The sequence below is a fragment of the Brevibacillus sp. WF146 genome (assembly GCF_001673705.2).
GTDB classification, from domain to species: Bacteria; Bacillota; Bacilli; order Brevibacillales; family Brevibacillaceae; genus Brevibacillus; species Brevibacillus thermoruber.
In genome coordinates this window covers 3,925,001-4,036,656 of record NZ_CP109943.1, presented here as the reverse complement: position 1 = coordinate 4,036,656, position 111,656 = coordinate 3,925,001, and the positions used below count along the sequence as shown (strand labels likewise).

The following is a 111,656-nucleotide window of genomic DNA, read 5'->3' as shown; positions in this document are numbered from 1 at the left end:
ACCAGTTCCAGGAGCCGGCGGACAAGGATGCGCCTGTAGAACAGGTCTGGATGCGCAAGGCGGAGGCGATCGTCAGAGAGTTGGAAAAACGGTTTGCGTAGCATCAAACGGGCCTTGGGCAGGGGCCCGTTTTTTTGCGGACGACGCCGGCGCTGCCCGCCGGATGGACCTGCCCGCGGCTGATGGAGACGGCCGGCCAGCACCGGTCTGACCTGCCGGGGGCCCTGTCTATGGCGGGGGATTCCGCAGTGGTGTAGAATGGTAGCAACAGGAATGGATTCCCTTCAGGGGAGTTGAAAACGATGGCCTGGTACTACCCGCTGCTCAAACTGTACTGGCGTATCCGCAAGCCGCTGACGCTGGGCGTCCGGCTGATTGTCACGGACGACGAAAAAGGCGTGCTGCTGGTGCGCCACACGTATGTGGGCGGATGGTATTTGCCGGGCGGCGGAGTGGAAAAGGGAGAGACGTTTTTGGAGGCGGCCCGGCGTGAGCTGTGGGAAGAGTGCGGCGTAGAGGCGAGGGAGATGAGGCTCTGCCACCTCTACTACAGCGAGCGGGAAGGGAAGCGGGATCACATCGCGCTGTTCCACGTCACCCGGTACCGCCAGCATGAACGGCCGGAGACGGACCCGGAAGTGGCGGACATGCGCTTTTTTGCCTGGTCGGAACTGCCGGAGCAGTTGTCGCCTGCGACGAGGCGCCGACTGGAGGAGTTTCGCGCCGGCCGTTTTGCGGCGGAGCGCTGGTAGCCCGCGCCCGGTATCCCGGCCGCCGGAGTGTTCCTGTGACATTGTGAATAGCAGGCATGACGATTGTTTGTTATGTGCAGAAGTGAGGGTAGACCACCATGAAAATCGCCACCGTACTGCGGAATGACGACTACTCCCGGGAGGTAGAACGGGAGCTGAAGGAAAAACTGCTGGGAGCCGACAGCCCGTACCGCTTTGTCCAGGAGGAGGACGAGAGGCCCGATCTCGTGCTCTCCATCGGCGGGGATGGAACGCTGCTGGAGGCGGTGCATCAATACGGCTTTGAGCCGACGTACGTCGGCATCCACACCGGCCATTTGGGCTTTTACGCGGACTGGCGGCCGAATGAGCTGGATGCGTTCGTGCAGGCGCTGAAGCAGCAGACGGAGCCGTTTGTTGCCGAGTACCCCACCGTTCAGTGCCGCTTTCTGACCCGCGACGGCCGCATCATTCACAAATGGGCGCTCAACGAACTGGTGATCCGAAACGCGTCCCTGTCCACGCTGGTGGCCTGTGTGTACATAAACGGCGACGAATTTGAAACGTTTCGCGGAGACGGCCTGATCGTCTCTTCCCCGTCCGGAAGCACGGCGTACAACAAGGCGGTGAACGGAGCGCTCGTCCATCCATCCATCGAAGCGATCCAGCTCTCGGAGATCGCGTCGATCAACAATCAGGCGTACCGGACGATCAACAGCTCGCTGGTACTGCCCAAGCACCACGAGGTCGAACTGATCGTGATGAATCCGGAGATCATGATCGGGTTGGACCGGGAGCAGGCGGTCTGGCGGGACGTGTGCTCCATCACCTGCCGCGTCGGCATGGACAAAGTGAAGTTTGCCCGCTACAAGCGGCTCACGTTTTGGAGCCGGGTGCGCAATTCGTTTATTACGGGATAAACGCCGTAAACAGGCGGAGGAGGCGGTTGGGATGAAAAAAGTGGGGACGCTTGCGGCGATTTTTCGCCATCCCGTCAAGGCAATGCGCGGCGAGCGGCTGACGACGTGCCGCGTGGATGCATTCGGCGTGTACGGCGACCGGGGCTATTACTTCCGGGATGAGTCCAGGAACGGCAAGTGTCTCGGTGCGGACGCGGTTCCGGGCGTCTTGGGCTACACCGCCCGGCTGGCGGGTGAGAGCGGTGAGGACGCCTACCCGGAGGTGCGCGTGACCGCGCCGGACGGCACTGTGTACGGCTGGGAGGAGACGCTGTTCGCCAAGGTGGCCGAGGCGACGGGACGGCCGGTGACTGCTGTGCGCAGCACGCCGCGTGAAGGCGGAGAAAACTGGGAAGACCACATCCTGCTGGTGACCGATGCCTCGCTGCGGGAGATCGCCCGCCTGGTTGGCCGGGAGAGCCTGGACCCCCGCCGCTTCCGGGCCAATTTCGTAGTCGTGCTGGATGAGGACACGCCGTTCGTCGAGGATGCCTGGCTGGGCAGGCGGCTGCGCATCAACGACGTGGAACTGCAGGTGAACAAGCCTTGCGAACGCTGCATGTCCGTCAACATCGACCCGGATACGCTGGAGATCCATCCGGCCGTGCTGAAAACGGTGGTAAAGCGGCACCGCAACCACTTCGGCGTGTACGCGTCCGTCGTCACCCAGGGGCGGGTGGCGGAAGGCGACGAGGTGTTTGTGGAGGAACCATGACGAAAGGCTGTCCGGCGAGACTGACGGACAGCCTTTCTATCTGAGTGCCTCGTAAATCTCCCCCAGATCGGTGTACCCCCGCCGAATCGCCTTTCCCAGGTAGATCCCCCAGAGGGAGGCGGCGGCGACGGCATCGCAGTAGGCGTGGTGGCGGCGGGAGATGTGAATGCCGTGGGCGGCGCACAGGGCGTCCAGCGAACTGCTGCCGATCACCTCACCCGACAGGCGGACCAACAGCATGGTGTCCAGCAGCCGGTGGGAAAACCGCCGACGGCCATGCTTCCATAACGCGGCCCGAAAAAACTGCCGCTCGTGGCGGGAGTGGTGGGCGACCAGCGGCCGGTCGCCGACAAACTGGAAAAAGCGCTGGAGCGCGGCAGCCGGATCGGGCGCGGTGCGGACCATCTCGTCGCGTATCCCGGTGAGGGAGGTGACGTGGGGAGGAATCGGCCGGCCGGGGTCGACCAGGCTGTAAAACGATTCCCCCAAGAGCAGCTGTTCACCCCGCATCGCCACGGCACCGATGGAGAGGATGGCGTCGCCGCGGTCAGGGGAAAAGCCGGTCGTCTCCAGATCGACCACGACCACTTCCAAATCGGCGAGCGGCAGGCGGGCCCTCGCTTCTTTTCGTTCGCGCCGCAGTGAACGGAGAAAGGCGGCCAGCCCCAGATCGCTGCCGTCCCGCTCCGCTGCCGGCATCCGTGCTGTATCCGCGGCCCGGCTCATGTGCCACAAGCGACCCCACAGGTTTCGGGTGGGCATACCGGCACCTCCCTACTCCGGGTATGCGGCCAGCAGTTTTTTGGTCCGGTCCTGCAGCCGCAGCGCCAGCTTCATCGCCTCGCGCAGCATCGAGAGCGTATCCGACGACAGCTCCGACAGTTTGACGTAGCTGTTGCTGGCGTAGGTGCCGTCCCGCCAGTGCAGCGGAGCGATCAGCCGCAGGCCCAGGAGCAGCCGGAAGTGGTGCTCCACCTCCCGGCAGAACGGCTCCGGCCAGACGCCCGCTTCCCGCAGGGCCGCCAGCCGCTCCAGCGTGGAGGCGGCGTGGATGCCGTGGGCCAGGGCGAAGTGGCGGACGGCGTTGACGATCGGCAGATACACGCCGTATTTCACGTTGATCGCTCTCTGGTAGCGGCCGGTGATGTCAGGAGCGATCCGGCCCAGCCAGGTAAGCGGAATACGGTGGAAGCGGGTGTTGCTCACAAGCCTGCCGATCAGAATCGGGTTGTGGGCGAGAAGCCTCCGGTACTGCCTGTTCAGCGGCGCAACTACGTCCGGCTCCCCCAGAGGACGCGGGCGTCGCCCACCAACAGGAGATAGCGGGCGTGCTCCCACACCGGATCGGCGGCCCAGGCGGCGAGGCGCTCCATCCATTGGTCCGTGCTGCCGCGCCAGCGGGCGGACACGCAGGTGACGTTGCCGTGGCAGGGCGGATAGCCCACTTGTTCCAATCCCTGCACAATGGCTGCCCCCAGCAGGTGAAAGTAGCCTTCCACACGCTCCGTCTCCCGTTTGTCCATGCCGTCGGGGAGCCGGTAGACAAGCCCGTTGTCTTGATCGCTGATGACGGCCTGTTCGCTTCGCCCCCCGCTGCCAAACTGGAGAAAGGCGAACGGGACGGGCGGCGTACCCACGCCCATTTTCGCCAGGTGGCGCACGGCGAGCAGCACGCCCTGGCGGATCACCCGGTCGTGGATCAGGTTGACGGTCACGGCGTACGGAGCCATTTCCCCGGCCCGCTTCACCCCCTCCAGCCGGGACAGGTCCAAAAGCTCCCGGCGCAGGGAGAGCAGCTCCTGAAACGAACCGGTGTCAGCGATGCGGTGACAGTCCTCAGGTGAGAGAATGAGTGGATCGCCCTTGGGCGGCGGAGACGTAAGGGCGCTCCGACTGCAGCAGTTCGGGATATCCGTATCCCCCGTGTTCGCTAAGGTCAAGGCCCATCACCTCTTCTTCCTCGGTTACGCGAAGTCCCATCGTTTTCTTCATGATGGCGAGAATGACGTACGAAGCGACCAGCACATACACCAGCGCGGAAAATACACCCAGCGCCTGAACGCCCAGTTGGTGGAAGCCGCCGCCGTAGAACAGGCCCGGCATCCCGACGCCCACTTTTTCGACCAGGGCGGGGGCAGCAAAAAAGCCGTTGGACAGCGTTCCCCAGATGCCGGCGATGCCGTGGACGGAGAAGGCGTAGATCGGATCGTCAATGCCCATCCGATCAAACCAGATGGCGGTATAGAATGTAAGAATACCTGCCACGGACCCGATGACAACGGCAGCCCACGGTTCCACAAAGGCGCAGGAAGCGGTGATCGCCACCAGGGCGGCCAGCACGCCGTTCAGCATGCTCGGGATGTCTGCTTTCCCCGTGACGGCCCACGCGATGCCCAGGGCGGCAACCGCGCCGGACGCGGCCGCGAGGTTGGTTGTCAGCGCCACGTGGCCGAAGAGGCCGGAGACGGAGCCGAACGTGGAACCCGCGTTGAAGCCAAACCAGCCAATCCACAAGATGATGACCCCCAGCGTGGTGTAGACCTGATTGTGGCCGGGTATCACGTTGGAGCTGCCGTCCTTGTTGTACTTGCCGAGGCGCGGCTTGAGCAGGACGGTGGCAACGAGGGCGGCCGTCGCCCCGGTCAGGTGGACAACCGTCGATCCGGCAAAATCCTGCTTGCCGTGTTCCGCCAGCCATCCTCCCCCCCAGATCCAATGGCCGACTACCGGATAGATAAAGATCGTAAACAAAATTCCGAAAACGACGTAGACGGAGAGCTTGGCGCGCTCGGCGAAGCCGCCCCAGGCGATGGAGAGGGAGACGCCCGCAAAAGCCAGTTGAAACAGGAACTTGATCCCGACCGGAATGTTGGCGAAGGAAAGGGATTCGTAGGCCGCAGCCGCCTGTTCCTCCGTTCCGTTGAAGAAAAAGCCGGTCAGTCCGATAAACGAGTTGCCGTTTCCAAACGTCAGGCCGAAGCCCAGGGCCCAAAACGCCAAGGTGCAGATCCCAAACGTCAGGACCGTTTTGCCGGCGACGTGTCCGGCGTTTTTCATGCGCGTCGACCCGGCCTCCAGCAGCGCGAATCCGGCCTGCATGAAGATCACCAAAACGGCGGAGACCATCACCCAGGTGGCATCCACGGCGGAGGCGAGAAGAGGCAGTGTCGGTTCCATGCAATCCACTCCTTTTTGATGTCGGATAAACTGACATTTTGTTTGTTATGTGAGATTATATGACATGAAATGGTGGAATGCAATCACTTTTTCGCAAGGCTCGTACCCGGACAGTCCCCCACGAAGGAATGAAGCGATGACGAAAACTACGCCGTCCAGGACGAGCATGGCTGGTGCTGGTTCAAGGCATACGGTGATGATGATGAATCCGTAATGATACAATGAAACAAAATAGGGAATCTCTATGGGGGAAGAACCTTATGAGAACCAATCTGTATGTTGTGCGGCACGCCCATTCCGTTTATACGCCGGATGAAAGAAACCGACCATTGTCCGAACGCGGCTGTCACGATGCGAAAAAAGTAACCGAATTGCTAAAGCAGGTGAATATTGATCATGTCATTTCAAGTCCGTACAGACGAGCGATTCAAACCGTCGAAGGAATTGCCCATTCCATTGGGAAAGCGGTGGAGATCGAGGAAGGGTTCAAGGAAAGAATCTTGTCTGAAAAACCCGTAGAGGATTTTCAATACGCCGTCGCACGGGTATGGGAAGACGAGCATTTTTCATGGGAAGGCGGAGAGTCGAATGCCGCTGCCCAAAAACGGGGAATCAAAGCAACGGAACAGGTTTTGGCCAGGTTTCCCGGAAAGAATGTCGTCATTGGTACCCATGGCAATTTGATGGTATTACTCCTGAATGTTTTTGACAAACGGTACGATTATCATTTCTGGCAGCAACTTTCCATGCCGGATATCTACCGATTGTCGTTCGACGGCACCGATTTGCGAGAGGTCAGCAGGGTGTGGGAAGGGTAAAAAAACCGGGGTACGTACGGGAAGCGATTCGCCCCATCCGTACCAAAACAGCCGCCTTGTGATAAGACGGCTGTTCATGTGACAGGCGGTCCCTACATGGGCCGGGGATGCTCCTTCTGCTGGCGCTGCTGCGAAGCTCCCTGGTTGTCTTCCGTGTGCGTGTCGTCGGCGACCGTGCTGCTGGTCAGGCCGGTGACAGCCAAGCCTTTCTGGTTCAAGTTTTTGGCGCTTTTCCACTGTGCCATGCTGCACGCTCCTTTCTCCCTGGTTCACCTTTAGCTTCCCCCGGCAGGCGTCCGTGTTACGCAGCCAGATGTTCCCGCCGGTCTATTTCCGGCCGCTTTTGGAACGGGTATACTAAACGTATCACCTCGCTGGAAAAGGAGGCGTGGCCGCGTGGAAGAACGCGTCATCATCGTCGAGGGGAAAACGGACAGGGAGCGGCTTCTGCAGGTATTGGCCGAACCGGTTTTGATCTACTGCACGTACGGGTCATACAGCGCGGAGAAGGCGGGACAGCTTGCGGAAAAACTGGAGACGGCCGACGAGGTGTACGTGTTTACGGATGAGGACCACAGCGGAAAAAAACTGCGCAGGCAGCTTTCGGACGATTTTCCACACGCCCAGCATCTGTATACGAAACGGATGTTTGCTCAGGTGGCCAACACGCCGTTGGATGTGCTGGCGGAGATTCTGGAGCGGGCGGGCTTTCAGGTGCAGGAGGGACAGCGGGACCCGGAAATTTGGCCGGACGGGGATAAGAAGCGGCCGCAGGGGCAATAACAACAGTATCTGCACAAGTTGGAGGTGTCTGTTGGTTGCGCAGTCTGGTCGCCTTTATCAACCGGATGAACATCGGGATCTGGCTGTTGGGCATTTTTGTTGCTCACGTCCTGCTCTACCTGTTCTTGGGGACCGCCACCTGGCTGACCACATCGCTCCTGGCCACGGCGTTTTACGGCCTCGTGCTGCTGGTGGCCAAACTGGTGGCCGGCCGGTACGGAGACAAGGAGCACATAAAGTGAAAGAGCCGGCGGTCAGCGCCGGCTTTTTGTTCGTCTATCCGCCGAAATACGGCAGGCCGAGGATGATAATGCCCAGGATCCAGACGTAGACGGCAAAGCCTTTCATCGAGCCGGTGCTGATGATCTTCAGCATCCAGCGTATGGCCACGTATCCGGCGATGGCGGCACACATCGTCCCCACCAGCATCGGAATCATTGCGGCCGTTTCCACCGGTTCCCTGACCAGCTTGAGCGTCTGCAGCACGGTTGCCCCCAGAATGGCCGGAAGCGACAGCAAAAAGGAGAAGCGGGCCGCATCGGCGCGATTGATGCCGCGCAAAAGCGAACCGGCGATCGTCAGGCCGGAGCGGGAGATGGCGGGCAGGATGGCGGCGCCCTGCAGCGTGCCGATGATCAGGGCGTCCGTGTAGTTGATCTCGTCGAACGTCCGCGTCCCCCTGCGCATTGATTCCACCGCCCAGATGATGCCCCCCGTGGCGAGAAACTCCCACCCGATCGTCACACCGGTCCGGGAAATCTCCTCAAAAAAATCTTCAAACGTCAGGCCAATGACGGCGGTGGGAATGGTGCCAACGACCAGCAGGCGGGCCAGTTTGCCGGTCGGGTTGGTCAGGACGTGACGAATCTCCGGCCAAAACACAATGACGACGGCGATCAGCGTCCCGAAGTGAAGCATCGTGTCAAAGAGCAGGCCGGCTTCCTGAAGACCGAACAGCTTGCGGAACAGCACCAGATGACCGGTGCTGGAAATCGGCAGGAACTCCGTCAACCCCTGGACGATGCCGAGAATGATATGTTCCAGAAGCACAAGCATCGCGAGTCGCTCCCATCCATTCAGACTGGTAGTGGCTGCCAGTAAATACGACGGTCATGACCGGTTGGTTACACGGCGGAACCGGTACAATCCATACATATGTGATCGCCGGCCGGACTTGCATGTTTGGCCGAATTTTCTGCGGGATGGGCAAAAAGTTGTGGAATGGATCGCTGTCGGTTGGGTATAGTTAGGATGCAAACAGGAGAGAGAGGAAATGACGGAATGAACAAGAGGCACAACAAACACCGGGCGCAAGCCGCTCCGGCCAACCTTCAGGCGGGCATGACCGTGACGATGACGGTGGTGCGGCAGACGGACATCGGCTATTTTCTTCACGAGGGGGAGGACGAAGTGTTTCTCCACCGGAGCGAAGCGGAAGGTCCGCTCCGGATCGGCGAAGAGGCGGACGTCTTTCTCTACCACGACCACGAGAATCGTTTGGCGGCTACCATGCAGATGCCCTACGTCTCGTGGGGCGAGTACGGCTGGCTGGAAGTGGTGGATGTGTCCCCGCGCCTGGGCGTCTTTTTGGACAACGGCATCAAGAAGCACCTGCTGCTGTTCGTGGATGATCTCCCCAAGATGCGGCAGGAATGGCCCCGCACGGGTGACCGCCTGCTGGTGACGCTGAAGCGTGACAAGCAGGGACGCCTGCTGGCCAAGCCGGCATCAGAGGAGGAGATCAGCCGGATTGCCGTCCCGGCCGACAGCGACATGCACAACAAGTGGGTGGAAGGTACAGTCTACAAAGTGATCCAGGAGGGAGCGTTCCTGTTTACGGACGACGAGCACGTGCTGTTCGTCCACCGCGACGAGATGACGGAACCGCTCCGCCTGGGGCAGTCGGTCCGCTGCCGCGTGATCTACGTGCGCGCGGACGGCCGGCTGAACGGCTCGATGCAGGCGCGCAAGGAAGTCCGGTACGCAGAAGACGCGGACAAGCTGCTCCACTACCTGATCGACCGGGGCGGCGCGATGCCGTACACGGACGACACGCCGGCCGACATCATCCGGGAGAAGTTCGCGATGAGCAAGTCAGCCTTCAAGCGGGCGCTGGGCAAGCTGATGAAGGAGCAGAAGGTGGAGCAGGACGAGGGCTGGACGAGGTTGATTCGCAAGTAAAAAGACGGGTCCCTGAAGAGGGGACCCGTTTTCCATGTCGGGTGTAAATTGTGGTGGTTCTGCAAACAGGATGATCCCGCGAAACGCGCCTGTAGATGGAGAAAGACAGGCATCACACACTTATGATGAAACGAAAGTGGTTTTGTGTCCGTCAAAAATTGTAAATAGTATCGCACTAAAGGATGCACCTGGAACCTAAATGAATGTCTCTCATTCCCCAAGCTGTACATTCCGCTTTTGTTCCCTGTCCCGGAAACATTTCGCGAACACGTTTTTCAGAATCCCCTTTGCATCAAAGAAATACATATCGAATCGTTGCTTTGTTGCTCCAGAAATTGGTACATCAAGTTCCATTGGAGGATGTGTACAGACGGCAACGGTGTCGTAAACGAATTACAAATTTTTGGTTATTTTGAAAATATAGGATTTACACACTCATCATGGATGTGATAACCTTTTATATGTAAATTTTGTAAAAATACTGAAGGGGTTTATGTGAAAAAAATGAAGATGATGATGTTGGCCATAAGTCTAACCAGTGTCGTAGCTACTTCAGCATATGCGGCCAATATTTATTTTGAACAGGGAACAGGAGTTAGTATCTCATACGACAGTGATAATACACAATGGAGAAGTGATGCAGTTACCATTGGTTCGTATGGGACAAAGTATGCTAGAGCCTATACAGAAATATGGGGGGGCGGTAAAAAGCGAGGATACAAAGAAAGCAAGAAAGAATCAGGGACAACAGCTTATGCTAGTGCATACTGCCCAATTGGATTGGATGACACTTATGCCACATCGAATCATAGAATTTGGTGGTCTTCTAGTGACGCTGATTCAATTACTACGTCGGATCGAACAGAACTTTAGTTAGGCAAATTTCGTGAAATCACTTAGAAAAGAGGAGGTTTTTTCGTTGAAAAAGCGCATGGTACTTTTACCTTCACTGCTCACAGTGGCAATACTAACAGGTGTCGGAATTGGAATTGCACCCTACTATGTTGAAGCGCAAAAGAAGGAAAGCAAAAAAATCAAACATGAAGACAAAATAAAGAATCATCGATCAGAGAAGACAAACAAGTTGCTGGAAAAGACCTGGAATACCGCAATGAAAAAATTCAACATCGATACAAATGGCTTGGAGCAGGTAGATTATGCGGACAACCATCATATTTGGGACAAACTTGATACGCGCGAACAGGTCAGCTACACGGAAGCATTGCATCAAGCAATGTCTCACCATAAGATTGGCGACTATGAGCCTCTTTTGTTAGTCGATAAGGATGTAACCCAAACAACGATCCTTTTCCAACGTGGGGACGACAAAACATCAGTGAAAATAGAATTGAAGTCCAAGACGGGCGACAACGGTAAGGAATGGTTTGTTGACGGCCAACCGGAAGAGAAGTAGGCAAAAAGGGAAACGAAGTCTCAACCCATTGGACAATACTGATGCAACGTGATGAAAAACAAAAATGTAGCTCTCCGACTTGGCCCGTCTGGGATAAGAGGAGAGCTATTTTTTTGACTGCTTCGCGTAAAAAAAGAAAAAGGCTGTCGAGATGGCATCGACAGCCTGAAATGGCTTCAGGAAACCGTATGGCACATGCTACGAAGCAACCTGAATCTGCTGCTTTTCCTTGCGCCCCTTGTAATAGGAGAGACCAAACACGAGCGCCAGCAGGGCAAAGCCTGACAAGTCGGTGGCCAGCCCGGGAATCACGGCCAGGACGCCGCCCGCGATCGCCAGGAGACGCTCCAGCGGATTCAGCTTCGACATCCAGAAGCCGATCAGCCCGGCGCCTACACCGATCATGCCGATTGTGGAGGTGATCATCACCCACACCGATTCCCAAAACGTGGTGTCGATCAACAGCAGCTGCGGCGACAGCACGAAGATGTACGGTGCCATAAAGGCGGCGATGGACAGCCTTGTCGACTCCACGCCGGTCTGGATCGGTTTTGATTTGGCGATACCCGCCGCGGCGAACGCCGCCAGCGCAACCGGCGGTGTAATGTCGGCGACGATTCCGAAGTAGAAGGTGAACATGTGCGCGGCGATGTCCGGCACGCCCATCTGGATGAGGGCGGGAGCCGCGATCGTCGACGTGATGATGTAGTTGGCCGTGGTCGGCGTACCCATCCCCAGGATCAGCGACGCGATCATGGTGAAGAACAGGGTGAGAAACAGAATGCCGCCCGCCAGGTCAATCAAGCCGTTGGCCAGTTTCAGCCCGATGCCGGTCAGCGTGACCGTCCCGACGATAATGCCGGCACAGGCCGTTGCCGCCACCACGCCCAGAGCGGTGCGGGCACCGGAGGCGAACGCTTCCAGGATGTCCGCGAGCGACATGCGCGTCTCTTTGCGGAACGCGCCGACGACGACCGTCGACGCAATTCCGATGATCGCGGAGCGCTCTGCCGAGACGCCCATCATCAGCACGACGATGATCACCAGAATCGGCAGCAGCAGATACAGCTTCTTTAGCACTTCCTTTTTGTCCGGCAGCTCTTCCGGGGACAGGCCGCGCAGCCCGAGGCGCTTGGCTTCGAAGTGCGTCATGATCCAGATCCCGGTGAAGAACAGGATAGCCGGCAGCGCAGCCGATTTGGCAATCTCCAGGTACGGAACGTTGATGAACTCCGCCATCAGGAAGGCGGCGGCGCCCATGACCGGCGGCATGATCTGTCCGCCGGTGGAAGACGATGCTTCGACGGCGGCGGCAAACTCGGAACGGTAACCCAGGCGTTTCATCATCGGAATGGTGAAGGCACCGGACGTCACCACGTTGGCGACGGAGCTTCCGCTGATCGTTCCCTGCAGGGCGCTGGAGAAGACGGCCACCTTTGCAGGTCCGCCGATGCGGCGTCCGGCGATCACGAGCGACAAATCGTTAAAGTATTCGCCGACGCCGGTCTTTTCCAGGAAGGCGCCAAACAGGATAAACAGGAAGATAAACGTGGACGACACCCCGAGCGGCGTGCCGAGAATCCCCTCCAGCGTGTAGTAGGAATGGCCGATGATTCGGTCGACGTCGTTGCCGCGGTGTTCCAAAAAGCCGGGCATGTACGGGCCGAAGTAGGTGTACAGCAAAAAGAGGGAGGCGATGATGGAGATCGGCAGGCCCACGACGCGGCGGGACGCCTCCAGCACCAGGAGAATCGCAATGCCCCCGATCACCAGGTCGAGCGTGGTGTAGTTCCCCGTACGCATCACCAGCCCGTCGTAATCGATGACCCAGTAGAGCGATACCAGGACGGCGACGATGGACAGGATGATGTTGACGATCCCTACCTTGCTGCTGTTGTTTCCCTTGGAGCGGCCGGCGTAGAGCAGAAAGACCAGCCCCAGGCCAAACGCCAGGTGGATGGGGCGGTGAATCTGCGGCGGCAGTGTAAAAAAGAGCGAACTGGACAGTTGGTAGACGGAAAACAGAACCAGCAGGACGAAGGTGATCCACTTCATCGGGCCGGACAGTTGGCGCACGGCGGATTCCTTGTCGTACTGCGCAATCAACTGTTCCATTTCTTGTTGACTCATGTGTTGCGTGCTCATCTAGTACCCTCCAATCGCTTGCAAAATGGAACGCTTCTCCACCCGGATGGTTACCGCCGCGCCCGGTTTGTCCACGTCGGCGAGCGGTATTTCCTGTCCGGCGAACAGCAGTGTATGATGAGCCCTCACCTGCCCGATGAACAGATGGAGGGCGGGGAAGGCGCGGTTCATGTTGACGATGCGAAACAGACCGTCACGGCTGATCAGGTGTTCACCGGGAGCCAGTTGGCTTTCCATGCCGATCCCGTAATCCTGAAAGGTCAGTTCGGATAGAATGATCTGCCCGTTTCGGACGCGGTACGTCTCCACGACGGGCGTGCGGTTGATGGAATGAGTCCAGCGTATGGCAAATGTGCCGTTTTCAGCGATTCGGCCGCTCCAAACCGGCCGGTTTGTCTCCGTGTCGCGAACGACCAGAGCGGGGAACATGGGGATGAGAGCCACCAGAATGACAGCGGTCAAAAGAAGGAAGGAGAAAAGGCGGAACGACGTCCGCCCTTTCCCGGTTCCTACCTGTTTGCGCAGAAACATGGGGTCTTACTTTACGCCTTTTTCGTCAAAGAACTTTTTCGCGCCCGGGTGTACCGGCAGGCTGACGCCTTTCAGCGCGTCTTCGATCTTGATTTCCTTTGCCTTGGCATGACCCAGTTTGTCGGTGTTTTCAAAGATTGCCTTGGTTACCTTGTACACCAGGTCTTCGCTCAGGTCGGAGCGGACGACGAGCATCGACTTGACGGAGACGGTGGTGATATCTTCCGGTACGGTCTGGTAGGTGTTGGCCGGGATCGTCGTTTTCACGTAGAACGGATACTTCTGGATCAGCGCGTCAATCTTGTCCGCGTCAACCGGAATGATTCTCACACCTGTGGTGGCAGCCAGCTCGGTGATGGCCGCGGTCGGCGTGCCGGCCGTCTGGAACGCGGCGTCCAATTGGCCGTCCTGAATGGCTTTCGCGGAGTCGGCAAAGGAGAGGCGCTGCAGCTTCAGATCGTCAAAGGTCAGGCCGTACGCCTCCAGGATTTGCTGGGCGTTCATTTCCGTTCCGCTGCCCGGAGAACCGACGGAGACGCGCTTGCCTTTCAGGTCGGCGACGCTGTTGATGTTGCTGTCTTTGGAGACGACGATCTGAATGGTCTCGTTGTAGAGGGCGCCCATCGCCTGGAACGAATCGATTTTGCCGTCTTGTGCGAACATGTTGGTGCCTTTGCTTGCGTACTCGGCAATGTCGTTTTGGACAAAAGCAATGTCGGCTTTCTTGTCGCGGATGAGGCGGATGTTTTCTGCCGAAGCGCCGGTGGCTTGGGCTGTCGCCGTTACGCCGGCGTTTTTTCCGATGAGATCAGCCATGCCCCCGCCAAGCGGATAGTAGGTGCCGCCGGTGCCGCCGGTCGCGATGATCAGTTGGCTCGGATCGCTGCTGCCGCCGCCGGCATTGCCGCCCTGGCCCCCTTGCGCATTGTTTCCGCTGCTGCCGCATGCCGTCATGAGCGACATTGTTACAAGCAGCGTCAGAGAGAGAAGCAGACTGCGCTTTTTCATGAAAATTCCCCCTTATGTAAATAATCATACATACCCTATAGTACCCTTTTTTCGCAATAATACAATATTTCCTCGGAAAATAAGGGACTATACTCCTGGTCAGTGTAAGCGCATACCTACAAAAAACTACAAAAATCTATAGAAGAATATAGTAAAATATAAAATAATGTCGAAACCTTCTTGAAACGAAAGCGGAAACCGATGAGAGAAAGCGTATACATCCTCATGCTGATGCTGATTGCCGTGCCGATCGCAGGCGAGTTGAAATTTCACCCGTTTCAGGACGATTTTCGCGTGAGTTTTGGCACGACCGCCTTTTTCTTTTTCCTGCTGTGGCTGCGCAAGATCCCGGCGTATGTGAGCGGACCGCTGACCGGCTGCCTGGTGGTGCTGTTCCGGGTGGGGCTCGACTGGTTGGGGTCCGATCGCTTTGACTTGCTTGCGTCGATCCACATGCACCTGCCCGCCTTTTTCTTTTACGTGACGTATTCCTGTCTCTTCTCGCTGTTTCGCGTCAACGAGCGGCATCACCGGCCGCTTTTGGTCGGCGGGCTGGCGACGCTGGCGGAGATAGGGGGCAACCTGGTGGAGCTCTTGTTTCGCGCGTCGTCGTGGGAGGCGGTGCTTCAGCTTTCGGTGATCTGGCCGGTGTCGGCGATCGCGCTGATTCGCAGCTTTTTCGTGCTCAGCTTTTTCAACGTGATCCAGCTCCGCCAGGCCAAGTGGATGGAGGAGCAGCAGCGCATCCGCAGCGAGCGCATGCTGATGCTGATCGCCAGCCTGTACGAGGAGTCGGTTCATCTGAAAAAAACCTTGCGGCAGGTGGAGGAGATCACGCGGGAGTGTTACGATCTGTACCGCCGAATGAAGGACAGCGCCCGCGACGAGAACGGCGAGGCCTTCGCCCGGCAGGCGCTGCGCATCGCCGGGCAGGTACACGAGGTGAAAAAGGACAACCAGCGGATTTACGCCGGTCTGTCCAAGCTGATTTCCGACGAAAACGCCAAGGACTACCTGCCGTTGGAAGAGCTGATCCGCATCATCGTCCGCGCCAACGAAAAGTACGCCCGCCTGCTGGGCAAGGACATCCGCTTTGAGGCTCGCGTGGACGCGCCCGAACTGCCCTGCCACATCTACACGACCCTGTCGTTGGTGAACAACCTTGTCGCCAACGCCGTGGAAGCGATCCGGGAGCGCGGTACGGTGGCCGTCTCCGCCGCTTTGGACGAGAGGCAGGAGTGGCTGCGGTTTGCGGTCGGCGACGACGGACCGGGAATCGCCGTCAAGGACAAGGAACTGCTGTTCAAGCCCGGGTTTACCACCAAGTACGACGTGTCGGGCCAACCGTCCACCGGGATCGGGCTTTCGTATGTCAGGGAAGTGGCGGAAACCCTGCAGGGGCACGTCGAGATCTGCGAAAACACGGACGGGTACGCCGCTGTCTTCATCATTCGCCTGCCGGTCGCCCATCTTGTGCAGAAAGGATGATGACATGCGCTATTTTATTGTGGATGACGATCCGGCCATCCGTTCGATGCTGGCTCACATCATCGAGGACGCCGATCTGGGGGAAGTGGCCGGAGAGGCGGAGGACGGTTCGCGGATCGACAAAAACTACCTGGAACTGAAGGGAGTCGACATCCTGCTGATCGACCTGTTGATGCCGAACCGCGACGGGATTGAGACGGTTCGGCACCTGGCCGGCTTTTCCGGCCGCGTCGTCATGATTTCGCAGGTTGAATCCAAGGACATGATCGCGGAAGCGTACTCCCAGGGAATCGAATACTACATCACCAAGCCGATCAACCGACTGGAGGTGATCAGCGTCCTGCAAAAGGTACGGGAGCGCATCCTGCTGCAGCGCTCCATCGAGGGCATCCAGCGATCGCTCAGCGTGTTGACCGGAGGTGCGGGCGGCGAGCGAAAGGAGCAGCCATTGCGGGAAAAGACGATCCGCACGGCGGGCAAATTCCTGCTGACGGAATTGGGGATGATCGGGGAGAGCGGCAGCAAGGATTTGCTGGACATGCTGGACTACCTGTACCGGTTGGAAAAGGAAGAGGCCGGCGACTACAGGTTTCCCGCCCTGAAAGACATCTTTGCCAGCGTGGCCGTGGAGAAATTGGGCCGGCAGGCGGCGGCCGCCGACGTGCAAAAAGAGGTAAAGGCCGCGGAGCAGCGGGTGCGCCGGGCGATCTATCAGGCGCTGACCCACCTCGCGTCGCTCGGGTTGACGGACTATTCCCATCCGAAGTTTGAAAGCTACGCGACCACCTTTTTTGACTTTACCGAAGTGCGCAAACGGATGATGGAGCTGGAGACCCGGATCGAACCGGCTCCGTCGTCCATCCGGATCAACGCGAAAAAATTCATCCTGGTGCTTTATCTGGAAGCAAAACGGCTGATCGGATAGCGTTTGGCGATCACCTCATGACGTTCCTTCCCCCCTTTCATGCCTGGTGGCAGATGGCTCCGGCAGGAGGTGTTCCCCTTCTTTTCGGAAGGTGTGAAGAATTTGGCATGCACGGGGCAACAATGAGGAGAAGAGAGGGCATTTGTGGTAAGATAGTGCTATGTGTGTAAGGAGGGAATGACGTGAGGGAACTACGACAACCGTGGCAGCTGCTGTACAGGATCTACCGCCATGTCCGGCCTGTGCTGGAGCGGGAGTTCGCCGCCTGGTACCGGCGGGCGCAGGCGATTCCGGACCCGGAACTCCGCAAGCAGGCGCTGTCCAGCATGGAGAGCAAGAAATTCCACTGCGAGGGAGGATCCGTCTACGCCGCTCAGGTGGTCCCTCACGTCGAGGTCGTCGTACCGCTTATCGTAGCCTACCAAACCATCAGCGATTACCTGGACAATCTCTGCGACCGCAGCACGTCGCTTGATCCCGAAGACTTCCGGCAGCTTCACCTGTCCATGCAGGACGCCCTGACGCCCGGCGCTCCGCTGCGGGATTACTACCGGTTTCGCAAGGAAAAGGACGACGGGGGCTTTTTGGCCGACCTCGTGCTGACCAGCCAGCGCCATGCCGGGCAGCTTCCCGGCTACGGCAAAATCATGCCGCGCGTGCTGGAGCTGTCCTGCCTTTACAGCGACCTGCAGGTGTACAAGCACATCGCCCACGATCAGCGGGAGAAACGGCTGCTCGCCTGGTGGGACGAGCACAAGGATCGGCACCGGGATCTGTACTGGCAGGAGTTTGCCGCCGTTACAGGATCGACGATCGGCATCTTTGCCCTGTTTTGCCTGGCGACGGAGCCGCACATCCGGGACGAAGAGATCGAGGCGGTCAACGCGGCCTACTTTCCGTGGGTGTGCGGGCTGCACATCCTGCTGGATTACCTGATCGACCTGGAAGAGGACCGGTTGGGCGGCGATCTCAACTTTGTCAGCTATTACGCCTCGGAGCAGGAAGCGACGGAGCGGATGCGGTACTTTATTCAACAAGCAAAGGCAAGCGTCGACCGCTTGCCCAATCCTGCGTTTCACCGTATGATCGTGGACGGATTGGTCGCCTTTTACCTCGCCGATCGCAAGGTAAACCGGAGCCAGCCGCACATTTACACCATTGCCAGAGAGCTGTTGAAACAGGCCAAGGGGTTGCCGTCCGTGCTGTTTTACGTGAACAGCCTGCTCGTTCGGCGCTGAGGCTGGAGGGTCAGCGCATGTGTTTGCGCTTGTAGGAAAAGCCGAGTCCCATCAGGACGCAAGCCCCGACGATTCCGCCGACCACGCCGAGCCAACTGCGTTCGCCGATGGCCACGCCTACCCCGATGAAGCATGCGGCCACGGCAAGTGCCAACGCCAATGTAATCCATTGATAACGACTCATTGGTTCTGTAACCTCCTATCTGTCAATGTTCCCATTATACCTCATTTTCCGTGAAAACGATCGCGTGAAGTCATTCCGGAAAAGCCGGCAAATTTTTGTGTGAAGTGGTGGAGACTGCAGATGGAAAGCATCTTGCAAATTCGAAAAGGCAAGCAATTGTTTGAAGGCAGCGTTACCTATGAAGAGGGCGACCTCATCGAGGCCGTCTTTCCCGACCAGGTGGAAGTGACGGTGGGGGAGCAACTGCCTTGTTTGCGAACCAGCAATTACGACACCATCAGCAATTTTGAGGCGGTGGTGCTGGCCAAAGAACGCAATCGCCTCTTTTTGTTCCACTCGCCGACCGTCTTGGAATTTCGCGAGCAGCGCCGCCGCTATCCGCGGTTTGACATGGACGTCCAGGGCTGGATCCAGTATCAGTCCGTTGATCCTGCCGCGGCCAATGCCTTTTCCTATCAAAAGGTGGATCTCGTCAACCTGAGCCTGGGGGGATTGGCGATCCGCACCAACAAGCCCGTTCCCGACGAACGGAAGCTGTTCTTCTACGTGGAGCTGTACGGCCGCAATCGCGCCGACGGCATCGTACAGGCTGACCTGCAGGTGATCCACGAGCGTGTCGAGGGACCGCATTACTTCTACGGTTGCAAAATTGTCGGCATCAGCTCCAGGTATTTCCACACCTTGCGCAAGTACCTGCTGCAGCGGCAGTTGGCGGAACGGAGGATGATTCAACCGGAATAGCCGAATGCAAATTGGTTCTGCAGGGAACCAATTTTTTTCTGTGCTCCTGCTTGGGGGAGAAGGTAAGGAGGCCGGCGCCCCCTCATGGGAACGCCGGCCCGCTTGTCAACGGCTTTGACGGGACTTGCCATCTGCACCAAAGACATGTCGGAGCATGGTGTACCGGACAGCAGAAACGCTGCGGAACACAAAGGCGACATGTTCATCGTGCGGCTCCAGATGGTAACGCGTAATGCCGTGGCTGGTCAATACCCGGATGAAGTGCACCGCGTCCTGGAGACGAACGGAAAAGTACAGATGCTTCGTCATGGCAATCACCTCCTTTCCGAGAGCGAGGTCATTACACATGCAGATAAGGAAGGCCGTCATAGCCAAACGTCCGGAAAACAAGCTGGTATTGGCGTGCGGGCAAATCCGGAAACACCAGGGCCACATAGCCGTCTGGGATGCTGATGATGCGGTGTGTCTCTTCCAGCACAAACGGAATCCGAAAGCGGATAAATTTGCGCGTGTAGCGGGGAAGACGACTTTTCCGCACCAAGTAGAAGCAGGAATGCACCATGGAATCACGCTCCTTCCGAAAGGGAGCGTAGCAGAAAAAACTGGATAAAAGTAGAAAAAAGCCTGCAGGAGTGGGAGAGTCATCCTGACCGCCGTTTGAACAGGGGCCGAAATGACCAAACTGACAGAAAAGATGGATGTCGGAGGGATGAGATTAGGAAGTGGATGATGGCTGCCGCTGCGGCTCTCGCCTTGACGGCCACCGGCGGGTGTGAGGCAAACAGCGTGGAACGGCAGGAGAGTCCGGCGGCGGAACCGGTCGTCGCGGCTCCCCGTCCGACGGTGCTGGCGGACGAGCAGGTGCCGTACACGAGCCGGGGGGCAACTACGGCTGGCCGGTCATCCAGGGGGATCAGCAGGCCGCCGGCATGAAAGCGCCGATCCTGCACAGCGGCGACACCACCTGGGCTCCTGCGGGAATGACATTTGTCACCAGAGGGCCGTGGCAAGGGCGGCTGATGGTCGCCAATTTGCGCGGTGAACAAATCCTGAACGTCGCCCTGGACCCGGGGAACCCCTCTGCCGTCCAATCGTTTTCCGTTTTTTACCAAAACAAATACGGTCGGCTTCGCGATGTCGTGGAAGGGCCGGACGGTTCGCTCTACCTCCTGACCAGCAACCGGGATGGACGCGGTGACCCTAGGCCCGGAGACGACCGCATCATTCGGCTGGGACCTGGACGCTAGCCGCCTCGGTGCGGCGTCATCTCCAGATGACCCGCTGCAGCAGAATGCCTGCCGCCCCAATCGCCGCGATCAGGAAGCCGATCCGTTGAAACGACAGGCTGGCGCCTCAGGCGGTGATCAGCAAACCGCCCAGCAGCGGGGCGGCGATGAAGATCGCGCTCGTCAACGAATCGAAAATGCCCATCACACGCCCAATCGCTTCTTTGGGCGTTTCCTTTTGCCGCAGGTTATTGTCAGAGGTGTATCAGAAAGGCCGTTGGACCAGCGCGGGAATGGAGCGGGCCAGGTAGTCAAAGCGGTACTCGGCCGCCAGTTCCTCCCAGAGCGTGCTGTATTTGTTCTGCCATTCCGCGTCCCAGCCGAAGGTGTCCAGAAAAAAGAGCACGAGGCGAACTCTGCAGCGCCGCCCCCATTCCCATGCCGTGGTACAGTTCCAGCAGGCGGATGGTTTCGCCGCCGCGGGAAACCGTGCACGAGTCCGGTTGGAGTTGCAGAAGCGTCCGCTCACCGCTCATGGCTGATCCCGTACTTTCTCATTTTGTTGTACAGCGTGCCGCGCGAGATGCCGAGCAGGTCGGCCGCCGCCTTTTTGTTTCCGTAGGTGCGGTCCAGCGCGGACAGGATGCGCTCCCGCTCCGACAGGGCCGGGTCCGGGGCGAACGAGTAGCCCGCCGGTGAAGCGTGGGGAACGGGCGCGTACGGGGGTGTCAGCGGCAGCACGGCGGGCGGCGGCGCCATCGTCCGGGTGCGGATGGCGGAAGGCAGGTGCTCCGGCAGAATGACGCCCCCTTCCTGCAGGATGGACAGGCGCTCGATCACGTTTCGAAGCTGCCGGATGTTGCCCGGCCAGGCGTAGTCAATCAGGGCGTGCATCACTTCCGGAGCGATGCGAGGGACGGGCTGCTCGTTGGCGATGGCGTACTCGTGCAGGAACATCTGCACCAACTCGGGAATGTCCTCGCGCCGCTCCCTTAGCGGCGGAATCTCCAGCGTAAAGACGTTCAGCCGGTAGTAGAGGTCTTCGCGAAACCGGCCCTCCGCCACCATGTGTTCCAACTGGCGATTGGTGGCGGCAACGATCCGGGTGTTGACGGTGATCGGCTCGGTGCCGCCCACGCGGTAAAACTGCCGCTCCTGCAGGGCGCGCAGCAGCTTGACCTGCAGTTCCAGCGGGAGTTCGCCGATTTCGTCCAAAAACAGCGTTCCGCCGTGGGCCAGTTCCAGCTTGCCGGGCTTTCCCTTTTTCTCCGCTCCGGTAAACGCCCCGCCCTGGTAGCCGAACAGCTCGCTCTCAAACAGCGCGGCCGGGATGGCCCCGCAGTTGATGGCGATAAACGGCTTCTCCCGCCGCCGGCTGGCCTGGTGGATGGCCTGGGCGAACAGTTCCTTGCCCACGCCGCTCTCGCCGTAGATGAGGACGGTGGCATCCGTCTGAGCCACCTTGCGCGCCGATTGGATGGCCGACTGAATGGCGGCGGAATGTCCCTTGATCGTGAAAAACGGGTCGTCGGCCGCCTGAAACCGGCTCATCTCCTGCTGCAGGTTGTGCAGGTGGGCGGTGGTGTGGGCCAGTTCTTCGTTGAGCCGCACCAGTTCGGTAATATCCTGTTCGATGGAAATGGCCCCGATAATGTCCCCTTCCTGCCGGATCGGGGCGGCATTGATCAGCACGTGCCGGTCCGGCCGGGGGATGTGGTAGACCCGCTGCACCGAGGTGCCCTGCTTGAGCGCGTCCAGGAGGCGGATCGACTCGCTGTCGAAATGGGCGTCCAGCGGCGTGCCGACCACCTGCGCCCGGTCGATTTCGTAAATGTTCTCGGCCGCCTTGTTCCAGTACTGGACCACGTTGTGCGTATCGACGATCGTGATGGCCTCGCTCATCGTGTCCAGCAGCGTGTGCAGCAGGGCGGACTGGTTTTGCGCCAGCGTGACGAAAGCGCCGAACAGCCGATGGGCGGTCACCAGGCCGGAGGGCGTGCCCGCCTCGTTGAGCGTCACCAGATCGGGCACAGAGGGGCGCCCCCAGGCAAGCAGCCGTTCACCCGCCTCCCGCAGCGTCTCCGTCTCCGGGACGGCGAGAACGGCAGCGTCGCGACCGTCGACGCGAAGCACACCTTCCGTTTCGCCGGCACGTATACTGACAGCAGCGGAGCCGATCGGCACGGCCAGGGAAGCCAATGGACAATCGAGAGAAAATAACGGTTTCAAAAAACCACTTCCTAACCAAACTAGAAGTACACGCATGGTACAGACCAAACACCGGATGGGTGGTGTGTACCGTGTAATCAAAAGTGTACAAGAATGGACACAATCTGTACATATGTGTGTAATTTCCTGTTCGACAGCCAGCAGAATGGCCGGCTTCTGCCCTGTTCGTCCTGTTTGGCACGATTTCTGCTAGGAAGATGGACACAGATGCATGTTGAGGAGGAGACCGATTTCCCATGGAACAACTCATGAAAGACTTTTTCCTGTTCCTGTCCAAAAACAAGACGCTGAACGCTGCGGCGAAAAAGTGGGGCCTGCGGTTCGGAGCGAGCCGCGTCGTCGCCGGTGAAACGATTGCCGAAGCGATCAACACCGTTCGCCAGTTGAACCAAAAGGGGCTCGTCTGCACGCTGGACCACCTGGGCGAATTCGTCTACAGCGTGGAAGAGGCCAACGAGTCGGCAGACTACTGCATCAAAACGCTGGAAGCGATTCACCAATCCGGCGTGGACTGCAACCTGTCGCTGAAAATGACCCAGCTCGGCCTGGACATCAGCCGCGAGCTGTGCATGAACAACATGCGGCGGATTCTGGACGCGGCCAAGAAAAACGGCAACATTTTCGTGCGGATTGACATGGAGGATTACGCCCACAACGAAGTGACGCTGGAGATCCTGGACGAACTCCTGCAGGACTACGACAACGTGGGCACCGTCATCCAGGCCTACCTGTACAAGTCTGCCGATGACATCGAAAAGCTGAAAGAGAAGAAGGTCAACCTGCGGCTGGTCAAAGGGGCGTACAAGGAGTCCCCGGAAGTGGCCTTCCCGAACAAGGCAGACGTCGACGAGAACTACAAGAAGATCATCAAGCAGCACCTGCTGAACGGCTGCTACGCCGCGATCGCAACGCACGACGACAACATCATCGCCTACGTCAAGCAATTGGAAAAAGAGTACAACATTCCGCGCACGCAGTTTGAGTTCCAGATGCTGTACGGCATCCGTCCGCAGTCGCAGGTGGAGCTGGCGCGCGAAGGGTACAAGATGCGCGTCTACGTGCCGTACGGCAACGACTGGTACGGATACTTCATGCGCCGTCTGGCCGAGCGTCCGGCCAACGTGGCGTTTGTGATCAAAGGGCTGTTCAGCAAGTAGGAAGCCGCCGCACTTTCCTCGCCTGCCCCCCGTGTTGGGCGGGCGGAGGATGCCCTTTTCCCGCAGGCGGTTGGCCAGGGTTGGATACGACAAAGCGCATTCGCCTGCTTCGGTGGTGGGGCGGGTGCGCTTTTTTGCCGTTTGCCCCACGCCGTGCCCTTCAACCCTTTCCTTTTCCGATTTCTTGCCGTTTCATCCCCCACGTGTGACAAACGGCGTTTCTTGTTGTAGGCTGGAAACAGCACAGACGGGCGGGATGTCCGCGCAGAGAGGAGCGATGTGTGTCGATGGACGGTTCCATCATTGCCGTGAAACCGCCGTATTCGTTTGAACGGCTGCTGAAGAGGTTGGAAACGTACCCGGACCCGCAAATGCAGGTGGAGGCGGAGTCGCGGGTGATCCGCCGCGTGTTTCGCGTCGGACAGCGGCCGGTGGTGGCTGCCCTGCATTTTGCCGGGGATGTGGAGCAGCCGGCGATCGAATGGCGGACAGATGCGGCCCTGACCGCCAGCGAGAAGGAGGTGCTCGAAGGGACGATCCGGCACATGTTCAGTGTCAACGTCGACTTGGAGCCGCTGTACCGGCACATGCGGCAGGATGATGTCCTGCGCCCGCTGACTGAGCGCTTTCGCGGGCTGCGTTTTCTGCTGGACGCCGACTTGTTTCAGTCGATGGTCCGGACGATCATCGGTCAGCAGGTGAATCTGCCGTTTGCCGCGGCCTTGACCCGCCGGCTGCTGGAGTTGGCGGGGGAGAAGCTGCAGGACGAACAGGGCCGGACCTATCTCGCCTTTCCCACGGCCGAGGCCGTCGCCCGCTTGGAGCCGGATGCCCTGCGGCCGCTGCAGTTCAGTCAGCGCAAGGCGGAATACATCATCGACTTTGCCCGCGCCGTGGCGGATGGCCGTGTCGATCTGGACAGTCTTTGGCGGATGGAGGACGAGGAGATTTTCGCTTGTCTCACCCCGCTTCGCGGTATCGGCAGATGGACGGTGGAGTGCCTGATGATGTTTGGCATGGGCCGGCCGGATCTGCTGCCCGCGGCCGACATCGGACTGCGCAACGGCATCCAGTTGGTGTACGGCCTGCCGGACAAGCCGGACGAACGGGAGATCTGCCGGATTGGCGAGAGCTGGGCGCCCTGGCGCAGCTACGTGTCGCTCTATGTGTGGGAAGCGGTCGGCGCGGTCAAACGAAAGGAAGAGCGGAACGCATGACGCCCCGGGGCGTCATTTTTTTGGACTTGAAAAAAATGAAGGTTAGGTATATAGTAAACATTCGTGTAATACCGGAAAAATTCATATAGACTATAAAAACTTTCAAAAAATTTAAATTTAACTGAAAGTTGGAGAGGAAAACCATGAGAGAGTTAACCCATAGAGAGACCCTGACCATCGGGATGATGCTGTTTGCCCTGTTCTTCGGGGCGGGCAACATGATCTTCCCGCCGGCCTTGGGGCAAGCCGCCGGTACGCATGCGTGGGAGGCCATGGCCGGGTTTATCCTCACCGGCGTGGGGCTGCCGCTCCTGGGCGTCATCGCCACCGGGATGAGCGGCGGAAATTTGCAGACGCTGGCCGGCCGGGTTCATCCTGTATTCGGCGCTGTTTTTACCGTTGTCGTCTATTTGGCCATCGGGCCGTTTTTGGCGATTCCCCGTACCGGAACGGTTGCCTTCGAGATGGGTGTGCTGCCGTTTCTCCCGGAAGGCGCAAAGGAGAGCTGGGTGCCGCTGTTCATCAGCACGTTGGTCTATTTTGCCGTCACTTTCTGGCTGTGTTTGCATCCGTCCAAGCTGGTGGACCGCATCGGCAAGGTGCTGACGCCGGCCCTGCTGCTGATCATTGGCGTGATGTTCGTCCAGTCGCTCGTGCATCCCATCGGAGAGGCGGGCGAGCCTGCCGAAGCGTATCAATCGGCGCCGTTCTTCAAGGGCTTCGTGGAAGGGTATCTCACGCTTGACGCCCTGGCCGCCCTGGTGTTCGGCATCGTCATCACGTCCGCGATCGAAGGCCGCGGCATCACCGGCCCCAAAAAGCTCGGGTGGGCGACCGTCAAGGCGGGGATAATCGCCGCCACCGGGTTGGCGCTGGTCTATCTCGCGCTCGCGTACCTGGGGGTGACCAGCTACTCGCTGGGGCAGTCCGAAAACGGCGGGCAAATCCTGACGGCGGTGGTTCAGCACCTGTTTGGCTCAAAGGGGCTGCTGCTGCTGGCGGGCGGTGTTACGCTCGCCTGCCTGACGACGTCGGTGGGTCTGGTGACCGCCTGCAGCCATTTCTTTTCGGAACGACTGCCGGGTGTGTCGTACAAAACCATGGCCATGATCCTGAGCCTGTTCAGCGCGGCTGTGGCCAACGTCGGCTTGACCCAACTGATTGCGATCTCCGTTCCCATGCTCCTGATGATCTATCCGATTGCGATCGTGCTGATGCTGCTCTCCTTCCTGCATCGCCTGTTCCGCGGATACTCGGAAGTGTACGGTGGAGCGACCATCGCTACGGCGGTGATCAGCATCGTCGACGGGGCCAAGCAGTTCGGTCTTTCGCTTGACGAGATCACGTCGTTATACGCACACCTTCCGCTTTACCACGAAGGCATCGGCTGGCTGCTCCCCGCAGTATGCGGAGCTGCGATCGGCTTCCTCGTGGGAGTCGTCCGCCAGCCGGGCAGCGCGAAGTACCAGGAAACAACAAGCGGCACACCCTAACGGGGTGTGCCTTCGTTTTTGTCGTACGATTCCGCTTGCTGCAGGTTGGACAGGGCGACGCCGCCAAAGATGAACGCGGCTCCCGCAAAAAAGCCGAGGCCCAGATGCTCGTTCAAAAGAAGCCAGCCGAGCAGCGCGCCCACGACCGGCTGGATGAAGAAAAACCCTGCCCCGCTGCCCGCCTGCATCAGCTCAAATCCTTTGTTCCACAGGTAAAACGCCCCCGCCGTGGAGATGATGCCGATGTAGAGCACGCCGGCCCAGATCTCCCAGCCGAACCCCCAGGAGACGGGCGTCACCGACAGTTCCCAAACCATCAACGGACTGGTAAAGATCATGCCAAACAGGGCGACGTAGGTCGTCACCGACAGGGACGAGTAGCGGAGCGTCGCCTTTTTGCTCAACACCGTGTACAAGCCCCAACTGACCGCCGCCAGCAGCAGAATCAGGTTGCCGATCAGGGACGATTGGGCATCCGCCTCGTCCGGGACGCCGATGACGATCAGCACGCCCACGGTGGCCAGCAGGATGCCGGTCAACTGCCGCCCGTTGATCCGTTCCTTCAACAGCCAGACGGCAAAAAGGGCGATGAAGGCGGGCGACGCCGAGGTAATCAGCGCTCCCATGTGGGCGGTGGAGAGCTTGGTGCCGACAAACTGGGCGGCAATCGAGATCGTGACGCCGACAAACGCGACGGCCATGATGAGCGGGAAGTCCCGCCTGGCGATAAACTCTCTCCGTGCCGCGACAAAGGCGCCCAGCACCACCAGCGCGATGGCGAAGCGGATGATCAGGAGCGTAAACGGCGGGATCACATCCAGGACCACTTTGCTGACGACGTACACGCCGCCCCAGATGGCGGCGGCCAGAGTGAGGCACAAGCCTCCAAACAACTGCTGTTTCCACTGCGGATTCATCATGTAAGCCCCTCCCGGGAAAATGATGTGATGCGTGTGGCGTGCCGGGGGGACATCCGAGGATCGTTCCCTCGCCGGCTAGGTGAGGAGAACGCCGGGTACATCGCATTCAAACAGCGTACGCGCCATCGTGTTTCACCTCCCGAACGAATGGGGAAAACTTACCGGCTGCCTCCGTACTTGCGAATCAGACCGATCTGGCCGGCGTGGTAACCGGTGTGGTAGACCAGCCGTCCCAACGCCTGCCGCGGGGTAAGCGTCCCGATCGGCGCCTGCACGGCAGCGTCCCACGCATCCACGGGGAACTCGTGGAGCGATTCCAGCAAATGGGCGTAGGACGAGTCCCGAAACGACAGCAGGGCGTCAAGGTCGGTAAACTGCCCCTCGTCTTGGACCGGACCAATGGTGAAGAGCGTCACCCCGTCCGGCAGAGGGCGGCCGAAAAACATCGCACAGAAGCGGTACTCCACCTCGGCAATGTGGCGGATCAAAAATCCTACCGAGTTGGAACCGGGGGCGAGCCTCCAGGCAAGCTGTTCCGCTTCCAGGTTGGCCAGCGCATCCAGATAGCGCGAACGGGCGGTTTGGAGGGCGGGAAGCAGCGTCTGTTCGAACATGGACACCATCCCTTTCAGCGTGCGGCTCCGCACGTGTCTGTACGTTCTATTATAAGGAATGCGAGAAGAAAAAACAGCGGAATCCTTCCGAATATTCCGAATGAATATTCACTCAGCGGCGGCGATTCGCTATACTGGAAACAAGACAGGCGAAGAGAGAGGGGCGATGGGGATGCAGCATCTGTTTGATCTGGTCGTTCGTTCGACCGACATCGACGTGATCGGGCACGTCAATAACGCCAAATACCTGGAGTACATGGAGTGGGCCCGGTTTGACTGGATGTGCCGGCAGGGGTTTACGCTGGAGGAACTGAAGCGGCGGCAGATCATGCCGGTCGTGGTCAGCATCCAGATCAACTACCGCAAAGAGCTGCGGATGCTGGAGCAGGTGCAGGTGCGCACCTCCGTGGTGAAGATCGGGGAGAAGAGCTTTGTCGTCCGCCACGAGCTGTACAATCAGCGGGACGAACGGGCGGCCGACGCCGACGTGACGATGGTGATGATCGACGCTGTGCAGCGCCGCTCCGTCCCGCTGCCGGACGATCTGGCCCGCGCGCTGGCTGACGCGCTGCCGAGCGGGCAGGCCAGCGGGTAACGAACAACATGGTCAGACTGCCAACAATGGCCTCTCCATTTTACCCGTTTTTCTTCTACAATGGGTACGATGGGGGCCGTTTTTTTGCACGAAACCGGCGCGTCGACGAAACTGGTGCAAAGGAGGAGGGTCCATGCCGGGCTTTCACCTGATCTTGTTTGATTTGGACGATACGTTGTTTGATTTCTCGGCTTGCTGGGAAAAGGGCATGCGGCAGACGATCGCATCCCACCCGCTGACGGCCGGGCTTGAGCCGGACGCCGTGTACGAGGCGCTGCGGCGGCACAGCGACGCCTTGTGGGCGGACATCCGGGAGAAGCGGATCAACTTTGACCAACTGCGCCGCCTGCGGCTGTCGCGCACCCTCGCCGAATTTGGGCGTCGTGCGGAGGCGGATCGGCTGGACGACTTTCAGGAGCGGTATGCGGCCGCCTGCATGGACGCCGTCGTTCCCGACCGCGCCGTTCAGTCGCTGCTGATGCGGCTCAAGGAACGGTATACCCTGGCGATTGTCACCAACGGACCCGCGGACATGGCCGTTGAAAAAATCGAGCGCCTGGGGCTCGCACCTCTCTTTCCCGCGGAGAGGGTGTTCGTCTCCGAGCAGATTGGCTGGCACAAGCCGGACCCGCGCATTTTTGCGGCCGTGCTTGAGCGCTTGGGGGCTTCCCCGGTGGAGGCGCTGTTTGTCGGGGACAACTGGACGGCCGACATCGCCGGGGCGATGGATGCGGGCCTCTCGGCGGTTTGGCTGAATCCCGCCGGAGTGCCGCCTGCTACGGATCACAAGCCCCTCGCCGTGATCAAACGGCTGGAAGAGCTCTGGGAAATCGTCGCCTGACTGCCGCATCTCCCACATTCTTGAAAACAGACGGATTTTTCGATAGGGTGATAATGATTCTATTGTTTTCAGGAGGGTGAGAAATGAACGTATTGCCCAAGTTTGTTCAAAACAGCGCCGGAGCGTGCTGGCTGACCGAGAACGAACGGGAGAACCTGATGATCCGTTACCGGATTCGCGAGGTGATTCACGAGGAACAATCGGCGTTTCAGCATGTGATGATTCTGGACTCATACGATTTTGGCCGGATGCTTGTATTGGACGGAGTTGTGCAAACGACATCAATGGACGGATTTATTTACAATGAGATGATTGCCCATGTGCCGCTGGCGTTTCATCCCGGGCCGCGCCGCGTTCTGGTGATTGGCGGGGGAGATTGCGGGGCGGCCCGCGAAGTGTGCAAATACCCGGAAGTGGAACAGATTGATCTGGTGGAGATTGACGAACGCGTCGTGCAGGTGTGCAAACAGCATCTGCCCGAAGTGTCGGGCGGCCTGTCGGATCCCCGCGTCCGTTTCCTGTACCGGGACGGGGTGGAGTTTGTCCGCGACCTGGAAGAGACGTACGACGTGATCATCGTCGATTCATCCGATCCCATCGGCCCGGCGGAGCAGTTGTTTTCCTTTTCGTTTTACCAGCATGTGCATCGGGCGCTGAAACCGGACGGCCTGATGGTCTGCCAGAGCCAGTCCCCCATCTTTCACGCCGATGTGATGGGGCAGACGTACCGCAACATCGGTCGACTGTTTCCGGTCACCCGCATGTACACGGCAGTCGTGCCCACGTACCCGGGAGGCTTGTGGAGCTTTACCCTCGGTTCGAAGAAGTACGATCAGCCGGTGGCCGGGCGCGTGTCCGGAAAGGATACCAAGTATGTCGACGAAGGAATCATCCATCAGTGTTTTCACCTGCCGGTCTTTATAAAGCAAGCGATAGGAGAGGGATAGTCCCTCTCCTATCGCTTGCCCCCTCTTGTTGTTGGAAAAAGTGGGTTTCCCGCTTTCCCCCGCCCAACTGGCATGATGGAAAGACATGGGGGGAACGGCTGTCGATACAAAGCCTCAATATTTCAGTCGACAACGAAGAAGCCATCATGCAGATGGTAAAAATCTTGCCGCTACACATTAGCCTCCCACGGGACTGCCTTGCGAATGCTCATACTGCCATATCCTTTTTTAGTTGTCATTTCTCTAAAAGTATAGAAAAATTTACCATGGAAAGAAGAGTGTCTATGGAACGCGTGAAAAGGTTGTTGGATGAACAAGGTCTGCCCTATGAATTGATCCCGCACGATCAACCCATCCGCTCGGCACGGGAGGGAGCATCCCTGTTGGGCATCGAGATCGGACAGACGGCGCCCGCGCTAATACTTGAAACGGACAAGGGCCATGTCGCGCTGATCGTATCCGGCAAGCGGGGCCGGCTGGACTTCGCGCAGATGGCCCCGCTGCTGGGCTTCCGGCAGTTGAAGATGGCCGGCGCCACAGAGGTCAAACGGATCACCGGATACGAACCGGGGAGCGTTCCCCTGGTGGGACACGACCTGCCGGTGGTCCTGGACGACGAGCTGTTTTTCTACCCGTTTGTCTACGGCGGAGCGGGCGATCCGCTCTGGACGCTGAAGCTGTCTCCGCAGGCATTGGAACAGGCGAGCCGGGTGGTGGCGAGGCTGCCGCGGGAGACGGGCGGCAAATAGAATACAAGACGGCAAAAAGCGAAAAACGTGCTTCCTCTGTACGAGGCGGCACGTTTTTCCAGTCGAATGGTTAGTGAATATCCCTCTTTTTAAACTGCCCGCCGCGGACGTCGTGAATGTTGCCGACGGCGAGAAATGCGCCGGGGTCCACTTCCTCGACGATCAGCTTCAGCTTGGCTTCCTCCAGGCGGGTGATGATGCAGAACACCACTTTTTTATCGTCGCCGGTATACCCGCCTTCTCCGCTCAGGTACGTCACGCCGCGTCCCAGCCGGGCGACGATGGCGTCCCCGATCTCCTTGTAGTTGTCGCTGATGATCCAGACCGATTTGGAGCCTTCGAACCCTTCGATGGTCAGATCGATCATCTTAAAGGCGATGTAGTAGGCCATCAGCGAATACATGGCGCGATCCCAGCCGAACACGAAGCCGGCGCTTCCGAGAATAAACACGTTGAAGAACATGACGATCTCGCCGACGGAAAACGGCGTCTTTTTGTTGAACAAAATCGCCACGATCTCCGTGCCGTCCAACGATCCTCCGTAGCGGATGACCAGCCCCACACCAATGCCCAGAATGATGCCGCCGAATACGGCTGCCAGGAGCGGGTCTTCCGTCAACGGACGAACGTCGTGCAGCATCGTTGTCCCCACCGACATGGCGGAAACGCCCAACAGCGTGGAAAGCGCGAACGTTTTTCCGATCTGTTTGTAGCCGACGATCAGAAACGGCAGATTGAGCAGGAACAGGAACAACCCGAGCGTCCAGCCCGTCAAGTGGGACAAGATGATGGATATCCCCACAATTCCTCCGTCAATAATCCGATTTGGGACCAGAAAGATTTCCAGCCCGACGGAGACGAGGCCCGATCCGATCAGGATGAACAGCGCCCTCTTGAGCAGTTTGCCGAAGGTCAATTTTTTGTGAGTGGCCTGTTGTTTCAACGTTTCTTCCATTCATTCCCCTCCCAGTTTTTTATCTTATTTTTTATTATATCATTGACTGTCCATTGTCTTGTGTATTTTCAGGTATGTTCAGAATTGCAAAAACAAACGGAGGGGACACGGAAGGCTTCGCTGCCCGTTGGAGAAACAGGCTGCGGCGATTAAAAGGAAGCGGTGACCGGCAGCATGAAACACTCGCGCTCCAGCTCAAAACGCCCTCTCGCCATCAGCCAGGCCCTCGTCTCCAGCGCGACGGGTTCCCATCCGGCGAGATCAAAGCGGTCCGGATGAAAGTGAACAGCGATGCGTGAAACAGGAGCGGGAAGGCGGGAGCAGAGTTCCTCTATGGGCGGCAGACTTTCCCCGATGACGTCGTACAGATGCAGCGTTTCGCCTTTCGTCTCCCAGACGACCAGCAGGTTCAGGTCGTCGATGAAGAATGCCTTTTGCTGAAACGCGGGGTTGTACATGTGCAGGAAAAAGGAAGACCCGTGGGAGAGCGGCGCAAACAGACGCGAAACGGGCGTATGCCGCTGAAACAGCATCCGCGCCCGCTGCACATCGTCGTCGGCGAAAAAGTCCCACTTTCTCGCCAGGCGGTTTTCCTGCTTGGGAACATGCCTGATCGGCGCTACAGCATAATGCTGCCGCACCTCCCGAAACCCGAACCGGCGATACAAGTCCGGCGTCGCTGTGAACAGCAGAGCGGTTTCCCATTCGCTGTCGATTTCCTCCAGCATCCGCACAAACAGCCGCTTCATCAGCCCCGCTCCCCGGTAGTCCGGGTGGGTCATCACCGACTGGATGCCGGCCGCCTCACGCCGTGTTCCCTGAATGAAGAGGGGCATGGAGAAAAAGGACGTGTTGGCCACGGCCCGTTCCCCGTCAAAAAAGGTGTAAGAACGATAGGTGGGATTCCAAAAGCCCCGTGCATGAAAATCCCTCAGCGTATCCACCGGAATCCGAAAGACCGTTTCGAACAGGGGGTACAACCGTTCCCGCCTGGCGTCGCCAGCAGACCAGCCGGAATGGAAGGCAAGCGATTTCATCGCATCTCATCCTTTCTCGCGTCGCATCACAGCAGCCGCTCCAGCATCTCGAGCAGCCCTTTGGCAGTCTCGCGTTTATCGGTATATGTCCGCACGTCGCCCGATCGGGAGACAATGTAGTGAAGCGTTTCTTCCGAATGAAGGGAGGAAGAGGCATTGGCGACCACGACATCCGCCTGCCAGCTCGTCATCCGCTCGTTGGCGCGGGCGAGAAGGTACTCCTCGTCTGCCGTGTGCTCCAGTTTAAACCCGACCAGCACCAGGTCGGACTTCCATTTCTTGATCGCGGTGATGATTTTGTCCGCCTTTCGAAAGTGAACAACCGGCGGCTGGTCGCTGGGAATTTTGCCAAGCCGGTCAACGATCCGGCCTTCCTGATCGACGAGCTTCTCCACCACCCAATCGGATACCGCCGCTGCCATGATGACGGCACGGACAGGTTCCGTTTCCAGCAAGCGTCTGATCTTCTCGCGCAGGTCGGCGACTCCCTCAAACGGTTGTACGCGCAGCCGGTGATGACGCTCCGGCACCCGGGCAAAATAGCCGTGCAGATACGTGACGTCCGCTCCCCGCGCCAATGCCTGCTCAGCCAGATAACACCCGATGGTCCCTTTTGCCAAATTGGTATGTCCCCGGACCTGGTCCCACCTTTCGACCGTTCCCCCGCTGGTGATGAGTATCTGTTTTCCTTCCAGTGCCATCGGCAGTCCCCCTTTTGTGCCTGTTCCTTGTTCATTTCATCGCACCCGGCCCAATCCCTTCCGGTCACCCCCAAGTTTCTGGTGGGGCAGGAAAGCGCTGTGCTCCCTTTTTCCGTCAGCCCTCGGATGGCTACAGGTGTACCTTGACAATTTATAGACGAACGAATAAAATGTCTACAAAAATATAAACAAATCAAGGGTGTGTTTGTGTGATTGGCGTATCGGAACTGTTTTGGAACGCCTCGTTGGAGGAATTGAAGCGCGGGTACATTCAACAGGACGATCATGTCGTATGCCTGCTCTGCGGCAAGCGACTGGAGAAAGGCGTCGTCTATCCCGCTGACGGCGTTTTTTATGAAGCGGAGCGGTATATGCGCGTTCACATCGAACAGGCGCATCAGTCGGTGTTTGACTACCTGATCCGGCTGGATAAAAAGCTCACCGGCCTGACCGAACATCAAAACCGTCTGCTGCGCCTGTTTTACCAGGGGAAAAGCGACGCGGACGTGCAGAAGGAGCTGGGCATCGGCAGCGCCTCCACGATCCGGAATCACCGCTTTGCCTTGAAGGAGAAGGAGCGTCAGGCCAAGGTGTTTTTGACGATGATGGAGCTGTTGAAGGAACGGGATAAGCACGCGCCGGCCTTCCTGGACGTTCATCAAACCGCCAGAATGGTGGACGATCGTTACAATGTGACGCTGGACGAGTACGACAAGATTCTGAAGAAGTACTTCCCGGCAGGCACGGACGGGCCGCTGAAGACCTTCGCGTTGAAGGAAAAGCACAGGCTGGTGGTGCTGCGGGAAATCGCCAAGCGGTTTCAGCCTGAGCGCATCTACACGGAAACGGAAGTCAATCAGATTTTGCAGGCGGTGTATGACGATTACGTCACCGTCAGACGGTATTTGATCGAATACGGGTTTCTGGATCGAAAGGACGACGGCAGCCAGTACTGGCTGAAAGCGTGATTTTCAGGGAAAGGAAGAAAAACCGATGGATCGACGAGCGGAACTGAAACAACTGTACAAGGAAATGAAGACCGAGGCGGGTGTCTACCGGATTACCAACCGACAAAACGGGAAGGTGTTCATCGGCAGCACCATGAACCTGAAGACCGTAAACGGCACGCGGTTCCAGTTGAAATTCGGCAGCCACAAAAACAGCAAGCTGCAGCAGGAGTGGAACGCATACGGAGAAGACGCCTTTGACATTGAGGTGGTGGAGCGTCTGGAAGTAAAAGAGGACAAATACGCGGAGGCCAAGGACGCGCTGAAAAAGCTGGAGGAAAAATGGCTGGAACAGCTTCAGCCGTTTGGCGAACGGGGCTATCATTAGGGGGCGGTCAGCGAAATCGTTTCCATCACAGAAACAAGGATCGTTGCGGGACGTCCGCACGATCCTTGTTGATTTTCTGCAGGTTTTCTACAGGCGTACGTTTGCGTGTCAGCAGAGCGGCCGGCTGCCGATGACGTAAAAACCCGCCGCTCGTTCGGCTGCCGGCTCGCTGTTACTGGGTGTGCGCCGCATAGTACTGTTTCAGGCTGGAACGTACCCCTGCCGTATTGTTCAGCAAGGTTTTGGCGCTGAAAAAGATGCTGCCTTTTACCTGGGGATACCCCTTGTTGAATTGGAGCTGCTTGATCAGCGCATCGCTGGTCGCCCAGTCGGTCGTGTTGCTGCCCACCCGGTACGCGGCGTGGCCGATGTAGAGCTTGACGGGGGTGCCGTTTGTTTCCGCCGCCCACCAGTGGACGAGCTTGTCGTAGGCGGCCGGCTTGTACCCGATGCTCCAGTAGAGCTGAGGCGCCACGTAATCGAGCCAGCCGCTGCGGATCCACGTGCGGACGTCTGCGTACAGGTTGTCGTAGGAGCTTTGGCCGTTCGTGTCCGACCCGGTGGGGTCGTCCTTCGCGTTGCGCCAGATGCCGAACGGGCTGATCCCGAACTCCACCTGCGGTTTTACGCGTTTAATCGACTGGTACAGGTCCCGGACGAAGGTGTTGATGTTGTCGCGGCGCCAATCGCCTTTGTTCGCAAATCTCCCCTGATTGTAGGCGGCAAACGTCGCATCGTCCGTAAACGCTTCCTTCCCGTACGGATAAAAATAATCGTCCAGGTGAACGCCGTCGACATCGTACTTGTTCACCACTTCCAGAATGGTGGCGATCACGTGCTGTCTCACTTCCGGAATGCCCGGGTTGAAGATCAGTTGGTTGTTGTGGGGCACGACCCAATTCGGATGCTGCCGGGCGGGGTGCTGCGCCGCCAGTTTTCCTGGATCCTTGCTCGTGCTGGCCCGGAACGGGTTGAACCACGCGTGAAACGCCATGCCGCGCTTATGCGCTTCTTCGATCATGAAGGCGAGCGGATCGTAGCCCGGATGTTTTCCCTGCGTGCCGGTCAGCCATCTGGACCAGGGAACGAGGGCGGACGGATAGATCGCGTCCGATTCCGATCTCACCTGGACGATGATGGCGTTCATCCCGGTCGCTTTCAGCTCGTCCAGCATGCGTATGTATTCTTGTTTTTGCGCGTCGATGCTCAGGCCCGGCTTCGACGGCCAGTCGATGTTGTACACCGTGCTCACCCATGCGGCACGCATTTCCTGCTGGGGCTGGTTCACAGGGGCGGTGCTCCCCTCGGCACCGGCGTTCGGATTGACGGCAGGAAGCGGAGCCGTTCCATTGACGATGTCCGGCGGCGCTGTCGGGGGAATCGATTGGCCGACGGAAGCGTTGGCGGCCGCCCCCGTGCTTGTCTGCGGCTGAGCTGCCGATGCGACCGGCTGCAGCCCAAACAGCAAGAGGAGCAGACTCATCAGCAAGCGGTATCGTTTCAATTCGCAATCCTCCTTATTGAGTGAAAAATGTCCCAATACTCACGATACTACGTAGATGGCAAGCAGTCTACCAATCTAGTAGACGTTTGAGAGAAAGATTCGTTGCTTGCGGTCTGCAAAAAACGGAAAAGATGGGACATGTGACCCATGCCGCCACTTTCCTTGTTCGGCAAATGATCCCTGGAAGCGCTTGTTGGGGGTGACGGTTCCGCTGGTCGAGCACATCGTTTTTCCGCAAACAACTTTACAGGAAGACCAGATAGCGATAACGTTGAGGAAGAGTGTGAACGTGCAGCCGGATGGAAGGCCATACGGACAATGAATGAGGAGAGATCAGAGAGATGAAGATGGATCCGCAAACGGGATCGCCCGACGGCATCAGCCCCGAACGGCGGAAAGCGGTCATGCGCGTGCTCGTGATGACCGCTGTTCCGGCAGAGAGAGACGCGGTCTTGCGTGGACTGCGCGGCGACAGCCGGTTTTACGTGCTGGCGGGGGGCGTCGGCGTGGCGGCGGCGGCAGCCAGTACGGCGCGGGCCTTGGCCGCTGCCGAGTACGACCTGGTCGTGTCTGCCGGCATTGGCGGCGGCTTTACGGAGCAGGCGGAAGTGGGCTCCCTGGTGGTGGCAAACGAGATCATTGCCGCCGACCTGGGGGCGGAGACTCCGGACGGCTTCTTGAGCGTGGACGAGCTGGGATTCGGGTCTGCCCGCATCCAGGTCCCCGCTGATTGGGCGGCTCGCGTGACCGAAGCGCTGCGCGTGGCGGGGCTGCCGGTCAGCACCGGCCCCGTCTTGACGGTAACGACTGTGACGGGCACCGCCGAGACCGCTCATAAATTGGGCGTGCGGGTGCCGGGGGCGGCCGCTGAAGCGATGGAGGGCTATGGCGTGGCTGTTGCCGCCCGTCAATGCGGCCTCCCCGTCCTGGAAGTCCGTGCCATTTCCAACCCGGTCGGCCCGCGTGACCGTGCGTCCTGGCGCATCGCGGAGGCGCTGAACGCATTGGAGGCAGCAAGCTCAGTATTCCTGGAGGTGCTACGATGAGAATTGCCTTTTCACCTTGTCCCAACGACACGTTTGTATTCCACGCCTGGGTGCACGGCCTGATCCCCGGCGCACCCAAGCTGGATGTCACGTACGCCGACATCGACATTACCAACGGCCTGGCAGCCGCACCCAACGGGCCGGACGTACTCAAGATTTCGTATGCGGCCCTGCCGTGGGTGCTCAACGAGTACGCGCTGCTCCCGTGCGGAGGGGCGTTGGGCCGGGGGTGCGGTCCGCTGGTGCTGACCAAGACCGGCAGCAACGATCCGGGGGTGCTGTCCGGTCGTCGGGTGGCGGTCCCCAGCGAACGCTCAACCGCTTACCTCCTGTTCCGCCTGTGGGCCGCCCGGAACGTGCCGGGAGGCGTTGGCGACATCGTGGTGATGCCCTTTCACGAAATCATGCCGGCGGTCCGCGACGGCTCGATTGACGCCGGACTGGTCATCCACGAGGCGCGTTTTACGTACCCCTCGTACGGGCTTACCCTCTTGGCCGACATGGGAAGCTGGTGGGAAGAAGATACCGGCCTGCCGATTCCGCTGGGGGCGATCATCGCCCGCCGTTCGCTCGATCTAAAGGCCATCGCCGGCTGGATCCGCGCTTCAGTCGAATACGCATGGGCTCACCCGGAAGCGTCGCGTGAGTACGTGCTGCACCACGCGCAAGAGATGGACCCCGATGTGGCGAAAGCGCACATCAACCTGTACGTAAACGAGTTTACGGCCGACCTGGGCGAAGAAGGGTATGCGGCGGTCACCGCCCTGCTCACGCGGGCAGCGGCGGAAGGGCTTGTGCCGGAGGTGGACCCGGCCAAGCTGCGCTGACATGGCCGAGACGAAAAAAAGGGGCCTAACAGCCCCTTTTTTCTGAATACATTAAGACAGAGAGTTCATCAAGGTTTACTTCTGTATCAGTTGAATAAGGTTGCCGCATGTATCGTCGAAGACAGCGATTGTGATGTCACCTATTTTGGTCGGCTCCTTCGTGAACTTCACGCCTTGTTCCACCAATCGATTGTATTCTTTTTGCATATCTGCAACGCCAAACATGGTTGCGGGGATGCCATCAGCATAGATCTTCTGTTGATACGCTTTGGCGGCAGGGTGGTCATTTGGCTCGAGCAACAGCTCGGTACCGTCTTGCTGATCGGGAGAAACAAGCGTGATCCACCTGTGTTTCCCCATGGGAACGTCCTGCTTTTTGACAAACCCCAGTGTTTCTGTATAAAACCTCAATGCCTTCTCTTGATCGTCAACAAATATACTCGTCATAATGATGTTCAACATGTGGTGGCCTCCTGATCGTTATGACGTTGGCGTTCTGTTAACAATCTGGCTTCAAACAGACAAATCCATACAATGCCACACTTTCCACATGGCCCGAAAGGAACAATTGAATCGCTGTTATTCAGCAGGATTTTCGCATATCCCCACAAACAGCAGGCTGCCGTTTGGCGCCGTAATCCCGTAGATAAAGGGCCTGTCAAGGATCATTTCTGCCCGACTTTCCGGCGGCCTGGAACCGGCAGAGGCAATCAGCGTATAGGCGGACGCTTCCACGCCGTTTTCGTCAATCGCGATATGTGTTCCTTGAAGCACTCTGGAAAAAAACGCTGTGTAATCGGTAATACCGCTAAAGTCTGCCTCGGGCGTGAAGGCTGACACCACGCCAAGTTTTTTGAGAACGTTGGCCAGGTCAAGCTCTGACTGAAAGCTGAACTTGGGGATTTTCCAGACGATTTGCCCATGGTTGTTTTCGCCTTCTTCAAACGTCTTCCGCATTTGCTCGGGGGATGAAAGTAACTCGTACGGGGATACCCCGCGATCAGGCAGGATAAATACCATTTGTCCCCCATTTTTGAGCCCCAAGCCGGCGCGAGTAAACCCCTTTCCTTTTGCATAGCTTCCGGAACCAAATGTCTGATTCATAAACTCAACGTGTACATCATGACCATCTGCGAGGTGGAACACATCCACGGCTGTTTTCTCTTTATCAAATTGATCAACCCATTCGTCATAGAAGTATACGGTATTCAGGATTGACAGGATTTGATCCGCATTCGTTTCCAGCCTGGGAGACAGTGTACCGTTGGTATTGGCTGATATCCAGGCAGCCATCGCTATTCCGGCTTCTTCCTTGGCAAAGTCGACAATGTGGGAACTTGCATAGAAATGTTCTGCTGCGTGTTTTACAAAGTCAAGTTTGAATCGAACCGGTTTCCCATTGTGTTCTTGATCCATCCAGATGGAATTGGCGATTTTCAGCTTGCCGATGTCATTGTCTTTGTAAAGCGTGCGGTATAAATTTCCTGACTGTTCGGAAAGTATTCCCGGATCGGAAACCCCCAATACATGAAGCAATTGTGCCTGTGTCTCGTTCTTAGCACCGGATGCGGCAAGCGACAGAGCAAAGTAGAGCGAGAGGGGGGAGTAATTTACGTTTGTGCCGCCATTATTCAGGATATGGGGGCTTGTCTTATACGAGAATTTATTGACGGCCTCGATAAAATCATCCGCAACAGGATTTTGCTCGCGAACCTCACTCCATGTATCGTGGTCGTCAAAGGCATAAGCCTTGGGATAAACGACATCCAAGATGGCGCCTGTATGAGGCTGTTCATTGACCAGCTTGGGAGCCAAAAGACTAATGCCCGCTGCCAATATGGCACAAGCCGTGAGAGCCGCCCATTTATACCAGGCGGGTTTTCTTTGTTTCATGCACAGTACCACTCCTTTCTTTTATACATTGCCGTCTTTCCATGAATTCCGACAGCGGTGTAAGGTTTGAAAATATAGTATTTTTTGGTAGATGATTGTTTATTATACCCCATCATTTATGTATACTGTAGAAAAACTTACTTTTTAAGAGAAAGGGAGTGTCCGCACTCAAAATAGAGATCGCGTACATGCGTGTCATCACAGTAAACAATCCAACATGACGAGGTGTTGCTGTAATGAGCGGAAAAATTACCAGAACAAATCCCGCAACTGTCCCGGCGCCGGTTGGGAAGTACACGCACATCACCAAAATCCCGAGAGGTGCCGAACTGTTTGTGGCATCAGGACAAATCGGCGTAAACCCTCAAGGGGAGATACCAGCGGCTTTGAATGAGCAGGTGGTTCATACATTTGCCAATATCAAGGCAATTCTGGAATCGGAAAACTTAACAAGTGAACATATTATCAAAGTGAATATCTGGGCCACGGAAAAACTTGATTGGGAGTTCTTCTACGCCGAGTGGGACAAGTTATTCGGAAATGACTATCCTGCGAAGACCGTTGGCTATATTTCTGCACTGGGCTTGCCTGAGATTAAAATTGAAATCGAAATTTGGGCTGCCAGAGTGTAACAATGTTCAATGCAAGGCGGTATCCTCCCGCTGCAGAGAGAATGAAGAGGGCTTTGGCAAACGCTGCCGATACCGATCGTGGGTAATCATGAAGAGTCGAGGTGTGTGCAGTGGGTATCGATGTGACATTGGAAGAAGTAACGTCCATGGACGAACACATTGACCAGCTTTCGGACCTTCTCGTACAGGTGGTGGAGGATGGGGCGTCCATCGGTTTTCTCCCGCCGCTGAAACGGTCGGAAGCGAAAGAATATTGGGAAACCGTGCTGAAACCTGACGTGATTTTGTATGCAGCGAAAGTGAACGATAAGATCGTCGGAAGCGTCCAACTGCATCTATGCACCAAAGCGAACGGTCTTCACCGGGCGGAAATCGCAAAACTCATGACGCATCCGAATGTCAGACGCCAGGGCATTGGCCGCTCGCTCATGAAAAAAGCGGAAGAACGGGCAAAACAGGAAGGCCGATCGCTGTTGGTGCTCGACACGAGGGAAGGCGATCCGTCCAATTACCTCTATACGTCGATCGGTTTTGTCGAAGCGGGACGAATCCCTCGCTATGCCCAATCAGCAAACGGGGAACTCCACGCAACCGTTATTTACTATAAGTTGTTGTAAGGCAGCCGTCGAAATCGCGTTTGCTCTCTGTTGCCATCTCGGCAGGGGCAGGCTGCCTCACGTGACAGGGATTCATTGGACGCAAACGGAATAGTTCTTTTTGTGAAGGCTATCAGGCGAGCAATCCGTTGTCACAACAGGAGTGGAAGGCAGGAACTGTGTTACGGATTCGTTGCGAGTACAAATTTCTTGGGGGTATGGTTTGACAAGCATAACAGGCGAATGAAACATTGGGAGAAAATCGCAAAAGTCTGGCATTCCCGCGTTCCAGAAAGGTTCAAGGAATGGAAAGAGATAGAAGGCTTTTTGATGGCACTGGTTTGACCGTGGAGTCTGCACGTGAATGACATGGGACTCCCCGCAGCGCTGAGCCTGGTTGGCAAGAAACCACGGTTCAGCGCTGCTTGTTGGTCGGGGACCGGGTGTTCGAAAAGTCTTGGACGGGTACAGTATCTATTCGACAAATATGGAAACAGCGCTGTAAAGCAATAAGAGTCCCATGAATATACGGAAAGCTCTTTCGTATTTGGAGAGAATCTTTTGAAAGATTGCGCCAAAGATTGCCCAACAGGCGGTACCCAAAAAGCCTGCAAACGCAAGGAACAATGAAAAGAGAACCAGGCTGCTGTTCGAATGGTAAAAGGGGATAACGAAAGTGGATATCGCAGTGATCCCGTACAACATCACCTTTGGATTGACAAACTGCAGGAGGAAACCTGTCAGGAACGAGTTTGATTTTTCGTTGTGCCCTTCTTTCCCGCCAGGATTGTTCATCATGATTCTCATGGCAAGGTACACCAGATAAAGTCCTCCCAAAATACTCATCACTACCTTGATCTTGGGTATGAAACTGTACAAAAAGAGATTGAAGTAACTGCTCAACAGCGAGATGACGGCAATCCCGGCGGTTACACCAAAAATGAACCTGAGCGACTTCCTGAAACCGTACTTGTTCGCATACGCCATGGCCATCATGTTGTTCGGACCTGGTGTAAACGAGGTGACAAATACATACAGCAAAAACGGAACCAATGGCATGTCTGACCGACTCCTTTGTGGGTTACAATGGAGGAAACGTTCGTTATAACGTATGTTGTTCGTTATGATTATACAAAATGTTCGTTATAAAGCAAAATGGGGGTGTAATATTCGTGGACAACATCAATGCTGTGCTTGCGGAAAACCTGAAAACCCTGCGGGCAAACAGGAAGCTGAGTTTGGACAAGGTCGCCGAATTGACAGGTGTAAGCAAAACGATGCTAAGTCAAATTGAACGGGGAGAATCCAATCCAACGATTCATACCGTATGGAAAATCGCCAATGGCTTGAAAATTTCATTCACGGCCCTTATCAACCAACCCCAACCCGACACGGTTGTCGTGACCAAACATGACATTCAACCCATGCAAGAAGATAATGGGAAATACCGGCTGTATCCCTTTTTTCCTTTTGATGAGGGCAGGCGCTTTGAAATGTATGCCGTGGAGATTGACAAGGGGGGGTATTTAAGTGCCGATCCGCACGGTGCGGGAACCGAGGAATTTATCACCGTATTTGATGGTGAGCTGACGATCCGAGTGAATAACGAGGAATATACCGTAAAAACCGGGGAGTCCATTCGATTCAGGGCAGATCGGCCTCATGTTTATCACAATTCAGGTGATTTCTTAACGCGCATGAGCATGGTCATATACTATCCTGACAGTGTCTGATGTGGTCAAGGTGTGGTCAAATCCTTTTTCCCTTTCCCAAAATCATAGCAATAAAAACGAAAACCCTTGATAGACAAGGGTTTTCCGTTCTATTTCAATGTCAGCAGCCTCACGCTCTCCACATGTGTTGGGTAGACAGTACGAACAAAGAACGTTGTGTCCCCAATCAAATGAAAGGACTGCATACCTTGTATAGTATGCAGTCCACCTTAAAAAATGGTGCAAGTACCTTAAAGGGTACAAGACCTCTCATCAAGTCATTCCCAATAGCAACTCCGCTCGTTTTTACAGACTTCATGTCGATTACTGATAATCAAGCTCCTTTCGTCACCGAGAAGTTGAAATAAGCGTTGGACATCCCCCGCCAGACGTAATCGTCTATTGTTCATATCTTTGGCGAATTTGGGGATTTGTCCCATCAATTATTTTCCTTGTGTACATATACTGTATGGAACCCTCATTCAAAAGCAAGGAGAGGTTATCCGTGACAATTGGACAGGTAACGCAGGTGAGTATACCCTACCCATCGACATGGAATCTACACGCTAGTGTTGGTGGCAGACCATTAACTTCAGGAACACTGCACATTACCGCTGTCGTAAACAACAAAATAAGTGGTGCCGTTAATTATCGCGGGACCCTTATTCCCATTCAAGGATATTGGAATGAAAACACCAAACAAATCACATTTGATTCACCTTATGCATCATACGTTGGCAATTTGACCATTTTTGATGAGCCACAGATTGCTGTTCGACATTATGTTTTAAGAGGGAGTTTAATAATGAAACCTCCTTCGATACGAGCAGGTGAGCGTGGAACCTGGGTGGCTACAACTGATATAAGATTGACCGGACAAATGTGAAAAAACAATTCCCCCCTATTCATCTTTCCTGACCAAAAGTGAACAGCACTCCAATAAGGTCGAGCAATTTGTCTCTTTCGTAATCAGGGATTGGATAAGCTTGTAACCTAGACAATAGTTCTCCAAGGGAACTATTTATGTAGGTAGCTGAAATTCCTTTTTTAAGTCACACAAGTTTGTCCATTGAACTCCCAGATACAGTTTTAATATGTACCCAATAGTCTGGTTCAAAATGATTTTTCTCCACTAATTTATTGGTTATTTTAGGCTGTTTTCGTAAAGATTGTTGCTGAATGAATACTGCCTACACGAAAAAATGGGAGCCTACGTTACATAAGCTCCCGTTAGTGCAAGGAGAATCTTCTAATCATTTAATCCCTTTCCATTGAGAATTTGCTGCATATATTTTTCAATCCTTGACTCCCGAGTTTTGGATTGTTTGGGTTTCGAAAAATAAAGAATGTACGCTCTTTGCCGTCCCGGCGTCAACGCTTCAAACGCAGCTTTCAAGGCAGGGAGTTCATCAAATTTTTTGTGAAGTTCTTCAGGAATAATGAGTTCTGCATTCTGTTTAACATTCACTTTCAAACCGGCTTTTTCCACTTCAATGGCTTCAAAAATATAGGCTTTCAAGATGGGTTCCAACTCGACTATTTCTTGAACATTGGTGAACCGAATCTGGCGCGCTGCCTGTACATTCTCCGTTTGTTGGATGAGAATCCCATGGGGATCCTGTAACAAGGCACCCTTGTGAAACAGAAGCGCACAATATTCTTTAAATCCATGTATTAAAACGATGTTTTTTTCTCAAACGTGTAACAAGGATGCATCCACTTAAATTCTTCGGTCAGTTCACAGTCAAGAACGATACTTCTCAACTTCTCATATTCTTCCTTCCACTTTTTGGCTTTGCTTATAAATTCATCAACCTTAGGATTCATCCGACGAATTGCCATCAAGGAACACACCTCTTCAATTTGTCCATCCGTTGACTGTCAAGCAGATCTGGCGTGGAAAGGTACAGGGAGCTTCTATTGCTATTCTGCCCGTTCGTAAAAGAAGAAAACCCTTGATAGACAAGGGGTTTCAACGCTATTTCAGTGTCAGCAGCGTCACGCTCTCCAGTTGGGTTCAAGAAGAGCTAAAATGCTGCCTTCGCTTGGAATTCACGCTGATATCTGGTGAAGTGCCTCCAGGGCGTCGGATTCGGTCTCCTTGAATAAGACCATGTTTCCCTGATTGGATTCGTACATGAAGGCGTTCAGGCTGTTGCTTTGGTAGCTGCTGAAATCACCGACGATCGCGACTTTCATCCGGTAGTTGGTAAACTTCTGCAGGATCTCACCGGCCAGTCCGGTTTTCAGATCAAAGAACGCTTCCGTGAAATGTTCTTTTCGCAGCACCATCTTGTCACATCCGCTGTTGTACCACACGTTGGCAAGCAGGTCCAGTGCATCCTGTGCGTTCTCAATCAGGATGGATTCACTTTCGATGACGGCGATTGTGGAACCGTTCTGCTCATTCACGGTGATCTTCAAGTGACCACTCTCCCTTCGTCCATACTTGACACTGTCCAAACTTCCTCTTCTGATTTCAGAAATCACAGGGTCTAGTGAAAGCCACTCCAGCGATGAGTGGCCCGTTCGTGTAACACAGTTACTTCTGTATCAGTTGAATAAGGTTGCCGCATGTATCGTCGAAGACAGCTATTGTGACTTCGCCTATTTTTGTCGGCTCCTTCGTAAACTTCACGCCCTTTTCCAACAATCGTTTGTACTCTTTCTGAATATCTGCAACACCAAACATGGTTGCCGGGATGCCATCGGCAAATATCTTCTGTTGATACGCTTTGGCAGCAGGATTGTCATTCGGTTCGAGTAAAAGCTCGGTACCGTCTTGCTCATCGGGAGATTCAAGCGTGATCCACCTAAATTTCCCCGTGGGAACGTCTTGCTTTTTTACAAAGCCCGCGTTTCTGTATAAAACTTCAAAGCCTTCTCCTGATCTTCAACAAATATACTCGTAATAATGATTTTCAACCTGTTGTTGCCTCCTGATATTTACGACGTTGGTGCTCTGTTAACAATCTGGTTTTAATCAGAAAAACCCATACATACGTAGGCATAGAACTTATGCCTGCCCCCACAATTTCAGCAGAGCCACGCTCTCCACATGACTGGTATGCGGAAACATATCCACCGGCTGGGCGCTGACAAGCTCGTAGCGGGCCAGCAGCTTCGCCACGTCTTTGCCCAGGGTGGACGGATTGCAGGAGACGTAGACGATCCGCTGCGGCTGTACGTCCAGCAGGGAGCGGATCAGGGCGTCGTCCAGGCCGGTGCGGGGCGGATCCACCACGACCACGTCCGGTTTTACACCCTGCTTGGCCCACTTCGGCATCAGCACCTCGGCGCGGCCGACGTGGAAGGTGGCATTGGCGGCCCCGTTTTTCTCGGCGTTGCGGCGGGCATCCTCGACCGCTTCGGGAATCAATTCGATGCCCCGTACCTCCCGGGCGTAGGGTGCCAGCCAGAGGGCGATTGTCCCCGTGCCGCAGTAGAGGTCCAGCACCAGTTCGCTGCCGGTCAGCCCGGCGGCTTTTTTGACTTCCTCGTACAGCTTGCGCGTCTGCTCCGGGTTCAGTTGGAAAAAGGCGCGGGCGGAGAGGTCGAACGAGAGCTCCCCCAACTGCTCCGCGATGGACGGTCTTCCCCAGAGCTGGCGGGTGGTGTCGCCGAAGACCAGCGACGTTTTTTTCCGATTGACGTTTTGCACGATGCTGACCAGGCCGGGCAGACGGGTGCGCAGTTCCAGGATCAGTTCCTTGACGCGCGGAATCTCCTCGGTGGCCGTCACCAGCGTGAGCTGCGTCTCGCCCGTGGCGAAGGCCGCGCGGGCCACGATGGTGCGGATGACACCGGTCCGTTTTCGTTCATCGTACGCGGGAATGCCCAGCTCCTCCATGACCTGTCGCGCCGTGCGGACGATCTCGTTGGTCGCCTCGTGCTGCACGCGGCAGGACTCCAGGTCGACGAGGCGGTGGCTGCCCGTCTGGTACAGGCCGGCCACCAGCCGGCCGTTCTGCCTTCCCACCTGAAACTGCGCCTTGTTGCGGTAGCCCCAGGGGTTCTCCATGCCGATCGTCTCCGCCACCGGCGGATTTTCCAGCCGGGCGTACTTGCGCAGCGATTCGATCACCAGCTCCCGCTTGCTGGCCAATTGGGCCTGGTAGTCCATGTGCTGCAGGCTGCAGCCGCCGCATTCCTCATAGACCGGACAGGGGGGCTCGACCCGCGCGGGGGAACGCTCCACCACGCGCACCAGCCGGGCGACGGCGTAGGTTTCCTTGACGTCCGTCACTTCCGCGTGTACCACTTCCCCCGGCAAGGCCTTTTCCACAAAGACGATTTTCCGCTTGTAATAGCCGATGCCTTCGCCGTTGATGCCGAGACTTTTGATCGTCAGGGTCATCTGCTGGCCGACGCGAATGGCGGCTTCCTGCTGCTGATACGATTTGTTCATGCGTGCCGATCTCCTTCGAACGTGGTTGTCTCTTAATTATACCGCTTCTTGGACCTGTGCCAAAACGAATCCGCTCCAAATCAGCTTTTCCGGCAGGATTCTTCCGCCTTGTTTTTTCCACGCGGAACGAATGAGACAGCACCAGCCTGCCAATGATGCCGGCTTTCTCCCTTGTCCCGTTTTTGCTATAATAGGGCAGAGAAAAACGAGGGAGCTGTGACGGAAGATGCAAGAGCTGTTTGACAAAATGAAGGAATATCTGAACATGGATACGGAGATTTCCTTTGAAGAATTTGACGGGTACTATAAAAAAGTGATCGCGTTTCTGAACGACAACTGGACCGGTTTGAACGAGGACGAGACCCTGCACATGCTGTTCATCCTCGACAACCTCAAGTCCAACGGCGAGGATCGCGCCAAGCGCAAGGAAAAAGAGGCGAAAAAGTACGCCAAGATGGCGCAGCGTTCGGAAATCTGGGCAACGGCGCTGATCAAGCGCCTGCGCGACGCCGGCCTGAGCGACGAGGAGATCGGCAAGCGCTACGAAGCGATCTACGAAGCGGTGTAACTTTACAGAAGAACCAAGCGGGGACGGCGATCCCCGCTTTTTTCATATTTCACGCGGGGGAACAAACCGCCTCGAGCATTGACAAGGCATGCCAAAATCACTATAATTTCTTACTAATTTAAATAGTTCTTATTGGTTGAACAGCGTGGAAAAGGACGAGTAAAAACAGAAGCGGCGCACAGAGAGCTGTCCCTCGTGCTGAAAGGACAGCCGCTGGCCTGTTTTGAATATCACCTTGGAGCTGTGCCTTGGAAAGAGCGGGTCCGCCGATTGAGTACAGGGCAACGGTCACGCCCCCGTTACCGGGCGGGAGTTCTCCTCGGGGGAACTCGCCGAGTCTGTTTTTCGCGAGGAAAGCAGAGAAGCTGAGTGGTACCGCGATGCCCTCGCCTCAGCCAGCCGTGCGCGCGATGCGCCGAAGGCCGGAGGCGGGGGCTTTTTGCATTTTTCCGCGCATCTGACATCATCATCAGGGGAGGAGCAGAAGACATGCCTGCTGTCAACATGGAAGACATCATCGTCGCCAACCACGTGCTCAAAGACGTGATCGAAAAGACGCCGCTGCAGCGAAACAAGCTCCTGTCCGAGCGGTATGGCTGCAACGTCTACTTGAAACGGGAAGATTTGCAGGTGGTGCGCTCGTTCAAAATCCGCGGCGCCTACAACCTGATCCGCCACCTCTCCGCCGAGGAGCGGCAAAGAGGGGTGGTCTGCGCCAGCGCCGGGAACCACGCGCAGGGCGTGGCCTACTCCTGCCGGCTGCTGCAGATCCGCGGCCGGATTTTCATGCCCGCCACGACGCCGCGGCAGAAAGTGTCGCAGGTCAAGCTGTTCGGAGGCGAATACGTCGACGTGGTGCTGGTCGGCGACACGTTTGACGACTCGTTTGCGGAGGCGATGGCCTACTGCCTGGAGAAAAACATGACGTTCGTCCATCCGTTTGACGATCCGCTCGTGATTGCCGGACAGGGCACGGTCGGCGCGGAAATCATGAACGACGTGGAGGAGCCGGTCGATTACCTGTTTGTGAGCATCGGCGGCGGGGGCCTGGCTGCGGGCGTCGGCACGTACGTGAAAGGAGTCAGCCCGTCCACCCGCATCATCGGGGTGGAACCGGCCGGCGCTCCCTCGATGACAGAGGCGCTGGCTCGGGGGGACGTCGTGACGCTGGAGGAGATCGACAAGTTCGTGGACGGGGCGGCGGTCAAACAGGTGGGGCAGCTCACCCGCGAAATCTGCAAAGAGGTCGTGGACGACATCGTGCTGGTGCCGGAAGGAAAGGTGTGCACCACGATTTTGGAGCTGTACAACGAGAACGCCATCGTCGTCGAACCGGCCGGGGCCCTGCCGATTGCCGCGCTTGACGCCTGCCGCGAGCAGATTGCGGGGAAAAACGTCGTCTGCGTCATCAGCGGGGGCAACAACGACATCGACCGGATGCAGGAAATCAAGGAGCGTTCCCTGCTGTATGAAGGCTTGAAGCATTACTTCATCATCAATTTTCCGCAGCGGGCCGGAGCGCTGCGCGAGTTTATCGACAAGGTGCTGGGACCGCACGACGACATCGCCCGTTTCGAGTACACGAAAAAGAACAACAAGGACAACGGGCCGGCGCTCGTCGGGATCGAGCTGAAGTGCAGGGAGGACTATCAGCCGCTGGTGGACCGGATGAAGAAGCACGGCATCCGCTACGTGGAGGTGACCAAGGATCCGACGCTGTTCCACCTGCTGATTTGATCAGCCCGCGCCGGGGACACTGCGGTGTTGTAAAACAGAGCGGAAAAATCGAAAAAGTATTAATACAGAGAAAACGGGAGAAACGGACAGAAAACAGAAGCCAGCGAGCGAAAATGAGCCGCAATGTTTTATAACAACGTTTTATAAAACAACCCCTGTTATAATACAATACCCTCAACGAACACGTCGGGAGGTTATGATCATGACGCCAGTCGCCACCTTTTTCCGCAACCTGGAAGCCAAATGCTGCGCCTCGTGCGGCCAAGCGATGACGGAGCAGGCCGAATCCTACATGACAGAGTGCTTCGACTGCCAGGAAAAAGCATCGAAGGATGCCTACCTGTACTACTACACCAAGCGGTAAGCATCCATGCGTTTGGAGAGGAGGGCCACCCGCGGCCGCCGCTCTCTGTTTCGGTTCCGCGCAAGCGGAGAACCGCAGGGGAGTCAGCCGCAGCCGGGTGGCCTTTTTTTGTGCCTGCTCCCGGCCCGGAGTCGGCCAGGCCGCAGGAAGCATCTCAGAACGCCCAGTTTCCGCCGCGGAAGACGGGTTCTCGCGTGCCGTCGGCCAGCTCTCCGTCGATGTCCATCTCCGCCGAGCCGATCATGAAATCGACGTGCATGAGGCTGGTGTTGAGACCGCGCTGCTCCAACTCCTCGCGGGAGAGGTTCGCCCCGTCCTCCAGGCAGACGGGATAGGCGTTCCCGATCGCCAAATGGTTGGAGGCATTTTCGTCAAACAGCGTGTTGTAGAAAATCAGGTTGGACTGGGAGATGGGCGACCGGTGCGGAACCAAGGCCACTTCCCCCAGGTATCGGGCGCCCTCGTCCGTTTCGATCACCTTTTGCAATACCTCGAAGCCCGTCTCCGCCGTCACCTCCACGATGCGCCCCCGCTCGAAGCGGAGCGTAAAGTTCTCGATCAGATTGCCGTTGTGGTTCAACGGCTTCGTGCTGCGGACGACGCCGTTCACCCCTTCTTTCAGCGGAGCCGTGAAGACTTCTTCCGTCGGGATGTTGGCCATGAACGGCGTGCCGTTTGCGTTCACGCTGCCCCCTCCCAGCCATCGGTGGCCGGGCGGCAGTTGAACGGACAGGTCGGTGCCGGGCGCTTTGAAGTGCAGGCAGCGGTACTGCTTGCCGTTCAGGTAGGCCACCTTTTCGTTCAGTGCGGCTTGATGGTTCCGCCAGGCCGTCACCGGGTCGTCCGCGTCGATCCGGGTGGCGCGGAAGATGGCGTCCCACAGGGCGTTCAACTGTTCACCCTCGGGCAGGTCCGGGAAGACCTTGGCTGCCCATGCGGGAGAGGGAGCGGCGATCACCGACCAGCTAACGCGATTGTTCATCGTGTAGCTGCGAAACGTGTACATGGCTGTTCCCGCCGCTTTGTTGGCGGCGGCGATCCGCTCCGGGTTCACCCCTTTGAGCAGATCGGGGTTGGTCGCGGTTATAAAAAGAAACGCGGCCCCGTTCTCGGCCATCTCCTCGTACGCTTTCGCTCTCCACATCGGGAATTCCGTGAACGCTTCATCCGGGGCGAGATCGTATCGGATCCGGGTCAGTTCATCGTCCGTCCAGTCGGTATGTACGTGTTTGGCTCCGGCCTGGTAAGCCGTTTTGGCAATTTTGCGGACCAGTTCGGCCGTGGAGAGGGGGGCGTTGACGACCAGGGTTTGCCCCGACTGGACATTGACGCCGATTTTCACAGCCAAGGCGGCGTAGCGGTCAAGCATGTGGTCAGCAGCGGTCATGGAAAACCTCCTCGTTTGGATATGTCGCGATCGTTTGGCAGACAGGCAGTCCGAATGCAGGATGTTGCCAATCATTATATACCAAATTATGGCTGGTGTGTGGGTTCTTGAGCCAAAGCGCTTCTTGCCAAACGGAAAAAATACGGGCATCCTAGTAGCGTGTGCCATTCGGACGGAAAGGGGGAGCGGAGGTGTTTCATCCGCTGGTGTTCGACAATATCCGGGTCGTGCTGGAAGGAGCAGTGTACGACCGCGATTTCGAAGGGGCCATCACCATCACGGGCCGCTCTGACGTGATGGACCTGGCTACGTTTGACCGGCTGTTTCAGATCGAATTCCGCCCGGCGGAAAAAGCGGACAGCGACACGGCGGTGACGGCGCAGATCCAACTGCGCACTTCGCTGGCCGACATCGCGGCGGAACAACTGGAGAAGCCGCTGACAGAGCATGTGGGCTGCACGATCTGCATCCATTTTTTCCTGGAGATCAGCGACGTGCCGCGGGAGACGGATGCAATCACCGCGATTCTCAACGAGATGTGGGGACACCGGCCGCACATCACGCAGACGGTCAAGGCGCGTTTGGACGAGCATCGGCTGGAGTGGCCGCCGCAGCGCTTTGCCAATCAGATCACGCTCGATTTTCACCGCAAGATCGACGAGGGCAACATTGAGGATTTGCGGCGTCTGATCGACCACACCGTCGATTCGCTGGTTCACCTCCAGGCGTACTGCGACAGCCGCGCATAGCCGGAACAATCCGGTGTTCCGGCGCGGGACTTCACCCGCCTGCCTGACGACGCAGGCGTGCCGCTTGGCAGACGTGCCTGCGCGCCTCCCGTTTTTGCAATTTACATTTGTTCTGCCAGGCATTATGATTAAATGTGTTAACGTATTTTATCATTTGGTTGACAAAAACGGGAGGTCAACATGAGAAACGAACGATTGAAGTGGCTGCTCTTATCCGCTGTTTTTGCCGCCGTGACGGCCGTCTTTTCGCAAATCACGATTCCCCTGCCGCTGATTCCGATTACCGGACAGACGCTGGCGGTCGGGTTGGCCGCCACCATTCTGGGAAGCCGGTACGGCACGCTGGCGATGATCATTTACGTGCTTCTGGGCGCGGTCGGCCTGCCGGTTTTTTCGGGAGCGAACGGAGGGCTCCAGGTGCTGGTCGGCAAATCCGGCGGGTACATTTTCGGCTTCATTCTGACCGCCTACATTACCGGCCTGATCCTGGAGAAAACCCGCTTTTCCTTTGGCTGGGCGCTGGTGGCCAATCACGTCGGCATGGTTGTGACGCTGGTTTGCGGCGTGATCCAGCTCAAGTACGTGCTGGATATTCCGTGGAGCGCCGCAGTCATGAGCGGAGGCGTTTCCTTTTTGCTGGTGGGAGTCGTCAAGGCCGTGCTGGCCGCCTGGATCGGCATCAAGGTGCGCGAACGGCTGGTATCCACCGGGCTGGTGCAGGTGAACAAGCCGACCCTTTCGTAACAGAACAATGACCGCCTGATGATTCAGGCGGTTTGTTTTTTTGCCCGCTGCCCCAATGGAGCGCGTGGTATAAGGAGCCGGGCCGGATGGATACTAGAGACGACACACTGACACCAGACCTACGAAAGGATGACTGCGATGAACCTGACCATTCCCGCCCCCCGAGGGCTGCCCATATCCGGCCATTTGCTCGCCTTTCGCCGCGACCCGCTCAGCTTTTTGCAGAGGGCTGCGGAACAGCACGGCGATGTCGTCCATTTTCGTTTCGGCCCCAGACGGCACCTGTATCTCTTGACCAATCCCGATCACATCAAGGAAGTGCTGGTCACCAAACAGGCCCACTTCCGCAAGGCCAAAGGACTGCAGGTGGCGCGGGCGGTGGTGGGAGACGGCATCCTCACCAGCGAGGGGCAAAAGCACATGCGGCAGCGCCGGCTGATGCAGCCCGCTTTTCACCGGGAGCGGATCGCCGCTTACGCCGACGCGATGGTCCGCCAGGGGACCGCCATGATGGCCGGGTGGAAAGACGGCGACATCCGTGACGTGCACGAAGACATGATGAAAGTGACGCTGGCGATCATCACCGAGACGATGTTCGGCAAAGGATTGACGGAGGGCGTCGACAAGATCGGCCGCGCCATCGAAATCGGGCTGCAGTACGTGTCGAACAAGGCTTCGGCGATGATCGACATCCCGCTCGGCGTGCCGACGCCGCAAAACCGGAAGTTTCAGGAGGCGGCGGAGACGCTGGACAAAACCATATACGCGATCATCGAGGAACGGCGGAGGAGTGGGGAGGAAGGACGGGACGACCTGTTGGCCATGCTGCTCGCCGCCCGTGACGAGGAGGACGGGCGGGGCATGACGGACGAGCAGGTGCGCGACGAGGTGATGACCATCTTTGTCGCCGGCCATGAGACGACCGCCAACACCATGTCGTGGATCTGGTACCTGCTGGCCACCCATCCCGAAGCGGAACGAAAGCTGTGGGCGGAACTGGACGAGGTGCTGGGCGGACGGCCGCCGACGGCAGAGGATGTCCCGCGGCTTGTCTATACCAATCAGATCATCAGCGAAACCCTGCGGCTCTATCCCGCGGCCTGGGTGATCAACCGGGAAGTGGTGGACGAGGTGGAGATCGGGGGGCACGTGTACCAGCCGGGCGAGACACTGATGATGAGCCAGTACGTGATGCACCGCAGCCGCCGCTATTTCGACAACCCGGACCAGTTCATCCCGGAACGGTTCAGCGGCGATTTGCTGAAGCGGATTCCCGCGTTCGCCTACTTCCCCTTTGGCGGCGGGCCGCGCATCTGCATCGGCAACAACTTTGCGCTGATGGAGGCGGCGCTGCTGCTGGCCACGATCGCTCAGCGCTTCCGCCTGCGGCTGGCCGAACCGGGACAGCGGGTGGAGCCGGAGCCGCTGGTTACGCTGCGTCCGAAAAACGGGTTGATGATGCGGCTGGAGGCGCGGATATAAAAAAAAGAGGCATCTTTCCACCAAAAGCATTGGCCGCTTGGTGTCAGATACCGAACTGGGGGTTATTTATCACGGAAAGCAACACGCTTGCTTACAAATAGTACTGTAACAGAAAAAAATAAAGCGAATATTAACCATCAATAAATTGAAATAAATTATGGTTGAAAAAACGGGATCGTAAAGGAGAAGCAGCTTCCTACGCCCAGTTCGCTGCTTACGTTGATCACGCCGCCGTGGCGCTGGACGATGCTCTGGCAGATGGTCAAGCCGAGGCCGGTGCCGCCGTTGTTCCGGTTGCGCGATTTGTCCGCGCGGTAAAACTTGGTGAACACCTTGGGCAGGTCCTCCGCCGCGATACCCTCCCCCTTGTCGATCACGGAAAAGAGCACGTGCCCGTCCCGCTGATCGCAGGTAAGCAGGATGGACCCGTTTGGCTTGTTGTAGTAGATGGCGTTGTTCAGCAGGTTTTCCAGCACGCGGCGCAGCTTGGCCTCGTCCGCCTCGATGTGCAGCTCGTTGGAGACGCGCAGCTTCCATTGAAACGACAGCCCCGCCTCCTTGATGCGCACCAGGTAGTCCTCGATGACGCCCTTGACAAAGCTTTTCACGTGAATGCGGCTGATGTTCAGCTTGATTTCCGTGCTTTGCTGGGTGAAATCCTGCAGCTCGTCCAGCAGCTTTTCCAGATCGGCCGTCTTTTCCTCGATCTTGCGCATCTGCTTTTGGATCCGCTTGAGATCGGTGACGCGACCGGACCCGATGTAGGAGGCGTAGCCTTTGATGGTGGTCAGCGGCGTGCGGAAGTCGTGGGCGATGGCCGAGATCAGTTCGGACTGCCGGTCCTCGGAAAGCCGGAGTTCGTCCACCATGTCGGAAAAGTAGCCGAACAACTGGCCAAACTCGTCGTGCGAGCGGTAGGTAAACGAGACGTACCGCTTGCCTTCCCGGATTTCCTGCGTCACGCGGGACAGTTCACTGACCGGCCGCAGGATCCAGCGGACAAAAAAGGTGAGCAGGATGAGGCCGACCAGCGCGATGCTGCCGTAGATGAACCACAGCATCATTGATACGCCTTTGGTGGCGAGAATGTCCGATTCGTCCGTGTAGAAGTAGATGATCGTCTGCCCTTGCCGCGGAGGTTCGTGCTGAAAGTGGTATTCCGCGACCACCTTCAGATCGTTGTTTTCCTGATCGGCCGGACGCGTTTTCAGCGTTTTCAGATTGTAGGCCTGTGACGGTTTGATGTAAATGGGGTTGCCGTCCGCGTCCGTGACCACCATTTTGTACATCAGGTCTTCCGGAAGCTGTGCCTCCAGCTCCCGCCGCTCGGTCGGATCCTTGAACACGCCGGAGTTCAACAACTGGTTGACCCGGACCATCTCCGCCGTTTCCTTCTCGTACCGGTACTGGTTGTGCCGGTCCGTCTTCAACTGTTCCACGATGATGTCTTCGAAGACGAATTTGAACAGGAGCAAATTGAGTACGATCAAGGCGATAAACGAGAGGAACAGCTTGTTCCGGATGCTCATCTACACTTTCTCCCCGATGAATACGTACCCCGTCCCCCATTGCGTTTTGATGAACTGGCGATCCGTCTCCAGTTTTTCGCGCAGGTTCTTGATGTGCACGGTGACCGTGTTGAGCGAGCCGTAGCCGTACCCCCAGACGCGGTCGTAGATCTGCTCCCGCGTGAAGACGATGCCCGCGTTTTCGGCCAAAAAGGTAAGCAGTTGAAACTCCTTGGTGGACAGATCGATCTTTTGGTCGTTGACGTAAACGGAGTACGTTTCCTTGTGAATTTCCAGCCCCTTGAACTTCAGGACGGTAATGGAGGATGCCGAGGTCTCTTTCTCCGCCGCCTCCTCGCTGTGACGGCGAATGCGTTCGTAGCGGCGCAGGTGGGCGCGGATGCGGGCAAGCAGTTCTTCCGTGTCAAACGGCTTGGTGATGTAGTCGTCGGCGCCGATCTCAAAGCCGACCACCTTGTCGACCGCTTTGCCCTTGGCGCTGAGAAAGAGGATGGGCAGCTCCCACTCGCGGCGAATCTGCGAGCAGAGCTCGTAGCCGCTCATGCCGGGCATCATGATGTCGAGCAGAATCAGGTTGGGCTTGGTGCCCGACTTCAGCAGTTCCAGCGCCTGCTCGCTGCTCTGCGCCGTGGAAACGTCGTATCCTTCGCTTCCCAAAATATCTTCCAGCAGCTCGAGTATTTCCTCGTTGTCGTCCACAATCAAAACATGGTCTTTCACCGGTACTCTCCCCCAGTCACCACATGTGTTCTGGTCCTATTCCTTTTATCATATCACGGTTTGCCCGCACGCGGGGACATAATCCCGTCCTTCCCGCCCGGACAGTCCAGGCAGCGTCGAAAAACGGATGTTACTACCTCTTGACACCAGGTACTAAACAAAGCCAGAAAAAGCCAGAGACCTGTCGTCCCTGGCTTGCACGCTGTGCGTCGATTACTGCTGCTGCCGCGGTTGTGATTGCTGCTGCTGTTGCTGTTGAGTTTGCTGCTGTTGTGGAGTCTGCGGCTGTTGTTTCGATTGTTCTTGCTGCCGCTGCGACTGCTGCTTCGCATCGGGCAGCGATGCTGCTTGTACCGGTTTCTTTTTCTGTGGAGCCTCGGCAATGGCCTCAAGCACAGGCAGGGCAATCCGTTTGGCGCCCACAAAGCGCTTGCCCCAGTAATACGGATCGTTCAGCCTCGTGTTGACGACTCCTTTGCCGCTCTCCGCGTGTACAAACATGCCGTTTCCGATGTAGATGCCCACGTGTGAAACGCTGCGCCCGTTGGTGTTGAAAAAGACCAGGTCACCCGGCTGGAGATCGCTGCGGGACACCGGTACTCCCAACTTGAATTGGGCGGACGACGAATGAGGCAGATCTACACCCAGCGCGTCAAACACATAGCGCGTAAAACCGGAGCAGTCAAATCCGTTTTTGGTCGTGCCGGACGACTTGTAAGGAGCGCCGTACAGATCGTTGACGACACCCATCAAGGAAGATTCCTCCTGGGCGTGTGCAGCGCCGGCTCCCATTGCAAGCATCCCGGCGATGAAGAGAGTAACCACCGTTTTGCGCAAGAGAAACTGCTCCTTTCCTGAGCCTACGAGGTTAGCTGATGGGTTCGGTCGAAAGGATTGCCCTAGGCGGCCGGCAAGCGGCTGCCATTCACCCCGAAAAACGTGGGTCCCCCGTTTCCGCATAGCGGAATTCGGCTAATTTCGATGTTTTTTTACACGCACTCCAGCACAATTCAACACGTGTCCGATTTTTCCTGTCTTTTTGCTTGGTTGTTCACAATTTTGACACAAAATGTTGTCATAAATCGGAAACGATTCGTGTCGACCATGCCGGCGCACGATTCGCCAAAGCGCGGGTGCATGCTTGTCCGATTGCGGAAGGAAGGCGTCTCCGCCCCGGGACGGAGGGAAAAACCAACCGCCCGCCCGTTATGGCGAGCCCTGTCAGCCGTCTACAATAAAGCCATGAGGGTGACACCCAAACAAAGTCGATGGGAGGGTAGCAGTTGATGAGCGAGCGGTCTGGAAAAGTGCTTCTCGGACTGGTCCTGCTGCTCATTGGCGGGTTGGTCTTGCTGGATCAGATCGGCATTGACGGCGGCGATCTGCTCGGTGTGCTGATTCCCGGGCTGATCATGCTGTACGGCGGCCGCAAAGTGATGGGAAGTTCAGGTTCGCGTTTTAGCGGCGTACTGATCTTTCTGTTCGGGTTCCTGATGCTGATCGGCAAGCTGCATCTGCTGTTTCACGCCGTGCTGGCCATCGGGGTCATTTACCTGGGCTTCCGCTTGCTTCGCCAACGGGATGTGCCGGATCACCCGGTTCCGACCGTCTGGGAGCGGCAGTGGGCACAGCGCGTGCTGCGAGAAGATGACGCATTGGATCGTTGGGAGCAAAGCGTAACCAAGCGGCAGCAGCCGTAATCCCCGCGCCGGCATGGCCGAGTCGCAGGACAAGGATGTTAAAACAACCATGATCATGTGATATGATGAGGAGGATAAGTGACAATGGGTATCTTGAAACGCTTGCGTGATTTGACGGTGGCTTCGGTGAACGACGTGCTGGATTCGATGGAAGATCCGGTGGTAATGCTGAACCAGTACATGCGTGACATGGAAGTGGAGATCGGCCAGGTGGAAGTGGCCGTCGCCCGTCAGGTGGCGCTGGAGAAGAAATTCCGCCAGCAGTGGGAAGAGGCGCTCGCCCTCGTGGAAAAACGGGATCGCCAGGTAAAACTGGCGCTTACCGAAGGCGAAGACGAACTGGCGCGCCGCGCGCTTGCCGACAAGAAGCAGTACGAAGCGCGTGCCCAGGAGTACGAGGCGCTCTACCAGTCCGCTTCGGAAGCGGCGCAAAAGATGCGCGAAAAGCTGGCTGAGCTGAAAGAAGAGTTTTACAAGATGCGGGCGAAAAAATACACCCTGATGGCCCGCGCCCAAGTAGCCAAGACGCAGAAGCAGGTGAATCAGGCCATCGTCGGGATGGGCAGCGAAACGGCGAGCCGCGGATTTGCCCGGATGGAAGAAAAAGTGATGCGCATGGAGGCGGAAGCGGATTTAAGCGGCCAGTGGCGCATGACCAGCGCAGGCTTGGACCACTCCCTGAGCAAATGGGAGAAGGACGACTTGGACGCCGAACTGGCGAAGATCAAAGCCTCCCTGCTTGAACAGAAGGAAACGCCGCACCAAACGGAACAGGCGTAAGCGAGAGGAACGGCGGCGTTTGATGTAGAATAGAACCAAAGGCAGCCTGGGAAACAGGCTGCTTCAGCGTGTAGACAAAGTACCGAAGGTACAAGGTCTACACGCTTTTTTGTCGAATAAACATGACATTCAACGCTGTGTAGAGGTGGAAGCATGCTGAACAAGCAACAGGCCGAAGGCCGTTATCAGATATCTGTAGTCTCATTAGATGAATTGGTTCCACAAGATCATCTTGTTCGAAAAATCGAAAATGCCATCGACTTTTCTTTTATCTACGACTTGGTGAAAGACCGGTACTCTCTCGACAACGGAAGACCCAGCATTGACCCCGTCGTCCTCATCAAAATGGTGCTCATCCAGTACCTGTTTGGAATCCGTTCCATGCGACAAACCATCAAAGAGATCGAAACAAACATCGCCTATCGGTGGTTTCTGGGTTACGACTTTACACAACCGATTCCCCACTTCACGACGTTCGGGAAAAACTACGTACGGCGATTTCAAGGAACCGATCTGTTTGAAAAGATTTTTACCCGTATTCTCGAGGAGGCTTGCCATCACGGATTTGTAGATCCCTCGGTCTTGTATATTGATTCCACCCACGTAAAAGCCAGTGCGAACAAGAACAAATACATCAAACAACTTGTGCAGGAAGAGCGGAAGAAGTATCAGGAACTCCTTGAAGAAGAATTGAACCAGGATCGCGTGGAGCATGGAAAGAAGCCATTGCCAAAAAAGACTGAAACAGCCTGGAAGGAGGTGAAACAAAGCAGTACTGACCCCGACAGCGGTTGGTTTGTCAAAAACGAAAAAGAGCAGACGTTTGCGTATTCGTTTCATGCAGCAAGCGACCAACATGGTTTTGTCGTTAGTGCCGTGGTAACGGCGGCTAACGTTCATGACAGTCAGGCCTTTTCGGATGTTTTCGAACAAGCCGTGGAACGCGTAGGAAAACCGGATGCCGTGGCAGTAGATGCCGGATATAAAACGCCTTACATTAGCAAGTGCCTGTTGGATGAAGGAATTCGCCCCGTGATGCCTTACACCCGTCCTCACACGAAGGAAGGGTTATTTCGAAAGCATGAATACGTGTATGATGAATACTTTGATTGCTACATCTGTCCTGCCGGACAGGTTCTTACCTACGAAACCACCACTCGTGACGGCTACCGTATGTACCGTTCCGACCCAGGCGAATGCAACCATTGCCCATTCCGCCCCCAGTGTACAGAGAGCCGGGAGGCTGTGAAGCGAGTCAGTCGTCATATTTGGGCGGATTACCTAGACGAAGTGGAGCATCTGCGACATACCGAAGTGAATAAACGCCTTTACGCACGCAGAAAAGAAACCATTGAGCGCGTATTTGCGGATTTAAAGGAGAAGCATGGTTTGCGTTGGACCACTTTACGAGGACTGAAAAAAGTGACAATGCAGGCGATGCTTGTCTTTGCTTGTATGAATTTAAAAAAACTGGCCAATTGGCTATGGAAGTCAGGCAAAGGGAGGTGCAATGCCCTTCATTTCCGCTTCACTTTCGAATACATACAGGACAAACTCCCTCTACTGCCAATGGCAACAAGGGAGTTTGTCTGCAATCTGAGGCAGCCTGGGAAACAGGCTGCTTTTCCCCTAGAGGAGGTTCTTTTTTTGGCAGACTTCTTGGTGTTTTTGCGACGGTTTATCGCCGAACCCGGACGTGTCGGCAGCATCATCCCCAGCTCCCGGTTTCTCTGCGCGCGCATGCTGAGCCGCGTGGATTGGGCAAGCGCTGGCGTCATCGTTGAACTGGGGCCGGGCACGGGTGTGTTTACCCAGGCCATTCTCCAGAAAAAGCGGCCGGACGCCCGTTATCTTCTGGTTGAGCGTGATCCCCAGTTTCGGGCCGTGCTGCGCGACCGGTTTCCCGAGGTGCCGATTCGGGAGGAGGCCATGAAGCTTGGCCAGTATATGGAGGAAATGAGGTTGGGCAAAGCCGACGTAATCATCTCGGGCCTTCCTTTTGCCATCTTTCCGGAAACGCTGCGCACCGGCATTCTGGACCAAATTCAATCCGTGCTGGCCCCCGGCGGGCTGTTCATCACGTTTCAATACTCGCTGCAACTGCAATCGGAGCTGCAGGCGCGGTTTCAACGGGTGGAGACGGGTTTCACGCCGTTGAACATTCCGCCTGCGTTTATCTATACATGCCGTAACGGTTGGAAGGAAAATGAGCGGCATGGGGCGTAAGAGAGGAGACTCCTGTGAAACTGTCCCGCTTGCACAAAATGACGGCTGGTGTTCTGATCATTTTGACGGGCATTGGCCTGTTGCTCGACACCTTGCATATCATTTCGTTCAGTTTGTTCAGCCTGTGGCCGATGGTGTTGGTGTACGTCGGCGTGCGCATGTGGGAGAAGCAAAAACGCATCAGAGGCGGCCTTTTGGCCGGGTTTGGCGTCCTCATCGCGCTGGACATGTGGTTTGGCGTGGGATTCCATGACCTGTTCCATTTCGTCGTCCCTCTGGCGTTGATCTATTTTGGCTTCCGCCTGATCCGGGGGCGCTCGCGGCGGCGCGACGGACGAGCGGACACGGTCGGTGACTCGGACGGTTTCTCCCCGGAGTGGGACACGCCGGACGATGCGCCGTTTTACCAAAAGCAAAAGGCGGCTCGCTGGGCCAAGCAAAAAGGATACGGGCCTGTCTTCGAGGACCGGGTGGAGACGCCGTTTCACCCCGGCTGCATTCTGCGGCCCAAGGATACCCGCAGTTCGCTGATCGGCGATTTTCATCTCACGTCCGGAAGGTTTGAACTGGATCAACTGCACATTTGGCACGGCATCGGGGATGTGGTGATCGACCTGTCGCGGGCGATGGTGATGCAGGAGGAAGCGTTCCTGACTGTCGACGGCTGGGTGGGGGACGTCACCATATACGTGCCGGTCGACATGCCGGTTGCCGTTACCGCCGAGGTGAGCATTGGCGACCTGGAAGTGTTTGGACACCGGCAAGGCGGCATCAGCCGCAGCGTGATGGTCCGCTCCGAGCAGTACGAGCAGGCCGCTCAAAAAGTGCATTTGCAAATCTCGCTGCTTGTCGGCGATATAAAAGTCAAGTACATCTAGGGGGTACTGACCGATGCGTCGACAGCGATTAGCGAGCGTACAATGGCAGTACGTGCGGTTCGGCCTGATGCTGGCCATCGGCACGGTAACCGCCACGTTCCTCTGTTTCCTTTTGCTGCACATCGCCTGGGCCAACGATCCGGAGATCCGCCGCCTCTACTTGACGCTGGCAGATGACCGGGAACTGAGCCGGTGGCTTGACACCAATCTGCAGATTCAACTGCCGGCCGAGCCGGATTGGATGATCATGCTGGCCGCCTTCGCCGTTTCGCTTGCGGTGGGGACGGTCATGGGCGTGATCGGCGGCTACATTTTCGGCAACCTGTTGAAAAAGCGGCTGTACGTGCTGGGCGAAGCGACCATGAATCTGAGCCGCGGCCTCTTGTCCTACCGCGTGCCCGATCTGGGCGCGGACGAGATCGGCGAGCTGGGCTGGCAGTTCAACCGCCTGGCGTCGCAGTGGGAAGATCAGGTGGCGTCGCTGCAGCGGCTGTCCAATCACAACGCCGCGCTGGCGGAGCAGTTGAAACAGGCGGCCGTCACGGAAGAGCGGCAGCGGCTCGCCCGCGAGCTGCACGATGCCGTCAGCCAGCAGTTGTTTGCCATCGCGATGACCACAGCCGCCTTGAAGCGGCTGGTGGAGAAAAATCCGCAGCGCGCCGCCCAGCAGATCGAACTGGTGGAGGAGATGGCGGCGGCGGCCCAGGCGGAGATGAGGGCACTCCTGCTGCATCTCCGTCCGGCCACGCTGCAGAACAAGACGCTGAAGGAAGCGATTGTCGATCTGCTGGAAGAACTGGCGCGGAAAAACACGCTCGCGATCTCCTGGGAAATCGAGGACGTGGAGGGCCTGCCCAGCGGCATTGAAGATCACCTGTTCCGCATCCTGCAGGAGTCCCTTTCCAACACGCTGCGCCACGCCCGCGCCAGCCAGATTGCGGTGAAGCTGTTTACGCTGCAGGGACAGGTCCGGCTGCGGGTGACGGACGACGGGGTCGGGTTTGATCCGGAAGGCGAAAAACTGACCTCCTACGGTCTTCGGAGCATGCGCGAGCGCGTGGCGGAACTGGGCGGATCGCTTGACATTTACTCTGCGGTGGGAAAAGGGACGCAAATCGAGGTGCGCATCCCGGTGATGCCGCAAACGGAACGGGAAGGGAGAGAGCATCCGTGATTCGCGTATTGTTGGTGGATGATCACGAGATGGTGCGGATGGGCTTGGCCGCCTATCTGTCCACGGAAGAAGACATTGAGGTGGTGGCCGAAGCGGCGAGCGGAGAGGAAGGCGTACGGCTGGCGGTGGAGCTGAAACCGGACGTCGTCCTGATGGATCTGGTCATGGATGGCATCGGCGGCGTGGAAGCCACCCGCCGCATCCGGGAGCATTGCCCCTCCTGCAAGGTGATCGTGCTGACCAGCTTTATCGACGACGAAAAGGTGTACCCGGTGATTGAAGCGGGAGCGTTCAGCTACCTGCTGAAGACCTCGCGCGCCGCCGAAATCGCCCGCGCCATCCGTGCCGCCGTGGCCGGAGAACCGGTGCTGGAATCCCGCGTGGCCGGCAAGATCATGGCCCGCTTTCGCCACGGTCAGGAGCCGCTCCCTCATGAGCAGCTCACCCCGCGTGAGCTGGAAGTGCTGAAGCTGATCGGCCAGGGAAAATCCAACCAGGAGATCGCCGATGAACTGATCATCGGCATCAAGACCGTCAAAACGCACGTCAGCAACATTTTGGCCAAGCTGGATGTGGAGGACCGGACGCAAGCCGCCATCTACGTGCATAAACACAACCTCGTGTGAAGGTGCCGCGCTCACCCTGGAAAAAGGGGTGAGTTTTTTTCTTTTTTATGGTAAACAATAGAAAGTAATAGATATTTGGAAAGGAGGGGATGGGCATGAAGCACAAACCGCGGGCGCGCTCCAAAATGCTGGCGGCGGACAGGGGCGTCGACATCATCGGCGACGTGCACGGCTGTTACGACGAATTTATGGAGCTGCTGCGGCGGCTCGGCTACGAGCGCAGTCACGACGGGACGTACCGCCATCCCCGCGGCCGCACGCTCCTTTCCCTCGGAGACATTACCAGTCGCGGGCCGGATTCAATCAAGATGCTGCAGTTTTTCATCCGCCACGTCGAAGTCGGGGTGGCGGAGATGGTGGACAGCAACCACGGGTGGAAGATTGCCCGCTGGCTGGACGGACGATCGGTCACGCTGGCGCATGGCGATGAAAAAGTGGAGGAGGAGTTCCGCCGCTTTGAGCAGGAGCACGGAGCGAAACAAACGCTGCTCCTGAAAGAGCAGAGCAGACGGCTGCTGTTTTCCTCCCCGTCGCACATGATGATCAAATACGGCGGAAAACTGGCGGCGGTGGCGGTTCACGCCGGCATCCGCGACGATTACATCGGGATGGAGTCTCCATCCGTGCAGACCTTTTGCCGGTACGGAGACGTGGCCGGCATGGGAGCGGACGGCCGGCCGATCCGTCGGGATTGGGCGGCGGAACGAAAAGCGACCCATCCGCTGATCGTCTGGGGGCACGACCCCCGTCCCCAACCGGAACAAAAAAACGGCACGCTCAACATCGACCAGGGATGCGTGTTCGGCGGGATGCTGACCGCCTACCGCTTTCCCGAAGACGACCTGATGAGCGTGCCGGCCAGAGAGAATTATTCGGGTCTGAGCGACACCCCTCTGACGCGTTACGCTTCGGAGTGAAGCCGGTGCGCCTGCCGTCCGCGCCGGCGGGAACCGGTCCGCTGCTGCATGGCGTTCTTCGCCGTGACGCGCATACCCACGGCGGCAAATGCAGCCGTTATCCCCTCCGTTCGTGACCGCTTCCCGTCAAGGAAAGCCGCCTCAACCGGGGGCTCGCAATTTTTCGTACAGACGTTTGAGCACAACCGCTTCGGCCCACAGCGGAAGCGGCTGGTCCGGCTGACGCCGCCAGTCCTCGGTGGTAAGCAGTCCCTGCTCGTACATCCAGTCGATCGCGTCCCGCTTCCATTCGGGCATGTCGCCGTTTTCGCCGCTGCCGGGGGCGGACGGCGCCGGCGGTCGGTACGCCAATTGGGCGTATTCGCAAAAGGCACGGACGACCGCTTCCGCCAGCTCGCGCCAGTCGCGCTGGATTTTCTCCGCGTCCAGCGGATTGTCGGCAAAGCCGTACTCCACGATGACGGTTTCGACGCTGCCGGTCTCCCGGTGCATGTAGTAGTAATCGAGGTTCGGATTATTGGGCAGCGTCCGGGTAAAGATTCGCCGGTTGGGCATGCCGGCCGCCTCCAGTTCGTCCTTGATCAGGCGCGGCAGGGCTGCCGAAGCGTGGATGGAGTAGATGACCTCCGACCCTCTTCCGCCGCCCGCGTTGATGTGGTTGGAGATGCAGCAGCGGGCGCCGCTGTTGCGGACCAGCGCCGTCCGCGCTTCGCTCGACAGGGTGGTATCGTTGTCCGTACGGGTGATGGCGACCGGTATCTGCAGCTCCTGGAACCGGCGGTATTGATACAGGGAGATGGCAAGCGTCATCTCCTTCTCGACAAACAGTTTGTTGGTGCCGCCGCCGGGATCGACACCGCCGTGGCCCGGGTCCAGGATCAGGATGGGAGCCATGTGATCGTCACCTCCTGCAATCATCGTATGCCGGCGGCGCCGGCATGCCGAAGGCGACCTACCCAAATTCCTCGTGTCCGCGATGTACAGAGTCGGCAGTTGTGGTACAATAGGAACGACTGTAATTCCAAAAGAGGATGGTAATGAATAGATGGCTTGGTACAACTGGGTAATCCCGATCGTTACGCTGATTATCGGCCTCGTGGGCGGATTTGCCGGCGGCACGTATTACCTGAAGAAGCAGCTGCAGAACATGCAGATGGATGAAAAGCAGCTGCAGGCGATGGCCCGCTCGATGGGCGTCAATCTGAATCAAAAGCAGTTGAAGCAAATGAGCCGCACCATGAAAAACATGAAGATGCCCAACAAATTCGGCAAGTAAGGCGCGGATGCGAATGGGTCCGACCCGTCTGCGCTACACGATGATTGGTTTTATTCTCGGCGTGATCATCGTCTATGTGAAAGCACTGCCGGTAAGCGAAGGGGTTCGCTTCGCTTCCCCTTTTTACGGCGCGGGGATCGGCCTGTTGATCGACGGCATCATCGTGCGCCTGAAGCAGCGAAAAGGGAACCAAAAATGAAAGAAGCTTGGCGGGACCGCCAAGCTTTTTGTATGGGCCCGGCCCAGTTTTTGGCCGGCACGCCGATTCTCGCGTTTACGTGAAAATCAGTTCGTAAATCATTTTGGTAATCAGGCTAATGGACACCAGCAAAAACAGCGGGCGGACGTAGCGGACGCCCGTCTTGATCGCCAGCCGCGCGCCCAGGGTAGCTCCCAAGAGCATCGCGATCCCCATCGTCAGGCCGGTGAGGAAAATCACCTTGCCTTCGACGATAAAGACGAACAGCGCGGCGATGTTGCTGGCCAGGTTGAGAATGCGTCCGTTTCCGGCGGCGATCACAAAGTCGTAGCCGAACAAGAGCACCATCAGGAAGACGAAAAACGAACCGGTCCCCGGCCCAAAGAAGCCGTCATAAAAGCCGATCAGAAACGTCAGGGGAATCCCCAACCCCAGCGAAAATCTGGTCAGTCCTTTAAAGCTGGACGTTTCGCCAAACCGCTTGTTGATGAGCGTGTAGACAAAAATGGCGGCCATCATCACGATGACCAGCACTTTCAGCACTTCCTGCGGGACAAACAGGACCGTTTTGGCCCCCAGGTAGGCGCCGACCAGCGAGACGGGAAACAGCAGGGCCATCAGCTTTTTGTCGTATTTGCCCATCCGGATAAAGGTCACGGAGCTGGTCGCCGATGAAATGGTTCCCGCCAGCTTGTTGGTCCCCAGCGCCAGATACGGGGGAATGCCAAGGCCGAGCAGCGCCGGCAGGGAGATCAGCCCTCCGCCCCCCACCGTACTGTCGATGAAGGCGGCCACGAATCCGAAGAATGCGAGAAACAATATGGTAGTTACGTCCAGGTCCACGTATAATCACCCTGCTTGTCGGAAATATGGGAATACTCCAAGTCTAGCATGGCGGTTCCGCAATGCAAGATAGTAATGAATGATATATGCTGCAAGATTACGATACTTAGCATACCGATTTGTTGTAAAAGTGCCCTGCTTGGATTATAATAAGTGGTAGCTTGACCCATACATATTACGAGGAGGAATGAAGAATGGCACACCAACTTCCTGAACTGCCTTACGCGTACAACGCGCTGGAGCCTCACATCGACGCGCAGACCATGGAGATCCACCACGGACGTCACCATGCTACCTATGTGAACAACCTGAATGCCGCCCTGGAAGGTCACGCCGACCTGCAATCCAAGAGCGTGGAAGAACTGATCAGCAATCTGGACGCGCTGCCGGAGTCCATCCGCACCGCGGTTCGCAACAACGGCGGCGGCCATGCCAACCATACCCTGTTCTGGCAAATCATGAGCCCGAACGGCGGCGGCGCTCCGTCCGGCGCGCTGGCTGACGCCATCAACGCGGCTTTCGGCAGCTTTGACAACTTCAAGGCTGAGTTCACCAAAGCGGCAACCACCCGTTTCGGTTCCGGTTGGGCTTGGCTGGTAGTAGACGGCGGCAAGCTGGCCATCACGTCTACGCCGAACCAAGACAGCCCGATCATGGAAGGCAAAACGCCGATCCTGGGTCTGGACGTGTGGGAGCACGCGTACTACCTGAAGTATCAAAACAAGCGCCCGGACTACATCAACGCTTTCTGGAACGTCGTCAACTGGGACGAAGTAAGCAAGCGCTTTGAAGCAGCGAAGTAATCACAGCGACTGTCCGTGAATGAAAAAGGCATGCCGCTTTTTGTGCGGCATGCCTTTTTGCGGTGCGCCCGGCATGGGCGGTAGCTATAGGGTGAAAGTCCCGAACGGGGGTTGGCTGTACCAACCGTTAGCCTAAGGCAAGGGTGTCCGCCGCGAGGCGGAATCTGAAGGAAGCCGGCGGCAAAGTCCCGACCTGAGGTACACGAACCCGATTTGAGGCTGTTGTACTTGGGCGAGCCTGCCGCACAAGGTGAAGCCCCATACAGCCAAAGGGTACAACAGTAAATTGGGCAGGTACATGGGACGAAGGCTACCGCTCTTACCCGGGGAGGTCTGCATGGTACGCCTACTATCGTTGGCAACCGCCTCCGTGAGGGGGCGTTGAACATGCAGAAGTCAGCAGAGGCCATAGTACCCCAATCGGGGACGCCTGAGGGGGAAGGGCCGAACATCAAGTCAGCATATGTCCCAACCTCTTTCGATACGGTGTGTCGAAGCAGAATTCAGAACTGGAACTTCCTCTGGAGAGTAGGGGTGAAGCCCCGAGGGTACAGAGAAGGGCTGAGCATCGTACGGCAAGCTTGGCGACATGTGCGCGGAGGAAGGAGTATCGTTATGGATCTGCTGGAGAAGGTTCTGTCTCGGGACAACCTCACGGCCGCCCTCAAACGAGTGGAAGCCAACAAAGGCGCTGCGGGAGTCGACGGTGTTTCAACTGAACAACTGCGCGACTACCTTCGCCTGCACTGGGCGACCATCCGGTCGCAAATCGAGACGGAAACCTACAAACCGACTCCTGTTCGCAGGGTCGAAATCCCGAAACCTGACGGGGGAATACGGTTGCTAGGCATCCCTACCGTGGTAGATCGCTTCATCCAGCAGGCCATCCTGCAGGTATTGACTCCCATCTTTGACCCAGAATTCTCCGATTCAAGCCTCGGATTCCGCCCGGGTCGCCGCGCTCACAATGCTGTGCAGAGAGCGCAACAGTACATCAAGGAAGGATTCCGGTATGTGGTCGACATCGACCTGGAGAAGTTCTTCGACCGGGTCAACCATGACATCCTGATGAGCCGGGTAGCCCGCAAGGTGAAGGACAAGCGTCTCCTTAAACTAATCCGCGCTTACCTGCAATCCGGAGTTATGGTCAACGGAGTGTGCGTCTCAACGGAAGAGGGTACACCGCAAGGTGGCCCCCTGAGTCCGTTGTTGGCCAACATTCTGCTGGACGACTTGGACAAGGAACTGGAAAGGAGGGGACACCGTTTCTGCCGCTATGCGGACGACTGCAACATCTATGTCCGCACCAAACGCGCGGGGGAACGGGTAAAGGCGAGCGTGGAGCGATACTTGACCAGGGTGCTCAAACTCAAGATAAACCAACAGAAAAGTGCGGTAGATCGGCCGTGCAATCGAAAGTTCCTCGGCTTTAGCTTTGCTCCGGGAAAAGAGGCACGGATACGCCTGCATCCCAAATCGATCATCCGGTTAAAAGAACGAATTCGCCAACTGACCAACCCGCATTGGAGCATCCCTATACAGGAGCGAATTCAAAAACTCAACCAATACCTCATGGGATGGATCGGATATTTTGCGTTGGCTGAGGCGAAAACCCACCTCCTGCGGATTGAGGAATGGATTCGCCGAAGGCTCCGTCTCTGCCTGTGGACGCAATGGAAACGAATCCGTACGCGATACCGCGAACTTCGTTCCCTCGGTCTTCCCCACAGCAAAGCACTGGAGATTGCAAATACCCGCAAGGGTGCATGGCGAACAACCAAATCTCCGCACATTCACAAAGCCCTTGGTATTACCTACTGGCAACAACAAGGGCTCATGAGTTTGGTGCAGCGATATTTCGCACTTCGTCAAGCTTGATGAACCGCCGTATACCGGACGGTATGTACGGTGGTGTGAGAGGACGGGGGTTAGTCGCCCCCTCCTACTCGATTTGCGAGCGAAGTGCGGCTGACGGATGACGGCGGCCGCCACGCCGGCGGATTTGACCGCAGTTGCACGCGACCGTTTCTCATGACGGCCCCTGCGGCCGAATCCTGCCCGGTGCAGGGCTCGGCAGGCACCGTTCTCATCGCGGAAGAAACGGGAGAAACACGGGGGATAGCAAAAAACGTCCGGATCTGTTATAATGGTTACAAAAAGTAACCTACTGACAAAAATAAATCGGAGTGAAAAAACATGATGCCTTCCCTGTTTATCGCCCACGGAGCGCCCACGCTGGCGGTTGAGAAAAACGAGTACACGGACGCGCTGCAGGATTTGGCCGGCCGATTGAAACGTCCCCGGGCCGTCGTGATTTTGTCCGCTCACTGGGAGAGTCCGGTTCAGGAAATCGGTTCAGCCGACGTGTACGGCACCATTCACGACTTCGGCGGCTTCCCCCGCGAACTGTATGAGATCCAGTATCCCGCTCCCGGCGATCGGCTGCTGGCGGAAGAGACGGCGGCCCTGCTGCGGTCGGCAGGCGTCCCGGTCCGCTTCCATCCGGCGCGGGGCTTGGATCACGGCGCCTGGGTGGTGCTGCGGCTGATGTACCCGGATGCCGACATTCCCGTGGTGCCCCTTTCCGTCAACCCTGCTCTCGCTCCGGAAGAACAGTACGCCATCGGCAGGGCGCTGAGCCCGCTGCGCCGGCGTGACATTCTGGTCATCGGCAGCGGCGGTACGGTGCACAACTTTGCCAAAATGAACATGCGGGCAGAGCCGGGGCGGGCGGACGAGTGGGCGGTCCTGTTTGAAGAATGGCTCCGGGAAAAACTGACCGCCTGGGATCTTCCTGCCTTGTACCGCTACCGGGAGCTGGCTCCTTATGCGGAATGGGCGGTCCCCCGGCACGGCAGCGAACACTTTGTCCCGCTCCTCTACGCCATGGGAGCCGCCGACGATGAACGCCGTGCCGAACGGCTGCATCTCAGCTTCCAGTTGGGCAGCCTGAGCCACGCGATCTGGCAATTTGGCGCCGGGCCGGCCTGATTTTGTCACAACCTCGTCGCCTTGGTCGTCTCAGAGAGTGAAAGACCAATGCGATGAGGAAAGGACGATGTACATGAAAGCACGAATGAACTACCGCGCGGCCAACCCACAGGCATTCCAGGCCATGTTTCAACTGGAGAAGTACGTCAGGGAATCGGGGCTGGACGAGACGCTGCTGGAACTGGTGAAAATTCGCGCCTCCCAGTTGAACGGCTGCGCGTTTTGCCTCGACATGCACACCAAAGAGGCGAGAAGCAAAGGGGAAACGGAACAGCGGCTGTACCTGCTGAACGCCTGGAGGGAGTCCGCCGTCTACACGGATGCCGAGCGGGCTGCCCTGGCGCTGACAGAAGCTGTCACCCTGATTGCCGAACGGGGAGTCCCGGACGAGGTGTACCAACAGGCGCGCGCTCATTTTGACGAAGCGGAGCTGACGGCTCTCTTGATGGCGATTGTCACGATCAACGGCTGGAACCGGCTGGCCATCGCCACCGGGCAGATCGCCCCGTTTTCGCTGGAGTGACCGGATAACCCGTATGCCGCTCGCAGAGGCGAGGGTTGATGTGCTCCTGATCCGTGCAGGTTCGTTTGGCGTAGCGAATGGGATTCCGGCTCGGCCGCCAAAGCGGAAAAACGGGCGAAATCCGGGACGCGCCGGAACATCGCAAAAAAGCGCCTGCCCACAGGGCACGCGCTTTTTTCACGGATCAAACGGATGCTAGTTGAGCTGGATCTCTTTTTCGGGGTCCAGCTTTTTGGCCAACTGCTCCTCGCCGCGGTGAATCCAGCCGACAAACGAGTCGCGGATGTGCAGTTCCTTGTCCAGATAGACGACGGCGACAAACATGTAGTGGCTCTTGCCCTGATAGCGGGCGCGGTAGCGCAGGTCAAACCACCTGACTTCGTAGCCGAAGGGCTGTTCCTTCGTCTCCACGTGGGCGTAGCGGGTAAACGACAAAAACGCCTGTACCTTCGGACTTTGTTTGGCTGCCGCCACCAGTTCGCTTTCCGGTTTGATGGCAAACACGTCCAGGATCGTGACCTCCCCGCCGTGCACCTCCCCGACGTACCAGTGCTGTTCCGTCCTGATCACGAACGTCCACTGGTTCCAGGAGAGTGTGGGAATGATGGTGTACGTGCCTTCTTTGCCGACGGTTTCCCGGACCAACGCCGTCGTCCGCTTTTGCGCCTGGCAGCGCCAGACGTAATAGCAGGCGATCAGCAGATAGATCCAGAAAAACAGAGGCCCCGGCTCCGCGCCCGCGCCCCACAGCATCAGACCGGCCACATGGACGGCAAAAATAAACGGGTCGAAGATGAAGATGGCGTTCCAGGCGATCCACTTGTCGCGAAAAGGGTAAAGGCCTTTGGTTCCGTACGCGTTGAACAGGTCGACAAATACGTGCAGGCAGACCGCCGCAAAAATCCAGCCCAACAGGTGAAGCCAGTGCGTCTGCGGCGTTACCGCCTGCACCAGGGCAAACACCGCTGCCGTCCAGACAAACAGGGCGGGAATGGAGTGGGAGATTCCCCGGTGATGGCGGATGTAGGCGGCGCTCCCCCGGACACGGGTGAAGCCGTCCAGATCGGGAGCCTGAGAGCCGATGACGGTGCCGATCGCCACCGCCTCCGCCAGCCCCGGCGTCGCGGCCACGACGGGATCGAGGTGGGCCAGGCCAGCCAGTCCGAAGCCCATGACAAAGTGTGTGGCGGTGTCCATGAATTACGTGTTCTCCCTCCTTTGTTCCTGCCGTTTCTATTCCTTATTATAGCGACTTGGGCGTGAGATTTCCCTTCGCATCTGAAAAAATTGCGCGCTTGTTCCCTGCCGCACAGACGGGTATGATGAAAGGGATCGAAAGGAGAGTAGAGGCTGTGCTTACCGTGTTTATCGAATACAAGACGGACGAGTCGAAGCGGGACCGGTGCCTGGAGCTGCTGGCTGCCATGGCCGGGAGGATGGAAGCGATGGGAGCCCGTCAGTACCGGTTTTGGGAAGGCCTGGACCAGCCGGGCCTGTTCGTCGAAGCGTTTGACGTGGAAACGGTGGAGCAGTATGAGCGCATCAAACAGTGGCGGCGCGCCGATCAGGCGTTTTGCGAGTGCGTCGCGGGAGGGGCCGCCAAGCTGAACATCTGGGCGTTTCGCCCGATCGATTTGGCTGACAAAAGGAGCAAGCAGGAATACGATGGCAGGTAAAAAACGCAAGGCATTGACGTATACGTTACCGGAAGAGTTTCACGTGTTTGGCTTTTCCCGCGATCTGCTGGCCTGGTACGATTCCCAGAAACGGGATTTGCCCTGGCGGATCAACCGCGATCCGTACCGCGTCTGGGTGTCGGAGATCATGCTGCAGCAGACGCGCGTGGAAACGGTCAAGCCGTACTACCAGAACTTCATGGCCAAATTCCCCACCGTGGCCGCGCTGGCCGAAGCGCCGGAGGAGGAAGTGCTGAAGGCGTGGGAAGGGCTTGGCTACTACTCGCGCGCCCGCAATCTGCAGGCGGCCGCGCGGGAGGTGCAGGAACGCTACGGCGGCGTCATTCCCGACACGCCGGAAGAGATCGCCACGCTGAAAGGCATCGGGCCGTACACCGCCGGCGCCATTCTGAGCATCGCCTACGAAAAGCCGGAACCGGCCGTGGACGGCAACGTGATGCGCGTCTTTTCCCGGCTGCTCTACCTGACGGACGACATCGCCAAGCCGGCGACCCGCGTCAAGGTGGAACACCTCGTGCGGCAGGTGATTCCGCATGGCCGGGCGGGCGATTTCAACCAGGCGCTGATGGAGCTGGGCGCTCTCGTCTGTCTGCCGCGGACGCCGCAGTGTCTCACCTGTCCCGTGTTTGACTACTGTCTCGCCCGGAAGGAAGGGGTACAGGACGAACTGCCGGTCAAAGGAAAGGCCAAACCGCCTCGTGTCGTCCGGCTGCAGGTGGCGGTGGTCATGCGCGGGGACGCCGTCTTGATCAACAAGCGGCCGGAGCAGGGGCTTTTGGCCGGCATGTGGGAGTTTCCCATGGTGGAGACGGACGCCGACACGCGTTCCCTGAAGCAGGAGGCGCTTTTGCAGGGGCTGAGGCAGCGGTTCGGGATGGACGTGGAGGTGACCGAGCCGCTGATGGAGCTGACGCATACGTTTTCCCACCTGCAGTGGCACATGGAAGTGTGGCGGTGCGACTGGATCGAGGGAGACGACCTGCCGCCGAACGCCCGTTTTGCGACAGCGGACGAGCTGGCCGGGCTCGCGTTTCCCGTGGCTCATCAAAAAATCCTGGAAACGATCAAAAGCGACCGGTGACCGGTCGCTTCAGTGTGCAGACAAAGTAACTGCTGGAGGGAGAAGCACGTTTCCGGCATCCGCTCCGTGCTCGCCCAGCAGAGAAGCACAGGCTGCCCGCTCCGCACCGATTTGCGGGGGATCGCCAAAGCCGCATCGCTGCGCAGCCCATTCAGAGGTGGCGCTCCTTTTTCCCGCAAATCGCTGCTCCGCTTGGTAGGGCTCACAAGTCGCTCCGCCTGGAAACATGCTTCTCCACCGCTGCAATAGGTTTGTCTCAGACAAAAGCGACCGGTGACCGGTCGCTTTTGTCGCAGGTGGATGTTTGCTCCGCGCTTACAGCCGCGTACAGTACTCGGGAAACTGGGACGCCTGCCGCATGCGCTGCTCTTCCCACTCCGCGATCGCCTGCTGCTGCCGGCAGCGGGCTTCGCGCTCTTCCGCGGAGATCACGCGTCTTTCGATGATGATGGTAAAGAAAATCATCGGAATGTACATGACCATACCCCTCCTGTGCAAACTGTCTGGTTCAGTCAGCCGCCGTCTATCGATTTGACTCCCGTGAACCGCATCCTTTGACGTTTTTGCCTGCTGCTCATACAACATCCCTCCTCATCGGGGTTCTGTTTCGCGTTACACGCGAGTGAGAAATTCCGGATACCGGGCGGCTTCGAGCGCCTGGGCCTCGGCGCGTTCCTGCAAATAGCGGGCGCGCTGGTACTCGGCGGCGCGCTGTTTGGCGCTGGGCTTTTTGCGCTCGATCTTCACCGTGAAAAACAAAAAGTGGAATACCATCCCTCTCACCTCCTTCCAAGGAAAAATTGACAAAAAAACCGCGGGCCAAAGCCTGCGGTCTTGTTTCCAGCAGCAAAGAAACAGAAAGACCGCAAGCGACAGCGCCTGCGGTCGGGTATACAACGAAAGGGGCATGGCAAAGACACGAGTCCTGCTACGATTCGTCCGTCCGGGAGGCACTGCCGTATGAAGTTGGAGCAACCACGAGCAAATCGGTTCCATTGGGATTTCCTTTGATCATCATAGCGGCACAGCCTCCTTTCCATTCAAGTGATGAATCGTATTCTTAGAATATGGCAATTTTTTCTTGGTGTAAAGCATTTTTTGCCCAATTGCAAGAAGAAAGTATTTTCTGACAACAATGGACAGCTCCGGCCTGGACGCGGGAGCCGGACAGCCTTTTGGCGGGGTTACCAGAACATGTACAGCAGTCCGATCATGGCGGCAAGACTGATCGCCACGATCCCGATGATGATGCCCCATTGGCGGGTTGCGGTTTTCATCGGCATTCCCTCCTTTTGTTCAATCGTAAATCGGCGCGGACGCGTGATCCCAGCCGCCGCCGTCTCCTCCGACCGGTCCGCGGGATTCCAGCTCGCGGACGATGCGGGCGTGGAGCGAACTCCCTTCGGCATTGAGATAGGCAGCCAGTTGGGACATGGCGTGATGGTAGTAGAGCAGTTCGTTCAATTCCCAACGGGAGAGCGGTGTCATCGTCAGCTCGGACAGTTCGCGGCCTATGAACATGAAAACACTCCTTCCCCGCCTTCCGGCACAAGTTGTTTCGTTTAGTATGGCTGTCCGCCGCCGCTTCCATCCCTGCCGTCCTGCCGCCGGGAGCAAGTGGTCCGGTGGCAAATCAGACAGTCCCGGTGTATAATGAGAATGTTCTTTTTTGGTACCTGATATTAATAGTTGGTGTGATAGGAGGAACCCTCATGCATACAAACCGAAAAGTGGCGCTCGTTACGGGCGGAACCCGGGGGATCGGCAAGGCAATCGCGCGCCGGCTGGCGGAACAGGGATATGACCTGGTGCTCAACTACCTGCGCAACCGCACGGCCGCCCGCGAAACGGCGGCGGAGCTGGAAGCCCTGGGAGTCCGCGTTCACCTGGTGAAGGCAAACGTGGGCGACGTGGCCAAAATCAAGGAACTGTTTGCCGAAATCGACCGGGAGTTCGGCCGCCTGGACGTGCTGGTGAACAACGCCGCGTCCGGTGTGCTGCGCCCGTTGATGGAACTGGAAGAGAGCCACTGGGACTGGACGATGGAGATTAACAGCAAGGCCCTGTTGTTCTGCGGACAGGAAGCGGCCAAACTAATGATGAAGAACGGCGAGGGCGGGAAAATCGTCAGCATCTCCAGCCTCGGCTCGATTCGCGTGCTGGACAACTACACCGCTGTCGGCGTTTCCAAAGCGGCACTGGAAGCCCTCACCCGCTACCTGGCCGTCGAACTGGCGCCATACAACATCGTCGTCAACGCGGTTTCCGGGGGAGCCGTGGACACCGACGCGCTCCGTCACTTCCCCAACCGCGAGGAGCTCCTGGCCCACTCGGCGGCGCGGACACCGGCCGGCCGCATCGTGGAGCCGGACGATCTGGCCAATGCGGTCATGTTCCTACTGTCCGATCAGGCCTGGATGATCCGCGGCCAGACCATTATCGTGGACGGCGGCCTGTCGCTGTTGACCTAAGTCCGTCTGGACCGGGCCGGACGGGCTGTATCCCCGATCGCGACCTGTTTCTCGCGTTCATACGGAGACAAAGTTGTCCAAGTGGTGTACAATAGGAGAAGAAGGCATCGAAGGAGGCAACGTATGCTGATTCGTCCGTTTCGGCTCGGTGACTATTCGGCGATAACGCGTATCTGGCAAGAAACCGGTTTGGAAGAATCGGAAACGGAGTCATTGAACGACCTGGCCAAACAGTTGGCCTGGGACAGCGATTTGGTCATGGTTGCGGAAAAGGATGGAGAAGTGGTGGGGGTGGTCGTCGGCACGATCGACGGATCACGCGCCTACTTTTACCGGTTGGCCGTTACTCCCCGCCTGCAGGGGACCGGCATCGGACGGAAGCTGGTGGAGGCGATCGAAAAACGCTTCCAGCAACGGGGTGTCCATCGCGTTTTGATCATGGTGAATCAGGACAACCCGGAGGTTCTCCCTTTTTACTATTCACTTGGCTACGAGATGCAAAAATATGTTACACTTTCCAAAAAGCTCTCTTCTTAAGGGAGGCTTATCCCCATTCATATAGAGAAGAGAAGAAAGGGGAGAGTCATGTCGCCAGCTCCAGGCTCCATCATCCGCATTGAAAGCTTTAAGCACGACCATTCACTGCACCGCATCTGGGACAAGACGACGCTGATTCATTCCAGCGATGCGGTCGTGATTGGGGGCAACGACCGGGTCAAGGTAACAGAGGCAGACGGCCGGGAATGGCGGACGAGAGAGCCTGCCATCTGCACGTTTGGCCGCGGACAGTGGTTCAATACCATCGCGATGATTCGCGACGACGGCATTTATTACTACTGCAACATCGGTTCGCCTTTTAGCCTGAAAGGAAATCTGTTGAGCTACATCGATTACGATCTGGACGTCAAAGTGTTTCCCGACATGACTTACACCATTCTCGACGAAGAGGAGTTTCTGCTGCACAGCAAGCAGATGAACTACCCTCCGTTCGTCGTCGAACGCGTGCAGACCGCTCTCCGGGAAGTGCTGGATTGGGTCCGCTTGCGGCGGGGCCCTTTTCAAAACGGATTTGTCCAACGCTGGTACGAGCGTTACCTGTTGGTGCGCGAAGACGAGGAATGATCCCTTTCCCGAACGGCCGGGAGAGGGATTTCCTTGTTTGGCCGGTCATCATCTGCCCCGGGAAGAATAGATGTAGGAGGGAAAGCGGGAACTGGCAAAAGGAGGGATGACCGTGAGCAGCATCCGGCGTTACATGGCCTACGTCATGCCCTATTGGAAACAGATCCTGGGGACCATTTTTATCGGCATCATCAAGTTTTCGATACCGCTGCTTCTGCCGCTGATGATCAAGTACGTGATTGATGACCTGCTGCCCAGCCCCATGCCCCGGGAGGAGAAGCTGACTCAACTGTTCTGGCTGATGGCGGTGGCGTTTGTGGTCTTTACCGTCGTGCGGGCGCCCGTGGAGTACCTGCGGCAGTACTACGCCCAGTGGGTGTCCAGCCGCATCTTGTTTGACATCCGCAACCAACTGTTCGCCCATCTGCAGCGGCTCTCCATGCGCTACTACAACAACCACAAGACGGGGGAAGTGGTCTCCCGGGTCATCAACGACGTGGAGTCGACCAAGAGCTTTATCGAAACGGGCCTGATGAACATCTGGCTGGACCTGATTACGATCGGCTTGACCCTCAGCGTGATGCTGTACATGGACGTGAAGCTCACGCTGGTCGCGATTCTGGTCTTTCCGCTGTACGCGGCGTCCGTCAAATACTTCTACAAGCGGCTGCGGCAGCTTACGCGGGAGCGCTCTGCCGCCCTGGCCCACCTGCAGGGTCACCTGCACGAGCGCGTAAACGGCATGTCGCTTATCCGCAGCTTTGCCCTGGAGGAGCACGAAACCCGGGCGTTCGCCAAGGAAAACAACCGCTTTCTGCAAAAGGCGCTGGACCATACGCGCTGGAACGCCAACACCTTTGCCGTGGTCAACACGGTCACGGACATCGCGCCGCTCATGGTGATCGCCTACGCCGGTTACCAGGTGATCGGGGGAACGCTCACCACCGGTACGCTGGTGGCGTTTTACGCGTATCTGGAACGCCTCTACACGCCGCTGCGCCGGCTGGTCAACTCGTCCACCACGCTGACGCAGGCCGTGGCTTCGATGGATCGGATGTTTGAATTTATCGACGAATCGTATGACATCGTCGACAAGCCCGGCGCCGGCCGGCTGCCGGTCGATCCGCGGACGGGGCGGATTCGCGGCGAAATCCGGTTTGAAAACGTCTCGTTTCGCTATCGGGAGGAAGGGCCGCTGGTGCTGGATCACGTCAATTTGACGATCAATCCGGGCGAGACGGTCGCCATCGTCGGCATGTCGGGCGGAGGCAAGACCTCGCTGATCAGCCTGCTGCCCCGCTTCTGGGATGTGACGGAAGGACGGATCACCATCGACGGGGTCGACATCCGCGACGTACAGCAGCAGAATCTGCGCAGCCACATCGGCATGGTGCTGCAGGACAACATCCTGTTCAGCGAATCGGCGCGGGTGAACATCCTGATGGGCAATCCTGAAGCGGATGAAGCGGCCGTGATCGAAGCGGCCAAGGCGGCCAACGCCCACGAGTTCATCATGGAACTGCCCGAAGGATACGACACCGAGCTGGGCGAGCGGGGAGTCAAGCTGTCCGGCGGGCAAAAACAGCGGATTGCCATCGCCCGCGTCTTCCTGCGCGATCCGGGCATCCTGATTCTGGACGAGGCCACGTCGGCGCTCGACCTGGAGTCGGAGCACATGATTCAGGAGTCGCTGGCCCGCCTGACCAAAGGGCGCACCACGATCATCGTGGCTCACCGCCTCTCCACCATCACCCACGCGGACAAGATCGTGGTGATGAAAGAGGGGCGGATTGTCGAACAGGGAAGACACGAAGAATTGCTGGCGCAAAAAGGTGTGTATCATAATCTGTGGAGCGTGCAGGATCTGGGCGCTCCCACGGAACAGCAACCGGTGTCGTAGGGAACCCAGCCTGTCAACGAAAACGCGTGGGGCCGCGGAGGAGACGACGAGGCCGACGCGTTTCCTCGCACCGGAAAGGAGGAGGGCTCCCGTGGAAACGTGGAGACGCAACTTGTATGTACTGTGCGGGGCGCTGTTTGTCGTCATGATGGCGATGAGCATGGTCATGCCGTTTTTGCCTCTGTATATCCAGCAGGATTTTGGGGTGGAAGACCCGCATGAAGTGACCGCATGGGCAGGAGTCATTTTTGGCGCCAACTTTTTGACCGCCAGTCTGGTGTCCCCGATCTGGGGCAATCTGGCTGACAAGTACGGCCGCAAAATCATGATCTTGCGCTCCGGTTACTTCATGTCCGTCATCATCGCGGCGACCGGTTTTGCCGGGAGCTTGTGGCAGCTTTTGGCCCTGCGCCTCTTGAACGGAACGGTGGGAGGCATCATCCCGGCCAGCACGGCCCTGGTCGCCTCCAACGCGCCCAGGGAAAAAGCGGGGTGGGCATTGGGGCTGCTGCAGTCGTTCGTGACCGCGGGCTCCATTATGGGACCGCTGATCGGCGGGGTGTTGGCCGATCGGATCGGGTTCCGCATGATCTTTGTCGTGACCGGCAGCCTGGTCCTGTTGGCGACGCTGGTGATTACGTTTACCGTAAAGGAAGCGTTTGTGCCCCCGAAGGCCAGGGAACGCTCCAGTCTGTCGGATGATTTTCGCAAGATTTTCACCTCCAGGGAGCTGCCGGCGGTCTTCTTCGTGACGGTGATGATCCAGTTTGCCCTGTTCAGCATCGTGCCGGTGCTGCCGATTTACATTTCGCAGCTTTTGCATCAGCAGGGAAACGTCGCCTTCTGGGCGGGCGTGGTCCAGGCGTCCACCGGCATCGCCAACGTGCTGGCGGCGCCGCTCTTGGGACGGTTGGGAGACCGGTACGGCTCCCACCGGGTCTTGTTCGGCAGCCTGCTGTTCGCGGCCACATTGTTCGTTCCGCAGGCCCTGGCGGCAAATGTTACCCAGTTGGCGGTGCTGCGGTTTTTGCTCGGCTTGTCGCTCGGCGGCCTGCTCCCCTCTGTCAACGCCCTGCTGCGCCGTCTCACGCCCAGTCACATGATCAGCCGCGTGTACGGGTACAACAACAGCTTTGTCAGCATGGGCAGCATGTTGGGGCCGATGATCGGCGGCTTCCTGGCCGGTTTCGTCAGCATCAACGGGGTGTTCCTGATGACCAGCGCCCTGCTGTTCATCAATGCCGGCTGGGTGTTCTTCAGCTTCTTCCGAAAAAAGCCCTTGCGGGAAACGGAGACATAAGAAATTCGTAACCACGTCCATGGAAAGGAGCGTTCCTCCCTTGTGATCCTTTTGTCGGTTTGCGCGTGTACAACCGAATAACGCATCTTCAGGGACACGGTTGGCCCTGAAGCCGACAGGAGGATCGTATCATGCTGAACAAGCCTTTTTGCTTCCTCTGGATGGGGCAGTCGCTGGCCAATCTGGGGGATGTTTTTTATGTCGTGGCGGTGATCTCCGCCGTGTATGCCGCGACGGATTCCGCCGTCTTCACCGCGATGGTGCCGGTGCTGTTTGTCGCCGCCCAGGCGGTGAGCGGTTTTCTGGCCCCGCTGGTGTTTCAGCGCATGCCGTTGCTGGCCGTCCTGATCATGTCGCAGGGGGCGAAGACGCTCCTGCTGTTCCTGGCCACACGGCTCGTGGCCGGCAGCGGAGCGCACGCGCAGGCGGTCCTGTCCGTACTCGTCCTAGTGTTTGCCATCGCGTTTCTGGATGGCTGGGCCGCTCCGGCGCGCAACGCCCTGGTGCCCCGACTGGTGGAGCGGGAGCGCCTGCTTCGGGCCAACGGCTTGTTGGCCGCGACGGACCAGTCCGTCCAGTTTGCCGGATGGGCGGCGGGGGGCCTGCTGGTTGCCTGGCTGGGGCACGCTGCCGTACTCTGGGGAACGTCGGCCGCGTATCTGTTGGCCACTGTGGCGCTGATTTTCGTCCATCCCGTCTCCGGGACGGAACGGCGCGAGGATGACAAGGGCTTGCTGGCCGGCTGGCGGGCCATCGGCCGAAACAGGCGGCTCCGTTTGCTCGTGGCGATTGACGTGCTGGAAGGATGGGCGGGAGCGGTCTGGGTTGCCGCTATCATGCTGCCGTTTGTGACCCAAGTTCTGAAGAAAGGGGAAGCGTGGTGGGGCTATCTCAACGCGGCCTACATGCTTGGCTCGATTGCGGGCGGCGCCGTCATGCTGGCACTCGCCTCCCGCCTGCGGGACAACCTGCCGCGCTGGGTGACGGTCGGAACGGGAGCCAGTGGTCTCGTCACCCTGCTGTTTGGTGCAAGCGGCAGTCCGGTTGCAGCTCTCGTTTTCTCGTTTGCGCTGGGGCCGGTGTTTCAGCTCCAGGCGATCGCCAAACAAACCATGCTGCAGCAGGCGGCCGGCGAGGCGGACCTGCCCGTCGTGCTGTCCGCCAAGGGAACCATGGATGCGCTGGTCTTCGGCTGCTCGGTGCTGGCGATGGGAGCGGCAGCCGAATGGCTGGGGCCGCGCTGGGCTTATTTCCTCGCCGCCGCGCTGACCGGAATCGCCGCGCTGCTGGCATTGCGTTTGCGGAGAGTGTAAGGAAGGCACAGAAAAAGCCCCCTCCGGGTGTACCGGAGGGGGCTGCTGCGGTGCGCCCGGCATGGGCGGTAGCTATAGGGTGAAAGTCCCGAACGGGGGTTGGCTGTACCAACCGTTAGCCTAAGGCAAGGGTGTCCGCCGCGAGGCGGAATCTGAAGGAAGCCGGCGGCAAAGTCCCGACCTGAGGTACACGAACCCGATTTGAGGCTGTTGTACTTGGGCGAGCCTGCCGCACAAGGTGAAGCCCCATACAGCCAAAGGGTACAACAGTAAATTGGGCAGGTACATGGGACGAAGGCTACCGCTCTTACCCGGGGAGGTCTGCATGGTACGCCTACTATCGTTGGCAACCGCCTCCGTGAGGGGGCGTTGAACATGCAGAAGTCAGCAGAGGCCATAGTACCCCAATCGGGGACGCCTGAGGGGGAAGGGCCGAACATCAAGTCAGCATATGTCCCAACCTCTTTCGATACGGTGTGTCGAAGCAGAATTCAGAACTGGAACTTCCTCTGGAGAGTAGGGGTGAAGCCCCGAGGGTACAGAGAAGGGCTGAGCATCGTACGGCAAGCTTGGCGACATGTGCGCGGAGGAAGGAGTATCGTTATGGATCTGCTGGAGAAGGTTCTGTCTCGGGACAACCTCACGGCCGCCCTCAAACGAGTGGAAGCCAACAAAGGCGCTGCGGGAGTCGACGGTGTTTCAACTGAACAACTGCGCGACTACCTTCGCCTGCACTGGGCGACCATCCGGTCGCAAATCGAGACGGAAACCTACAAACCGACTCCTGTTCGCAGGGTCGAAATCCCGAAACCTGACGGGGGAATACGGTTGCTAGGCATCCCTACCGTGGTAGATCGCTTCATCCAGCAGGCCATCCTGCAGGTATTGACTCCCATCTTTGACCCAGAATTCTCCGATTCAAGCCTCGGATTCCGCCCGGGTCGCCGCGCTCACAATGCTGTGCAGAGAGCGCAACAGTACATCAAGGAAGGATTCCGGTATGTGGTCGACATCGACCTGGAGAAGTTCTTCGACCGGGTCAACCATGACATCCTGATGAGCCGGGTAGCCCGCAAGGTGAAGGACAAGCGTCTCCTTAAACTAATCCGCGCTTACCTGCAATCCGGAGTTATGGTCAACGGAGTGTGCGTCTCAACGGAAGAGGGTACACCGCAAGGTGGCCCCCTGAGTCCGTTGTTGGCCAACATTCTGCTGGACGACTTGGACAAGGAACTGGAAAGGAGGGGACACCGTTTCTGCCGCTATGCGGACGACTGCAACATCTATGTCCGCACCAAACGCGCGGGGGAACGGGTAAAGGCGAGCGTGGAGCGATACTTGACCAGGGTGCTCAAACTCAAGATAAACCAACAGAAAAGTGCGGTAGATCGGCCGTGCAATCGAAAGTTCCTCGGCTTTAGCTTTGCTCCGGGAAAAGAGGCACGGATACGCCTGCATCCCAAATCGATCATCCGGTTAAAAGAACGAATTCGCCAACTGACCAACCCGCATTGGAGCATCCCTATACAGGAGCGAATTCAAAAACTCAACCAATACCTCATGGGATGGATCGGATATTTTGCGTTGGCTGAGGCGAAAACCCACCTCCTGCGGATTGAGGAATGGATTCGCCGAAGGCTCCGTCTCTGCCTGTGGACGCAATGGAAACGAATCCGTACGCGATACCGCGAACTTCGTTCCCTCGGTCTTCCCCACAGCAAAGCACTGGAGATTGCAAATACCCGCAAGGGTGCATGGCGAACAACCAAATCTCCGCACATTCACAAAGCCCTTGGTATTACCTACTGGCAACAACAAGGGCTCATGAGTTTGGTGCAGCGATATTTCGCACTTCGTCAAGCTTGATGAACCGCCGTATACCGGACGGTATGTACGGTGGTGTGAGAGGACGGGGGTTAGTCGCCCCCTCCTACTCGATTGGAAGGGGCGGTTTCATTTCCCTGTCCCGTTTGTTTACCATTCCATGACCGCATGCGGACAGCGCTTTTGCAGCAAACGCATAAACGCTTCCCGGTCTTTTGGTGAAATCAGCACCGTTTTTTGATGATTGTATACAATTTCAAGCCTTTTCAGCGACAAGGCCGGACTGGCAAGCGGGTTTGAAGTTTTTCTCACCCTGTTGATGCTGTCGAGCGGGATGATTTTCTTGAACGGTCCGTATTGGATGATCAAGGCATCGTTTTCGATGATGTAGCAGACCGACGTAACCAGCCAGAGGAGGAAACAAGGCAAAACGAAGTGAACGAAAAACAGGGCGATTCTTTCGTTTGTTCCCAAGGTTCCTGTAAACAAGGATTGGACCCCTTCCAGAATCACCAGCAGCATGGTCCCCCAGATCACAACGGCCAGCCAACGATCTACTCTTGAAGGGAATCTCACAGCGTCCCACTCCTCCTTTCTCGTGATACCATCCTACCATGATTGTAGCAAACAGCACGTTCTGTTCTCCACCCACTGCTGTCTCTGCCTGTGCAAAATAAAAAATGGACCGGCTCTACTTCCGGTCCAGAAAACGCAGAATCGCCATCACGTCCAGATCGCCCAGGCCGTCCTCCAGCGCGGCGCGGTAGCAGGCGGCCACCGATTCGGCCAGCGGCGTGGAGACGCCTTCTTCCCGGGCGAGGCGCAGGTCTTTGGCCATGTGCTTGAGGGCAAACGCGGCCGGGTAGTCGTCGGCGAGAATGGACGCTTCCTTGCCGCGGATCAGCGGCGTGCCGACCGCGCTCTCCGCGATGATGGTCAGCATCTGCTCGGTCGGGATGCCCATGCTGCGGGCGAACAGCAGGGTTTCGGCCGCTCCCTGCACGGTGATGCCCAACAGCAGGTTGATGGCCAGCTTGGCCGACGTGCCGGCGCCGTTGGGGCCGAGGTGAAGCGCCAGCTTGCCCAGCTTGTCCAGTAGCGGTTTGACTTGGGCAAAGTCGCTCTCGTCGCCGCCGACCATGATTACCAGCTTGCCTTCTTTGGCCGGGCCGACACTGCCGGAGACCGGCGCGTCCAGGAAGCGGAAGCCCGCCTGCCGGCACTGTTCCGCCACAAAGCGGGACGTCTCCGGAGAGACCGTGCTCATGTCCACGGCCAGTGTGCCGCGCGCACCGGAAGCGAGCAGACCCTCCGGTCCGGTGTAGACCGCCTTGACCGCCTCGTCATCGCTTACCATCGTAAACACGATATCGCATTCCGCCGCCAGTTCGGCCAACGAGCCGGCCAGGGCGGCTCCCCGCGCGAGCAGCGGCTCCGCCTTGTTTGGCGTGCGGTTCCACACCTTCACCTCATATCCGGCGGCCAACAGATTGCCGGCCATCGGAATGCCCATATTGCCCAGCCCGATCCATCCGATTTTCATCTCATCTGTCTCCTTTCTCGTTGCGGGAAAACTGCTGCAGCCGTTCTTTCAGCAGGGCGTGTTTGGCTTTCGTCACAGCAAACAGGTCGTCAAACGCGGCCGGGAGCGTGCGGTCCAGCACGCGCAGCCCTTCTTCGGTGATGCCCCCTTTGGTGGCGACCCGTTCGATCAACCGGTGAAAATCGAGCCGCTCGTTTTCCAGCAGCAGCGCAGTGCCCATGAGCGTCTCCGCCAGCATCCGGCGTGCCGTATCCAGTTCCAGTTCCGGGGACTGCCGCACCGCAGCCCGGGCAAACGCGTCGAGGATGCCGGCAAAGAGACCGGGAGCGCTGCTGGTCAGAATGGTGGCCGTCTCGATGCTCTCCTCCGAGACCTCCTCCGCATTCCCCAGCGCGGTCAGCAAACGGAGCAGATCCGCCCGCAGCGCAGGCGTCACGCAGCGTCCGCAGGCGTACAGGGAGACGCCGCGCAGTTCCTGCGAGGTTACCGTCGGAATCACTTTGCTGACGGGCCCCGCGTGGACCGCCTCCAGGTCGGCCAAGGTGACACCGGCCGCGACGGAGACGAGGTGCATCTCCGCGGGGAGGTCGAGCGTTTTCAGCAGCGGCAGCACATCAAGCGGTTTCGTGCAGATGAACACGATGTCCGCCCGTTGGCACACCTCTTGAGCGGTCGATGCAATCGCAAACGGGTATTCCCGCCGCAGACGCTCCGCTTTTTCCCGCGTCCGGTTGAAGACGACGAGTTCGCCGGGGGTGACGACGCCGCTTTTGCAAAAGCCTTTCACCAACATCTGCCCCATGCTGCCCAAACCGATTATTCCTATGTACATACATGCCTTCTCTCCTATCGTAGCGGATTTAATGAAAAAGGTACAGTCTCCCGAAACCGGGAGGCTGTACCTGTCAGTGCATGCGCTGCAATTCTCATCAGTCTTCGTTGGAGCTGCTGAAGATCATCACGTATTTGGCCAGTTCGAGCACGGAGATCAGCGCGGCGGCCACATAGGTGAGCGCGGCGGCACCCAGCACCTTGTTGACGCCCCGTTCTTCCGTGTTGCGGATGAAGCCCATTTTGACCATCATGTCTTTGGCGCGGCTGCTTGCGTTGAACTCGACCGGCAGCGTGATCAGTTGGAAGGCGACCGCTGCGGAGAAGAAGACGATCCCCAAAAGCAGCAGATTGGCCGCGTGGAAGAAGAAGCCGGCCAGCAACAGCAGCGGTGCGATCCCCGACGCGAAGTTGACGACCGGGAAGATGCGGTGGCGAGCCACCAGCATCGGGTAGGAGACCTTGTGCTGCACGGCGTGCCCTACCTCGTGGCAGGCGACGGAAATAGCCGAGATGGAATTGCCGAAGTAGACCGGATCGGACAGACGGACCGTGCGGGAAATCGGATCGTAGTGGTCGGTCAGCGTACCGGGGATGTGTTCAACCGGAACGTGCGTCAGGCCGTTGGCATCCAGCATGCGGCGGGCTGCCTCCGCACCGGTCAGGCCGGAAGACGCGGGAACATCGGCGTAGCGGTTGAACGTTCCCTTGACGCGAAACTGGGCCCACAGCGACAGGCCGAACGCGATGAAAATCAGAAAGTCCATGGGGTGAAACAAAATCATTCGCTCTCACTCCTCATCTATAATCATGCCTGTTTGGAACAACACAACCTAGTTTGCCCTACACGTATTTGTACGATCATCACAGGTGACGGTTTCACTATTTATTGTACAGTCTTTGACCAACATTGACAATATCAGCGAATGCTTATATGTGGCAAAAAAAGCACTCTTCCCGGAGTGGGAAGAGTGCGAGTGGTTGCAGGACGTCGGTCTCGTCCGGCAGGCTGCTGATTCGTCGGGGAGCGTCACTCGGTGGAGACAGACGGATCGGCCTGCTCTTTTTTCGGCGAAATCATCAGGAAGTGGGAGGCCGGATCGTCGATCAGCTTTTGGATGCGGCCCGCCGTCTCGTACTGCTCGGTGGCAAGCAGTTCTTCCTTGTAGGCGGAGAGCAGCTCGCGCACATCGCTTACGCCTTTTTCGTCCAGATGGTAGAGGAACACCTTCGCCCCCTTGGCGATCCGGCGCTCCAGGGCTGCCCGGTCAAAGCCCATCTCTGGCTGGAGGCGGACGTAGACGACACCGCCGGTCATGCCCGCGCAGATCCACGGACCGGGATCGCCCAGCACGACGGCGCGCCCGTTGGTCATGTACTCAAAGGCAAAGCCTTTCAGGTTGGCCCGTGCCCCGATGCCGCCCAGCTCGTCGCGAATTGGCTCGGTAATTTCGCCGCCGAACACGACGTCTGCCCCGGAGAGGCGGATGCAGGCGCGGGAATCAGCGTTGCCCTGCACGATGAACAAGCCTTTTTGTGCCCCGTAGCAGAAGCTCTTGCCGACGGAGCCGTTGATGTACGCGCCGTTCACCCCCTTGTGCTTGAGGATGGAGACGCGGCCGCCAAAGCTGGTTTTGCCGACGCCGTCCTGGGCGCCGCCTTCCACGCGAATGGTAACGCCCTGTGCGTTGTAGGCGGCCAGACCATTGCCCGGCACGCTGCCGCCGGTGAAGTGGAGCGACACTTCCGGCAGAGAAGCGTAGCTGCCGTCCAGGTAATCTTTCACCCGTGCGCCGGACCAGCGGCTGCCCAGCACGCGTTCACTGGACAGAATGCCGGCAAACGTCTCCCGGATGGGACGATCCGGGCTGAAGTAGCGGTTCTCCGATGCGGCGGCAGCGCCGGCGGTGACCAGCACGCGCTCCTCCGCTTCTTTCGCCTGTACGGCGGCTGTCTCCGGCGTGTACAGCGGATGGACAGCCAGCAGCGCCGACAGGTCGATTCGCTCCAGCAGGCGGGTTTGGACCAGGAGGTCGGAGCGGCCGACCAGATCCTGCGTGCGGCTGAAGCCGAGCGCAGCGGTGATGCGGCGCACTTCCTCGCCAAACAGGGTAAAGAAGGTTTTCAGCCCGTTGACGGCCAGGTCGAACTGGCGCGGCACAAAGCGGCGCAGCCCTTTTTCGTGGGCCTCTTCCAGCGAGTCGATCTGGGTGGCGATGCCCACGTGGCAGGTGTCCAGGTGACAGCCGCGGCAGGTGGTGCAGCCGACGGCGATCATGGCCAGGGTGCCGAAGCCGACGCGATTGGCGCCGAGCAGCATCAGCTTGACGACGTCCGCTGCGCTTTTCACGCCGCCGTCGGCCCACAGTTCCACCTTGTGGCGAAGCCCTGCTTCGAGCAAGGCATTGTGGGCGGCTTTGACGCCGATCTCGGCCGGCAGCCCCACGTGCTGCAGGGCGTGGACGCGGGCCGCCCCCGTTCCTCCGTCAAAGCCGGAGAGGGTGATGAAGTCGGCGCCTGCCTTGGCGATGCCGACGGCGATGGTCCCGATGTTGGGCACGACCGGCACCTTGACGCACACCTTGGCTTCGTGGTTGGCCGTCTTCAGCTCCGTGATCATCTGCGCCAGATCTTCGATGGAGTAGATGTCGTGGTTGTTGGACGGCGAGATCAGGTCGGAGCCGATCGTGGCGTTCCGGGCGGCGGCGATTTTCGCCGTTACCTTGGAGCCGGGCAGGTGTCCCCCTTCGCCCGGTTTCGCCCCCTGGCCGATCTTGATTTCCAGGATATTCGCCGCGTTGGCCAGTTCCACGTTGATGCCGAAGCGTCCCGACGCCACCTGGATGCCGCGCGTTTTGCGGTAGCGGCCGAGCATGTCTTTGATTTCGCCGCCTTCGCCGTTCATGCAGATCATGTTGAGCTGGTCGGCGGCTTCGGCGAAGGCGCGGAAGGCCGTTTCGTTCTGCGAGCCGAACGACATGGAGGAGATCAAAAACGGCAGCGAGTGCTCGCCTACGCTGATGTCCACCTGTGCCGGATCCACCTGCCGCTCGGTCCGGTCATAGGCAAAGTCGGCCACGTGACGAATCGCAATCGGGTTGTCCCGTTCGTTTTCTTCCAGCTTCAACGCGTAGTCGGCGTACGGAATCTCGCCGGCGGCCACCTGCCCGATCAGTTTCCACAGGCGGGGGAAAATGTGGAACGTCTTGGCTTCCCGCGCCGTCGCACTGGCGTAATCCTCGTGCCGTTTGACGCTGTCCGCCTCCAGATCGGCAAAGGAGAGGCCGGCCCGATCGGAACCGCAGAAGTTGACGATGGAGAGCGCCTCCGCCACGTCCTTGTGCAGCCCGATGGAGGAGAACAGCCGGCCGTAGCCGCGCAGTTCGTGGATGCCGATGGTGGAGATCACTTTCTCCAGCCCCTTGTTCAGCGCGACGTAGAGATTGGCGGCCGATGCCGCTCCCTCTTTGGCAAAGGCGGTGGCAAACATCAGGTACGGCGAGACCGCGTCCGCTCCGGAACCGAGCGACAAGGCCAGGTCGTGCAGCGAACGGACGGCGCCGGAGCGGAGGATGATGCCGGCCCGGCGGCGCAGGCTGGTGCCGTCGGCGTCAAACGCCGCTTTCAAGCCTTGGTCGACAGCGGTCACGGCGAGCAGCGGATCGATCCAGTACCGGCCGTTCTGATGCGTCTCCGTGTCGTCCAGCACGAGCAGCACGGCTCCGTTTTGCACCGCCTGCACGGCCGATTCCTGCAGCCGTTTCAGCCCGCTTGCGAGTCCGCTTTCCCGCTCGAAGTGGGTCGAGAGGATCGCGATGCTGGACGGATGGTTGTTGAAGTAGTGAATCACCTGTTCCAGCGACAGCGTGCCCTGCTGCTGCGCCGTCTCCTGGAGCGACTGCCCTTCGAAGAGCAGCGGCGAGGGCAGCTCCAGGCGCAGGCCGTCCGAGGATTTGCCGGACAGCGGTACGCGGGTCCCGATCACGACGCGCGTGGAGAAATGCTCCATCTCCCGGTCGCGGTCAATCGCCGGGTTGGTGACGACGGCCACGCTTTCCTTGATGTAGTCGGCCAGGTTTTGCCGCTCCTTGGACAGTGCCGCCAGCGGCCCGTCGTGGCCGAGCGAACGGATCGGTTCGGCGCCGTTGGCGGACATCTGCTCCACGAGCTGAATCTGCTCGCGGTCCCAGCCGAACGCGCTGTAGACGGAAGAGGTCGGAGCCGGCGTGTCCGGTTCGGCGACGAGCGCGTTGGTCTCATAGGCAAAGTGCAGGTGCTGACGGGCACCGGCCGCCTCCACCTTTTCCGCGAAGCGGTCGCGGACGATCTCCTGCAGCTTGTGGTGCGGGATCACTTCCACCTCGCGCCCCTCGTGCAGGATGACGCCCACCTTCTCCCCGGGCGCCAGGGATTTCGGTTCACTCGCCATTTGATGAACCGGAATGATCCCCTGCTCGGAGGAGAAATAATAGGACGTGGCGCTTTCCACCATCCACAGCGGTCTCAGCCCCAGGGCGTCGACGCTGAACACGCACTCGCTGCCGTACCGCGAAACGATCCCGGCCGGTCCCTGGGCGAAGTGGCCCCAGGCCTGGCGCAGGTACGTGTACAAGTCCTGCAGGTCATCCGGCAGGTTTTTCATCTCGTGATGGATCGGCGGGAACACCACTTCCATCGCCTCGAACAGGCTCAGGCCGTACCGGTGAATGAAGGTCTCGATCGTGCGGTTGACGTTTTGCGAGTCGCTGCCGCCGTCGACCAAAGGCACGCCGAGCATCTGCGCTTCTTCTTCCAGCTTGCTGATCGTGTTGATCTCGCCGTTGTGGCCCAAGAGGGAAAACGGCTGAACGCGGAAGAAGTTGGACAAGGTATTGGTGGAATAGCGGTTGTGACCGATGGTGACGGACGAGACAAAGCGTTCGTCGGCCAGGTCGTGAAAGTACTGAGGCAGAATGTTGGCGGCGCCCATTACCTTGTACGCGCTGGTAACCGGGCTGAGCGAAGCGACGTGCACGTTGTGGGCCGATTCGATGGCGATGTGCAGCTCGAACAGGCGGCTGGCATACGCGGCTTGGCTCAAGCCTTCCGGCGCGAAGACGGCCAGCTGCCAGAAGACGGGTTCGTCCCGCCTGCCGTTTTTGCCGAGCACCGCCGGGTTGACGGCGTTTTCCCGCTCCAGCAGGATCTCCACGCCGTGCGCGGCGAACAGCCCGCGAATCGCTTCCTGGACGGCCTGCGGGTCGTGGCCCGTGCGCGGCACGAAGATGTGGGCGACGGCAAAGCGCGGATCACGGGCCACGTCGCCGTCCAGCCCGGCCTGGTGCAGATAGGCCGACCAGAGCGCGCGGGGGATGTCCGTCAGAATGCCACAGCCGTCCCCTTCCCCGTCGATAAAGCCTGAGCGGTGTTCCATCTGGATCAGCGAGCGGATCGTTTCCTGCACGTTGGTCCGCGTCGGCGTTCCCGACTTCTCGATGATACAGATGATGCCGCAGCTGTCGTGTTCGATCGCATGGTAGCCTTGAAACTGCTCAATCGTTTTTCTCTGTCTGTTGTGTAGCATGGTCTCGGTCAGATGGCCTGACCCTCCACCTCCCTGTAGACAATTCGGAAAGTTCAAAATTGTAATGTCTAGAATACCACGAATAAAAGGGGGACACAAGGAATCGTCTGGCTTTTTATGCGTTTGAAAGCGTTTTTATGCAAATAAAATGTTTTTGTTCGATAAAAACGGCTGTCCCACGGGCTTTAAAAAAAGCGCATTCCCCTTTGGTAAATAGAGGAATGCGCTTTTTCGTCCACCGGTTATCGGTCGTGCTGTTGGGTTTTGTGATGTTCGGTTTTTCGCGGGTTTTGGAAGCCCACGACCTCCATCATCTTGGAGCTCATCTTCGGGTCCATTGTCTTTTCCGGCGCCTGCGGGTAAGTGTGTTCGCCTTTGGACACGGGGTTCCCTCCTGTTTGTGTGCTGTCACAGGCTAGTATGCCCGGGACGGCTGGCGGCTCCCGCAGGCAATTTCTGCCCGGTTACTTCGCGAGCGCGGCAAATGCGCGGTCCACGGCCGCCACGGTGGCGCGAATGTCGTCTTCCGTGTGGGCGGTGGTGATGAACCAGGCTTCGTATTTGGACGGCGCGAGGCAGATGCCCTCGTCCAGCATCAGCCGGAAGAAGCGGGCAAACAATTCCCCGTCCGCCGCCTGGGCGGAGGCGTAGTCGGTGACCGGCCGGTCCGTGAAGTAGACGGCCAGCGCTCCTTTGACGCGGTTCACCTGCACGGTGATGCCGTGTGTATCGGCGGCGCGGCGAATACCCTCTTCCAGGAGCGCCCCCAACCGTTCAAACTCCTCGTACACGCCCGGCTGCCGGAGCACCTCCAGGCAGGCAATGCCGGCCCGGATCGACGCCGGATTGCCCGCCATCGTGCCCGCCTGGTAGGCAGGGCCGAGCGGCGCCACCTGCTCCATGATCTCGCGCCGGCCGCCGTACGCGCCGATCGGCAGCCCGCCGCCGATGATTTTGCCCAGCGCGGTCAGGTCCGGCTCCACGCCCAGTAGGTTTTGCGCCCCGCCGTAGCAGAAGCGGAAGCCGGTGATCACTTCGTCGTAGACGACCAGCGCGCCCGCCTCGTGGGCGATCCGGTTCACCGCTTCCAGGAAACCGGGCTTGGGCGGCACGATCCCGAAGTTGCCGACGATCGGCTCCACCAGGACGCAGGCGGTCTCATGTCCCCAGACGCGGATCGCTTCCGCAAACGCGTCAATGTCGTTGTAGGGGACGGTGATCACTTCGTTGGCGATGCTCTGCGGGATACCGGCGCTGTCCGGAATGCCCAGCGTGGACGGCCCCGACCCCGCCGCCACCAGCACCAGGTCGGAGTGGCCGTGGTAGCAGCCGGCGAATTTGATGATCTTGACGCGTCCCGTGTACGCGCGGGCGACGCGGATGCAGGTCATCACCGCTTCCGTTCCGGAGTTGTTGAAGCGGATGCGTTCCATCGACGGAATCGCCTCGCGGATCATGCGGGCAAACTGGATTTCCCACGGCGTCGGCGTGCCGTACAGCGTGCCGTTGGCCGCCGCTTCAGCGATCGCCTTGGTAATGTGCGGGTGGGCGTGGCCGGTGATGATCGGGCCGTACGCCGCCAGATAGTCGATGTACCGGTTGCCGTCGACGTCCCAGAAATAGGCGCCCTGCGCCCGTTCCATCGTGACGGGGGCGCCGCCGCCGACCGCCTTGAACGAGCGGGACGGGCTGTTCACCCCTCCCAGGATGACCTCCATCGCCTCTTCGTGCAGTTGCGCGGATCGATCTCGTTTCATATGTACTCCCTCTTTTCTGTCCACAAAGTCCTTCATCATCTTACCACAGCCGGCTCCGGGGCGTAATCGGGAAAGGTGCATCTGGCGGGGGGTTTGGAAAAATGATACAATTTTGCGGTGGTTTCCAGAGCGCAAGGAGGCGGTTGAACCATCATGCGAATCGAATGCCTGTCGATTGCCGGAAGCGGCGGCAGCCCCAACGAGGACGCCTATGCCGTCAACGAGTCCCAGCGCGTGTACGCCGTGATTGACGGCGTGTCGTCACTGGTCCCGTATACGGACGAAGCGGGGATGACGGGTGGGGCGATCGCCGCCCGGGTAGTGAAAGAGCATTTGCAGCATTTGTCTTCGGACAGCGATCTGCTCGATGCCCTGCTCGCGGCCAATGCATGTCTGCGGGAGCGGATGCAAAGCGAACAGGTGGACCTGTCCCGGAAAGAAGCGCTGTGGGGCGCGGCTGTGGCGTCGGTGCGGATCGGCGAGAAGGAGATTCTCTACGCGCAGACCGGGGATTGCATGCTGTTTGCCGTGTACGCGGACGATACGGTGCGGGCCCTGACCCATCCGCAGGTCAAACATCTGGAGGAGAGAGCCTTTCGCAAATGGGAGGAAGGCATCCAGGCGGGCATGCGGACGAGGGCGGAACTGATCGACTACGTCCGCGATATTCTGATCGACAACCGGTATCAGGCCAATACGGACGGCGGCTACGGCGTGCTGAACGGCGATCCGGCCTGCCGCGACTTTCTGGAGTACGGGAAGATCAACCGGACCGGCGTGAAGGCCGTCGTGCTCGTGACAGACGGATTGCTGTGGCCGACCGCCCGGGGAGAAGCGTGGACCGGCTGGGAGGCGACGGTTCTGCCAATCGTGAAAAAAGGGCTGCAGGCCTATGCCGATGACCTGCTCGCCCTGGAAAACGTCGACCCCGAGTGCATCGCCTATCCCCGCTTCAAAAAGTCGGACGATAAAACCGGGATGGTGATCTACCTGTCCAGCAGCCGATAGTCCACAAACACCGCCTGGTTGAAGGAATCGATCGAGTCGCGCTTGTCGTACCGGTAGTCGCTGATCACGAGTTCTCCACGGCGGTTCGTCACGTTCCCCAGTTTGGCCAGCACGTCCCGGCTGTTTGCGGCGCACACCCCCGTCCCCCGCGGCTCCTGCAGGCTGCGGGGGATTTTTCCTGCAAATGAACGATCCGGCTCAAAACAGACCGTTTCGGCATTTTCCTGATAAAAAGTACCGGTGCCCCGGGCTTCGCCGGAAAAGCGAATGATGCCAAAGTCATGGTAGGTATTTCCCGTCTTCTCGATGGCCGTGACTGTCCACTCTGCGACCACATCGCCCGTTTTGACGGCGGTCTCGTCGAACAGATTGGGGTCCGGTTCGGCGTCGATCTTGACGACGGTGGCCCGGTTCCAGGTCTCGGTGGGGCGGTAGTCAAAGGTGTAGTGGTCAAGGAGCACCGTGGCGTGTCCGGTGCTTCCCGCGGGACCGACATGCGCGCGGATCGCGTCCGCGTTTTTGGCGCAAAAAAACGTCGCCCGCTCATCTCCCAGGCTGCGCGGGAGTCGCGTCTCGTATTCCGGGTCCACGTGAAAGCAAATGGCATTGGCCAAAAATTCCGTCTCCGCTCCAAAGTGCTGGTACGTCGCTTTCACCGTCGTTTCGCCGGCGAATTCCACGATTCCCGCGTACGAGAGAGGCATGTCGGGGAACGGTGTCATGGAAAAGGACGTGATGGTCATTCCGGCAACCACGTCGCCGGCTTTGGCCGAACGTTCGTCGAAGAGATGGGGCGCGTTTCTGTCCAGCGCCACCACCGAATCAAGCGTGACCGTTTGCAGCACCTCACCGCTGTCTCCCAGTACCTCTGCGGTGATGACGTACGCTTCGTTGAGGGGAAAATGCGGGCGTAAAACCGACCAGCCGTCCGCGGCGTCTTCATCCGTTCCCAACCGCCATGTGACCGTTTCATCCCGTGCCAGCCGGGCCGTAAACGCGACCGCTGCACCCGGGACCTGCCGGGAGAGCGAAATGGCTTCGGGAAACTCGTGCAGGGTGATGGTTCCGTCAACTTTGGGCGAAGCGGGCGTGATCACAATGGACACCGATTCGTCCGGAGAGGTCTGGCGGGAAGAGTCGGGAGAGGCAGCGGGGGCGGTTGTGGGTTCCGGCTTGTCGGAAGGCGGCACGTTTGCCCAACAGCCTGTCAGGATCATGCCGGACAGCAGAAGACGAAGCAGGGAGTGACGCATGCGGGTTGACTCCTTTCAGGGGAAAGTCGATCCTTTATACGGTATGACGAGGGAGGTGGGGGTTTGTTTCGGAAAGACGAAGCCGCAGAGCGAAAAAAAGGCGCACAGCGTTTTCCAGCACAATTGATTTTGCAGAAATGAGTGGCCTTCGCTAAACTTAGCTATGGATTACGTAGAGGCCAAGCAAAGGACGGGTTGTCATGATTCGTGTCAGTCATCTGCAAAAGGAGTTTCGCATCCATCAGGCCCGTGCCGGCCTGGCGGGTGCGTTTCGCGACTTGTTCAGCCGGGAGTACAAGACGGTCAAGGCGGTTGACGACATTTCCTTTACCGTCGAGGAAGGGGAGATGTTCGCCCTGATCGGGGAAAACGGGGCCGGCAAATCAACCACGATCAAAATGCTGACGGGGATTCTCACCCCGAGCGGCGGCGAGATCGTCATCAACGGCTACGTGCCGTACCGGCAGCGGGAGCAGTACGTTCGCTCCATCGGCGTCGTCTTCGGACAGCGCTCCCAGCTTTGGTGGGACCTCTCGCCGCTGGAATCGTTCCGCCTGCTGAAAAACGTCTACAAGGTGGACGACGCGGCGGGAGAGCGCTGGCTGGAGCGCCTGATCGAGGAGCTGGACATCGCTTCGTTCGTCAGCCAGCCGGTGCGCAAGCTGAGCCTCGGCCAGCGCATGCGCTGCGAAGTGGCCGCCGCCTTGATTCACAAGCCGAAGCTGCTCTTTCTCGACGAGCCGACGGTCGGGCTGGACGTGCTGGTCAAGCAGAAAATCCGGGAGTTTCTCCGCAACCTGAATGAAACGGAACAGACGACGATCCTCTTGACCACGCACGACGTGTCCGACATCGAGGCGCTCTGCAAGCGGGTGCTGGTGATGGACAAAGGCCGGCTGATCTTTGACGGCCAATTGGCTGAACTGAAAGAGAAGTGGGGCAACGGCACCGAGGTGGCATTCCAGTTCAAGAAGCGGACTGCGCCGGAAGAGCTGCGGGCGGCGCTCGGCGAGCTGCCCTGTGAAATCCTGCGGGACAACGAGTTCTCGCTGCGGGTAAAGGTGGTGCGCAGCCAGGACATGCTGCCGTTCGTCCTGTCCGTGGTGATGGGCTCGTTTGAGGTGAGCGACGTGAAGATCAAGGAGGCCAGCACGGAAGACATCGTGCGCAACATCTACTCGGCCGACGGCGAGGTCGTCAGCCATGGGTAAACTCTATCTGGAACTGATCCGCATCCGGTTTCTGACCATGCTCGCCTACCGGGTGAACTACTACAGCGGCATCATCATCTACGCGATCAACATCGGCGCCTATTACTTCCTCTGGGGAGCGATCTACGGCGGCCAGCAGCAGCTCGGCGGCCTCACCGTGGAGCAGATGACCGCATACGTCGCCATCGCCTGGATGTCCCGGGCGTTCTACTTCAACAACATCGACATGGAGATCGCTCAGGACGTGCGGGAAGGCAAGGTGGCCATCGAGATGATCCGGCCCTACAATTATCTGTCCGTGAAAACGGCGCAGGCGTTCGGCGAGGGCGTCTTTCGCCTGCTCTTTTTCGCGGCGCCCGGCATCTTTCTGGTCAGCCTGTTGATCCCGTTCCGCTTCCCCGGAACGCCGGAAGCCTGGGGCCTGTACCTGGTCAGCCTCATGCTCGCGTTTGTCATCAACACGGAGCTGAACCTGCTGACCGGCCTGTTTACCTTTTTCCTGTTCCGCAACGACGGGATGATGCGGGCCAAGCGGGTGATCGTCGATCTGATGTCCGGCCTGGTGCTGCCGATCAGCTTTTTCCCCGGCTGGGCCCAGACGCTGATGGGCTGGCTGCCGTTTCAGGCGATCAACTACTATCCCAGCCTGATCTTCACCGGCGCGATTTCGCCGGAGCGGGCGTGGGAGCTGATCGGGCTGCAGGCTGTGTGGATCGCGGTGATTTTCATGCCGATCCTGATCCTGTGGCGGCGGGCCCGTCACAAACTGGTCGTGCAGGGAGGGTAGCCGATGCAAAACGCGCGACACATCATCGGCGTCTTTGCCGATTACCTCGGACAGTATTTCAAGACCAGGCTGGCGTACCGGGCCGACTTTTTCGGCGACCTGGTCTCCAATCTGATCTACGAGCTGATCAATCTCGTCTTCATCATCGTCGTCTTTCAGCACGTGCCGCTGCTGAAAGACTGGACGCGGGACGAAATCATCTTCATCTACGGATTCTTCCTGATTCCGTATGCGCTGTTTTCGATGTTTTTCAGCTTCTGGGACTTCAACGAGCGCTACATCATCCGCGGCGAGATGGACCGCATCCTGACCCGGCCGCTGCACAACCTGGCCCAGGTGTGCCTGGAATCGATGGCGCCGGACCGCATCTTCGGCGTCATCTCCGGGCTGATCATCATGGGCTACGCCGCTTTCAAGCTGGATCTGTCCTTCCACTGGTACGATCCGCTGGTGTTTGTCGTGCTGGTGATCGGCGGGGCGCTGATCTACGCCGGGGTGTACACGGCGATTGCCGCCATCAGCTTTTTCTCCGACTCGCGCACGGGCATCGCGCCGATGATCTGGAACATCCAGCAGTACGGCCGCTATCCCGTGGACGTGTACAACAAGGTGATTCGCTTCGTGCTGACGTACATCCTGCCGTTCGCCTTCGTCGGCGTCTACCCGGCCGCCTACTTTTTGCGCAAGGAGACGTGGTACACCTACGCGGCGTTCACGCCGGTCATGGGCGTGATCTTTTTCGGCATCGGGCTCGCCGTCTGGAACTGGGGCGTGCGCAAATACAGAGGAGCGGGGTCGTGACCCGCTCTTCCCTTGACAGGCAATCTAGTACTCACCACGCGACTTGTGTTTACACAAAGCGGACCAGGGTGAGTCTTTTTGTTTATCAGGGGAGATTTTCGTGAACGAATCGGCGTATAGGCGAGAATTAAAACCACCACACGCGCCTGTTTCAATGTGGTAACGTTTGGCTTCAGGCGGGGAACAGCGGAGCCCCCGGTCGTTCGTCCGGCAAATGCGCAGAGACACTTCCGGCATTGTCAAATGAATCGGCGACGCCGTATAATAAGCTGGTAACAACCAATACCACAATTCCTTCGGGGCAGGGTGAAATTCCCGACCGGCGGTGATCGCGCAAGGCGCGTAAGCCCGCGAGCCTCCCTGGCGGAAACGCCTGGGAGTGCAGGATCCGGTGCGAATCCGGAGCCGACAGTACAGTCTGGATGGGAGAAGGATGACGACAGTACGTACACCGCACGTGCTTGTTTGCCTGTGCGCGGGTGCGGGATGCGGGGGGTGCATGCCCGATCGGGACCCCTTCGATTTCGCATACCTGTTTGGCGCAGTCATGGGTCGCTGTCCGCGTACGCAAGCCCTGAGGAGAAACGAATCCTCAGGGCTTTTGTTTTACGATTGGTTCGGATGGACGGCCGGGCAGGTGGGACGTACTCGTTGCCATTCCTCATCAGAAGGAAGAAACACGTGAGGAGATGGTACAGATGAAAGTAACAGCGATGCGCTCATCGCAAGCGACCCAGCGGCTGGTGGCGATTCCCATGCTGGCGGCGGTCGCGTTTGTTCTGCAGTATCTCGAGTTTCCGGTACCGATGCTGCCGCCGTTCCTGAAGCTGGATTTCAGCACGCTGCCCGCGTTGATCGGGGGCCTGCTCTACGGACCGGTCGCCGGGGTGCTGGTGGAAGTGCTGAAAAACGCGCTGCACATGCTGTTGAAAAATACGGACGGCCTGCTGATCGGCGAGGTGGCCAACGTGGTCGCAGGCGCCAGCTTTATCCTGGCGGCCATCTATTTGCAGCGCCGGGGCATGGGGAAAAAGGGCTTTGCCGCCGGCCTTGTGCTGGGAACGGTGCTGATGACGGCGGTCATGGCGGTCGCCAACGCCTATTTCCTGCTGCCGGCCTACGCGGCTCTCTACCAGGTGCCGCTGGAGCAGCTCCTGGCCCAGTTCCAGGCGGACAGCGTCTGGTCGTTTGTCCTGTACAGCATCGTGCCGTTTAACATACTCAAAGGGGTTGTGCTCTCGCTGGCAGCGTATCCGCTGTACCTCAAGCTGTCCGGCCGGCTCAACCTCCGCGCGGCAAATTGACAATGATTTCTTGGCTTGCTATGATAGTGCCTAACCAAAGGCAATGAAAGGACCCGCAGGTACTGGCCGTGTTCCAGAGAGTCGGCCCTTGTCTGGAAGGCCGATGCACAGGCGTATCTGCTCCCCATCCTGGAGCCGCTGGCGATGAGCCATGCCGGATGCCCTGCCGTTATCGGGCGTTGAGTGGGCCGCAGCACGCCGTTGCGGTCAATCAGGGTGGTACCACGGGTAATTCCCCCGTCCCTATTGGGATGGGGGTTTATTTTTTTACGAGGAGTGTGTCACATGGCAGACGAAAAAGCGTTTGTAAAGGAGATTACCCCGCAGTCGGAGGACTTTTCGCGCTGGTACATCGACACGATTACCAAGGCGGATCTGATGGATTACACCCCGGTCCGCGGCTGCATCGTGTTCAAGCCGGACGGCTTCGAGCTGTGGGAGCGGATCCAGGCGGCGATGGACAAGCGGTTCAAGGAGACCGGCCACCGCAACGCCTATTTTCCGATGCTGATTCCCGAGTCGTTTTTCCAAAAAGAGAAGGAGCACGTGGAAGGCTTTAATCCGGAGCTGCCCTGGGTGACCGAAGCGGGCGGCGAAAAGCTGGAAGAGCGGCTCGCGCTGCGGCCGACGTCCGAGACGATCATCGGCCACATGTACAGCCAGTGGATTCAGAGCTATCGCGACCTGCCGGTGCTGATCAACCAGTGGGCCAACGTCTTCCGCTGGGAAAAGCGGACGATGCCGTTCCTGCGCACGTCCGAATTCCTCTGGCAGGAGGGGCATACCGCCCACGCCACCGAGGAGGAAGCGCGGCAGGAAACGATGCAGATGCTGGACATCTACAGCGAGGTGGTCGAACAGGAGCTGGCCATTCCCGTCTGGAAAGGGCAGAAGACGCCGACCGAACGCTTTGCCGGCGCGATCGACACGTATTCCATCGAAGCGATGATGAAGGACGGCAAAGCCGTTCAGGCCGGCACCTCGCACTACCTGGGCGAGAACTTTGCCAGAGGCTTTGACATCAAGTTTCTCGACAGGGACAATCAGTTCAAGTACGTTCATACCACCTCGTGGGGGACGTCCACCCGTCTGATCGGTTCGATGATCATGGTTCACGGCGACGACCGCGGGCTGGCGCTGCCGCCGCGCGTGGCACCGACCCAGGTCGTGATGATCCCGGTCGGTCCGGTCAAGCTGCGGGAAAAGGTGATGGAGAAGTTCAATCCGCTGTTCGACGCCCTGAAAGCGGCGGGCGTGAGGGTGAAGGCGGACCTGCGCGAAGAGACGCCCGGCTGGAAGTTCAACGAGTGGGAAATGCGCGGCGTACCGATTCGCCTGGAGATCGGTCCGCGCGATGTGGACAACGGACAGGTGGTCCTGGCCCGTCGCGATACCGGCGAGAAGGTGACGGTCTCCCTGGACCGGGCGGTGGAAGCGGTCGCCGACCTGCTGGAAGAGATTCAGCGGAACATGTTTGAAAAGGCGCTGGCGTTCCGAACCGCTCACTCCCATCTGGACATCGACACCCTCGATGCGCTGAAGGCGCACATCGTCAAGGCGGAAAGCGAAAAAAGCATCGCCGGCTGGGTGCTGGCCGGCTGGTGCGGCGACGACGCCTGCGAAGCGAAAGTGAAGGAGGAGACCAAGTTCACCTCCCGCAACATTCCGTTTGAGCCGCCGACAGTCAAGCATACCTGCATCGCCTGCGGCGGGGAAGCCAAGCATACCGTCTGGTTCGCCCGCGCCTATTAAACCGCCCTTCGGCTGGCGGGGCGAAAACAAAAGGGGCACCCGCGCATATCGGGTGCCCGCTTTTCGTTACTGCGGCTTTCGCTACCCCAGGACCCAATCGGCGAAGGCCCCGGGGTCGGTAAACAGGTAATCCGGTTCGGGCTGGAAACGGCCCGCTTTTTGCGTGACAGGCAGCCAGTCGACGCCGACCGTGACCAGGGCGGCGGCCCGACCCGCAAGAACGTCGGCGTCGCTGTCCCCCACGTACAGCGTTTGTTCGGCGCGTGCTCCCAGCCGTTCCATCGCGGACAGAATGCCTTCGGGATCGGGCTTTGGCCTGGAAACGTCGTCTCCGGTGATCACCACGTCAAAGTAGCGGGCCAGCCCCCACGCCTGAAGGGAAATGTCGGCGCTGCGCCGCCCTTTTCCGGTGACAATGCCCATAACGATGCCGGCCTCGCGCAGCCGGTCCAGCATCAGCGCGATCTCCGCCGGATTGTGCACGTGCCGGTGCCCTTCCGCGTAGACCCGAAAAAAGTGGTCGAGAGCCTGTTCCACCTGGTCTGGCGGGATCTTCGCCTGCAGGATGCCGGTCTCCGTCGGTCCGAACATGGCGACGATCTCCTCGTCCGCGTAGCGGCGGTGGTGAAACTGCTGAAACGTCGAGCGAAACGCTGTGAAAATCAGCGGCAGCGTATCCGCGACGGTGCCGTCAAAATCAAACAGGATGGTGCGCATCGCAAGCCTCCCTTGCACGAAACATGGCGAAAACCATCGCGTGGGATGGTTTTCGTGTGCAGTCATTCCTATGCGTCAGGCGGAGCCGTTATTCGTCGCTGTCCTCAAACGCGTCGCCCTCGTCTTCGGCCGGATCGGGGGGCGTCAGCGGAAACAGCACGTCAAAGAACTTGAACTTGCGGCGGCCGTTTTCGTTTTTCAGCCCCTTGTACTTTTGCAGCAGTTCGCTGATCTCGTCCACCAGTTGATTCCGTTCTTCTTGATTTAAATAAAATTCAGTTAAATTAAATGCGAACGTGTCCTTGTACTCTTTGCGCACGTCCACATCGCTCGCCACAAACCGGTTGAGCGTCCGCATCAAATCCCGCTCCGTGGTGCGGAACGGCGTAAACATGATGTCGCTCAACTGCTGCGCGTTTTCTTCGATCATCAACTGCAGCTTGACCTGGATCACCTTGGCCACAGGCTGATAGTACTTCTCCACAATCGAGCCTTTGACCCGGGTGTCCACCTGTTCCAAGAGACCGACGCGGACCAGCTCCTTCACGTGGTAATGCAGGCGGGCGGCGTTTTCGCCCAGCTCGGTCGCGATCTGCTTCGCCGTGCGCGGCTCCAGGTCTTCAAACAGTTCCAAAATTTTTACACGCTCCGGTATGGCAAGAGATTTAAGGGCTTCCGGTTCGGTTACCTGAAAAAACTCTTTCATGATTGATTCACCATCCAGCAACTACGCCAAATTTTTTATAATTCTTTATTCTTTACGAATTTACTATCCATTCATTCTATCGTTTTCTCTCCAAAAGCGCAACGTGTAAGCGGATGAAGTGGTCTGCCGCTTTGTGGTAAAATGAGACAGGTATGTCAAGCAGAAAATCGAAGCGGAAAGTAGGGATCCAACGATGGTAGCAGTGGGACAAGCGGCGCCTGATTTTACCCTGCAGGCGAACAGCAACCGGACGATTTCTCTCCAGGATTTTCGCGGCCAATACGTGGTGCTGTACTTTTATCCCAAGGACATGACCCCAGGCTGCACGACGGAAGCGTGCGATTTTCGCGACTATCACCCGGAGTTTGCCAAGCTGAACACGGTCGTGCTCGGCATCAGCCCCGACGATGTCAAATCGCATGACAAGTTTGCCGCCAAGCACGAGCTGCCGTTTCCGCTGCTGGCCGACCCGGATCACCAGGTGGCGGAGGCGTACGGCGTCTGGGTGCTGAAAAAGATGTACGGACGGGAATACATGGGCATTGAACGCTCCACGTTTCTCATCGACCCGGAAGGCACGATCGTCAAGGCGTGGCCCAAGGTAAAGGTGAAGGGGCACGTCGAGGAAGTTCTGCAAACGATCAGGGAACTGCAGCAGCAATAGGAACAGCCTTCTGTCGGGCTCACTCGGCGAGGAAGGTTCTTTTACGAGGATGCTGCAGCATATAACGCAAGCGATTGGGGGAAACACAATGACCGTATCGACCGACTACATGGTGGAGATGTTTTGCCGTCTGGCCAACACGCCCAGTCCTTCCGGCAATACCGCCAAAGTGATGGCCCTGGTGGAAGGAGAACTGACCCGATTGGGCATCGGCTATGTGCGCACCAACAAGGGAGCGGTGCTGGCTACCCTGCCCGGCAGCAACGACGACAAGCAGCGGCTGCTGACGGCCCACGTGGACACGCTGGGCGCGATGGTGAAGGAGATCAAGGAGAACGGCCGGCTGAAACTGGCCCTGATCGGCGGTTTCGAGTGGAACGCGGTGGAGGGCGAGCACTGCATGGTCGAGACGGACAGCGGCCGGATCATTACCGGCACGATCCTCTCGACAAAGGCGTCGGTCCATGTCTACGGCCGGGAAGCGGGCAAAATGGAGCGCACCGAGCATAACATGGAAGTGCGGCTGGACGAAAAGGTAAACAGCAGGGAAGACGTGCTGGCGCTGGGCATTCGCGTCGGTGACTTCGTTTCGTTTGACCCGCGGGTGACCGTTACCGAGAGCGGGTTTATCAAATCCCGCCACATCGACGACAAGGCCAGCGTGGCCATTCTGTTCGGCGTGCTGAAACACCTGCGGGAGAGTGGAGCCACGCTGCCGTACACGACCCATTTTCTCATCAGCAACAACGAGGAGATCGGCTACGGCGGCAACGCCTGCGTGCCGGAACGGGTGGTGGAGTATCTGGCGGTGGACATGGGTGCGATCGGCGACGGCCAGACCACGGACGAATACTGCGTCTCCATCTGCGCCAAAGACTCGTCCGGCCCGTACCACTACGGACTGCGCAAACACCTGGTGAAGCTGGCCGAGGAGCATGGGTTGAACTACCAGGTGGACATTTACCCGTACTACGGCTCCGACGCCAGCGCCGCGCTCCGGGCCGGATACGACATCGTGCACGGATTGATCGGGCCCGGCGTGGACGCGTCCCACTCCCACGAGCGGACGCACAAGGAGGCCCTGGAAAACACGGCCAAGCTGGTGCTGGCCTACCTCCATTCGGAAGTCATGCAGGCGTAGGTGAAGAGATCATGAGCGACATGTATCGTTGGGCGGAGTATTACGATGTGACGCAGCGCGGCCTGCCGGGAGACGTCGAATTTTACCTGGAGATGGCCCGCGCTGCCGGAGGTGAGGTACTGGATCTCGCCTGCGGTACCGGACGCATCGCCATTCCGCTGGCAGAGGCGGGGGTGAGCGTCACCGGGCTGGACCTGTCGGCCGAGATGCTGGAGCGGGCCCGGAAAAAGGCGGACGAGCGCGGAGTGTCGGGACAGCTTTCGTTTGTGCAGGGAGACATGCGGGCGTTTGATCTGGGCAAAACCTTTTCGCTGGTGATGATTCCATTTCGCTCGTTTTTGCACCTGCTGCACATCCACGAGCAGATGAAGGCCCTCTCCTGCATCCGCCGTCACCTGGCGCCGGGCGGGAAGTTCGTGATGAACGTGTTCGTCCCGAAAATCGCCCATCTCTACGAGGAGAGCGAAAAAATGTCCCTGCGCGGAACCTACCGGCTGGATTCGGGCGAAGAGATCGCGATGTGGGATTACACCCGCTACGACCACTTTCAGCAGTTGGCCGAGGTGACCCGGACCTACGAGCGGATCTCCCCGGAAGGAGTGGTGACGGAGCGGGTGACCGGCCGCTTTACGCTGCGCTACATCTTTCCGGCGGAGCTGCACCACCTGCTGCGGCTCAACGGGTTGAAAGTGACGCAGCGGTTCGGCTCGTTTGCCAAGGCGCCGTTTGACGCCGCCAGCACCGAGCTGATTGTGGTGGCCGAAGCCATGTGAACCGGCGGCGCGTCGAAAAGCAGCGTGTTGTCGATTTCCAGGGAAATAACGGGAATGGGGGGCTGTTTGTGAAAATCTATACCAAATCGGGCGACAAAGGGGAAACGTCCCTGGTATCCGGCGTGCGCGTTCCCAAGCACGCCGACCGGGTGGAGGCGTACGGCACGTGCGACGAGGCCAACTCCGCCATCGGGCTGGCTCTGTCGCTGCTGCCTGACGGGGAAGCCTGGAACGAACTGCGGGGCGTGTTTCACGTCGTGCAGACCAAGCTCTTCCACATCGGAGCGGAGCTGGCGACGCCGGAAGGAAAACCGGTGGGCTGGCCGATCCGCGACGAGGATGTTCAGTTTTTGGAAGAAGAGATCGACAAGCTGGACGCGACCCTGCCGCCGCTCTCCAACTTTATCCTGCCCGGCGGCCACCCCGCTGCGGCCGCTTTTCACGTGGCGCGGACGGTAGTGAGGAGAGCGGAGCGCAAGGCGGTGCTGGTCAGCCGTCAGGAGCAGGTGAACGGCGCGGTGGTCAAGTATTTGAACCGTCTCTCCGATTACCTGTTTGTCGTCGCCCGCTGGGTCAACCGGGAAACGGGCCGGGCGGAGCAGCATCTGCACGAACAGGGAACGGATTGACCGTGTAGCACGGGCATCAGTAAAAGGCAGAAGGTAGAAGGCAGAAGGCAGGGGGCAGTCAGCGCCTGAGCAGCTTGTTTGCCGTGAGTGCCAAGGCCCGGTCGCCGGCCGCTGGTTGAACAGGAGCGGCCGGTCCGGCCATGCCCCTGAACAGATAGGGAGCAATCCGGGCAAAGGCAGGATCACGAGGTTCCAACTTGCCGAGCAAAAAATCTTAATTTTTTAAAATTTTTATCTACTCGCGAGGAATATGCCGTCGAACCGGCGGACGTTTAGACGACCAAACCCTTGACGGTAGTCTCGCTGCTTACGCTGAGCACAACCTGGAGACGGAGCGCGTCGCAGCCAATCGGCCATCTGCTGCGCCGTGTCCGCCGTTTTCCCATCATGAAAGAAGGAAGGTGACCCAGAGTGGCTGTCCTCTCTCAGGCTGAAATCCTGTCGATTGCGGAACAGACGGACATCGCGTACAAGCGGGCGTTCTCCCGAATGGAGGCCCGTTCCTGGGGGCTGCTGTTTGTCAACGAAGAAAATCCCATGCACTACGATGCCAATCACGCCCATGTGTTCCGACCGGTCGCCGGGGAAGCCGAAGCGGAAGCGATTGTCCGTGAGACCACTGCGTTTTTTTCGCAGCGCGGCATCATTCCCCGCTTGTACGTGTACGCGCCGGAGGACAAGCAGCCGCTGATTTCGGCGTTGGAGCGGCACGGCTTTCAGACGGAATCGCTGCCTGCGCCCATGCAGTTGTGGCAGGGGGGCTTGGCTGACGTGCGGCCGATGGAAGGGATTGCGATCGAACCGGTGACGGCGGCCAATTACGACGACTGCCTCATCGTCGAGTCGATTCCGGAGCTGGGCGGCCGCGACGTCAGGGAGAAGGCGTTTGCCATGGAGTTTGCCCATCCCGATTTTGCGCATTACCTGCTGCGTGTCGACGGCGAACCGGCCAGCTCGCTCTGCCTGCTTCGCGCCGGGGAGTACATGCGGGTGGAAAACGTGGCTACCCTGCCTGCATTCCGCGGCCGCGGCTTGATCGGCCATCTGCTGCGCCATGCCCAGGAGCGGTTTTTGGAGACGGGCGGTGCCCGGCTTTTGGTCTTCCCGATCAATGATCGCGTGGAGCGCGTTTACCGCCGGTACGGCTTCGCTGCCGTTGGCGATGTTCGGACCCTGCACGCGTACCGCGGCGGCAAAGGCATCCGGGAGATTCGCTGAAAGGCAGAACAACCCCTGATGCGTGATCGGGGGTTGTTCCGGTCATCGGACATACTGGGCAATTCCTTGGCGAAACGGGATCTTGGGCGTGTCAAACGCGCTGTACAGGGCTTCCGTGTCGGAGCAGGCGTTGCCCTCGAGAAGCATGGTGAGCTGCGTATGGGTAATCGGGAAAAAGGAGAAGCCTTCCATCAGCGTGACAACCGGCTTCATCAGCCCCACCGGGATGTGCAGCTTGCGGACGTGCCGCTTGCCGATCACCTCTCCGATGGCGTCCAAAATCTCGCCGTAGCTGAGAGGCGCGGGACCTCCCACTTCAAACGTTTGGCCAGTGACGCTCTCCCGCGTCAGCGCCTGTTCAAAGACGTCGGATACCGTCTCGCGGGCGACGGGCTGCAGCGGGTAGGAACCGTCGCCGATGACGGGGGTGACGGGAAGCCTGATCAAATGGGCCAGCATGTTCACAAACTCGTCTCCCGGCCCGAAGATGACCGACGGGCGAAAGATCACGTACGGGATGCCGCTCGCTCTGACCAGTTCCTCGGCTTCGTGCTTGGTCCGGTGATAGGCGCTGGCGGCACCGGCTTGCGCTCCCAGCGCACTCATCTGGACGAAGCGGCGGACGCCGGCCTGTGCGGCCGCCTGCAGCACATTTCGCGTACCCTCGACGTGGATGCGGGAAAACGTCACGCCCTTTTGCGGCTGTTCCCGGATAATGCCGACCAGATGGATCACCGCTTCAGAGCCTTCCATCGCCCGCCGAAGCGAATCCAGGTCGAACAAGTCTCCCGGCGCCGGAGTGACCTGCGCTGTGTGCACCTCCGCCCGCGCGAGCTTCGCCTCCGAACCGGGACGGACCAGACAGGTGACCTCGTGGCCGGCTGCCGTCAGCCTGGACAGCACGCCTTTTCCCACAAAACCGGTGGCACCCGTGAGAAATACCTTCACCCACATCACCTTCCCTGTGTAACATTCTTCCAATGGTATTCTACACCGGGTTGGTCCGGCCCTGCCATCACCTGCCGCGATTTTTTAAGGACAGGATGACGGGTTGACGGCGGACGTATAATGAAGAGGAAAGGGGGACATACCAATGGCGCAACGAAAAGTACCTGTCGACCAAATTCTCGATACCCTCTATCAGATGTACCCGGACGCTCACTGCGAGCTGAACTACACAACGCCGTTCGAACTCTTGATCGCCACGATTCTCTCGGCGCAGTGCACGGACAAACGGGTAAACGAAATCACCGGCCCCCTGTTCCAAAAGTTCAACAAGCCGGAGCATTTCATCCATTTGACGCAGGAAGAGCTGGAAGAGCATATAAAAGGGCTGGGTTTGTATAAAAATAAGAGCAAAAACATCCTGGAGACCTGCCGCATCCTCTACGAGAAGTACAACGGCGAAGTGCCGCAAACCCATGCGGAGCTGGAGGCGCTGCCGGGCGTCGGGCGCAAGACGGCCAACGTCGTCCTCTCCAACGCGTTTGGCGTGCCGGCCATCGCAGTCGATACGCACGTCTTCCGCGTAGCCAACCGGCTGGGTCTGGCGAAAAGCGACAACGTGGACGAAGTGGAGCGGCAGTTGATGAAGCGGATTCCGCGGGAGAAGTGGTCCGACGCCCATCACTGGCTGATCTGGCACGGACGTCGGGTGTGCGCCGCGCGCAATCCTCAGTGCGGCTCCTGTCCGCTGCGGGAGATGTGCAGGTATGCCCAGACAGAGGCGAAGAAATCGCGGTCAACATCCACGGCAGCGAAAAAGAAAACGGAAAAGCGGACCGCGGCCAAATGATGGACGGAGGCCCCTCACATTCCCTTTTTCAGCGGAATGGATATTGACAGCTTTCGCCGACTAGACGTACACTTATTTAAAGTAATTCTAATCAATCACAAACAAGAAACGCTTGTTCGTTTGTCTTGCGAAAGACTGTGGGGTGTAACACAATGTCACAGCGAGTGGAAAAAGCTGTTGAAATCCTGAAAAATACCGGGGTACGTATGACACCTCAGCGTCATGCCATCCTCTCCTATCTGTTGGACAGCATGACGCATCCGACGGCTGACGAGATATACAAGGCTCTGGAGGGCAAGTTTCCCAACATGAGCGTGGCGACGGTTTACAACAATCTGCGCGTGTTCAAGGAGGCGGGCCTGGTTCGCGAGCTGACCTACGGGGACGCGTCCAGCCGCTTTGACGCCAACGTGGAGGAAGACCATTACCACGCCATCTGTACGGAGTGCGGAGCCATCCGCGATTTCCACTTCCCGTACCTGCGGGACGTGGAGGAATCGGCGGCCGAGTCGGTCGGGTTCCGCGTGACCGGGCACCGCATGGAGATCTACGGCGTTTGCGAAGAGTGCCAAAAGAAAACCCATTGAGCGGCGTGCGCCCCGGATCAACACCTTCTGCTTCAACCGGCTGTTCCTGTTGGAGAGAAGGTGTTTTTTTCTGCCGGTGTAACCTTTTTTCGTCTGCTTCGTCTTTCTGGAAGGGAACGGTTTCCCAACATGTTCCTGCAGACGAAAGGTTGTGAATCGACCGACAATGCCATATGATCAAAAAAGTGGAAACTACCGGGTTGCCGGTCTCTTTCGGGCCGGCGGACCGTGTGCAAGGAGAGCGAATCTGTGAGTCTGGAAGTGGGAATGGCCCCTCGCCCTCGATTCAAGCGCCAGCGAAAGCGCGTGACCCCGATGCTTCTGCTGCTGGTGGCAATCGCCGCCGCGGCGTACTGGTATTTGATGGTCAAACCGTCCAATGAACACGTCGAGCCGTACGGAGGCAGCCGGCAGGCGATCGTTTGGCAGGGCAGCCTGTACGACAAGCCGTATCTGCTGGAAGCGGAGCAGGTGCTGCTGCCGTTTGAATTTCTCAAGGAACACCTCGATCCCACGATCTATTGGGACGAGCCGACCCGATCAGTGATCGTGACCACCAGGGACAAGGTGCTGCGCATGCAGAGCGGGGAGCTGGTCGCGCACCTGAACAAACGGCCGGTTTCCCTGCAGGTGCCCGTCAAGGAAGTGAACGGCACCCGCTACATTCCGCTCGAGCCTCTGGAAAAACTGTACCGCTACTCGTTCAGCCGCAATCCCGACACCGGGGTGCTGCGGGTGGAAAAGGAAGGATACGCCGTGCAGCAGGGGAGCGTCGTCAGCGGGGACGATCCGGTGCGCCTGCGCCTGGAGGCGACGCACCGTTCCCCCTATGTGGCCGAGCTGCCCAATGGCGAGGCCGTCGATATTTTGGGCGAAACGGATAAGTGGTACCGCGTTCTGTCCTCCAAGGGGATCGCCGGCTACCTGCCGAGAGAGGCGGTATCGCTGACCGAGGTGCGCAAGGTCAGTCTCGACCAGCCGGTCCGGGAGCAGCCGACCGTGTGGAAGCCGTTGGGGAAA

Annotated in this window: 118 protein-coding genes, 3 pseudogenes, 2 riboswitches and 1 other annotated feature (2 of these 124 running past the window's edge); of the genes and pseudogenes, 73 read left to right on the top strand and 48 right to left on the bottom strand. The window is 58.3% G+C overall.

The annotated features are described in order from the left end of the window. From A6764_RS20010 to A6764_RS19995, 4 genes are all read left to right on the top strand, one after another. Positions 1-101 carry the final stretch of a YugN family protein gene (locus A6764_RS20010; RefSeq protein WP_029100688.1) on the top strand. It extends 301 nt beyond the left edge of the window, so 101 of the gene's 402 nt are visible here — the last part of the coding sequence; its start codon lies beyond the left edge, outside the window; its stop codon occupies positions 99-101. A gap of 201 nt (positions 102-302) precedes the next feature. After that, complete coding sequence (locus A6764_RS20005) at positions 303-752, top strand: NUDIX domain-containing protein (protein WP_029100687.1); 450 nt, start codon at positions 303-305, stop codon at positions 750-752. A 98-nt stretch (positions 753-850) separates the two neighbouring features. Next, entirely contained in the window at positions 851-1,651 is an 801-nt protein-coding gene (locus A6764_RS20000) for an NAD kinase (RefSeq protein WP_065067747.1), read from the top strand. Between the two features lie 31 nt (positions 1,652-1,682). Further along, entirely contained in the window at positions 1,683-2,405 is a 723-nt protein-coding gene (locus tag A6764_RS19995) for an MOSC domain-containing protein (protein ID WP_065067748.1), read from the top strand. 36 nt (positions 2,406-2,441) lie between these two features. Here the strand turns inward: A6764_RS19995 and A6764_RS19990 are convergent, their stop codons facing one another. The 4 genes from A6764_RS19990 to A6764_RS19975 all read right to left on the bottom strand — a co-directional run bounded on the left by A6764_RS19990 (position 2,442) and on the right by A6764_RS19975 (position 5,582). After that, on the bottom strand, positions 2,442-3,167 hold the full coding sequence (locus A6764_RS19990; RefSeq protein ID WP_264622344.1) for an exonuclease domain-containing protein: 726 nt from the start codon (positions 3,165-3,167) through the stop codon (positions 2,442-2,444). Between the two features lie 12 nt (positions 3,168-3,179). After that, the gene (locus A6764_RS19985) at positions 3,180-3,611 is read right to left on the bottom strand and encodes a putative nucleotidyltransferase substrate binding domain-containing protein (RefSeq protein ID WP_264622343.1); all 432 of its coding nucleotides are present in this window, start codon (positions 3,609-3,611) and stop codon (positions 3,180-3,182) included. A gap of 65 nt (positions 3,612-3,676) precedes the next feature. Next, positions 3,677-4,177 carry a DUF294 nucleotidyltransferase-like domain-containing protein gene (locus tag A6764_RS19980; RefSeq protein WP_264622342.1) on the bottom strand — a complete coding sequence of 167 codons (501 nt, stop codon included), beginning with the start codon at positions 4,175-4,177 and terminating at the stop codon, positions 3,677-3,679. A gap of 64 nt (positions 4,178-4,241) precedes the next feature. Further along, a complete protein-coding gene (locus tag A6764_RS19975; RefSeq protein WP_065067749.1) occupies positions 4,242-5,582 on the bottom strand; it encodes an ammonium transporter in 1,341 nt (446 codons plus the stop codon). 260 nt (positions 5,583-5,842) lie between these two features. Between A6764_RS19975 and A6764_RS19970 the strand changes: the two genes are divergently transcribed. After that, on the top strand, positions 5,843-6,400 hold the full coding sequence (locus A6764_RS19970; RefSeq protein WP_065067750.1) for a histidine phosphatase family protein: 558 nt from the start codon (positions 5,843-5,845) through the stop codon (positions 6,398-6,400). Between the two features lie 92 nt (positions 6,401-6,492). Here the strand turns inward: A6764_RS19970 and A6764_RS19965 are convergent, their stop codons facing one another. Further along, positions 6,493-6,645, bottom strand: coding sequence for a hypothetical protein (locus A6764_RS19965; protein WP_162836753.1), 153 nt, complete (start codon positions 6,643-6,645; stop codon positions 6,493-6,495). Between the two features lie 151 nt (positions 6,646-6,796). Between A6764_RS19965 and A6764_RS19960 the strand changes: the two genes are divergently transcribed. Both A6764_RS19960 and A6764_RS19955 read left to right on the top strand, forming a co-directional pair. Next, positions 6,797-7,183, top strand: coding sequence for a toprim domain-containing protein (locus A6764_RS19960; RefSeq protein ID WP_065067751.1), 387 nt, complete (start codon positions 6,797-6,799; stop codon positions 7,181-7,183). Between the two features lie 35 nt (positions 7,184-7,218). Continuing rightward, complete coding sequence (locus A6764_RS19955; RefSeq protein WP_065067752.1) at positions 7,219-7,425, top strand: hypothetical protein; 207 nt, start codon at positions 7,219-7,221, stop codon at positions 7,423-7,425. Between the two features lie 34 nt (positions 7,426-7,459). Here A6764_RS19955 and A6764_RS19950 read toward each other — a convergent pair whose 3' ends face one another. Beyond that, positions 7,460-8,239: an undecaprenyl-diphosphate phosphatase gene (locus A6764_RS19950; RefSeq protein WP_065067753.1), complete on the bottom strand. Its 780-nt coding sequence runs from the start codon at positions 8,237-8,239 to the stop codon at positions 7,460-7,462. Positions 8,240-8,464: 225 nt separating this feature from the next. Here A6764_RS19950 and A6764_RS19945 point away from each other — a divergent pair, with 225 nt between their 5' ends. From A6764_RS19945 to A6764_RS19935, 3 genes are all read left to right on the top strand, one after another. Beyond that, positions 8,465-9,364: a CvfB family protein gene (locus A6764_RS19945; protein ID WP_065067754.1), complete on the top strand. Its 900-nt coding sequence runs from the start codon at positions 8,465-8,467 to the stop codon at positions 9,362-9,364. A gap of 495 nt (positions 9,365-9,859) precedes the next feature. Further along, a complete protein-coding gene (locus tag A6764_RS19940; RefSeq protein ID WP_141669742.1) occupies positions 9,860-10,237 on the top strand; it encodes a hypothetical protein in 378 nt (125 codons plus the stop codon). Between the two features lie 46 nt (positions 10,238-10,283). Then, entirely contained in the window at positions 10,284-10,778 is a 495-nt protein-coding gene (locus A6764_RS19935) for a hypothetical protein (RefSeq protein WP_065067756.1), read from the top strand. Between the two features lie 198 nt (positions 10,779-10,976). Here A6764_RS19935 and A6764_RS19930 read toward each other — a convergent pair whose 3' ends face one another. Genes A6764_RS19930 through A6764_RS19920 form a run of 3 tightly spaced genes read right to left on the bottom strand, consistent with a single transcriptional unit; the run spans position 10,977 to position 14,462 of the window. Next, positions 10,977-12,923: a TRAP transporter permease gene (locus A6764_RS19930; RefSeq protein WP_044900352.1), complete on the bottom strand. Its 1,947-nt coding sequence runs from the start codon at positions 12,921-12,923 to the stop codon at positions 10,977-10,979. Next, positions 12,924-13,454 carry a DUF1850 domain-containing protein gene (locus A6764_RS19925; RefSeq protein WP_029100674.1) on the bottom strand — a complete coding sequence of 177 codons (531 nt, stop codon included), beginning with the start codon at positions 13,452-13,454 and terminating at the stop codon, positions 12,924-12,926. Between the two features lie 6 nt (positions 13,455-13,460). Continuing rightward, positions 13,461-14,462: a TAXI family TRAP transporter solute-binding subunit gene (locus tag A6764_RS19920; RefSeq protein ID WP_065067757.1), complete on the bottom strand. Its 1,002-nt coding sequence runs from the start codon at positions 14,460-14,462 to the stop codon at positions 13,461-13,463. Positions 14,463-14,663: 201 nt separating this feature from the next. Between A6764_RS19920 and A6764_RS19915 the strand changes: the two genes are divergently transcribed. The 3 genes from A6764_RS19915 to A6764_RS19905 all read left to right on the top strand — a co-directional run bounded on the left by A6764_RS19915 (position 14,664) and on the right by A6764_RS19905 (position 18,113). Next, positions 14,664-15,950 (top strand): sensor histidine kinase, encoded by a 1,287-nt coding sequence (locus tag A6764_RS19915; RefSeq protein WP_065067758.1) that lies wholly within the window; start codon positions 14,664-14,666, stop codon positions 15,948-15,950. Positions 15,951-15,954: 4 nt separating this feature from the next. After that, the gene (locus tag A6764_RS19910) at positions 15,955-16,875 is read left to right on the top strand and encodes a response regulator (RefSeq protein WP_029100671.1); all 921 of its coding nucleotides are present in this window, start codon (positions 15,955-15,957) and stop codon (positions 16,873-16,875) included. 182 nt (positions 16,876-17,057) lie between these two features. Next, complete coding sequence (locus A6764_RS19905) at positions 17,058-18,113, top strand: tetraprenyl-beta-curcumene synthase family protein (protein WP_029100670.1); 1,056 nt, start codon at positions 17,058-17,060, stop codon at positions 18,111-18,113. A 10-nt stretch (positions 18,114-18,123) separates the two neighbouring features. On the opposite strand, the gene A6764_RS19900 is transcribed toward A6764_RS19905, so the two are convergent. Continuing rightward, entirely contained in the window at positions 18,124-18,297 is a 174-nt protein-coding gene (locus tag A6764_RS19900; protein WP_029100669.1) for a DUF5325 family protein, read from the bottom strand. A gap of 120 nt (positions 18,298-18,417) precedes the next feature. Here A6764_RS19900 and A6764_RS19895 point away from each other — a divergent pair, with 120 nt between their 5' ends. Further along, the gene (locus A6764_RS19895) at positions 18,418-19,038 is read left to right on the top strand and encodes a PilZ domain-containing protein (RefSeq protein WP_065067759.1); all 621 of its coding nucleotides are present in this window, start codon (positions 18,418-18,420) and stop codon (positions 19,036-19,038) included. Between the two features lie 105 nt (positions 19,039-19,143). Here the strand turns inward: A6764_RS19895 and A6764_RS19890 are convergent, their stop codons facing one another. Continuing rightward, a complete protein-coding gene (locus tag A6764_RS19890) occupies positions 19,144-19,347 on the bottom strand; it encodes a hypothetical protein (RefSeq protein ID WP_035299077.1) in 204 nt (67 codons plus the stop codon). Positions 19,348-19,378: 31 nt separating this feature from the next. Then, positions 19,379-19,600 carry a hypothetical protein gene (locus A6764_RS19885; RefSeq protein ID WP_035290384.1) on the bottom strand — a complete coding sequence of 74 codons (222 nt, stop codon included), beginning with the start codon at positions 19,598-19,600 and terminating at the stop codon, positions 19,379-19,381. 167 nt (positions 19,601-19,767) lie between these two features. On the opposite strand from A6764_RS19885, the gene A6764_RS19880 reads away from it, so the two are divergent. Beyond that, the gene (locus tag A6764_RS19880; protein WP_264622341.1) at positions 19,768-19,971 is read left to right on the top strand and encodes a hypothetical protein; all 204 of its coding nucleotides are present in this window, start codon (positions 19,768-19,770) and stop codon (positions 19,969-19,971) included. Continuing rightward, positions 19,968-20,285 carry a PQQ-dependent sugar dehydrogenase gene (locus A6764_RS19875; protein ID WP_264622340.1) on the top strand — a complete coding sequence of 106 codons (318 nt, stop codon included), beginning with the start codon at positions 19,968-19,970 and terminating at the stop codon, positions 20,283-20,285. Before A6764_RS19880 ends, A6764_RS19875 begins: the two co-directional genes overlap by 4 nt. 244 nt (positions 20,286-20,529) lie before the next feature. Here the strand turns inward: A6764_RS19875 and A6764_RS19870 are convergent, their stop codons facing one another. Together A6764_RS19870 and A6764_RS19865 are read right to left on the bottom strand one after the other, a co-directional pair. After that, entirely contained in the window at positions 20,530-20,670 is a 141-nt protein-coding gene (locus A6764_RS19870; protein ID WP_176703332.1) for a hypothetical protein, read from the bottom strand. A 119-nt stretch (positions 20,671-20,789) separates the two neighbouring features. Further along, positions 20,790-22,493, bottom strand: a complete 1,704-nt coding sequence (locus tag A6764_RS19865) for a sigma-54 interaction domain-containing protein (protein ID WP_035299083.1) — start codon at positions 22,491-22,493, stop codon at positions 20,790-20,792. 236 nt (positions 22,494-22,729) lie between these two features. On the opposite strand from A6764_RS19865, the gene A6764_RS19860 reads away from it, so the two are divergent. From A6764_RS19860 to brnQ, 3 genes are all read left to right on the top strand, one after another. After that, positions 22,730-23,650: a proline dehydrogenase family protein gene (locus A6764_RS19860; protein WP_044900347.1), complete on the top strand. Its 921-nt coding sequence runs from the start codon at positions 22,730-22,732 to the stop codon at positions 23,648-23,650. A gap of 287 nt (positions 23,651-23,937) precedes the next feature. Beyond that, on the top strand, positions 23,938-24,867 hold the full coding sequence (locus tag A6764_RS19855; protein ID WP_065067761.1) for a DNA-3-methyladenine glycosylase 2: 930 nt from the start codon (positions 23,938-23,940) through the stop codon (positions 24,865-24,867). 143 nt (positions 24,868-25,010) lie between these two features. Next, positions 25,011-26,360, top strand: coding sequence for a branched-chain amino acid transport system II carrier protein (gene brnQ, locus A6764_RS19850; protein WP_065067762.1), 1,350 nt, complete (start codon positions 25,011-25,013; stop codon positions 26,358-26,360). Here the strand turns inward: brnQ and A6764_RS19845 are convergent. Then, positions 26,357-27,280 (bottom strand): DMT family transporter, encoded by a 924-nt coding sequence (locus A6764_RS19845; RefSeq protein ID WP_029100660.1) that lies wholly within the window; start codon positions 27,278-27,280, stop codon positions 26,357-26,359. The genes brnQ and A6764_RS19845 overlap by 4 nt on opposite strands. A gap of 158 nt (positions 27,281-27,438) precedes the next feature. Next, a complete protein-coding gene (locus A6764_RS19840; RefSeq protein ID WP_035299144.1) occupies positions 27,439-27,894 on the bottom strand; it encodes a DinB family protein in 456 nt (151 codons plus the stop codon). A gap of 172 nt (positions 27,895-28,066) precedes the next feature. On the opposite strand from A6764_RS19840, the gene A6764_RS19835 reads away from it, so the two are divergent. The 4 genes from A6764_RS19835 (at position 28,067) to A6764_RS19820 (ending at position 31,026) form a co-directional block, all read left to right on the top strand. Next, positions 28,067-28,489: an acyl-CoA thioesterase gene (locus A6764_RS19835; RefSeq protein WP_035299145.1), complete on the top strand. Its 423-nt coding sequence runs from the start codon at positions 28,067-28,069 to the stop codon at positions 28,487-28,489. Between the two features lie 133 nt (positions 28,490-28,622). Continuing rightward, complete coding sequence (locus A6764_RS19830) at positions 28,623-29,330, top strand: HAD family hydrolase (protein ID WP_065067764.1); 708 nt, start codon at positions 28,623-28,625, stop codon at positions 29,328-29,330. Between the two features lie 83 nt (positions 29,331-29,413). After that, a complete protein-coding gene (speE, locus tag A6764_RS19825; protein ID WP_065067765.1) occupies positions 29,414-30,277 on the top strand; it encodes a polyamine aminopropyltransferase in 864 nt (287 codons plus the stop codon). A 284-nt stretch (positions 30,278-30,561) separates the two neighbouring features. Beyond that, positions 30,562-31,026 carry an aminoacyl-tRNA deacylase gene (locus A6764_RS19820; RefSeq protein WP_065067766.1) on the top strand — a complete coding sequence of 155 codons (465 nt, stop codon included), beginning with the start codon at positions 30,562-30,564 and terminating at the stop codon, positions 31,024-31,026. 70 nt (positions 31,027-31,096) lie between these two features. On the opposite strand, the gene A6764_RS19815 is transcribed toward A6764_RS19820, so the two are convergent. The 3 genes from A6764_RS19815 to A6764_RS19805 all read right to left on the bottom strand — a co-directional run bounded on the left by A6764_RS19815 (position 31,097) and on the right by A6764_RS19805 (position 33,719). Continuing rightward, positions 31,097-31,981, bottom strand: coding sequence for a YitT family protein (locus tag A6764_RS19815; RefSeq protein WP_065067767.1), 885 nt, complete (start codon positions 31,979-31,981; stop codon positions 31,097-31,099). A gap of 149 nt (positions 31,982-32,130) precedes the next feature. Next, positions 32,131-33,018, bottom strand: coding sequence for a GNAT family N-acetyltransferase (locus A6764_RS19810; protein ID WP_065067768.1), 888 nt, complete (start codon positions 33,016-33,018; stop codon positions 32,131-32,133). A gap of 26 nt (positions 33,019-33,044) precedes the next feature. Next, positions 33,045-33,719, bottom strand: a complete 675-nt coding sequence (locus A6764_RS19805) for a phosphopantothenoylcysteine decarboxylase domain-containing protein (RefSeq protein ID WP_065067769.1) — start codon at positions 33,717-33,719, stop codon at positions 33,045-33,047. 212 nt (positions 33,720-33,931) lie between these two features. On the opposite strand from A6764_RS19805, the gene A6764_RS19800 reads away from it, so the two are divergent. Together A6764_RS19800 and A6764_RS19795 are read left to right on the top strand one after the other, a co-directional pair. Further along, positions 33,932-34,687 (top strand): DUF2087 domain-containing protein, encoded by a 756-nt coding sequence (locus A6764_RS19800; protein ID WP_065067771.1) that lies wholly within the window; start codon positions 33,932-33,934, stop codon positions 34,685-34,687. A 25-nt stretch (positions 34,688-34,712) separates the two neighbouring features. Further along, a complete protein-coding gene (locus tag A6764_RS19795) occupies positions 34,713-35,054 on the top strand; it encodes a GIY-YIG nuclease family protein (RefSeq protein ID WP_035299102.1) in 342 nt (113 codons plus the stop codon). Between the two features lie 172 nt (positions 35,055-35,226). Here A6764_RS19795 and A6764_RS19790 read toward each other — a convergent pair whose 3' ends face one another. Further along, positions 35,227-36,558 carry a glycoside hydrolase family 10-like protein gene (locus tag A6764_RS19790; RefSeq protein ID WP_065067770.1) on the bottom strand — a complete coding sequence of 444 codons (1,332 nt, stop codon included), beginning with the start codon at positions 36,556-36,558 and terminating at the stop codon, positions 35,227-35,229. Positions 36,559-36,962: 404 nt separating this feature from the next. On the opposite strand from A6764_RS19790, the gene A6764_RS19785 reads away from it, so the two are divergent. Both A6764_RS19785 and A6764_RS19780 read left to right on the top strand, forming a co-directional pair. Beyond that, positions 36,963-37,604, top strand: coding sequence for a futalosine hydrolase (locus tag A6764_RS19785; RefSeq protein WP_413541998.1), 642 nt, complete (start codon positions 36,963-36,965; stop codon positions 37,602-37,604). Beyond that, positions 37,601-38,431 carry a 1,4-dihydroxy-6-naphtoate synthase gene (locus A6764_RS19780; RefSeq protein WP_065067772.1) on the top strand — a complete coding sequence of 277 codons (831 nt, stop codon included), beginning with the start codon at positions 37,601-37,603 and terminating at the stop codon, positions 38,429-38,431. Before A6764_RS19785 ends, A6764_RS19780 begins: the two co-directional genes overlap by 4 nt. A 75-nt stretch (positions 38,432-38,506) precedes the next feature. Here A6764_RS19780 and A6764_RS19775 read toward each other — a convergent pair whose 3' ends face one another. Both A6764_RS19775 and A6764_RS19770 read right to left on the bottom strand, forming a co-directional pair. Continuing rightward, entirely contained in the window at positions 38,507-38,890 is a 384-nt protein-coding gene (locus tag A6764_RS19775; protein WP_065067790.1) for a VOC family protein, read from the bottom strand. 120 nt (positions 38,891-39,010) lie between these two features. Continuing rightward, positions 39,011-40,324: a serpin family protein gene (locus A6764_RS19770; protein WP_065067773.1), complete on the bottom strand. Its 1,314-nt coding sequence runs from the start codon at positions 40,322-40,324 to the stop codon at positions 39,011-39,013. Positions 40,325-40,560: 236 nt separating this feature from the next. Between A6764_RS19770 and A6764_RS19765 the strand changes: the two genes are divergently transcribed. Both A6764_RS19765 and A6764_RS19760 read left to right on the top strand, forming a co-directional pair. Beyond that, positions 40,561-40,956 (top strand): RidA family protein, encoded by a 396-nt coding sequence (locus A6764_RS19765; protein ID WP_065067774.1) that lies wholly within the window; start codon positions 40,561-40,563, stop codon positions 40,954-40,956. Positions 40,957-41,102: 146 nt separating this feature from the next. Then, entirely contained in the window at positions 41,103-41,573 is a 471-nt protein-coding gene (locus A6764_RS19760; RefSeq protein WP_065067775.1) for a GNAT family N-acetyltransferase, read from the top strand. Positions 41,574-42,026: 453 nt separating this feature from the next. On the opposite strand, the gene A6764_RS19755 is transcribed toward A6764_RS19760, so the two are convergent. Next, a complete protein-coding gene (locus tag A6764_RS19755; protein WP_065067776.1) occupies positions 42,027-42,611 on the bottom strand; it encodes a LysE family transporter in 585 nt (194 codons plus the stop codon). Between the two features lie 77 nt (positions 42,612-42,688). Here A6764_RS19755 and A6764_RS19750 point away from each other — a divergent pair, with 77 nt between their 5' ends. Together A6764_RS19750 and A6764_RS19745 are read left to right on the top strand one after the other, a co-directional pair. Further along, positions 42,689-43,285, top strand: a complete 597-nt coding sequence (locus tag A6764_RS19750) for a helix-turn-helix domain-containing protein (protein WP_413541960.1) — start codon at positions 42,689-42,691, stop codon at positions 43,283-43,285. 484 nt (positions 43,286-43,769) lie between these two features. Beyond that, a complete protein-coding gene (locus A6764_RS19745; RefSeq protein ID WP_081656619.1) occupies positions 43,770-44,150 on the top strand; it encodes a hypothetical protein in 381 nt (126 codons plus the stop codon). A 363-nt stretch (positions 44,151-44,513) separates the two neighbouring features. Here A6764_RS19745 and A6764_RS19740 read toward each other — a convergent pair. From A6764_RS19740 to rlmD, 4 genes and pseudogenes are all read right to left on the bottom strand, one after another. Next, positions 44,514-45,106 (bottom strand): annotated as a pseudogene (locus A6764_RS19740) (YdeI/OmpD-associated family protein). A gap of 210 nt (positions 45,107-45,316) precedes the next feature. Next, positions 45,317-45,688 carry a DUF4180 domain-containing protein gene (locus A6764_RS19735; RefSeq protein WP_065067777.1) on the bottom strand — a complete coding sequence of 124 codons (372 nt, stop codon included), beginning with the start codon at positions 45,686-45,688 and terminating at the stop codon, positions 45,317-45,319. A 118-nt stretch (positions 45,689-45,806) separates the two neighbouring features. Then, positions 45,807-46,189, bottom strand: a pseudogene (locus tag A6764_RS19730) (VOC family protein). A gap of 91 nt (positions 46,190-46,280) precedes the next feature. Beyond that, positions 46,281-47,672 carry a 23S rRNA (uracil(1939)-C(5))-methyltransferase RlmD gene (gene rlmD, locus A6764_RS19725; protein ID WP_065067778.1) on the bottom strand — a complete coding sequence of 464 codons (1,392 nt, stop codon included), beginning with the start codon at positions 47,670-47,672 and terminating at the stop codon, positions 46,281-46,283. Between the two features lie 226 nt (positions 47,673-47,898). Here rlmD and A6764_RS19720 point away from each other — a divergent pair, with 226 nt between their 5' ends. The 3 genes from A6764_RS19720 to yhfH all read left to right on the top strand — a co-directional run bounded on the left by A6764_RS19720 (position 47,899) and on the right by yhfH (position 50,341). After that, entirely contained in the window at positions 47,899-48,240 is a 342-nt protein-coding gene (locus A6764_RS19720; RefSeq protein WP_029100641.1) for a hypothetical protein, read from the top strand. Between the two features lie 137 nt (positions 48,241-48,377). Further along, positions 48,378-48,637 (top strand) — a binding site (T-box leader). 92 nt (positions 48,638-48,729) lie between these two features. Continuing rightward, entirely contained in the window at positions 48,730-49,977 is a 1,248-nt protein-coding gene (ilvA, locus tag A6764_RS19715; RefSeq protein WP_035298557.1) for a threonine ammonia-lyase IlvA, read from the top strand. 202 nt (positions 49,978-50,179) lie between these two features. Beyond that, positions 50,180-50,341, top strand: a complete 162-nt coding sequence (gene yhfH / locus A6764_RS19710; protein WP_081904247.1) for a protein YhfH — start codon at positions 50,180-50,182, stop codon at positions 50,339-50,341. Positions 50,342-50,495: 154 nt separating this feature from the next. Here yhfH and A6764_RS19705 read toward each other — a convergent pair whose 3' ends face one another. Further along, a complete protein-coding gene (locus A6764_RS19705) occupies positions 50,496-51,728 on the bottom strand; it encodes an aminopeptidase (protein WP_065067779.1) in 1,233 nt (410 codons plus the stop codon). A 191-nt stretch (positions 51,729-51,919) separates the two neighbouring features. Here A6764_RS19705 and A6764_RS19700 point away from each other — a divergent pair, with 191 nt between their 5' ends. The 3 genes from A6764_RS19700 (at position 51,920) to A6764_RS19690 (ending at position 54,703) form a co-directional block, all read left to right on the top strand. Continuing rightward, the gene (locus A6764_RS19700) at positions 51,920-52,477 is read left to right on the top strand and encodes a hypothetical protein (RefSeq protein ID WP_065067780.1); all 558 of its coding nucleotides are present in this window, start codon (positions 51,920-51,922) and stop codon (positions 52,475-52,477) included. Positions 52,478-52,657: 180 nt separating this feature from the next. Beyond that, positions 52,658-53,221, top strand: coding sequence for a biotin transporter BioY (locus tag A6764_RS19695; RefSeq protein ID WP_044900394.1), 564 nt, complete (start codon positions 52,658-52,660; stop codon positions 53,219-53,221). A gap of 138 nt (positions 53,222-53,359) precedes the next feature. Further along, entirely contained in the window at positions 53,360-54,703 is a 1,344-nt protein-coding gene (locus A6764_RS19690) for a cytochrome P450 (RefSeq protein WP_065067781.1), read from the top strand. A 155-nt stretch (positions 54,704-54,858) separates the two neighbouring features. On the opposite strand, the gene A6764_RS19685 is transcribed toward A6764_RS19690, so the two are convergent. The 3 genes from A6764_RS19685 to A6764_RS19675 form a co-directional block, all read right to left on the bottom strand. Next, positions 54,859-56,232, bottom strand: a complete 1,374-nt coding sequence (locus tag A6764_RS19685) for a sensor histidine kinase (protein ID WP_065067782.1) — start codon at positions 56,230-56,232, stop codon at positions 54,859-54,861. Continuing rightward, positions 56,233-56,952 (bottom strand): response regulator transcription factor, encoded by a 720-nt coding sequence (locus A6764_RS19680; RefSeq protein WP_029100632.1) that lies wholly within the window; start codon positions 56,950-56,952, stop codon positions 56,233-56,235. 213 nt (positions 56,953-57,165) lie between these two features. Continuing rightward, entirely contained in the window at positions 57,166-57,789 is a 624-nt protein-coding gene (locus tag A6764_RS19675; RefSeq protein WP_065067783.1) for a C40 family peptidase, read from the bottom strand. 5 nt (positions 57,790-57,794) lie between these two features. Next, positions 57,795-57,936, bottom strand: a riboswitch (cyclic di-AMP (ydaO/yuaA leader). Between the two features lie 302 nt (positions 57,937-58,238). Here A6764_RS19675 and A6764_RS19670 point away from each other — a divergent pair. The 7 genes and pseudogenes from A6764_RS19670 (at position 58,239) to A6764_RS19640 (ending at position 65,253) form a co-directional block, all read left to right on the top strand. Further along, on the top strand, positions 58,239-58,652 hold the full coding sequence (locus tag A6764_RS19670; RefSeq protein WP_065067784.1) for a LiaF transmembrane domain-containing protein: 414 nt from the start codon (positions 58,239-58,241) through the stop codon (positions 58,650-58,652). 84 nt (positions 58,653-58,736) lie between these two features. Then, complete coding sequence (locus tag A6764_RS19665) at positions 58,737-59,432, top strand: PspA/IM30 family protein (protein ID WP_065067785.1); 696 nt, start codon at positions 58,737-58,739, stop codon at positions 59,430-59,432. 153 nt (positions 59,433-59,585) lie between these two features. Then, positions 59,586-60,923, top strand: a pseudogene (locus tag A6764_RS19660) (IS1182 family transposase); the annotation flags it as partial. A gap of 749 nt (positions 60,924-61,672) precedes the next feature. Then, a complete protein-coding gene (liaF, locus tag A6764_RS19655) occupies positions 61,673-62,536 on the top strand; it encodes a cell wall-active antibiotics response protein LiaF (RefSeq protein ID WP_065067787.1) in 864 nt (287 codons plus the stop codon). A gap of 13 nt (positions 62,537-62,549) precedes the next feature. Further along, entirely contained in the window at positions 62,550-63,710 is a 1,161-nt protein-coding gene (locus A6764_RS19650; RefSeq protein WP_065067788.1) for a sensor histidine kinase, read from the top strand. Continuing rightward, complete coding sequence (locus A6764_RS19645; RefSeq protein ID WP_029100626.1) at positions 63,707-64,336, top strand: response regulator; 630 nt, start codon at positions 63,707-63,709, stop codon at positions 64,334-64,336. The genes A6764_RS19650 and A6764_RS19645 overlap by 4 nt, the downstream gene beginning before the upstream one ends. A gap of 95 nt (positions 64,337-64,431) precedes the next feature. Next, a complete protein-coding gene (locus A6764_RS19640; protein ID WP_029100625.1) occupies positions 64,432-65,253 on the top strand; it encodes a bis(5'-nucleosyl)-tetraphosphatase PrpE in 822 nt (273 codons plus the stop codon). Positions 65,254-65,394: 141 nt separating this feature from the next. Here A6764_RS19640 and A6764_RS19635 read toward each other — a convergent pair whose 3' ends face one another. After that, complete coding sequence (locus tag A6764_RS19635; RefSeq protein ID WP_029100624.1) at positions 65,395-66,147, bottom strand: N-acetylmuramoyl-L-alanine amidase; 753 nt, start codon at positions 66,145-66,147, stop codon at positions 65,395-65,397. A gap of 151 nt (positions 66,148-66,298) precedes the next feature. On the opposite strand from A6764_RS19635, the gene A6764_RS19630 reads away from it, so the two are divergent. Next, positions 66,299-66,529, top strand: a complete 231-nt coding sequence (locus tag A6764_RS19630; RefSeq protein ID WP_029100623.1) for a YneF family protein — start codon at positions 66,299-66,301, stop codon at positions 66,527-66,529. 13 nt (positions 66,530-66,542) lie between these two features. Then, complete coding sequence (locus tag A6764_RS19625; protein WP_065067789.1) at positions 66,543-66,728, top strand: hypothetical protein; 186 nt, start codon at positions 66,543-66,545, stop codon at positions 66,726-66,728. Between the two features lie 75 nt (positions 66,729-66,803). Here A6764_RS19625 and A6764_RS19620 read toward each other — a convergent pair whose 3' ends face one another. Continuing rightward, positions 66,804-67,571, bottom strand: coding sequence for a TSUP family transporter (locus A6764_RS19620; protein WP_044900384.1), 768 nt, complete (start codon positions 67,569-67,571; stop codon positions 66,804-66,806). 194 nt (positions 67,572-67,765) lie between these two features. Between A6764_RS19620 and A6764_RS19615 the strand changes: the two genes are divergently transcribed. The 4 genes from A6764_RS19615 to A6764_RS19600 all read left to right on the top strand — a co-directional run bounded on the left by A6764_RS19615 (position 67,766) and on the right by A6764_RS19600 (position 71,888). Further along, the gene (locus A6764_RS19615) at positions 67,766-68,374 is read left to right on the top strand and encodes a superoxide dismutase (RefSeq protein WP_029100620.1); all 609 of its coding nucleotides are present in this window, start codon (positions 67,766-67,768) and stop codon (positions 68,372-68,374) included. 615 nt (positions 68,375-68,989) lie between these two features. Then, entirely contained in the window at positions 68,990-70,252 is a 1,263-nt protein-coding gene (gene ltrA, locus A6764_RS19610) for a group II intron reverse transcriptase/maturase (RefSeq protein WP_065068426.1), read from the top strand. A gap of 318 nt (positions 70,253-70,570) precedes the next feature. Continuing rightward, a complete protein-coding gene (locus tag A6764_RS19605) occupies positions 70,571-71,365 on the top strand; it encodes a dioxygenase family protein (protein WP_065067792.1) in 795 nt (264 codons plus the stop codon). Positions 71,366-71,438: 73 nt separating this feature from the next. Next, complete coding sequence (locus A6764_RS19600; RefSeq protein ID WP_176703333.1) at positions 71,439-71,888, top strand: carboxymuconolactone decarboxylase family protein; 450 nt, start codon at positions 71,439-71,441, stop codon at positions 71,886-71,888. Positions 71,889-72,083: 195 nt separating this feature from the next. Here A6764_RS19600 and A6764_RS19595 read toward each other — a convergent pair whose 3' ends face one another. Then, entirely contained in the window at positions 72,084-73,085 is a 1,002-nt protein-coding gene (locus tag A6764_RS19595; RefSeq protein WP_029100616.1) for a metal-dependent hydrolase, read from the bottom strand. A gap of 155 nt (positions 73,086-73,240) precedes the next feature. Here A6764_RS19595 and A6764_RS19590 point away from each other — a divergent pair, with 155 nt between their 5' ends. After that, on the top strand, positions 73,241-73,564 hold the full coding sequence (locus A6764_RS19590; RefSeq protein WP_044900381.1) for an MFS transporter: 324 nt from the start codon (positions 73,241-73,243) through the stop codon (positions 73,562-73,564). Further along, positions 73,554-74,666 carry an A/G-specific adenine glycosylase gene (gene mutY / locus A6764_RS19585; RefSeq protein WP_065067793.1) on the top strand — a complete coding sequence of 371 codons (1,113 nt, stop codon included), beginning with the start codon at positions 73,554-73,556 and terminating at the stop codon, positions 74,664-74,666. Before A6764_RS19590 ends, mutY begins: the two co-directional genes overlap by 11 nt. Positions 74,667-74,981: 315 nt before the next feature. Here the strand turns inward: mutY and A6764_RS19580 are convergent, their stop codons facing one another. From A6764_RS19580 to A6764_RS19570, 3 genes are all read right to left on the bottom strand, one after another. Further along, the gene (locus A6764_RS19580; RefSeq protein WP_141669745.1) at positions 74,982-75,143 is read right to left on the bottom strand and encodes a YrzI family protein; all 162 of its coding nucleotides are present in this window, start codon (positions 75,141-75,143) and stop codon (positions 74,982-74,984) included. 135 nt (positions 75,144-75,278) lie between these two features. Then, positions 75,279-75,440, bottom strand: a complete 162-nt coding sequence (locus tag A6764_RS19575; protein WP_176703334.1) for a hypothetical protein — start codon at positions 75,438-75,440, stop codon at positions 75,279-75,281. 522 nt (positions 75,441-75,962) lie between these two features. Further along, positions 75,963-76,187, bottom strand: coding sequence for a hypothetical protein (locus A6764_RS19570; RefSeq protein ID WP_029100614.1), 225 nt, complete (start codon positions 76,185-76,187; stop codon positions 75,963-75,965). A 191-nt stretch (positions 76,188-76,378) separates the two neighbouring features. On the opposite strand from A6764_RS19570, the gene fabL reads away from it, so the two are divergent. From fabL to ltrA (A6764_RS19535), 7 genes are all read left to right on the top strand, one after another. After that, positions 76,379-77,137, top strand: a complete 759-nt coding sequence (fabL, locus tag A6764_RS19565; RefSeq protein ID WP_029100613.1) for an enoyl-[acyl-carrier-protein] reductase FabL — start codon at positions 76,379-76,381, stop codon at positions 77,135-77,137. Positions 77,138-77,260: 123 nt separating this feature from the next. Continuing rightward, entirely contained in the window at positions 77,261-77,674 is a 414-nt protein-coding gene (locus A6764_RS19560) for a GNAT family N-acetyltransferase (protein WP_029100612.1), read from the top strand. 48 nt (positions 77,675-77,722) lie between these two features. Further along, positions 77,723-78,259: a DUF402 domain-containing protein gene (locus tag A6764_RS19555; protein WP_029100611.1), complete on the top strand. Its 537-nt coding sequence runs from the start codon at positions 77,723-77,725 to the stop codon at positions 78,257-78,259. A gap of 106 nt (positions 78,260-78,365) precedes the next feature. Then, positions 78,366-80,159, top strand: a complete 1,794-nt coding sequence (locus A6764_RS19550; protein WP_065067794.1) for an ABC transporter ATP-binding protein — start codon at positions 78,366-78,368, stop codon at positions 80,157-80,159. A 91-nt stretch (positions 80,160-80,250) separates the two neighbouring features. After that, the gene (locus tag A6764_RS19545) at positions 80,251-81,459 is read left to right on the top strand and encodes an MFS transporter (RefSeq protein ID WP_035298521.1); all 1,209 of its coding nucleotides are present in this window, start codon (positions 80,251-80,253) and stop codon (positions 81,457-81,459) included. 131 nt (positions 81,460-81,590) lie between these two features. Next, the gene (locus A6764_RS19540) at positions 81,591-82,772 is read left to right on the top strand and encodes an MFS transporter (RefSeq protein ID WP_264622339.1); all 1,182 of its coding nucleotides are present in this window, start codon (positions 81,591-81,593) and stop codon (positions 82,770-82,772) included. Between the two features lie 603 nt (positions 82,773-83,375). After that, positions 83,376-84,638 carry a group II intron reverse transcriptase/maturase gene (gene ltrA / locus A6764_RS19535; protein WP_065068426.1) on the top strand — a complete coding sequence of 421 codons (1,263 nt, stop codon included), beginning with the start codon at positions 83,376-83,378 and terminating at the stop codon, positions 84,636-84,638. A gap of 108 nt (positions 84,639-84,746) precedes the next feature. Here ltrA (A6764_RS19535) and A6764_RS19530 read toward each other — a convergent pair whose 3' ends face one another. The 7 genes from A6764_RS19530 to A6764_RS19500 all read right to left on the bottom strand — a co-directional run bounded on the left by A6764_RS19530 (position 84,747) and on the right by A6764_RS19500 (position 94,290). Next, a complete protein-coding gene (locus tag A6764_RS19530) occupies positions 84,747-85,172 on the bottom strand; it encodes a PH domain-containing protein (RefSeq protein ID WP_141669746.1) in 426 nt (141 codons plus the stop codon). Between the two features lie 115 nt (positions 85,173-85,287). After that, positions 85,288-86,139, bottom strand: a complete 852-nt coding sequence (locus tag A6764_RS19525) for an NAD(P)-dependent oxidoreductase (RefSeq protein ID WP_029100608.1) — start codon at positions 86,137-86,139, stop codon at positions 85,288-85,290. A gap of 1 nt (position 86,140) precedes the next feature. Beyond that, a complete protein-coding gene (locus tag A6764_RS19520; protein WP_065067795.1) occupies positions 86,141-86,971 on the bottom strand; it encodes an NAD(P)-binding domain-containing protein in 831 nt (276 codons plus the stop codon). Positions 86,972-87,068: 97 nt separating this feature from the next. Further along, a complete protein-coding gene (locus A6764_RS19515; protein WP_065067797.1) occupies positions 87,069-87,752 on the bottom strand; it encodes a zinc metallopeptidase in 684 nt (227 codons plus the stop codon). Between the two features lie 248 nt (positions 87,753-88,000). Beyond that, on the bottom strand, positions 88,001-92,533 hold the full coding sequence (locus A6764_RS19510) for a glutamate synthase-related protein (RefSeq protein ID WP_065067796.1): 4,533 nt from the start codon (positions 92,531-92,533) through the stop codon (positions 88,001-88,003). Positions 92,534-92,775: 242 nt separating this feature from the next. Then, entirely contained in the window at positions 92,776-92,916 is a 141-nt protein-coding gene (locus A6764_RS19505; protein WP_162836754.1) for a hypothetical protein, read from the bottom strand. An 81-nt stretch (positions 92,917-92,997) separates the two neighbouring features. Further along, on the bottom strand, positions 92,998-94,290 hold the full coding sequence (locus tag A6764_RS19500) for a glutamate-1-semialdehyde 2,1-aminomutase (protein ID WP_143863481.1): 1,293 nt from the start codon (positions 94,288-94,290) through the stop codon (positions 92,998-93,000). 153 nt (positions 94,291-94,443) lie between these two features. Here A6764_RS19500 and A6764_RS19495 point away from each other — a divergent pair, with 153 nt between their 5' ends. Continuing rightward, positions 94,444-95,298, top strand: coding sequence for a protein phosphatase 2C domain-containing protein (locus A6764_RS19495; protein WP_065067798.1), 855 nt, complete (start codon positions 94,444-94,446; stop codon positions 95,296-95,298). Here A6764_RS19495 and A6764_RS19490 read toward each other — a convergent pair. Next, positions 95,277-96,551: a hypothetical protein gene (locus tag A6764_RS19490; protein WP_065067799.1), complete on the bottom strand. Its 1,275-nt coding sequence runs from the start codon at positions 96,549-96,551 to the stop codon at positions 95,277-95,279. The genes A6764_RS19495 and A6764_RS19490 overlap by 22 nt on opposite strands. Positions 96,552-96,751: 200 nt before the next feature. Between A6764_RS19490 and A6764_RS19485 the strand changes: the two genes are divergently transcribed. The 5 genes from A6764_RS19485 (at position 96,752) to proS (ending at position 102,406) form a co-directional block, all read left to right on the top strand. Beyond that, positions 96,752-97,762: an ABC transporter ATP-binding protein gene (locus tag A6764_RS19485; protein ID WP_035298501.1), complete on the top strand. Its 1,011-nt coding sequence runs from the start codon at positions 96,752-96,754 to the stop codon at positions 97,760-97,762. Beyond that, positions 97,755-98,549, top strand: coding sequence for an ABC transporter permease (locus A6764_RS19480; protein WP_065067800.1), 795 nt, complete (start codon positions 97,755-97,757; stop codon positions 98,547-98,549). The genes A6764_RS19485 and A6764_RS19480 overlap by 8 nt, the downstream gene beginning before the upstream one ends. A gap of 3 nt (positions 98,550-98,552) precedes the next feature. Further along, positions 98,553-99,350, top strand: a complete 798-nt coding sequence (locus A6764_RS19475) for an ABC transporter permease (protein ID WP_029100599.1) — start codon at positions 98,553-98,555, stop codon at positions 99,348-99,350. A gap of 288 nt (positions 99,351-99,638) precedes the next feature. Further along, positions 99,639-99,788: riboswitch (FMN riboswitch) on the top strand. A 260-nt stretch (positions 99,789-100,048) separates the two neighbouring features. After that, positions 100,049-100,654 (top strand): ECF transporter S component, encoded by a 606-nt coding sequence (locus A6764_RS19470; RefSeq protein WP_065067801.1) that lies wholly within the window; start codon positions 100,049-100,051, stop codon positions 100,652-100,654. A gap of 285 nt (positions 100,655-100,939) precedes the next feature. Continuing rightward, positions 100,940-102,406 carry a proline--tRNA ligase gene (gene proS, locus A6764_RS19465; RefSeq protein WP_065067802.1) on the top strand — a complete coding sequence of 489 codons (1,467 nt, stop codon included), beginning with the start codon at positions 100,940-100,942 and terminating at the stop codon, positions 102,404-102,406. Positions 102,407-102,487: 81 nt separating this feature from the next. Here proS and A6764_RS19460 read toward each other — a convergent pair whose 3' ends face one another. Together A6764_RS19460 and A6764_RS19455 are read right to left on the bottom strand one after the other, a co-directional pair. Further along, entirely contained in the window at positions 102,488-103,123 is a 636-nt protein-coding gene (locus tag A6764_RS19460) for an HAD family hydrolase (RefSeq protein ID WP_065067803.1), read from the bottom strand. Between the two features lie 88 nt (positions 103,124-103,211). Continuing rightward, on the bottom strand, positions 103,212-103,829 hold the full coding sequence (locus A6764_RS19455) for a winged helix-turn-helix domain-containing protein (protein WP_029100595.1): 618 nt from the start codon (positions 103,827-103,829) through the stop codon (positions 103,212-103,214). A gap of 193 nt (positions 103,830-104,022) precedes the next feature. Here A6764_RS19455 and bcp point away from each other — a divergent pair, with 193 nt between their 5' ends. From bcp to A6764_RS19430, 5 genes are all read left to right on the top strand, one after another. After that, entirely contained in the window at positions 104,023-104,493 is a 471-nt protein-coding gene (bcp, locus tag A6764_RS19450; RefSeq protein ID WP_029100594.1) for a thioredoxin-dependent thiol peroxidase, read from the top strand. 88 nt (positions 104,494-104,581) lie between these two features. After that, positions 104,582-105,634, top strand: a complete 1,053-nt coding sequence (locus tag A6764_RS19445; RefSeq protein WP_065067804.1) for a M42 family metallopeptidase — start codon at positions 104,582-104,584, stop codon at positions 105,632-105,634. 11 nt (positions 105,635-105,645) lie between these two features. Then, complete coding sequence (locus tag A6764_RS19440) at positions 105,646-106,407, top strand: class I SAM-dependent methyltransferase (RefSeq protein ID WP_065067805.1); 762 nt, start codon at positions 105,646-105,648, stop codon at positions 106,405-106,407. A 68-nt stretch (positions 106,408-106,475) separates the two neighbouring features. Next, entirely contained in the window at positions 106,476-107,036 is a 561-nt protein-coding gene (locus A6764_RS19435; protein ID WP_029100591.1) for a cob(I)yrinic acid a,c-diamide adenosyltransferase, read from the top strand. 411 nt (positions 107,037-107,447) lie between these two features. Next, positions 107,448-108,254, top strand: a complete 807-nt coding sequence (locus A6764_RS19430) for a GNAT family N-acetyltransferase (protein WP_083989876.1) — start codon at positions 107,448-107,450, stop codon at positions 108,252-108,254. A 42-nt stretch (positions 108,255-108,296) separates the two neighbouring features. Here A6764_RS19430 and A6764_RS19425 read toward each other — a convergent pair whose 3' ends face one another. Then, complete coding sequence (locus tag A6764_RS19425) at positions 108,297-109,202, bottom strand: complex I NDUFA9 subunit family protein (RefSeq protein WP_065067806.1); 906 nt, start codon at positions 109,200-109,202, stop codon at positions 108,297-108,299. Between the two features lie 145 nt (positions 109,203-109,347). On the opposite strand from A6764_RS19425, the gene nth reads away from it, so the two are divergent. The 3 genes from nth to A6764_RS19410 form a co-directional block, all read left to right on the top strand. After that, positions 109,348-110,049: an endonuclease III gene (gene nth, locus A6764_RS19420; protein ID WP_035298489.1), complete on the top strand. Its 702-nt coding sequence runs from the start codon at positions 109,348-109,350 to the stop codon at positions 110,047-110,049. Between the two features lie 152 nt (positions 110,050-110,201). Continuing rightward, complete coding sequence (perR, locus tag A6764_RS19415) at positions 110,202-110,636, top strand: peroxide-responsive transcriptional repressor PerR (RefSeq protein ID WP_029100587.1); 435 nt, start codon at positions 110,202-110,204, stop codon at positions 110,634-110,636. Positions 110,637-110,885: 249 nt separating this feature from the next. Then, on the top strand, positions 110,886-111,656 hold the 5' portion of the coding sequence (locus A6764_RS19410) for a glycosyl hydrolase family 18 protein (protein ID WP_065067807.1). 960 nt of this gene lie beyond the right edge of the window; the window shows 771 of its 1,731 coding nt (coding positions 1-771); it begins with the start codon at positions 110,886-110,888; its stop codon lies off the right edge, out of view.

Excerpts from the sequence above, each read along its gene's own strand:
- A6764_RS19440 (WP_065067805.1), top strand. The coding sequence starts at position 105,646 with ATGAGCGACATGTATCGTTGGGCGGAGTATTACGATGTGACGCAGCGC.
- A6764_RS19855 (WP_065067761.1), top strand. The coding sequence starts at position 23,938 with ATGGACGGTTCCATCATTGCCGTGAAACCGCCGTATTCGTTTGAACGG.
- A6764_RS20000 (WP_065067747.1), top strand. The coding sequence starts at position 851 with ATGAAAATCGCCACCGTACTGCGGAATGACGACTACTCCCGGGAGGTA.
- A6764_RS19640 (WP_029100625.1), top strand. The coding sequence starts at position 64,432 with ATGAAGCACAAACCGCGGGCGCGCTCCAAAATGCTGGCGGCGGACAGG.
- A6764_RS19560 (WP_029100612.1), top strand. The coding sequence starts at position 77,261 with ATGCTGATTCGTCCGTTTCGGCTCGGTGACTATTCGGCGATAACGCGT.
- A6764_RS19510 (WP_065067796.1), bottom strand. The coding sequence starts at position 92,533 with ATGCTACACAACAGACAGAGAAAAACGATTGAGCAGTTTCAAGGCTAC.
- nth (WP_035298489.1), top strand. The coding sequence starts at position 109,348 with ATGGCGCAACGAAAAGTACCTGTCGACCAAATTCTCGATACCCTCTAT.
- A6764_RS19770 (WP_065067773.1), bottom strand. The coding sequence starts at position 40,324 with ATGAAACAAAGAAAACCCGCCTGGTATAAATGGGCGGCTCTCACGGCT.
- brnQ (WP_065067762.1), top strand. The coding sequence starts at position 25,011 with ATGAGAGAGTTAACCCATAGAGAGACCCTGACCATCGGGATGATGCTG.
- perR (WP_029100587.1), top strand. The coding sequence starts at position 110,202 with ATGTCACAGCGAGTGGAAAAAGCTGTTGAAATCCTGAAAAATACCGGG.
- A6764_RS19965 (WP_162836753.1), bottom strand. The coding sequence starts at position 6,645 with ATGGCACAGTGGAAAAGCGCCAAAAACTTGAACCAGAAAGGCTTGGCT.
- A6764_RS19780 (WP_065067772.1), top strand. The coding sequence starts at position 37,601 with ATGAGAATTGCCTTTTCACCTTGTCCCAACGACACGTTTGTATTCCAC.
- A6764_RS19925 (WP_029100674.1), bottom strand. The coding sequence starts at position 13,454 with ATGTTTCTGCGCAAACAGGTAGGAACCGGGAAAGGGCGGACGTCGTTC.
- A6764_RS19785 (WP_413541998.1), top strand. The coding sequence starts at position 36,963 with ATGCGCGTGCTCGTGATGACCGCTGTTCCGGCAGAGAGAGACGCGGTC.
- A6764_RS19695 (WP_044900394.1), top strand. The coding sequence starts at position 52,658 with ATGAGAAACGAACGATTGAAGTGGCTGCTCTTATCCGCTGTTTTTGCC.
- A6764_RS19755 (WP_065067776.1), bottom strand. The coding sequence starts at position 42,611 with ATGCCATTGGTTCCGTTTTTGCTGTATGTATTTGTCACCTCGTTTACA.
- A6764_RS19460 (WP_065067803.1), bottom strand. The coding sequence starts at position 103,123 with ATGCGCACCATCCTGTTTGATTTTGACGGCACCGTCGCGGATACGCTG.
- ltrA (WP_065068426.1), top strand. The coding sequence starts at position 68,990 with ATGGATCTGCTGGAGAAGGTTCTGTCTCGGGACAACCTCACGGCCGCC.
- rlmD (WP_065067778.1), bottom strand. The coding sequence starts at position 47,672 with ATGAACAAATCGTATCAGCAGCAGGAAGCCGCCATTCGCGTCGGCCAG.
- A6764_RS19970 (WP_065067750.1), top strand. The coding sequence starts at position 5,843 with ATGAGAACCAATCTGTATGTTGTGCGGCACGCCCATTCCGTTTATACG.
- A6764_RS19950 (WP_065067753.1), bottom strand. The coding sequence starts at position 8,239 with ATGCTTGTGCTTCTGGAACATATCATTCTCGGCATCGTCCAGGGGTTG.
- A6764_RS19490 (WP_065067799.1), bottom strand. The coding sequence starts at position 96,551 with ATGCGTCACTCCCTGCTTCGTCTTCTGCTGTCCGGCATGATCCTGACA.
- A6764_RS19810 (WP_065067768.1), bottom strand. The coding sequence starts at position 33,018 with ATGAAATCGCTTGCCTTCCATTCCGGCTGGTCTGCTGGCGACGCCAGG.
- A6764_RS19685 (WP_065067782.1), bottom strand. The coding sequence starts at position 56,232 with ATGAGCATCCGGAACAAGCTGTTCCTCTCGTTTATCGCCTTGATCGTA.
- A6764_RS19625 (WP_065067789.1), top strand. The coding sequence starts at position 66,543 with ATGGGTCCGACCCGTCTGCGCTACACGATGATTGGTTTTATTCTCGGC.
- A6764_RS19930 (WP_044900352.1), bottom strand. The coding sequence starts at position 12,923 with ATGAGCACGCAACACATGAGTCAACAAGAAATGGAACAGTTGATTGCG.
- yhfH (WP_081904247.1), top strand. The coding sequence starts at position 50,180 with ATGACGCCAGTCGCCACCTTTTTCCGCAACCTGGAAGCCAAATGCTGC.
- A6764_RS19580 (WP_141669745.1), bottom strand. The coding sequence starts at position 75,143 with ATGTACATTCCGATGATTTTCTTTACCATCATCATCGAAAGACGCGTG.
- A6764_RS19895 (WP_065067759.1), top strand. The coding sequence starts at position 18,418 with ATGGAAAGCATCTTGCAAATTCGAAAAGGCAAGCAATTGTTTGAAGGC.
- A6764_RS19900 (WP_029100669.1), bottom strand. The coding sequence starts at position 18,297 with ATGAGTCGTTATCAATGGATTACATTGGCGTTGGCACTTGCCGTGGCC.
- A6764_RS19795 (WP_035299102.1), top strand. The coding sequence starts at position 34,713 with ATGGATCGACGAGCGGAACTGAAACAACTGTACAAGGAAATGAAGACC.
- A6764_RS19445 (WP_065067804.1), top strand. The coding sequence starts at position 104,582 with ATGACCGTATCGACCGACTACATGGTGGAGATGTTTTGCCGTCTGGCC.
- ltrA (WP_065068426.1), top strand. The coding sequence starts at position 83,376 with ATGGATCTGCTGGAGAAGGTTCTGTCTCGGGACAACCTCACGGCCGCC.
- A6764_RS19875 (WP_264622340.1), top strand. The coding sequence starts at position 19,968 with ATGAAAGCGCCGATCCTGCACAGCGGCGACACCACCTGGGCTCCTGCG.
- A6764_RS19555 (WP_029100611.1), top strand. The coding sequence starts at position 77,723 with ATGTCGCCAGCTCCAGGCTCCATCATCCGCATTGAAAGCTTTAAGCAC.
- A6764_RS19525 (WP_029100608.1), bottom strand. The coding sequence starts at position 86,139 with ATGAAAATCGGATGGATCGGGCTGGGCAATATGGGCATTCCGATGGCC.
- A6764_RS19835 (WP_035299145.1), top strand. The coding sequence starts at position 28,067 with ATGCAGCATCTGTTTGATCTGGTCGTTCGTTCGACCGACATCGACGTG.
- A6764_RS19575 (WP_176703334.1), bottom strand. The coding sequence starts at position 75,440 with ATGGTATTCCACTTTTTGTTTTTCACGGTGAAGATCGAGCGCAAAAAG.
- A6764_RS19890 (WP_035299077.1), bottom strand. The coding sequence starts at position 19,347 with ATGACGAAGCATCTGTACTTTTCCGTTCGTCTCCAGGACGCGGTGCAC.
- proS (WP_065067802.1), top strand. The coding sequence starts at position 100,940 with ATGGCAGACGAAAAAGCGTTTGTAAAGGAGATTACCCCGCAGTCGGAG.
- A6764_RS19910 (WP_029100671.1), top strand. The coding sequence starts at position 15,955 with ATGCGCTATTTTATTGTGGATGACGATCCGGCCATCCGTTCGATGCTG.
- A6764_RS19815 (WP_065067767.1), bottom strand. The coding sequence starts at position 31,981 with ATGGAAGAAACGTTGAAACAACAGGCCACTCACAAAAAATTGACCTTC.
- speE (WP_065067765.1), top strand. The coding sequence starts at position 29,414 with ATGAACGTATTGCCCAAGTTTGTTCAAAACAGCGCCGGAGCGTGCTGG.
- A6764_RS19720 (WP_029100641.1), top strand. The coding sequence starts at position 47,899 with ATGCAAGAGCTGTTTGACAAAATGAAGGAATATCTGAACATGGATACG.
- A6764_RS19615 (WP_029100620.1), top strand. The coding sequence starts at position 67,766 with ATGGCACACCAACTTCCTGAACTGCCTTACGCGTACAACGCGCTGGAG.
- A6764_RS19915 (WP_065067758.1), top strand. The coding sequence starts at position 14,664 with ATGAGAGAAAGCGTATACATCCTCATGCTGATGCTGATTGCCGTGCCG.
- A6764_RS19845 (WP_029100660.1), bottom strand. The coding sequence starts at position 27,280 with ATGATGAATCCGCAGTGGAAACAGCAGTTGTTTGGAGGCTTGTGCCTC.
- A6764_RS19945 (WP_065067754.1), top strand. The coding sequence starts at position 8,465 with ATGAACAAGAGGCACAACAAACACCGGGCGCAAGCCGCTCCGGCCAAC.
- A6764_RS19480 (WP_065067800.1), top strand. The coding sequence starts at position 97,755 with ATGGGTAAACTCTATCTGGAACTGATCCGCATCCGGTTTCTGACCATG.
- A6764_RS19990 (WP_264622344.1), bottom strand. The coding sequence starts at position 3,167 with ATGCCCACCCGAAACCTGTGGGGTCGCTTGTGGCACATGAGCCGGGCC.
- A6764_RS19595 (WP_029100616.1), bottom strand. The coding sequence starts at position 73,085 with ATGGACACCGCCACACACTTTGTCATGGGCTTCGGACTGGCTGGCCTG.
- A6764_RS19455 (WP_029100595.1), bottom strand. The coding sequence starts at position 103,829 with ATGAAAGAGTTTTTTCAGGTAACCGAACCGGAAGCCCTTAAATCTCTT.
- fabL (WP_029100613.1), top strand. The coding sequence starts at position 76,379 with ATGCATACAAACCGAAAAGTGGCGCTCGTTACGGGCGGAACCCGGGGG.
- A6764_RS19475 (WP_029100599.1), top strand. The coding sequence starts at position 98,553 with ATGCAAAACGCGCGACACATCATCGGCGTCTTTGCCGATTACCTCGGA.
- A6764_RS19600 (WP_176703333.1), top strand. The coding sequence starts at position 71,439 with ATGAAAGCACGAATGAACTACCGCGCGGCCAACCCACAGGCATTCCAG.
- A6764_RS19650 (WP_065067788.1), top strand. The coding sequence starts at position 62,550 with ATGCGTCGACAGCGATTAGCGAGCGTACAATGGCAGTACGTGCGGTTC.
- A6764_RS19760 (WP_065067775.1), top strand. The coding sequence starts at position 41,103 with ATGGACGAACACATTGACCAGCTTTCGGACCTTCTCGTACAGGTGGTG.
- A6764_RS19975 (WP_065067749.1), bottom strand. The coding sequence starts at position 5,582 with ATGGAACCGACACTGCCTCTTCTCGCCTCCGCCGTGGATGCCACCTGG.
- A6764_RS19830 (WP_065067764.1), top strand. The coding sequence starts at position 28,623 with ATGCCGGGCTTTCACCTGATCTTGTTTGATTTGGACGATACGTTGTTT.
- A6764_RS19635 (WP_029100624.1), bottom strand. The coding sequence starts at position 66,147 with ATGGCTCCCATCCTGATCCTGGACCCGGGCCACGGCGGTGTCGATCCC.
- A6764_RS19995 (WP_065067748.1), top strand. The coding sequence starts at position 1,683 with ATGAAAAAAGTGGGGACGCTTGCGGCGATTTTTCGCCATCCCGTCAAG.
- A6764_RS19470 (WP_065067801.1), top strand. The coding sequence starts at position 100,049 with ATGAAAGTAACAGCGATGCGCTCATCGCAAGCGACCCAGCGGCTGGTG.
- A6764_RS19630 (WP_029100623.1), top strand. The coding sequence starts at position 66,299 with ATGGCTTGGTACAACTGGGTAATCCCGATCGTTACGCTGATTATCGGC.
- A6764_RS19550 (WP_065067794.1), top strand. The coding sequence starts at position 78,366 with ATGACCGTGAGCAGCATCCGGCGTTACATGGCCTACGTCATGCCCTAT.
- A6764_RS19885 (WP_035290384.1), bottom strand. The coding sequence starts at position 19,600 with ATGGTGCATTCCTGCTTCTACTTGGTGCGGAAAAGTCGTCTTCCCCGC.
- A6764_RS19880 (WP_264622341.1), top strand. The coding sequence starts at position 19,768 with ATGGCTGCCGCTGCGGCTCTCGCCTTGACGGCCACCGGCGGGTGTGAG.
- A6764_RS19690 (WP_065067781.1), top strand. The coding sequence starts at position 53,360 with ATGAACCTGACCATTCCCGCCCCCCGAGGGCTGCCCATATCCGGCCAT.
- A6764_RS19805 (WP_065067769.1), bottom strand. The coding sequence starts at position 33,719 with ATGGCACTGGAAGGAAAACAGATACTCATCACCAGCGGGGGAACGGTC.
- bcp (WP_029100594.1), top strand. The coding sequence starts at position 104,023 with ATGGTAGCAGTGGGACAAGCGGCGCCTGATTTTACCCTGCAGGCGAAC.
- A6764_RS19750 (WP_413541960.1), top strand. The coding sequence starts at position 42,689 with ATGTTCGTTATAAAGCAAAATGGGGGTGTAATATTCGTGGACAACATC.
- A6764_RS19670 (WP_065067784.1), top strand. The coding sequence starts at position 58,239 with ATGAGCGAGCGGTCTGGAAAAGTGCTTCTCGGACTGGTCCTGCTGCTC.
- mutY (WP_065067793.1), top strand. The coding sequence starts at position 73,554 with ATGGCAGGTAAAAAACGCAAGGCATTGACGTATACGTTACCGGAAGAG.
- A6764_RS19860 (WP_044900347.1), top strand. The coding sequence starts at position 22,730 with ATGGAACAACTCATGAAAGACTTTTTCCTGTTCCTGTCCAAAAACAAG.
- A6764_RS19840 (WP_035299144.1), bottom strand. The coding sequence starts at position 27,894 with ATGTTCGAACAGACGCTGCTTCCCGCCCTCCAAACCGCCCGTTCGCGC.
- A6764_RS19500 (WP_143863481.1), bottom strand. The coding sequence starts at position 94,290 with ATGAAACGAGATCGATCCGCGCAACTGCACGAAGAGGCGATGGAGGTC.
- A6764_RS19920 (WP_065067757.1), bottom strand. The coding sequence starts at position 14,462 with ATGAAAAAGCGCAGTCTGCTTCTCTCTCTGACGCTGCTTGTAACAATG.
- A6764_RS19570 (WP_029100614.1), bottom strand. The coding sequence starts at position 76,187 with ATGTTCATAGGCCGCGAACTGTCCGAGCTGACGATGACACCGCTCTCC.
- A6764_RS19765 (WP_065067774.1), top strand. The coding sequence starts at position 40,561 with ATGAGCGGAAAAATTACCAGAACAAATCCCGCAACTGTCCCGGCGCCG.
- A6764_RS19495 (WP_065067798.1), top strand. The coding sequence starts at position 94,444 with ATGCGAATCGAATGCCTGTCGATTGCCGGAAGCGGCGGCAGCCCCAAC.
- ilvA (WP_035298557.1), top strand. The coding sequence starts at position 48,730 with ATGCCTGCTGTCAACATGGAAGACATCATCGTCGCCAACCACGTGCTC.
- A6764_RS20005 (WP_029100687.1), top strand. The coding sequence starts at position 303 with ATGGCCTGGTACTACCCGCTGCTCAAACTGTACTGGCGTATCCGCAAG.
- A6764_RS19540 (WP_264622339.1), top strand. The coding sequence starts at position 81,591 with ATGCTGAACAAGCCTTTTTGCTTCCTCTGGATGGGGCAGTCGCTGGCC.
- A6764_RS19485 (WP_035298501.1), top strand. The coding sequence starts at position 96,752 with ATGATTCGTGTCAGTCATCTGCAAAAGGAGTTTCGCATCCATCAGGCC.
- A6764_RS19520 (WP_065067795.1), bottom strand. The coding sequence starts at position 86,971 with ATGTACATAGGAATAATCGGTTTGGGCAGCATGGGGCAGATGTTGGTG.
- A6764_RS19820 (WP_065067766.1), top strand. The coding sequence starts at position 30,562 with ATGGAACGCGTGAAAAGGTTGTTGGATGAACAAGGTCTGCCCTATGAA.
- A6764_RS19705 (WP_065067779.1), bottom strand. The coding sequence starts at position 51,728 with ATGACCGCTGCTGACCACATGCTTGACCGCTACGCCGCCTTGGCTGTG.
- A6764_RS19605 (WP_065067792.1), top strand. The coding sequence starts at position 70,571 with ATGATGCCTTCCCTGTTTATCGCCCACGGAGCGCCCACGCTGGCGGTT.
- A6764_RS19665 (WP_065067785.1), top strand. The coding sequence starts at position 58,737 with ATGGGTATCTTGAAACGCTTGCGTGATTTGACGGTGGCTTCGGTGAAC.